We start from the raw sequence: 115343 nt of genomic DNA, 5'->3' as shown, positions 1-115343 counted from the left end.
GCGACCACCGGCACCGCCGCCCCGCCCGTCGTCCTCACGACGTTGGTCCGGGCGGCGTCGCCGGTGGAGCCGCTCCCGGACTGCAGCGCGAACACCGCGTCCCCGTGCGCCGCCCCGACTGCCTGCCGCAGCACCACCAGATGGGTGCCGTCGGAGAGGACCTGGAACGGGGCCGCGGCGGTCAGCCGCGCGGTCGTGGACAGGAAGCCGTCGATCTCCTCCGGCTCCAGCACCTCATCCGCGCGCGCTTCCAGCCGGCCGCCCCTCTTCACCACGGGCATCGCCGTCGCCCCCGCGACCGCGTAGCCGACCTGGACTATCTCGTTCGGGAACGGTAACTCCGCCGGATTCTCCGACCAGTACGCCGCGTCCAGCTCACCGCGCTGCTCGTCCGCCACGGACAGGTCGAGCACGGTGTAGACGATCCGCCGCCGGTCGTCCATCGCGAACGCCAGGGCTGTGCCCTGGTGGCGCACCATCGTCGTATGGGTGAAGGTCCGGTCGCTGTAGACCCTCAGCAGACTCTGATCAACGGTCATAGATCATCCATCCGGTCAGCACCGGACCGCCGGGGTGCACGCGGAACGGTGACATGGCAGACACGCAGGACAAACAGCCGCCATCGAGCGGCACCAATCCGAGCGGGGCAGATCAAGAAAAAGTGAAACACGCCCCCCGAAGCACCGGATATCGAACAAAGCACCAATGGCTCATTTACGGAATCTTTGTCCCACACAAAGGTCTTGCGCCAGCATCCGTCCGCACGGGCGGAGCCCGCTCTCCCACGCCTCCCGCACACCGCTTCACCAGCCGGAACAAGCCCCGCGATCAGCAGCAGCACGGCCCGGGCCCCACAGCGGCGGGGACCAGAGAGGCGAGCCCTCATCCACACCTACTCCCGGCCATAGCAGGGAGACCCGCCTGCCCGGCAGGGCTTCTGTTCGACACGAGCGGATTCTGAACCCCGTTGGGCTCCGACGGCCTCCCGGACGGGGAGCGGTTCTCTGCGCACCCATTCCAGACGGTAGGGCGGCCCCCTGCCACGGCACCCAGCGGTGGCGGCGTGCAGGACTCCGGGCACCGCCGCTCCCCTGCACAGACCACGCCTTGCCCGTGAAGCCGAAGCGCCCGTGTCCGGCACGGCGCCATCCCGCCCTTGCTGGATGGCGCGCCGCTGCCCGTGCGCGTGCTGGCCGGTTCCCACACCAAGGAAGATTCCGGGATACAGCTGGGGCACAACGTGAACGCCCGGAGGGCCAGGCCGCAGTGGCCTGGCCCTCCGGGCGTTGGGGCGGTTCGCTCCCCGTTCTCAGGTGACCGGGGTTCTGCTGTTCAGCGTGGGGGGCGCTGGACGGCGACGAGCCGGTCGCGCCGCAGGCGTAGTTCGCTCACCCGTTCCTCGGCGGGGAGGTAGACGAGGAGGCCGGTGTGATTCTCGCCGCCGCGGTCGGCGACCGCGACGACGTAGTGGGTCTCCTGGCAGCCGGAGAGCGTGTACGCGTCACCGGATGTGAGGGTGCGGGCGCGGTCGTCGAAGACGTCCAGGTCCTGCTGGTGCCAAGTGCGGACCTTGTCACGCATGTGGGGCAGGGTGAACATCTGCCGCACCAGCTCGGCGTCCTCCCAGTGGATCCGGCACGGTGCGCATTCGTTCGGTGCTCCCGGGTTGGGGCCGGCGAGCGGGCGATCGCAGAACGCCTTGCCGGTAACGGAGTTGCGGCGGTGTCCGGTGACGAGGTTGCCCCTGGCAACGGGTGCCCAGAGCAGGGTGTCATCGCCGTGGCACGGCTCGACCGCGGGCAGGAGCAGTTCACCGGCCCGGCGGCGCAGGGCGTCGAGGGCGTTGCTGAGTCGGGTGCACAGGGTGCACCGGCGGCGTGTCGGAGCCGGCCGGTTGTCGAGGGGTTTGCCGCAGTAGCCGAGGAGGTGCCCCGGGATGGGGAGGTGCCCGGCCGAGCCCCGGCCCGCGTTCCTGGCGGGACGGGCCTCCGGCTCGCCGGGATGCGGCGCGGTGGTGAGGGCCAGGAGGGCGCGGGAGCAGGACTGGCACGGGGTGTGGGCGGTCAGCTCGGGGACGGGCTGGAGATCGGGCGAGTGGGTGGCGCAGGCCGTCATCGTCTCCGTCCCGAGCAGTGCGCCGAAGTGGGCGGTGCCGTTCACGGGACCGGTGGCGAGACGGATCAGCGGCAGGGGCAAGGAGCCTCCGTGGAGCAGAGCGTGTGGGGGAATGTCAGACGCGTCGGGCGCAGAGGCCGTCGTGGTCGACGGCCAGGCGGCAGCCGTCCTCGCAGGGGTGACCGGCCTGTGCCTTGGAGGTGCGTGCACCCTCGTGGCAGTCGGTGCACCAGGCAGGCGCTGAGGGGAGGTCGCGGTTGCGGGCGAGGAAGCCGGGAGCGCCGCAGCGCCAGCAGTTCTCCTCGCTGCCGGCGTACGGTGCCGTGGCCAGGGAGCGCACAGGGGACCTCTTTCGTGCGGGTCGGTCAGATCGGGGGCAGCAGGGTGAGATGGCCCTCGGTGCCCTCGGGCAGCAGCTTTCGCCGTACGGGAACGGGTGAGGCCAGCGAGGCGGCGAACGCGGCGACGAGGTCGTGCGGGGTGGAGGAGCTGAAGGTCGCGCACCACAGGGGCGTGCCGAGGGTGGGTTCGGCCCATGCCTGCCAGCCGGGTAGGTCGGGGCGCGGGTCGGCGTCGAAGACGTGCTGCGGCACGGATTCGAGGGAGACGGTGGCGGTGGTGCGGGGGCGGTCGATGTCGCGGTGCCAGCCCTGGCCGGTCAGCGCGTCGAGGACCGTCTCGGGCCCGCCGGACGGGGCGTGGGGTTCGGCGCGGGCGTCGAGTGCGAGGAGGAAGTCGACGATCGCCTCGGGCGGGGTGCCTGTCGTGAAGTAGGCGTTCCACTCGCGCATCGCGCTGGCGGGGTGCGAGCGGGCGGTGATCTGCCAGGCCACGGGAAGGCCGCCCAGCTCGAACGGGAAGCTGGCGCGGACCCATTCGGCGCCGCACAGGTCGTCGGGGCTCACGTAGAGGAGAGTCTGGCGGGCGGTCGGCCACATGCGCCAGCCCGCGCTGGTGAGGGCTGCGCCGGTCAGGTCGGCGGGGGCGTCGTCATCGCCGGCGAGGTGTCGCGGGGACACCCACAGGTGCGACGGCGGGTCGGGGGTGGACGGGTCGAGGGGGTGGTGCGGGTTCAGCAGCGCCTCCGGAGGCTTGGGGGACGGTTCACCGGCCGGTGGGGCGGGCCGCTCTGCGACGGCCGCGCGGGGGTGCGACGGTCGGTTCCTGCCAGGTGAGACGGACCGCGACGTCCGGGGGCACATGCCCCAGCTGGTCACCGTCGGCGAGGAAGACCAGCGGCATCCCGTTCTCGTCCCGGGCACCGATCACACCGTTGAGACGGTGGGCCATGGGGAAGAAGGGGTTGACCGCCAGCCGTACGGTGGCCGACCGGTCCAGGGCGGACAGCTGGTCGATCAGCTCGCCGACGGTCAGCTCCGGGGTGTCGGGGTTCTGCGGGTCCACGGGATTCTCCTTGATGTTCGGGAGCCGGGTGCTCCGGAGCGGAGGCAGCGTACGTGCGAAGAGTGAACAGCCGGGGTGCCGACGTCGGCACCCGGTTCTCATCAGGTGGCGGGCCTCAGAGCGGATGGGAGGTGGCGAGGACAGCGGCGACCGCCGCCGCGACGACCTGCGCCGGCGTCTCCGTGTCGAAGGTGACGTGGTAGCCGGGAACCTGGGCGGTGCCGGTGACGGCGAGTTTCCAGCCCTCCCGGTCGGTGCCGGGGCGGCCCGTGGGGAACCAGCCGAGATAGAAGCGTCCATCCTTGCTGTTGACGTGAACATCGGCCTGGTCGTCCACGACCAGCTTGAAATCAGCGTCGCTGAACTGGTCGAGCACCGACATCGGCTGTCCGGGGCCGAGCTGCCAGGAGCGCAGCCGCAGCGCCTCGACGGTGGTGGAGAACCCGGGCTGGGAAAGATCGACGGTCAACGCAATCACCTTTCTGACCTGCTATTTCCCTGCGAGTCGTCCACGTTGACATGCCCCTGCCCGCTTGCACCAGTCCTTTCGCGATCTTTCCTGTCTGCCCCCGGCGAACTGTTGAAAATATGGACAGAATGCCCCACATCACTCCTCGCCCGGCACGGGAACATATGTTCGACTAGTGTTCCGTCGGGAGACGGGACGGAACTGGAGCAGGGTGCGGCACCGTCCTCGGGCATGGTGTGGGCCCGGAGCGTGAGCGCGGTCCGGGCGGACGGACGGGAAGAGGCACAGGGGTATGACGATTGAGGCGGGTGCGCGGCCGGAGCGGCGGTTGCGGTCGCGGACGCGGGCGTTCACGGTGGGGCCGGCGAGCGGGCATCTGACCGTGTCGCACGGCCTTGGCGGGGCTCCGGTGAGGGTGGAGATCCGGATGGCGAAGCAGGGCTCGACGTTGCACGGGCTGCTGGATCTGCTGTCCGCATCCCTCTCCCGGGGTCTGGCCGCCGGGGTCCCGCTGGCGGATCTCCTGGCAGACTGCCTGTCCACCCGGTTCGAGCCCGCCGGGATGACCGACGACCCCCAGATCCCGCAGGCGACCTCCGTCACCGACTATGCCGCCCGGCGTCTCGCCCTCGACTGCCTCCCCTACGAGCAGCGCCAGGAGCTGGGTGTCCTCACCCGCGAGGAGCGTGTGACGGGAGAGCAGCGGGTGTGGCCGTGGCCCCTGTCCTCCGGAATCACGGTCTCCCGCCGAGGCTAACCGGCCCCGCGGCGGGCTGCGGTTCCGGGTATGCGTGAGGGCCCGGAGAATCCAGTGGATTGGATTCTCCGGGCCCTCAGTCGGTGTGAGTCGGCGTCGGCCGGTGGGTCAGTTCTGGTCGGTCTCGGTGGTGGCGTGATTCTGGTAGGTGCGGCGTCGGCGGGCGGCGATGACCGCGCCGGCCCCGGCTGCGAGAAGGAGACCGCTTCCGCCGAGGAGCAAGGGGGCGGCAGCGCCCGTGCGGGCGAGTTGGACTCTCTCCGCGGGCTGGCCTGAGTGGGGCGTCGCGTCCGTCGCCGCGGGGTTCGCAGAGACAGAGGCCGAGGCGGTGCCGGTCTTCTGCAGGAGTTTCGGGGTGGTCGTACCTCCGGTGGTGGCCGGTGAGGGCGTGGTGGTCGGCGGCTTGGCTGTGGGCGGTGTGGTCTGCGGGGGTTTGGCGGACGGGGTGGCCGGGGCGGTCTTCTTCACGCTGGTGTGGCTGAGGGTGACCGCGGTGCCGGGCTTGGCGGAGAGCCTCACCGGTCGGGGGTTGGGGCTGTACCCGGCGGGGGCTCTGGTCTCGGTGACCGTGTAGGCGGTGCCGGTGCGGGTGTTGACGGGCAAGGCGGCCTTGGCGGTCCCGTCCTTGCCTGTGGTCAGGGTGAATGCCCGACCGCTGCTCCGGGGGGCGATGTTGATGACGGCACCTGGCAGCGGCTTCCCCGAGGTCCGGTCGGTCTTCTTGACCGTCAGGTTCGCGGGCTTGAACGGATCGACGATGGTCAGGGGGACCGTGGTGCCGGCGGGAACGATGACGTCCTGGTCGGCGACGATGCCGTGCAGTGGGCTGCCGCTGGAGGTCTCTTTGAGCCGGTAGACGCCGGGGGACAGGTCCTGGAAGACGAGCTGCCCAGCAGCGTCGGTCGTGCCGGTGCCCGCTTGGTTCCCGGTGCTGTCCAGGAGGGTGAAGGCCGCGCCGTGGAGGAGGGATCCGCCGGGGTCCTTCTTGAGGATCCGGATGCCCCCGGTCTCGGGCGGTGGGTCGGGTGTGTCCCGTTGCGCTGTCCCGGAGGAGGGGGCGGGTGAGGGGCCGGCGGTTTCGGCGGCGGCGACCGGCACCCCGGCCAGGGTGCCGATTACGGCGGTGACAACGGTGACGGCCAGGGCCGGGCTGCGGGAGGTACGGGGAAGCGTGGGCAGGGAGGGCTCCTGGGCGAAGTGGAGTGCTGGGGAGACGCGGGCGGCCTGCTGCTGGGAGCGGCCCGCCCGCGTCTCCTGGGGGGCTGTCGCGGCGCCGACGGAGGATGCCTGTCAGACGGTGGTCTGTTCGCCCTCGTCGTTCTGGGTCCGCCGTCGCCGGGCTGCCCAGAAGGCGGCGCTTCCGGCGGCGAGCAGGGCACCCGCTCCGCCGAGCAGCCACCAGGTGGTGTCGGCGCCGGTGTGGGCGAGGCTGCCGGACGGCGGGGTGACGTCCGGGGTGGCCGGCGGGTTCATCGGCGGCTTGGCAGGCGGGGTGACGGGAGGCGTGGTGGGCGGGCTGGTCGGCGGCGTTGTGGGAGGAGTCGTCGGGACGGCGCTGTTGCGGAGGGTGACGGTCACGGTCTGGCCGGGCTCAGCGGTGAACGCGACGGGCTTGGGGTTGAGCTGGTAGCCGTCCGGGGCCGTGATCTCGGTGGCCCAGTAGCGGGTGCCCGCCTTCAGCTTGACGGCGAGCGTGGCCTTCGCCGTGCCGTCCTTGCCGGTGGTGAGCGCAAGCAGCTTCTCCCCCGGTGCGTGCTCGCCGTCCCTGACCACGTCCTCGGCGATGTTGATGACCGCGCCGGGCAGGGTCGCGCCCGTCTTCTCGTCGGTCTTGCGGAGGAGGAGACCGGCCTTCTTGAACGGGTCGACGATCGTGATCGGGTTGGCCTGGGCGGTGCGGCCGGAGGTGATGACGATGTCCTGGTCGGGGACCAGTTCGTGGACCGTGTCGCCGGTGGAGGTCTCCCGCAGCGTGTAGGTGCCCGGGGCAATGTTGTCGAAAGCGAGCACCCCCTTCTCGTCGGTCCTGCCTTCGGCGACGACCGTGCCGGTCTTCTTGTCGAGGAGCTGGAAGACGGCGCCGACGAGGATGTCGCCTTCCGGGTTCTCCTTGTGGATCGTCACGCCGCCGGGGGCCGCCTCGACCTGGACGGCGGCGGTGTCCTTCGCGGTGGTGGTGTCGCCGGCGAGGAGCATCCGCTGGGCGGCGGGGTTCTTGGGGGTGAGGACCTTCAGCTCGGAGCCGGGCAGCCCGGCCGCGGTCGCGGTCACCTTCGCGGTTCCGGCCCTGTCCGGGGTGAAGTCCCATTCCGCGGTGCCCGACGTATCGGTGGTGACCTTGCCGGTGGCCGTGTGAGAGCCGGTCCCCTTCAGATCCACGGAGACGCCGGGGACCGCGGCACCAGTCAGGCGGGAGGTGACCTTCACGTCCACGGCGACGTTCTTCCCGGTGTGGGTGGTCTCCACGGGCGGGGTGATCGTGAGGGTGTAGGGGCCGGCGAGCTTCCTGGCCTCGTCGATGTAGCGCAGGGCGAGCGTCCGGGAGGTCGGGGAGACGACCGGGTGGGCGAGGCGTTCCTTGCCGCGCTTGCCGTTGATCGCGTAAGCGCCGCCGGCGAGCCATTCGTAGACGGCGGCGTCCACGGCCGCCGCCTGGGCATCCGACTGGGTCTGGCCATACTTGCCGATGACGTACGAGGCATAGGCGAGGTTCTTCTTCGGGACGGGCTTGCCGGTGACCGACGACGTCCAGGACGAGACGGGCTTCGGGGCGCTGTACCCGTCCGCGTCGGCGGGGCCCTTCTTCAGCGGGTCCGCGCAGTAGGTCTGGGAATCGCCCCAGACCTGGGGCCCCGGCGGGCCGTACGCGCCGATGTGGCTCGACCCGGCGTTCCCGTCGCTGTCGGGAATGCTGTATCCCGGACCGAGATGGTCGGCGGCATGCGCGGCGGGAGCCCCGGCGGCGAGGGTTCCGGCGACAGTGGCAGCCACCGCCACGGCGAGCGGGTGGCGGGTGCGGCGGGCGGGAGATGCGTGCAAAGCGGTCGTGCTCCAGATCAAGAAAAGGGGGATGGGGTTGCTTCCTGCCGTGGCCGGGTGGTCAGCGGGAGCGGCTCGTGGGCAGGGCCGGAGGAGGTGCAGCAGGTTTCGGCGGGGGCTGCGGTGAGGCGGCCCGGGTCGGCAGCCCTTCGGGGAAGTACAGAAAGTCCCTCGTGGCTATGGGGATGTCGTGGACGGTTCGGGTCAGCGGCTCGTCTTCGACGAGGGAGCTGGTGAAGGCGCTGATGAGAGGGACCGGCGTACCGGCGGTGAAGGTCGCCTTCCACACGGGCGGCTGGTCCGGGATTCCGGCTTGGAACACCCAGCTGCCCTGGGGCCGTTCGGTGTACCAGTGCCAGAGCGCGGCGACGTTGTCGGGGCTGTGGAACACCTGCTTGCCGTCTTTGCGGACGGTGTGGCTCCAGTCCTCCATCAGCAGCGGCATATAGCCCACCAGGGCGGGGGTGTCGGCGTCGAGGAGGTAGTCCTCGACGTTGTCCTCGTCCGCCAGGTAGAGGGAAAGGAGTTCGGTGTGGAAGTCGCGCAGCAGTTCCAGGGGTGCCGCGCCGGTGAAGGTGGCCCTCCACTGCGGCTGGCCGAAGGGCTTCTGCAGGGCGGTGGTCCAGGTGCCGCTGGAGGGATTGTCGGGGTCGGGGAGGAATCCGGTCTGCACGCGCAGGCAGGGGCTGGAGGCGATCCGGTGGCCGGCGTCGGGCCGGTGCAGGGACCAGCCTTCCTCGAAGGGGAAGGGCCAGGCGGTCTGGAAGTCGGCGCTGCCGGGGCCGGCCAGGTAGCGGGGCATGATCTGCAACTCGGTATCCGGACCGAGATCATCGAGGGGCAAACGGGCGGCCTTTCTGCCATGGGAATGGTGCGGCCGATACGGCTCGTCAGCGCCGGCGGGCCTTCGCCTGATGGAGAGGGCGCGAAGCGGACGGGGCGGCCGGTGGGGCGACGGTGATGGACTGGACGCACGCGGCATTGACGGCACGGGCGGCCGTGTCGGTGAGGCCGTGGATCCAGAGGCTGCAGACGTCGTCGAGACCCGGCCCGGACAGTTCGACGATCGCGTGCTCGGGGCCGAGCCAGCCGGCGGCCAGCTCTCGGGTGTAGAGCGGCGGTGTTGAGTCGTCCTCGTGGCCGGGCACAGGGAACTTGGCGCCCAGACCGAGCGCGTGCGCGGTCTGGCTGTCGAGCCACTGGGCCGCCTCGCCCTCGTAGTCCTCCGGGCGTCCGTGCTGGACCAGTCCGGCATCGACCGTCGCCCCGACCGCGTTCAGCACGCGCGGCGCGTGACGGATGGGCAAGCGGTGGATCTCCACTGTGTTCCCGGACGGCGTGTGGTGGCTGAACCAGCGGACAGTGACCTCCCCGGCGGCGAAGGCCGTCTGCGTCCAGGGCGATTTTCCGGGCTGGGACCGGGTGACCGTCGGATGCATCCCCTTCGCCCGGAGGTCGCGGAGGGTGCTATCGGGCACGGGGGACAGTTCCGCGGACGCGGGAAGGAGCCGGGAGGAGTGAGGCGGCCCGCTGGGACGACTGGGCCGGTGGTTCGGGAGCGGGGAATCCCCACATACCCGCGTAGGTGTGGACGGCTTGGGCGAGGGAAGTGAAGTCGCCGCCCAGCCAGGGTGGTTTGGGGCTGCCGGGAAATGCGTGGACGAGCCCGTCCGCGTGTCGGTAGGTGCGTGAGGCGTCGCGGTCGCGGAAGGTGCCGTGGTCCTTGAAGGACAGGGCGATGACGTCGACCGTGCCCTTGTCGGGGTGGAGGGCGGTGAGGCGCAGGCCGCCGTATTTGTGCTGGTAGATCGTTTCGTAGAAGTCGATCCGGAGACGGATCTGAGAGCCGGGAGGAGAGGCGGCGTAGAAGCTCTTGCCCACGACCGCGCCGTCCAGCCGGTGGGGGAATGCCTGGGTGAAGAACTGCTCTGCGTGCAGGGACAAGGGGGCTCCGGGCAGGGCGAAGGGGGAGAGTGATGGGTCAGCGTCGGGCGGCGGCGCGGGCTGGGCCGGGGAGGCGGGCGGAGGGGGTGCTGGTGGTGGACCAGCGCGGAACGCTCACGGTGCGCAGGGCGGGGGCGGACCGGGCGTGGGTGCGGGCGATGTCCCTCGGCGTGGGTGCGGGAGGCCGGACTGGTGTGATCCGGGCGTGGGCGCGGGTCATCAGGGAGAGGTATCCGGACCAGCGCAGGGCGGGTTCGGGGTCGACGACGGCGTTCGCGACGGCGCTGATCAACGTGGCGGGGGTGTGGGTGGAGAAGACGGCGTACCAGCCCACGCGCGGCGGTCCTCCCCACAGGCCCCATCGGGTGTCATTACTGGTCAGCTCGGCATCGGGGTCAAGGGTGCCGCGCCGGTACCAGGCTCCGGCGAGGCCGTCGGGTGCGGTCATCTCCCGTCGCCACCAGTCGTCGGATACCGCCCAGTCGGCGTCCGCCAGCGGTGCCAGCACCGGGTGCGGATCGTCGGCGCGGCCGAGTCCGCCCCAGAGGAACGAGTCGCCGTCCTTCTGGTAGGAGTCGACGAGGGCCGTGGTGAGCGCGGTGACGAGTTCCGTGGGAGCGTCGCTGCTGAAGGCGGCGGCCCACTGGGGCCGGGCGAACTGGTGCTGGTAGGCGGCGATCTTCCACAGGGCGTCGTCGTCGCCCTCGGGCATGAAGCCGATCCGGACACGCTGATCGGGAGCCTGGATGTAGGCGTTGCCGAGGTCGTCGAAGGTGAGCTGCCAGCCGGCGTCGAGGGCGGGCTGCAGGCCCAGGTCACCGGTCGATATCGAACCGGCGAGGTAGCGGGGGCTGACGTGGACGTCCCCGTCGAGATCAGTCATGGGCGTTCCCGGAAGAGGTGTTCAGGAGGCGGGGTCCGAGGGCTGGGATGCCGCGTCGCGGGCGGCTCCGGCGACGAGCAGGAACCGGTGGAGCGTCTGCGCGGGTCCCGTGGCGTCGGCGGGAACGGTGTCCTGGGTGAGAAGGGTGAGGGTGGCGCGGACACGGCTGGTGAAGTCGCTGTGCCGGGTGGGGTAGTGGTGAGCGCGGGCCCAGCGGGCGACGCTGTCGTACACATCGGCCAGGGCGGCGCCGTGTTCGGTGAGGCGGTAGACGGGCTGTCCCGCCTGCTGTCCGGCCCGCACGAGCCCGTGCCGGCGGGCGAGTGCGGATCCGTCGCGGACTCGTTGGAGCGGCAGGTCGGGGAAGGTGCGGCTGATCATGTGCCGGGGTACGGGGCCGTGGTCGTCGATCTCGGTGACCAGCCGGATCACCCCCGGATGGGCGAGCACCTCGACGGCCCGGTCGGCCTGAGCGCCGGTGAGCGTGTCGGTGAACGTCATCGGCGGTGGCCCCCTGCCGAAGCGACCGCGGGCATGCGGGCTGGTATCCGGCCCTGGTGGGAGAAGAGTTCACCGGCCCGCCACTGCGCCGACGGCGTGGTCTGCACCGCTGGCGGAGTGTTCGCGGCGGGGGCGGGGAGACGTGAGGACGCGGAGGCCCACATGCCGGTGACGGACTGGGACGGGGCCGACGGCCGGCCCCAAACGGAGTGAGCAGCGGCGGCGGCGAGAGGGCGTCCGGCGGCCCACGCGGAGAGGGCGCGGTAGACCGGGGCCAGGTCCCGGCCGGGCGGGGCGAGCCGGTAGTCGGCCTCTTCCCCGTCGGTGTCGACGAGGCGGTCCTCGACGAGCTGCCGCAGGCGCGGGTAGACGGCGCTGAGTCCGTGCCCGGGCATCGCGTCGGCGGCGACCGCCTTGGCGCTGGACGGCCCGCGCGCCTGGAGTGACCACAGGATCGGGGTGGCGTGCCGGTAGGCGATCAGGACCAGGCTGTCCTCAATGTCCTGGACAGCCGTGGCGGTCGGCGCGCCGGCCGCATCCGGCTGGTGGGGGGCGGGCTTCTCCAGGTGGGTCCCTCCCCAGGCGGCGATCACCGTGAGGACCGGCATCAGCTCGGCGCCACGGGCGGCGAGACCGTAGCTGACGTGACGGGTGCCGTGTTCGGTGCGTTCGACCAGGCCGGCGGCGGTCAGCCAGCGGAGCTTGGGGTGGAGCTGGCCGTCCTGCAGCCACGGCATCCGGGCTTTGATCTCCGTGTACCGCAGGGGCCGTTCGGCGACGGTGGTGAGAATCTGGACGTTCCAGCGCGGGGTGATCATGCCGAGGGATTCGATGACCCGCGACAGGTCGGCATGGACGGTGCGGGGCAGACCGGTGGGGATCAAGAGAGGGAACTCCAGGAACGTAGCGGGGGCGGGTCAGCGCGTACGGGCCGCGGCGGCGGGAGCGGGTACGGCCGACGGGGCGGGCTGAGGTGCCGGGGCGGGCTGGGGCGCTGGGGCGGGGACGCGGTGCAGGCTCTGCAGGACGGCGCTCAACGTCTTGGCGTGGGCGTCGCGGACAGCGACCGCCTCCCCGATGCGACGGGCGTTGTCGAGCAGGTGACCGGCGTCGAACGCGCCGATCGACCGCTCGGAGTGGGCGAGTTGCAGCAGCCGGTCGCGGTGGAAGGCGATGCTCCGCTCGGCGAGCTGGAGGTCAGCCAGGCTGCCGAGGAGGGCGCTCAGCATGCTGTCGTGCGGGACCCTGTCGACGTGGGCTTCGAGTACGGCGAGCGGCTGTCCGTACAGGGTCTCGATCCGCTCCGCCAGTGTCTGGGCCGTGGAAGGGGGTTCGGTCAATCAGCGGGCCTTCGCGGTCGGTGTCCCGGTCGCCCCGGCCCGTGTCAGGGCCGGGGCGACCGGGGGCAGGGCGGTGGTTATCCTGGCCTGCGTGAACTCCACCGGTCGGCCTGCTGCCGGCGCGGACGGGGGCATGGAACGGAGGAGGCCCGTCAGAGCGGTGACGTATCCGTCGCGGGCACTGAGGGCGGCCTCCATCCACTGAGCGTCGAAGCGCAGAGCGTCCGCCGACAGTTCGCCCAGGTCGCGGCCGGGCGCGGTGGCCTGGTGGACGCGGTCGCGGACCCGGACCACCTGCTCCTCGGCCAGGGCCAGAAAGGACCGCAGCTCCAGAGCCCTTCTCAGAGCCGCGGACGCCCCTGTCCCGGCAGCGGCCACGTACAGCTGGTGGATCGGAGCGCCGAACGCCTGCTCCAGCATGGCGTCCTGGCTGGTGGGACGGTCGGCCATACTCACCGGAACGCCCCCTGAACCTTGGACACCGGAAGGCCGGGACGGGCCGGGATGCTGGTCGTGGGGGCCTGGCCCCGACGGGCTGCTGGAGCACTCCCCCGCCAGACGCCGGGGCCGCGCCTGCCCGGTGCGTCCGGGTCGAGGAGAAAACGCAGGACCATGGCCCGCCCGTCCCGGACGTCCACCGCCGTGTTCACGCGCTGGGCGGCCCCCATCGCGGGATCGTCGAGTTCCCCGGGCGCCTCGGCCATGAGGATGGCGACGAGGGCGTCCTCGGCCCGGTCGAGGGATTCCTGGGCGGTCGCGAGGAGGCCGTACCAGCGCACCGCGTCCGTCGCGTCCGGGCTGGCGTGCGGCGCGACGGCCACCGCTCGGCGCAGGGCCGGAAGGCTCATCCGGAACCGCTCCTCGATCCGCGTCGCGAGGACGCCCATCACATCGTCGGAGTCATCGGACACCGCGCACTCTCCTCTTCTGCCTTGGTTGCGCCGGGATGGGGAAATGGCCGGCCGGAGCCGCAAAACGTCGGCTCGGGAACGGAATTCAGCGGAAGCTGCAAGACTCCTGCGGGTCTGCCGTGACTAGTAGCTGAGGCACATCCGCACATCGCGGTACACGTATGTGCCCGAGACCCAGCCCTTGACCTTCGTGGTCTTGTTGGTGATGTGGTGCCAATTACCGCTGGTCTTATGGACAGTGAACTTCTGCCCCTTGTAGAGAATGCCGACGGCCGTGGACTTGGTGGTCGCCTTGGAGCGCATGGTGACGGCCTTCGTGCCGATCACCCACGGTCCGGGCCGGTCACACGGCCGGTGGCCGTGCTCGACGGCGGCAGTCGGTACCGCGGCGGTCGCGGTCGGCGCGGCGGCGAGAGGAAGGGCGAGCGCGCCGAGAACAGCAGCGCTGACAGCGAACCGGGTTGAACGCATGGAAAATTGACTCCAGACGGGAAAAAGAGGAAGGACGGAATGGCACGCCGGGCGCAGTGCCGGGCGGGACAGTTCAAGAGTCCGGAGAATCCCCGATTTCACGAACCGGGATACCGCTGCTATATTCCGCCGACCCCAGGCGCAACAGGATGAATTGACGGGCCGTGTGCCGGTGATGTCTCGGTGCGGGCCCTGTCATGGCAGTCAGCGGGTACGGCCGGGGCCGGGCGCGGAGGGCGCTCGGGGCGGCAGACCGGGCGCAGACGTACGGAGCGCGGACGGTGGAGCGGGCGGCAGGGGAACGGCCTCGCCCCTCCAGTGGTTCTCCCACCAGCTGGTGGCCTCGTGGTAGGTCGCGAAGCCGCCCTCGCGGAGCGTGTGCGTGAAGCTGGTGAGGTCGGCCTCTTCCAGCAGTACCCGAAACGGCAGCGGTTCCTCCTCGTCCACGGCGCGCAGCAGTGCCGTGATCTGGGGTGAGGGGTGGTCGTCGAGGGTGTAGCTAGTCAGGAGGGCGAAGTGATCGCCGTCGCCCATGAGGCGCTGCTCCAGAGCGCGGGTGGTGTCATCGGCCGGCGTCGTGCCCGTGCCGTCGGGGAGGCGGACGCTGTCGGTCGGGCAGCCTCGGGCGATGAGCCAGGACTGGGCCATGGCCGACAGCGGCAGCATGGCGTGCTGAAAGCGGAACGTACGTGCCTCGGGGTCACGTTGCAGGTGGAGGGCCATGATCTGGGGCTCTCCCGGGATACCCCAGGTCGCCGTTCTGTCGTGGAGAACGTAGTGGCTGTGGCGTCCGCCGTCGCTGTGGTGCTCGGCGAGCCTCGTCAGGTCGCTCTGGTTGATGGCGACGTGCTGCCAGAAGGCGTCATCGACGCGGGCGTTGACGGCCTCGTAGCCGTCCAGGCGGAATTCGGGTTCCGTTGAGGATGTGGGCATGGAGCTTTCGGATCGGCAGCGGGCTCACTGCGGAGGGGGTTTCAGTGGCGGGAGCGTGCCGCTGTGGGCCACGCTCCCGCCTTCGGAACGGGCTCGGTGGCGGCGGGTGGGCGCCGCGTTCCGGCGAGGGAGCTGCGGCCGGTGTCGGTGAGGGTGACCGGCTGTCCTGCGTGCACCAGGTGGGCGGTGTCCCGGACGACGAGTCCGCCTCGCTCCAGTCGCTGGAGCTGCTCGTATCCGACGCGGGTCCCGGAGGCGGTGACCACGGAGAGCCTCTGCGTGAGGATGTGCTCGTGGAGTTTGGCGCCCTGGGCGATGGCGAGCAGCGCGGCGACGTCCCGTGGGGGAAGGTCCGTCGCGTCGGTTGGAGCAGCGGTGCGGGCGGCGGTCTCGACCGGCTCCAGCGCGGCCAGTACGGTCGTGTGCTGCTGGTCCCGGGCGGCTGCCGCGTCCGCCAGTTGGCCGACCGTGCGGTCGATCCGTTCGAACAGTGCGGTATCGACCGGGAACTCGCCCGAGGCCAGGCGGTGGAGCAGGACGCGGTAGAAGGTCACCGACATCTCGGCCGCCGCGAGGGCGCGGTGGGCATCGATCAGGCGGGAGCGGGGCTCGTCGAGGAGACCGCGGTCGCGCTGATCCCACAGGGTGTCGATGCTGTGGCCCACGGCCGCCTCGATGCGGTGATCCAAGCCGGTCAGCGCCTTGGGCACCGGTTGGGGCGCGGGTCCGGCAGCCCCGTTCGGGCCGGCTCGCATCAGCAGCAGCCCGCCAGCGCGTCGAGCGCGGCGCGGCGGTAGGACTTGCGGCGGCGGCCGTCCGGCAAGGTGACGTCGCGGGTGGATATCTCGTAGGGGGCCAGGAGCTGGGCGAGCCGTGCCTGGGTGAGGTCGGCGTACCGCCAGCGTCCCTCGGCCACGCCCGGCAGCCGGCGCAGTTCGGCCACCAGGTCCCCGGAGGCGAGGGCGTCCGGATTGCCGAATTCAGCGAAGACGTCCAGGACCGCGTGGATGATCCCGGAAGGACGCGCGTGCTCGCCCGGACAGGACAGGAAGTCCTCGTCGTCCCCGGCGATGTCCTCATCGGCTTCCGTGCAGCAGCAGAAGCGGGACGAGATCAGCAGGGCGAGTTCGTGCCCGGCGGCGAGGCGTTCGGCGACTGCTTCGGTGAGCTGCTCCAGCCGCTCCTGCGTGCCGTCGGGCTGGTCGAGGGCGGGAAGGGCCGGGCCGGTGAGCTGTTCGTCCAGCCGCTGGACTTCCAGGAGGGCGTCGAGGATCGCGCGGTGGTGCGGGTTCTCCGGCGGCAGTTCGGTGCCGCGCAGGGTGGCGGCGAGCTTGTCGAGGAGGGTGGGGAATGTGGTCGTCGTCAACGGACGGGGCCCTTCGGGGTCGGGGCGGGATGGGGAAGGCCGGGTGTCGCATGGGGAGACGGGCCCGGCTTGGCAACTGGGGCGGCAGAACGTGCCAGTTGGGGAGGTCGGCTGCGGGCGGCGTGGGCCAGGGCGCTCAGGAGGCGGCGCGCGATGCCGAGGCGGGCGCGGGCGGTGTCGTACGCGTCCTGCCGGGCGCGGGGCCGCACCGCCACCACATGGATCTCGGTGCGGTGGGCCGAGGCCGGCGGCGCGGGACGCTGGGCGTAGACGATGCGCCATTCGGCCCGGTGATCGACGTAGAGCTTGCGGAGCCCGTCGAGGTCGCCGGTGAGTTTGCCGCCGAACAGCTGGGCGGTGACGACGTCCTGGAGCTGGGCGAGCGCCAGGTCGCGGATGTCGCCCGGGGCGGCGAGAAGGTCGGCCAGGGCGCGGGGATCGAAGCTGAGACCGAACGCCGGTGGCTGGCCGGTCACGAACCGGCCTCGCCCTGCTCTGTGGCTGTTGTCGGTGTGGCGGCGTCGGCCCGGGAGCGGGCGGAGGGGCCCGGTCCGGCCAGCAGCCGGTGGGAGGGCCGGTCCGGGTCGGTCGTGCACGCGGACAGCGGACCGCCCGGGGCCCGGACCGCCGCCATGGCGTGGGTGAGGAAATCCCGGTGCCACACGAAGAGGCCGGCGAGCCCGGCTTCGGGGTCTTTGTGCTGCTGGTAGGCCATCCACAGGGCATGAAGCCAGCCGATGACGTCCTGGTGCTCCTGCCACCGTGCACACCACGGAGCGCTGGTGGTGACCTCCGCGCCATAGATCGGCAGGAGGAAGTCGTCCACCCAGTCGGACAGCGCGTCGAGTTCGTTCTCGTACTCCTCGCCGTCCAGCTCCAGGATCGGCTTCGGCTCGGGCGGGGCGGGAAGCGGTGGGGGCATGCCGGGCATCCCCGCGAAGCCGGAGAGGCCGAAGCCCGGGAACGGGGCTGCCGGGTGGGGAGCGGGCCCGGGGTCCGACGAGAGGCTGTCGAGCTGCCGTGCCTGCTCCGCAGTCTGGTCCAGCAGTTTGCGGACACTCGCCTCGATGGATTCGAGTCCGGAATCAGGCAGCCGTACCGGAGCCATTTCCCCGTCGCCGTCGGGATCTGTGGATTCGGGCACGAGAGGGTCTCCTTGACGCCGAGAACGTTGAATCGGGATTACGGCAAACGATCCGAAGATTCCCCGGTTTCACCAACCGGGGATCAGGTGCTATAGATACTCCGCGTGCGGTCCGGACGGGCCGGGCAGCGCCACCCGGCCGGTCCGGACCGGCAATCACACGGGCTATGCGGTAAGGCCGAAGTCGTCCTGGGTCCGGGCCTGCTGGAGGGTTTCGGTGAGACGCTGGGAGGCGACCTCGGCGTAGTGCTCGGTCTTCTCGACGCCGATGAAGTCACGGCCCTCCAGCAGCGCTGCCACCCCCGTCGAGCCGGAGCCGGTGCAGAAGTCGAGGACCGTACCGCCCGGCGGAGCGATCTGCACCAGCTCACGCATCACCGAGACCGGCTTCTGCGTAATGTGCTGCCGGTTCTTCCCCGACGGCTGCGACGCCGAGTACAGGCCCGGCAGGTAGACCGGGTTCCGGGCAGCGTCGATCGGCCCGTTACTGGCCCAGATGATGAACTCGCAGTTCTGGGTGAAGCGCCCCTTCTGGGGCCTGGCCTGGGGCTTGTGCCACGCGAGCACGCCGCGCCACAGCCATCCGGCCGCCTGGATCGCGTCCGTCGTGACGGGCAGCTGACGCCAGTCCGTGAACAGCAGCGCCGTGCCCCCGACCTTGGTGAGGCGGTGGGCTTCGGTCATGATCTGGGTGAGCCAGAACCCGTAGCTGCGCTGATCCATGTTCTCGCCGGTGAAGTCCGGCAGCGTATGCCCGGCGTCAGCGGAGGTGTACTTCTGGCGCGCGGTGCGAGACGTCCGTTCTTTCGCGGTGCGCCCGCCGCTGTTGTACGGAGGGTCGGTGATCACGCTGTCGACGCAGTCGTCCGGCAGACCGGCGAGGACGGTCAGAGCGTCGCCCTGGTGGAGGGAAAAAGGCAAAGGGATACCCCAGTTTCGAGTCGGGAATCGGTGAGGGAGAAGTCCCCCTTGCCCGCGTTCAGGGGCGAGTCTGCTGATGCGGGCAGGACGAAGGCCCGCGCCTGACGCGGATTGCTGGAGGGGGATGCCAAAACTCTAGGGCACGATCCCCGGTTGACCGCTATCGCACCCGAAACCCATCGGCCGGACAGCGGCAGGGATGGTCAACTATTTCGCCAACCGGGAATTTGGGCTTACTGTTTTGGAACTGCCCGGTGAACACCGCCGCTGGCCATCCCTGTTCACCTTCCATGGAGCATTCCCATGTCCCGCCGCACCTGACCGGCACCCTCCGCGGCGCGAGCGGCAACTCGCCGTCCGGATAAGCCCCACGACGTCCCCACCACCGGCCCGCGGCCCTCTCACACCGGACACCACCGCGGCCGGACCTCACTTCCAGGAGCCCCTTATGACACCCCCCTGCTCTGATACTCCCGGTGGCCGGCCACCGGTGGCCGAACCCGCTGCGGGAGGCTGCACCGGTTGAAGGCCGCAGCCGCCGCCATCGGCGTCTTCTGCCTCTCGCCGCTCCTTCTCGCCGGGACTGCCGTCGTGGTCGCGTCCGACAGCAGCGCCGCCCTCGACCACACCTCCTGCACCACCGGCACGGACATCGACACCGAGGCGGTCGCGGCACAGGTCGCGGCCATCCTCGGCGGCGAGGGCACCGACCAGGACATCAGGATCGAGGGCCTCGAACTGCCCGCCGAGCAGATTCCGCACGCGAAGACGATCGTCGCAACCGGCATCTCGCTCGACGTTCCCGAGCGCGGACAGGTCGTGGCTCTGGCCACCGCGCTGCAGGAGTCCCGGCTGCGTAACCTCGACTACGGCGACCGCGATTCACTCGGCCTGTTCCAGCAGCGGCCGAGCATGGGCTGGGGCAGCCCCGACCAGATCCGCGATCCCGTCTACTCCTCCACCAAGTTCTACGAAGGGCTGCTGGACACCCCGGGCTGGCAGCAGATGACCGTCACCCAGGCCGCCCAAGCCGTCCAGAAGTCCGGGTTCCCCGACGCGTACGCGCAGTGGGAGCCGCTGTCCCGGGCACTGCAGAAGGCCATCGCCGAGATCCTCCCCGACCAGGGCGAGGCCCCCGGCGAGACGCCGGACGAGCCCTCCGGGAACGGTGCCGGGTGCGTGCCCGGCGAGGACGGTTCCGGCTTCGGTCCGATCCCCGACGGCGCCTTGCCCGAAGGGTATGAGATCCCGAAGGACGCCGACCCGAAGGCCCGCAAGGCGATCACCTGGGCGATGGGACAGCTCGGCACCTCCTATCAGTGGGGCGGGACCTGCACCGACCCTCGCGGGCCCGACCCGATGGGCCGCTGCGACTGCAGCTCCCTCACCCAGCAGGCGTACCGCGCCGCCGGCGTCACCCTGACCCGCACCACGTACACCCAGGTCAAGGAGGGCAAGGCCGTCTCCGCGAAGGCCATGCGCCCCGGTGACCTGATCTTCTCCCGCGGCACGGCCGCCGTGCCCGAGCACGTCAGCCTCTACATGGGCTCCGGGCTCCTGATCAACGCACCCCGGACCGGGACGAACGTCCGTGTCGAGCCCGTGAAGGACACCACGATCCTCACCGTGCGCCGCGTCCTCTGACGCCCTCCTTCCCCCTCTCCTCTTCCCCTGTTTCCCGCAGGCCCGGTTGCCTGTGCACGCAAGGAGCTTCGCCATAGCCATGTCTCTCGCAGACCGCGTCACCCATCTCGCCTTCGACCCGGGCATCACGCCGAAGGGAGGCGGGCTGCCCGGTCTCGACGTGCTCCGCAACGTCGTCAGCAGCATCAACATGTTCGGGATCATCGCCGTGGTCGGAGCCCTGGCCGTCTCCCTCGGGGTCTGGGCCTGGGGCCACCACTCCGGCGGCCACCAGGCCGAGGCCAACGGAAAGAAGGGCGCCCTCGTCTCCGCGGGCGCCGCGCTCGGCCTCGGTGCCGCGAACGGCATCGTCGCCTTCTTCTCGGCCCTGGGAACGCAGGTCAACTGAAGTGAAACGATCCCGCACCACGGCCGCACTGCACCGTCACACCACCGACTGGTCGGCCAACCGCCGCGTCGCGGTCGTGACCGCCGTGCTCGCCCTCCTGGTCACCGTCGCCGGCCTCGCCGCCTACGTCACCGGCCGGGGCGACCAGGGCCCCAAGCCCTCTGCTCCCTCCGCGCCCGCGGACCCTTCCGTGCCGTTCACGGACAAGGAGGGCAAGCCGTCGCCGGGCCCGGACCGGGGCTCGGTCGCGGCGCCGCCGCAGATCGCCGATCCGCTGGCCTTCGGCAAGGCCGCCGCGGCGATGCTGTGGTCCTACGACACCCGCACCACCACGCGTGACCAGCAGCTCGCCGGGATGCGGGCGTGGATGACGGACGAGGCGAAGTACAGCGACTGGAGCGGGGTTCAGGCCCAGGTGCCGGATCCGGTGCTGTGGTCGCGAATGGGGGACAACGCCCAGTACGCCACCGCGACCGTCGGCCAGGCCGCATTCCCGTCGGCGTTCAAGCAGGCCCTCGCCGACAACCCGACGGCCCTGAGTGAGGCGTACATCTACGCCGTCACCGCCACCGGCAAGCAGTCCATCACCTGGAAGGGCGGCGGGGGCGGAGCCGAGGACCGCTCGGTCACCCTCGCCGTCCAGTGCCGCCCGAGCGCGGACTGCGCACTCGTCTCCATCGCTCCCCGCGTCGCCCCGTAACCGCCACCACGAGAGGAGGGGGTGTCCCTCATGGATTTCTGTGATCTTCCCCTGGCGAACACGGTGTGCGGTGTCGCCGATGCCGCGAAGTTCGTGTCCGACCCGGGTGCCGCGATCGGCAACTGGATGGCCAAGTCCACCGGCGAACTCGCCGCCGCGGCGGCTGACCTCGCGGCTGACGCCGTCAACGCAACCACCAACATCGACCTGAACGCGGGCTGGTTCCGCGACAACTACGAGACCCTGCTGCCGATCGGCCTGATCGTGCTCGTCGCCACATTCTCCGCCCAGCTCATCAGGGCCGCGATGAAACGTGACGGTCAGGCCCTCACACAGGCGTTCACCGGCACCGCGTCCGGTGTGATCTTCGCGTTCGCCGCCATCGCCCTGACCACCGTCGCCATCGAGGTCACCGACGCCCTGTCCGACGGGTTGTTCAAGGCTGCCGGCACCTCGATCGAGGACGCCGTACGGCGCATGGTCAAGGTGAACCAGATCGGTGCCCTGACCGGCCTGGGCTGGCTGGTGATGGTGTTCGCCGGCCTGGGCGCCGCAATCGGGGCGTTCCTGTACTGGTGCGTGATGATGGTCCGCAAGGTCGGCATCCTCGTCCTCGTCACCCTCGCGGTGTTCGCCGCGGCGGGCGGCGGCTGGGAGGCCACCCGCCGGTGGCGTCGCGGCTGGATCGAAGCCACCGCCACCCTCATCGTCTCCAAGCTCCTGATGACGGTCGTGTTCCTCCTCGGCATCTCCGCCATGGGCAAGACCGAAGCGAGCGACGGCCTCGCCGCCCTCGCCGACGTCATGGCCGGCATCGTCATCATGATGCTGTTCCTGCTCTGCCCGTACGCGACGTTCAAGTTCGTGCACTGGGCCGCCGAGGGCACCAACGGCGAGGACATCCACCGTGCCGGTGGTGCCGGTGCGCAGCTCGCGAAGCAGCATGCCGAACGCGCGGGGCGCAAGGCCGCCGCGATGGCGGCGACCGCCGGAACCGGCGGAGCGGCCGGTGCCGCAGGAGCCGCGGGAGGTGGCGCGCCGCAGGGTCCGGACTTCGCCGACGGTGGGTTCCCGGGCGATATCGCCTCCTCGTCCACCAGCGCCGACAGCGGTAGCCGTGGGCAGCAGGGTGAGGGGCAGAGCAGTGGTGGCCTGGGGGGCGTGTCTCCCGCTGCCGACACGATGGCCAAGGGCGTGGAGCAGGCTGTCCAGGAAGCCCCCGTCAGCCCGGGTCCGGGCGAAGGATCCGGATCCGGCGGGCAGCAGGCCGGTCCGGCGTCGCCGACGGCCGCCGATCAGGAGGGTGGTAGCTGGTCAGCGGTTCCGGCCGATGCCGCAACGCCCACGGCGCCCGCACCGCAGGGTGCTCCGGCCAGTTCCGCGCCGCCGCCCCCGCAGGGAGCTGCGCCCGTGCCGGACACCACGGCCGGCACCGGTCCGAGCGTATCCGGCGGGCCGGCGAGCCCGCCGCCCTCGCCCACCGGCTCCTGACCTTCCGTCGTCCTGCCGGGCGGAGCACCGCGGCGAACAATCCACCTGCGGTGTTCCGCCCGGCCCCGCCCCACGCTTCCTGGAACGGTTCCCCCTTGTCTGAACTCTCCGCATCTCCAGCCCCGGTGACGGTGAAGTTTCCGCACCGCTCGCGTCGCGGCATCCTCCTGGGTCTGTCCCTGCCGCAGCTGACCCTGGTCTCCGCCGCGCTCGCCCTGCTGATGGTCACCGTCGTGTCCACCGGCCTCACCGGTGCCTTGGCTCTCGCCCCGCTCTGGGGATCGGTCGCCGCCCTCGTCTTCGTGAAGCGGAACGGCCGGTCCCTGATCGACTGGGCCCCGATCGTCCTGCGCTACCTGTTCCGGCGGCGTTCCGGGCAGACTAAGTGGCTCGCCCGCCCGGTGTCCCGGCCCCGGCAGGACGGCGTCCTGCACCTGCCCGGTACCGCCGCCTCACTCCGCGTCGTCACCCCCCACGGGTCCGAGGCCGCCGCGGTGCACGACCCGCACCGCCAGACCCTGACCGCCGTCGCCCGCATCTCCTCCCGCGCGTTCGCGCTCCTCGACCCCGCGACACAGAACGCCAACGTGAGCGGCTGGGGCCGGGCGCTGGCGAGCGTCTCCCGCACCGGGCACATCGCCGCGATCCAGGTCCTGGAGCGCACCGTGCCGGACTCCGGCGACACCCTGACCCGGCACTGGGTCCAGCAGGGCCATCCCGACACCCCGGTCGCCGGGCAGGTGTATGCCGACCTCGTCGCCTCCGCCGGACCGGCCGCCGCCCCCCACGAGTCCTACCTCGTCATCTCGCTCAACCTGAAGGCCGCCAAGAGACTGATCAGCCAGGCGGGCGGAGGCTTGCCCGGTGCGTTCACGGTGATGGAGCAGACGACTTCCTCGGTCACACAGGCCGCACGTGGTGCGGGGCTGACGGTGGCCGGGTGGCTCACCGCCCCGGAGATCGCAGCGGTCATCCGCACCGCCTACGACCCGGCATCCCTGTCGCGGCTGCAGCAGTGGTCCGAGAACGGCCGGGCCGAAGCAGACCCGGAAGCGGCGGGCCCGGTCGTCCAGGTCGAGGAGAGCGACCGGGTGATCACCGACTCCGCCCGGCACGCGACCTTCTGGGTCGAGAACTGGCCCCGCACCGAAACCAGCGCCGGGTTCCTCCACGGGCTGATGTTCACCGCCGGAGTGCGCCGCAGCCTCTCCCTCATATACGTGCCCAAGACGCTGGAGGCCGCGCTGCGGGATGTCCAGCGCACCAAGGCGACGATCATCGCCGACGCGGCGGAGCGCAGGCGCCGGGGCATGGTCGACTCCGAGGCCGACAGCATCGAGTACGCCGACGCCAAAAACCGTGAGCGGCAGCTGATCGCCGGGCACTCCGACGTCGATCTGACCGGACTGCTCACCGTCTCCGCCCCGACCGACGCCGCGCTGGACGCCGCGTGCGCGCAGATCGAGACCGCCGCCGGATCCGCCCAGGTCGACCTGCGACGGCTCGACTTCCAGCAGCCCGACGCGTTCACCACCGCCGCCCTCCCCCTCGCCCGGATCGCCCTGTGACCACACCACACCTTGAACCAATCCTCGCGGAGGAAATCCGGGCGCTCCTCGGCCCCCTGCGCGAGATGCTCCTCCGCCACCAAGCCCAGCTCGACGAGCACCGCACCCCGGATCGGGAGGTGATCGAAGACCGGTACCCGCAGTACGAGGAAGTCCGCCTGACGACCGCCGTCGAAGCCAGTGACGCGCTCGACCTCGTCGTGAACCGTCTCGAACGTCTCGTCGCGGCCCATCCTCAGCGCACGTTCACCCTCGCGTTCACCGGGCCCGGCCACGAGGACGGGGCCAGCCCCTGGCTGTTCGCCGTCCACGGCACCGACCTCGCCGGCGCACACGACGCCCTCACGCGGCTTCCGTCCTTCCGCCAGTGGGTGGTGGACACCCGTGGACCCGACGATCCGCCCGACCCCACCGGTCACGTCGCTTTCGTCCCGGAACAGAGCTACGCCGGCACGGCGGCACCCGGCACATTCCACGATCTGCGCCACGAGCAGTCCTGGTGCCCACCGAGCAGCACCCCCTCGCGTCCCGCCCCGGGGCCTCCCCCTTCCCGCCCCTCCGGCCCGTCACGGGGCACCGGCCGCTGACCACGGCATTCCAGTCCGCAGAAACGCACCAGCCCCCTCCGCACCATGAGCCGTCCCGGCACCAAGGACCCTCTTGACCTCTCCCCCCGACGCATCCCCCTACCTGCGGGCCGCGACCGCCGGCCTGCGCCACCACGCCCGCGCCCTCACCAAGGGGAGTCCCACCGCACCCCGGCCGGCGGACCGTGCCCACCTGGACACCCTGCACGCCCATCTCACCGTCCTTCACCAACTCCTGGACCAGCTGACCGAGCAGATCCGGCCCCCGCACCCCACGGCGGGACGGCAGCTCGCCGCCGCCCACACCCGGATATGGCAGGCCGGCGCGGCAGTCCACGACGCCTTCCACACACTGCCCGCCACACCCGGCGGCAGCGGCTCGGACTGCGACCCGGAACGGCTCCCCGAAGGCCCGCCCGTGCTGACCGTCTGCCAGCGCCACCTCACGGCCGGACATGCGATCCGCCGCAAGACCACCCCCGCCTCCCTCACCCCGCTCCACGGCCACACCACCCACGCCTCATGAGCGGGCCACGCCGAAACGAGCCGCCCACGATGAACCACCGGCCCGCCCGCCGCGCCCGCCGCGCCTCCGCCAGCCCGCTGTTCACCCCGCACGGAACGGACCGCGCCGGCCGAAAGAAGGCCCGCCGCCAGCTCGCCGAAGCCACCGCCCAGGCCCGCGCCGCCGCCACGGCCCACCCCGGCGGACAGCAGCCGGCCGGAGAAGAGACTCCGCCCCCGCTCTACGGGCCGGCCGGCCGGCCGGGCCCCGCCTCCGCCCGCGGCTCGAAACTCAAGCTCCCCGCGCACCGTATGACCACCGCCACCGCCAGCGGTGCGTACCCGTTCCTCGCCGAAGGCGGGCTCGGCGCGGACGGCATCTACATCGGCAGGGACGTTCACGCCGAAGCCGCCTTCTCCTTCGACCCGTTCACCCTCTACGGCAAGGTCGAAGGGTTCACCAACCCCAACGTCCTGCTGGCCGGGGTGATCGGACAGGGGAAGTCCGCCCTGGCCAAGTCCTTCGCGCTCCGCAGCATCGCGTTCGGCTACCGCGTCTACGTCCCCTGCGACCCGAAGGGCGAATGGACCCCGGTAGCCACCGCACTCGGCGGCACCTCCATCGCCCTGGGCCCCGGGCTTCCCGGCAAACTCAACCCCTTGGACGCGGCACCCCGCCCGATCAGCGTGTCGGAGACGGACTGGGCGACCGAGATCCGCAAACGCCGGCTCCTGCTCCTCGGATCGCTGGCCCGGACCGTTCTCGGCCGGGACCTCGCGCCGATGGAGCACACCGCCCTCGACGTCGCCCTCGACACCGTCGTCACCGACGCCGCCGCCACCGGACGGGCCCCGCTCCTCGGCGACATCGCGTCCACCCTCAACAACTCCGGTCTGCTGGACATCGCGGGCGGCACCATGTCCGGGCGGCTCGGCGACGCCGCCCGCGACCTCGCCCACGCACTGCGCCGCATGGTCCATGGAGACCTGGCCGGGATGTTCGACGCGCCGAGCACCGTGGCGTTCGATCCCAGCAGCCCGATGCTCACCATCGACCTGTCCCGCCTCGGGGGCTCCGGCGACGACACCGCCCTCGTCCTCGCCATGACCTGCGCCAGCGCCTAGATGGAGAGCGCGCTCACCGACCCGAACGGCGGCCGGCGCTGGATCGTCTACGACGAAGCGTGGCGCCTCATGCGCCACCCCGGCCTCCTCCAGCGCATGCAGTCCCAGTGGAAGCTCTCCCGGGGCCTCGGCATCGCCAACCTCATGGTCATCCACCGGCTGTCCGACCTGCTCACCGCCGGCGACGCCGGGTCCCGCGGGCGCGCGCTCGCCGAGGGACTGCTCGCCGACTGCTCCACCCGCATCATCTACCGCCAGGAAAACGACCAGCTCCAGGCCGCGGCAGCCCTCCTCGGCCTCACCAGCGTCGAAACCCAGGCCATCGCCCACCTCAACCGGGGACGCGGCCTGTGGCGGGTCGCCGGACGGTCGTTCGTCGTTCAACACCTTCTACATCCGCACGAAATGCAGCTTTTCGACACAGACGCCCGGATGCATTAGAAACCCCGCCGGTTCCACACTCCGGCGCACCACCCACGACGAGGACCGATGCCCACCCCCACCACCGAGCAGATGACAGAACATCTCCAGGCACTGAGTGCCGGCCTCCGTGACGCCTTCGCGCGGCTCGAACTCCTCGACGAGACCGGCCGCGTCCCCTCATCCCCGCTGTTCGGCACACTGATCCGGCACGTCGCCGCGGCACAGGACCTGTCGCGCACCGCCGTGCACCTGGCGACCGTGATCGGGATCGCGGACCAGAGCAGCCTCCTGGCCCACGAGACGGACGGCAAGGTCCGTGAACAGATGGCTGCCGCCGCGACACACGACTGCTCCGCAGCCCAGCTTCTTTCCGCAAAGATCGTGTCCCTCGCAGGTCACGTCTCTTTGCCCGGGGACCGAGGTGGCAGCGTGTGTCTCGTTCATAGGACACATACTGTCGCTTTGAGCGCCTGCGGGAGGGTAACAGGAGTCACATTCCCAGCGGTCCTCTGCGGCCGGCCGGGGAGACGCTGATGAAGCCAGTCGGCCAGCCGCAGAGGGAGGTGTGTCAGGGCTTCAGGACAATTGACAGACCGGGCCAGTACTTGGTGATCGGCCCGCTTTCCAGCGTGTCGTCCGTCTCGTACCGCGCGGTCTGGTCTCCCTTGAAGAACCAGAAGTGGTTGCCCGCGTTGGACACCGCGTCCAGATCACGGGCGAAGATGGTGTCGACGAGCCCCGGCCACGCCGAGACGATCGAGCTGACCTCCACCGTGTCGTCCTTCCCGTAGCGGACGGTCTGATCGCCCCGGAAGAACCACGCGTGGTTGCCCACCTGAGTACCCGCGTCCACGCCGTCGGCGAAAGGCGTGCCGCTGAGACCGGGCCAGTACTTGGTGATCGGCCCGCTTTCCAGCGTGTCGTCCGTCTCGTACCGCGCGGTCTGGTCTCCCTTGAAGAACCAGAAGTGGTTGCCCGCGTTGGACACCGCGTCCAGATCACGGGCGAAGATGGTGTTGACGAGCCCCGGCCACGGCGAGGCGATCGGGCCGAGTTCCGCCTTGTCGTCCTTTTCGTAGCGGACGGTCTGATCGCCCCGGAAGAACCACGCGTGGTTGCCCACCTGAGTACCCGCGTCGATTTTCGACCACTGTGCGCTTTCAGTCATTCCCGTACACCTTCCTCAAAGGATTGGATTCGCCAACCGTATTAACATCCCCTAGCGTCCGTCCAATCGCGCATTGAATTAACGTTCACTCGCCGTAGTTTTCGATCCAGATGCTTGAGATCCTTCACCCGTAGGTCGAATGTTCTATATTGCGCCCGGTGGTTGGCCTCCGTATGGCCAGGGTGGTGACCTTGCCTCCTGCCGACGCCTCTGTGCGCAGGCGTTCGATCTCCAGGTGCTGGGCGAGCAGTTTGAACGTTTCGAGTTCGCTGATTTCGGTCTTCTGCTGGTCCAGTTGGCTTCTGAGTTTCGTGTTCGCACCCTTGACCCGTTCGATCTGCGCGGTTCTGGGGTCGACGATGGCCCCGGCGTCCAGGAGGAGTTTGCGGCGTCGTTCGAATTCCTCGGCAAGGTGTTGGTAGGTGCCGGGGCGAGTGGTGCCGTCGCGATTCTTCTTGGGGTAGAACGCGGTGCGGGTCACTCCGGCCTCGGCGGCGAGGGATTTGAGGTCGCATTTCCCGCCGGTCGGCAGTTCCCCTCGCCTCCGCCGCCCCGGCCCCCGCGGGCGGCTCGTCCGATGCCCGGCGGAGACAGGGGCGGATGGTCGTGGACCATGCCGAGGCCCGGGCCGAACTGCGCCGGGCGGCCGAGGCCACCGACCGGACGATCGCGTTGCTGAAGAACCACGGCGAACTGCAACAGTTCCTCGCCCCCTTGCGCAGTCCCGCCGCCACGCCGGCCGTTCGGCAGCCGCCCCCACGGCGAGCGCGGTGACATCACCCGGGTCCCGTATTCCACGCGAGAGCGGACCCCGCCGTCCAGAACCACCACCTCACCCGATCTATCTGTGAGAAGCACCCATGGACTTCACCGAACTCTCCCAAGAGACCCAGCCAGGGCGGGCCTTCGACGTGGCGATGGACGGCACGCTGCATCTCACGCTGCGCGCCGACAACGCGGGCCATGCCCACTCGCGACTGGCCGACCTCGAATCCTCCGAAGCCGGCGTCGGTATCGCCCTCGGCGACGGCGTCCGTCTGTCCCACATCACCTACGGCACCACGGACAGCTACAGCCTCAGCCCGGCCGACAGCGCGCCCGCCGTCCCCGGCGCCCGTCCGTCGCCGGAACCCATGCCGACTGCGGGCTCCCCCGACGACTACCTCCTCGGACGGCTTCTGCAGTCCGTGACCGACCAGCTCAACGACACCGACTCGTACACGAGGGCCGCCGCGCTACTGGACCAGATCCTCGACCCGCACTACGGGCTGCTGGAGAAGCCGTCCGACTTCTTCGAGGCCGCCGCCGAGAAGGCTCGCGACGCCGAGAGCGACGACGGCTTCGATCTGCGAGACGACCTCACCGACGCCGCGGCGGACGTGCGGCAGTTCGGCGAGCAACTCCACCTCGCCTCGGTGCAGATGCGCGACCTGAGCCCTCTGCCGACACCGGGTACGACGGCGCGGACAACAGCCAGCTCCGTGAACAGCGTTGTTCTGCCGCCTCTGCCTCCGAAGCCCGGTCGGCTCCGCTAGCCCCCGCCACACCCCGCCCGTTCCCGAAAGGCCGTTCCCATGTCCGCCCAGCAGCCCCTCGCCCCCGACGAGCCGGTCTACCTTTCCCCCCGCTACCTCGCGGCCAGCCCACCCACCGAGCACCGCCAGCACCTGGAGTCCTTCGCCCGGACCCACGCCTGGTCCCTCGCCTCCGATACGTACGTCTCCACCGCCACCAGCCCGTGCGAACGGATCATCATCCGCCACGACCGGACCGCCGAGGGCCTGGGCCTGCACCTGACGATCACCGCCCGCACCGGACCAGACGCTCCCGCCCGCTGGCAGGCCGACGTCGCCGGAGCCGCACCCGTCGAGATCCTTGCCGCCCTCACCGCAGCCGTCGCCCGCGGCCTGGAAGCCGACGCTGACCATCTGGTTTACGGAATCGGCACCGAGCCGGAGATGCTCGAGCTGTATGTCGACGAACGGTGGGAACTCTCCCAGGGCCTGGGGCTGGTGGGCATCCAGGCCGTGGACGGGCTTGCCGCCATGATCGGCCGGCCTTCCGGCACGGACGCGCCGCCCCTTCAAGAGGACGACAGCATCGCCTGGCATGTCTTCGCCGCCACCCCGGCGGCCGGGCCTCTCTGGGGCATCTCCTTCACCTATGAGGCGCCGACGTTCATCGTCAACACCGTCCTGAACGAGACCCTGGCCCCCGAGCCGCTGGTGCGGCCCGCCGCCCTCGCGCAGCATCCCGAACTCGCCCGCCTGGTCACCGCCCGCCGAGTCCGGCCGACGGCTGGGGAGCCCCCGCGCAGCGGCCCCGGGCTCCCCCCGCGGGCGCCCGGCTCCCCGCACCAGCCGCGCACCCGTTGACCGGCAAGCCCACCATGGCCTCTCCTTCGCTCCCCGGTCAGATCAGCCTCTCGGTCAGTGCCCGTTCGGGCATCGTCGCCATCCCCGGCGGCGAGAAGTATCCGTGGGCCGAAACCGCCCTCCGGCTGGCCGGTTTCACTCGCGGTGACGGCGGCGTCTACACACTGGCGAACACCGACCCGGCCGCCACCCGGCACACCCTGGCGCAGCTGGTCGTCATCGCCGGCCGCCACCGGACCTCGATCACCACGAGCAGCCGCCCCTACATCGGCGACGCCGCCGATGCCATCGTCCGCGGCCTGCCCGGCGCATGGACCGCAACCCTGGAGATCTACAGCCACCCGGTGTGGCAGGAGGACCTGGTGCCCTGGCTCTGGGACGCCGGCCCCCTCGCCACGGCGGTGCGCACTGAGCGGGTTCCCTGCGCCGCTCAGCTCGGCAACGGCGAGGGCGTCCACCTGATGCTCGTCGAACGCCCCGGCCACACCGAGGGCTACCTGCTGGGCGCTCTCGCCCCCGTCCCGTTCGACGACAACGACGAGTGCCCGTTCGCCCCGCGCAGCATCGTGCTCCCCCAAACCGCTGATGCCGCCGCGCAGGCGATCACCGAAGAGTTCCTGCCCGCCTACCACCAGGCCATCCACTACCGGCGCATCGACGCCGCCGAGCAGGCCCTCGCACGCGCCCGCGCGATCGTCCAGCGGCAGCGGGCGTGCAGCTCCGCTCCGGCCCGGGGCAGCAGACAGCCCCGCCCCCTGGACGGCTCCGTGGCTGAGGACCTCTGGTACGACTTCCGCGAGTTCATGGTCCACGCCCCCTTCCTGTTCGCCCAGTGCCCGCCCGAACGCCGGCCCTCCCGGGACCGGGCCGCGCTGGACCGGCTCCGGGCAGCACTGGAGACAGGAGCCGGACTCCTCCCCGACTGGCAGCCGGCGCACAAGGACCCGCAGGAAGCAGCCGTCCTCATCCGGGCGGAGAAGGACCCCGAGGCGAGAGCCCATCGCGGCCGGCAGGCGTGGCCCGCCATCCAGACCTGGCTGGCCGACGGCGACACCCTCACCCGCCACGCCCGCGACGCTGCACCCCGGACCCGCTCCCCGGCTCTCGCCCAGGGCACTCCGGCGGCACTGCCCGCGCCCGCCGCCGGCACCGGTGCCGGCCCCCATCGCTGACCTGTCACAAAGGACCCCGCAGCCTATGGATCCTTCCTCGCATTTCGTGTTCGGTACGCACCCCGAACACGGCTTCGTGGCCACCGCCACCGTCCACACCCCGATCCACCTCGCCGACTGGTACCTCACCCGCGAACAGTTCGAGCAAGTCCCCGGCACTCCGGGGCTGTACCGGCTCACCACCCCGGAAGCCGACGGCATCCGGCGCACCCGCCAAGCCGTGCACGACCTGCGCGCGCGGGGCTTCGCCGTCTACGCCGACTACTCGCTGGACCCGGCCAACGACAGCAACCAGAGCACCACGCCCCACCGAGCGGCATCGCCCCGCAGCAGAATCGTTCGAGCAGCCGCCGCGCGCCCGCCTCAACTCGGACCCGCACCGGTCACATCACCGCCCCGTTCGCCCGAGCGTGCGGCCACGGCACCCGCCGTCTCCCGCCCCGCCCGGAGCCGATGACCTCGGCCTGCACCCCGATCCGTACCCCCACCGCCGCTGAACCCGGGAGGGACACATCCCCCACAGCACCCCCATCGCCATCGACCGCGCCCGCGGCTATGCCCTGCGGTTCTCGGTCATCCACCTGCGCTGCGAGACCGCCCTCGATGACCTGCGCAACCGGCACGGCACCATCATCGACGCCCACGCCGCCGCCGAGGCCGTCGCGGAACGCAACCAGGACGCCGCCACCGCATACCTGGCCCACCTCCTGCCGCACACCGCAGCCCTGCTCACGGCGGCGCGGACCGCGCTGGATGGAATGCCGCCCGCCCGGCACCACGCCGGGTGGACCACAGGGCTAGACGAACTCGATCACGCCGCCGCACAACTCCAGCAGATCCTGACCGGCTCACCGGACGAGCCGGGCAGTGAAACCGCCCGCCGCCGGCACCAGGCCATGTGGCCCTTCCTTGCGACCTGGGCCGAACACGCGGGCACCGTCTGCGACCTGGCCGAGCAGCACCGCACCCCACCGGGCCCCGCCCTGTCCGGCGAGGAGCAGCGGGAGTGGACCGAGATGGCACGGGTGGCACGGGCGTCCGGCCGCCTCGATCCGTACGATTCGTGGTACGACCGCATCAATCAGCTCATCACCATCGCCGCGCTCCAGCACGAGGACGAGACGTACACGACCGTGGCGCTCGCGGGAGACCTCGATGGCCCGGATCTGCTGGTCCTGGGCCACTACGGGGACGAGATGGAAGCCATCGACGCAAGCCCCCAGCCCGTGCCCGCGGGCGTCCTGCGCCCTGGAGTCTCCCGGTACGCCGAGCGCGTCCACTCCCCTGAAACCAGCTTCCAGGACCTGATCCGCGATGTGCACGAGGCCCGGCGGGCTTCCGACGTGGCCGAGGCGATCGAGACCGCCGTGCAACGCTTCGGCGTCTCGCGCGGCCAGCTGGTCCGCCTGGAGGAATTCGTCAGCGTCTGTGCGGAGTTCGCGCAGGCCCTGGGCACCCAGCACGCGCAACGTGTGGCAGGACGGCTGAGCGCACTGTCCCGGCAGTTCGGCGCTCTGACCACCGAACTGGCCGCCGCCGGTGATGACCTGGTTTCCACCGTGGCGGTGCTGCCGCCCCACCGCACACCGCGCCCCCACCGCCACCCCGGGCCCGGCCATCCGGCCATCTCCACCGCACTGCCCGCCACAGCGCCCCCGATCACAGCGCCCGCGCACCGCCGCTGACCAACGCGGCCCGGTGTCACCGCGCTGCGGGGCGGTGAGGCCCACCCTGGAGCATGTCGGCAGTCATTGCCCATCGTTCGTGGTCCAGCCACGCACCGTTGATGTGCTGGAAGCTCCGGGCCCGCCTCGCCTTCACCCAACACCCCACCGCTTTCCCGCCACCACCGATAGGAGATCCGCCTTGCCCGAAGCACCAGCAGAGCCGTTCATGACGATCCGGCAGACCATCACCGGCGAGATCACCACCACCGGCTACAACGCCGCCGCCCGGCGGATCCTGCTCCAGGATGGTTTTGAAGAGACGCCGGGCTGCGCCTGCCGAGCGACGGAACCCGGTACAGAGCGGACGCACGGGCCTGCTCGGCAGCCAGCGGGCTGCTCGTCGCCGGCCATTCCCTGCACCTGGACCGAGCCCTCGGTCGGCCGGTGAGCGCCGACGGTACGCCCCGGTTGGCCCGGTCGCCGATGTCGGCACAGTCCGTGATCCGCTCCGGGAGCGGCCAGCCTCTCCGGCGCATCGCCAACCCCGCCCGCAACCGCACCTGTTGAAGGGGCCTCGTTCTTGACCACACCCGGAACGCCCACCAGTCCAGCGCGCACCAAGGGCGGCGAACTACGGGCCAAGGTGGCCCGGCTGCTGGCCGACCGGCCGGCGGACACGCTCACCATCGGGGACATGGCCAGGCATCTGGGCCACTCCCACGGTGCCGTCCGCAACGCCGCCCTCACCCTGGTGCGACGCGGCGAGGCCGACCAAGGCGGAACCGGACAGCCGGAGTTCCGGGCGAACGGGAAAACCGCCGCAGCCGCGCAGACCGCTGTGATCAGCCCACCGGGCACCCACTCTCCCCGCGCCCAGGCGGCCACGGCCCGCACGACCCTTCCCGCAGCAGCCACGCCCCGGCAGACCGGCCCGATCCGCCGCGCGGGGGGCCAGCTCTACCACCCCCGGGAGCTGGCCGATCTGCCCGACGTCGAGGCGTTGAATCGCCTGCGCGACGCCGACGTGCCGGTACTGCTCTACGGCCCTCCGGGCACCGGCAAGACGAGTCTGGTCGAGGCGGCGTTCCCGGACCTGCTCACCGTCGCCGGCGACGGCGACACCACGGTCGGCGACCTGGTCGGCGAGTACACACAGGACGACGCGGGGGCCTACGTCTTCCAGTACGGTCCCCTGGTCACCGCGATGACCGAGGGCCGCGCCCTGCTGATCGACGATGCCACCTTGATCTCACCGAAGGTCCTGGCGGCGCTGTATCCCGCGATGGACGGGCGCCGGCAGATCCAGGTCAAGGCCCACAAGGGCGAGACCATCAAGGCCGAGCCGGGCTTCTACGTGGTGGCGGGCCACAATCCCGGCGTCCACGGGGCCGTTCTGACGGAGGCGCTCGCGAGCCGGTTCAGCGTGCAGATCCAGATCGGCACGGACTACGACCTCGCCCTGGCCTTGAGGATCGATGCCCGGGTGGTCCGGGTCGCCCGACACCTCTCCCGCCAAGTCGAACTCGGCGAGCTGGGCTGGGCCCCCCAACTGCGGGAACTGCTCAGCTACCAGAAGACCGAGGCCGTCCTCGGCACCAAAGCCGCGCTCGCGAACCTCGTCGGCATCGCTCCTGTGGAGGATCGCGACGCCGTCGCCGCCGCCGTCATCAAGACTCTCGGCGTCAAGAAGATCGCTCCCCTCACCCTCGGCAAACAGCTCCCCGCCTCAGCCGCCCGGCAGCCCCCGGGCAGCACCGGGTCCGCACACCGGGGCCGCTCGCGATGAGCGCCCACCACCACGTCCAGTCCCCCGCCACCACGCCGGATAGCGACGCCGACCTCGCGCGATGGGACGACGACGGCGCCCCGCCCGCGCAACCCCGTTCCTCCCCGGACGCGTGGCTGCGCGTGGGAGCCGAACTCGGCGACCGGCTGGTCGCCCTCTCCGGCCGCCAGGACCTCCTCGTCACCTGCCGCCCCGGCACGCGCAGCGGCGCACCGGCCGCGTTCTTCCCCACTCTGGGCGAGGTCGAGTTCGACGCCGGCCTGTTCGCCCCGCTGAAGCCCCACGAGATCCGTCCGCGGATCGTGGGCGACGAGGAGCGGTATCCCGCCGCCTGGGGAGTGTTCGTCCACGAGGCCGCGCACGCGGCCCACTCCGTCTGGACGCAGCCTGCCGGAGCGGACCCCCGTGTCGTCGAGGCCGCGCTCCTGCTGGAGGAGAGCCGCGTGGAAGGCGCACACCTGACCAGGCGGCCCACGGACCGCACGTACCTGCGCACCAGTGCCCGAACCCTGGTCATGCCCGACATCGCCCACCCCACCCTGAAGGGCATCGAGCACGCCGCAGCCGTGGCGGCCCTGGTCCTCGGCCGCCGTGACGTCGGCATCCTGGACGCCGGCGAGACCCGGGCCGTCGCCGATCTGTGCGAAAAGGTGCTGGGCGCCAACCTGCTGGCCACCCTCACCCGCATCTGGACCGCAGCCCACCAGTGCGCCGACCACGACGCCACGACCATGCTCGCGCACGCTCAACAATGGTGCGACGCTCTGGACACCGCGGCCCCCGCCCTGCCCGTGCCGGAGAACCTCACCGATCTGCTGTCCGGCGCCGTGGGGGTCGTCATGGACAGCGCGGCAGCCACCGACGCCGCCGACCTCGCGGCACAGGCCGCAGCGACCAACGCCATGGCCGCGCAGTCCAAGGCGCAGGCTCAGGACCGCGCCCAGCGGGCCGGCCGGCGACGCAAAGCCGCCGCCACCGCCAAGTCGGTCTTCAACGCCCGTGGCACCACCGTCACCCCCGACGGCACACCGGCGCCCCACGGCAACCCGGTCACCGGCACCCGCAGACCCACCGCCGCCGAGCAGAGTGCCGCCGCGCGCCTGAGCCGCGCCCTGCGCGCCGCCGCCTACCGCGAACGGACCGAGGAGCGGACCACCAGCCCCACCCCGCCCGGCCGCCTCAACATGCGCGCGGCCCTCGCCCGCGACGCTCAGCGCGCGGCCGGATCGGTCCCCACCGCGGAACCGTTCACCCACACCCGCCGCCGGAACTCCCCCACCCCACCGCTGCGTGTGGGCATCGCCGTCGACGTCTCCGGCTCCATGCGTGCCGCCTGCGCGCCCGTCGCGTCCGCCACCTGGATCGTGGCACGCGCAGCAGCCCTGACCGACCCCGACTCCCTCACCGCCACCATCGCCTATGACAGGCACCTCACCGCACTGACCCGACCCACCCACCGAGCACCAGAGCGCGTGACAACGTTCGACGCCAACGGCGGCCACCACAACCTCGGCGACGCCATCGACGCACTCGACCACGGCCTCAAACTCAGCCGCCCCGGCACCGGCCGCCTCCTCGTGATCGTCACCGACGCCCGGTACAACAGCGACGAAACCACTCAAGCCGTCACCCGCGTCAAGCAACTCACGACCGCCGGCTGCGCCGTACTCCAGCTCACCCTCACCACGGAATCCCGCCACTTGCCGGGGACCACCTTGCTGCACCTGCCCCAGCCCTCCAGCGCACCCGTCGCCATCGCCACGGCGGCCACAGACGCCATCCGCAGGACACGCTGAGACGACGCAGAAGGCGGAAGCGTCCCCGAGACCACCGCCAAGCGCTCCGGACCACCTCCGTCCGCCGCATGAATCGTGCATCTGATGCACGACCCTCCGCAACGACGCAGGCCACCACCCCAACCGCCAACGAAAGGCACTCGATTTGAAGCCCCAGACCAGCAGCCCGACCTCGAACGCAACGCCCACCAAACGGAATTCCCCGGGGGTCCGGAAAAGCTGGACGGTTGCCCACACCTGTGGACACGAGATCACGCACGACCTGTCCGGCCGCCCCGCCGACAAGCGCGCGGGATTCGCCCGCTGGCTCGCCGGCCGGGACTGCACCGACTGCTGGAAAGCCGCCCGCGACAGCGACACAGCCAGCCGGGAGGAATGGCTCGCCGCCAAGCGCGCCGAAGAACAGGAATCAGCTGCCGCATGGGCCCGACAGTTCGACATGCCGCCGCTGGAGGGCCCGGAGAAGGCACTGGCGTGGGGCGAGCGGTCGCGTCACCAGCTGATGACCGCCGCCCATACCGCCCTGGTCGCCGAAGGGACCTGGGACGAGGCCGACTGGGCCGTCCTGGAGGAGAAGACCCGCACCGTCTCACGAGCCGGGTGGTGGATCGACCAGCGCGACGCCGACGGCACTGACCTGCCCGAACTCCTCGACGCAGCCACCGATACGGACCGCGGTACGGAGAACCCGTACCGGTAGACACGGGGCTTTATAGACGACGATGCCCGGTTCGCGAAACCGGGGATTCTGCGGACTCTTGAATCCTCCCCACCGCCACCCGCGCCCTGTGGAAGGACTCCGCCGTGTCCCACGCTTCCCGCCCGCCGTATGTTCCCGACGACGTCCTCACCCCCCACCGGGACATCACCCATCAGCACTTCCGTCCCGGCGACCACGTGATGGTCGTCAAAGGCGTGGCGGGCGGGGAGTTGTGGGGTGAGGCGATGACGGTCGTCACCCCGTCGTGGCACACGCCGACGGACGAGGACGGATGGCGGCTGCGCAACCCGTCCGGCGGTCGGCAGACCTACGTCACCGCGCACCCCCGCTACATGATCCACCCCTCCCGCCGGTGCCCGGACTGCCTGATCCACCTGCGGGCGATGGAGGACTACCTCCTGCCGAAGCTGATCTCGGCGGGTGAGCCGGTGGACTGCGGCTGGTACTCGGTCACCGTGCTCAACCAGCTGGTGCACACCGACGACGCGCGGAGCGGCCGGTGATCCCCCGCATGTGGGGGCGGAGCCTCCTGGCCGCCGACGCTCTCGAAGAGGCGCTGGGCCGTCCCGTTGTCGAGACGGAGGGCCGCACCAGCCACACGGTCGTGGCTCACTGGAACCGTCTGGACTACTACACCGAGGGCGAACAGGAGGGGTGGACTTCCGTCGGCTGGGCCGAGCACCTCGACGACCCCGCCCTGGAGTTCCCGTTCACCGCCGACGCCCGGGGGAACCGCGAGCCGGTCTTCCACCTGTCGGTCGAACTCCATCCCGGGGACCGCGAACTGGAGACGGCGGAGTGGAAGGAGATCGCTCACCGCTTCGCCCGCGCCAGCGGCATCGCACCGCCGGGTGACGAGCAGGCGTGCCGCTGGATCGTTGTCCAGGCCCAGCCCGGACGCCTCGACCTCCTGGCCAGCCTGATCCGCCTCGACGGCGCCTGGCAGAACCAGCCCTCCCAGCTCCCGCGGCATCTCGCGGCGGAGGCCCGCCGGATCGAAGCCGACCTCGGGCTCCGCGCCCCTCACCGCCCCGGTGAGCCGGACGCGGATGCGCGAGTCAACGTCGCCGCCGCGGGTGCGCATATCGGTCTGGTGCCCGTCAGCCGGCCGCCGAGACGAACGGCCCACTGGCCATGGTGCGCGGGTTCGTCGAACACTGCGCACACCGCCTCGCCGAGCTGCCCGGAGGGTACGGGCCCGAGGCCGGACAGCGTCTGGAATGGACCGCGCGCCGCCTTCACGCCCTCCAGCAGGACCTCGACGTCACCGCAGCCGCCCTGACCCGCGCGGACCGAAGCGCCCCGCCGTCATCGGGTTCCGCCGCCCGACCGCCCGCGGCCCGGGTACACCGTTCCCGGACCTGAACGAACAGAGAGCCGTCCTTGTCCTTGGCCCACCGCTTCCTGACCCTTCAGCGGGATGAGCATTCCGGTGAAGTCCTCGCCCGGGGAGGCGACCCGGACGCCCACAGCATTCTGGAACGCTCCGGCTTCGTCCCCGTCGTGCGCACCCATGAGCAGTACCACCGGCTGCCCACCGGCCTCGACCACGGCGAGGAGGTACGGCTGGCCACCCGCGCCGTCGCCCGGCTTCGTGCCGTCGGCCATCCCCTCCAGTGCGACGAAGCGTTCGACACCGAAGCCCGCGAGGCGCGCTGTCTCCCCCTCGGCGCCCAGGTCGGCAACCTCGCGGACGGCATCCGGGCGGCTACCACCAGCGACGAGGTCGCCGACATTCTGGCCGAGGTGACGGCCGCACACGACGGCGTTCTCGCCGGACTCGCCACAGTTCTCGCCGCCACGGCCGACTTCCACCAGGACCTCGGCCATCCTGCGGACGGACCGACGGCCGAGCGGCTGCGCTACCTCGCCGTGCACGGGCTCGGCGCCGTCGCCGCCGACCTGCGCGGTATCCGCACCGGCCTCGCCGACCGCCACACGCCCCACCCGACACGGTCGGTGTGCAGCGGCGAAATCCCCCCGGACGAACGCGAAGCCTCCGCCATCTGCGCCTGCCCACCGCTCCCCTCACCGCGTATCCCGCCCGTACCCGCTCCGGCCGCGGCCGGACGCCACCGCTGACCCCACCCGCAGAGGAACCTTTTGCCCGACACCCCTGACACCCACGACCTGGAGTCGTTCGCCATCGCCCTCGCCGACGAACTCCCCGGCACCTGGCGAAGCGCTTACCACCAGCACACCGACTATCCCGAGCAGTTCTCCCACGCCGAGGCCGTGTGGGACATGAACCTCGTCTCCGGCGCTGTCGCCGCCATGGTGCTGGGGCAGGACGCGGTGCTGACCCGCGACGACGGAACACGCCTGTACGTGATCGGCCGACCTGGTGCCGAGGAGGAGTTCCTCGTCGCCGCCATGGCCCCACCCGCCATCATTCCCGAGGCGTTCCGGGGGGTGCGCGAACCCGATGGGATCGCCGTCCCCGACGACCCGTCCCGCGCGGCGGAGAACATCGCTGTCGATCTGCTGCCGCGCTACGACAGGGCCCTCGCCCAGGTCCAGCACAACGCCGCACACCCGCCTCCCGTACCGGCACGCGCGGTCCAGGAGCAGGTGACCCTGACGTGGTTCGGCGACGGGATGCTCGCCGCGAAGCCCGAAAGCCAGAAGGCCGCCGCCGTCCTCCACAGCAACGGCTTCGCATGGGACCCGGCCGAGAAGGCGTTCGTCCTGTCCGGCGACGACACCACCCGCCAGGCGCAGGCCGCCCAGGCCGTCAGTGCTCAGCTGACCGCGCTGGACATCGGCACCGTGATACGCCATCCGCCGAACCGCCTCGCACCCACCTCTGCGGCTCCGGCGGCGCAGCCTCAGCGCACAACCGCCCCGCGCACACGATGACCCGTCCGGGTGGCGAGGGCGAGCCGGTGTTCCTGGTCCTGGACTACGTCACCATCAGCCGCGACCCGCGCACCAAGCCCGTCGTCGCGATCGGCGGCGACGAGCAAGCCGCGGAAATCCTGCAGGCCACCGGGCACTTCGTGTCCGCGTCCGGGCCGCGCGGCCCCTACCACCGCCAGCCGCACACGCTCCCCGTCGACCAGCAGCGCCAGGGCGCGACCGCAGCCGCGCACGCTCTGCTGCTCGCCGGATTCAGCGTTCACCTGGACCCTGCCCTCAACGTCCTCGCCACTCCCGACTGCGACCGACAAGGCGGCCTATCGCTACCTCCAGCAGCTCACGGAACGCGCCGACACGGCCGACGACGACCGTGCCGTCGCCGATCTCCTCACCGAGATCGGCGCCCCGTCCGGCCTGCTGCCGCGACTCACGGAGGCGATGCGCCCCCTGTGGTGGTACTGGCTCCAGCGCCTGGAAGCCGGCGGGCAGGACACCTCCCCCGCCGAACATCTGATGGACACCGCCGCCACACGGCTACCTGCGTCCGCCCTCACCACCACCGCTCCGCCGGCCCCCACCGCAGCGAAAGCTCTCCGGCGATGACCGCACACCCCGTTACGGAGTTCCCTTGGGCAATCGCGCCGACGAATCCGGCTCCGACGTCGAGATCTACCGCAAACCGCTGAGCAACACCATCCACGCCGACACCGCCACCGGCGCCCCGGAACGGCTCCTGGCCCTGCTCGACCAACTCGGCCTGCAGCGCCAGACGCTGGCCACCGCGGGCCCCGCCTATGTGTGGCACAAGGTCCCCGCGGACCTTGCCGAGGCCGAGCAGAAGCGTCTCGCCACCCGGGTCGTCCCCACCCTCCTCATGGCCGGATACATCGTCAACATCACCGACGACGTCTTCGACCCAGCCGCCTATCAGGAAGTCGTCGCGCAGTACCGGAGCCGCAGCGTGCCCCCGGCGGGCACGGCACCCACTCCCTCACCGGTCGCCGGGCCGACACCGGCGGTGGGCGGAACCCGTTCGGGCCGTACCGCCTGAACCACCGGCCGGGCCCCGCCCCGCAGCAGGGCCCGGCCGCCTCCACCGCACGCACCATCTCTTCCTGGAGTCCCGGCAATCCCCGACCGCACGCCCCCGTCCATCAGTACGTCCCGGCCGTCCCGGCCGGCCGTCTTCCTCGTCCGCCGCTATCTGCGCGCCTGCACCCCCGTCAGCCGCGGACGGCCGCATCCGCTCGCCCCGGCCGACTGGGCGGCCCTCCACGAAGCCCGCCGAGGCCAGCACCTCTGAACGCCCCCTATCTGTGTCCGGGAGGACCATGACCGACACGAATCCCTACCACGTACGCCTCGCCGGGGAGATCGCCCGGGAGATCGACCAGCTCGCCGTACACCTCTCGCAGTCCGCGCCCCACGAGGCCGCCCAGATCATCGCCACGGTTTTCGATCCGGACGACGGCGTCCTGGCCCGGATGACCACGCTGCTGGCCGCCGCCTCCCACTACGCGAAGGACCGCACCGAGAACAGGGTCTTCCCGCCCGAGGTATGGCTCGCCCTCGGCCGCGCCGCGAACGAACTCCATGACGTGGGTCTGGACCTCGACGGGTACGCGGACACGTTCCGGCAGCTCGCCCGGCGAACGGCGGCCGGCAGCACGGCCCCGCTCCCGAAGCCCGCCGACGGGTCCGCGCCGGGGAGGGGCCGGTGAGCAAGCAGTTCTGGGACGAGTGGAACGCCCGGCCCCAGCAGCACTACCTCATCGAGCCCCGGTACCTGGCCGGCGGAGGTGACCTGCGGCATGTGACCGAGTACCTGCGCGCCTCCGGCTGGAAAGACCTCTCCAGGACGGGCGGACCGATCGTCTTCGACAGCCCCGACAAGAGTGTCCGTCTCGGCTTCGACCCGCTCGTCCGGCCCGGCGGCTGGACCATCCGGGGCAGAGCGAGCGGCCACCAGGAAGCCTGGCACGCCACCCTCGGCCTGCAGACCCCCGCGGAGATCGTCGCCGGACTCACCGACGCGCTCACCCAGCCGCGCTCCGCCCACGCCCCCAACCCGTGGGCACCCCTGGAACGCCGAGGCTGGGAGGCCAAGCCCGGCCCGCACGTCACCGCTGTCAGCCCGGACCAGAACGCCTGGATTCAGTGGCACGAGTCCGGCGCGGGCCAGGCGCACTGGTGGGCCTCGGCCCGCACCGAGCACGGCACCGCGTGGCACGCGGTCTTCAGCCCCACCACCCCGATGCACCTGGTGGAATCGTTCAGCGCGGCCCTCGCCGACCCGCAGCCGGTCATGCGGCCCCGCGGAATGTTCCCGCCCAGCAACCGGATCCGCACCACCTCCGTCTCCGTCCGGCCCGCAGAGCTGTCCGCGTGGCAGCAGGCGCGCATCACCGCCGCCCGCGCCGCTGTCTGGGCCCGGAGCAACTGGACCAGGGCTCGCCCCCGCACCACCACACCCCCAACAGCCCCGTACTCGCACGCCGGGCAGACCCACGCGCGCCGCTGAGCCCCACCTCGCCGCAACGGGACCACAGCGTGCCGGACATCGCCCCAGCGCAGTGCCGTCGTCGACCCCGTCACCGTGCTGTGCGAGGCCCACCAGTCCCGCCCGCGCACCGCGCAGGCCCCAGATCCCGAGCCCGGAACCCCGTGCTTCCCCCACCACCTCCGGGGCACACCGGGTCTGCCCGGCACAGCCACTGACCACCCCGGCCGAATGCGCCGTTCCCAGCCCCCACCACATATCCGAAACCTCATCCGGAGCCATTCCCATCCCTGACCTCACCCCGGCCCCGACCACACCGTCCCGGCTGCGCCGCCTGGCCAGATTCCTGATCCGCCGCTCCTCTCGTCCCGCCCCGCCGGCCGACCGCGAACGCCGCGATCCCCCGGCCATCCCCACTTACTGGGGGCCGCTCTTCGAAACGCATCGCCGCCAGAACTCCTGACACCCCCGGCCGGGACCGCCGTGGAAGATCCCCCGCCCCGCCCCGGACACCAGCCCCGGGGCGGGCCGATCAAAGCCCGAAGGAACGACCATCGACCCGATCACCCAGCCCGACGCCCATCTCGCCCGGCTCGACCGCTTCCTCCGCCAGGCGGAGGCGATCATGAACGCGTTCGAACACGATTCCGCCCAGCAGCAGGGAGATGACGGCTGGCCCGTCGACGTCGACGCGTACAGCTGGGCCGCCCACCGCCGCGACCGCTCCCTGTGGGACGCGTTCCTCCCCGTCCAGATCCATGCCGGCGAAATACTCGACACCGCGGCCTTCCAGCTCGACCAGCTCCCCGAGGGGTCCCGGAAGGCTTGGGCGTCGAAGATCGCCGCGCTGGAGCGTGCGGTCGGCACCCTGGAGTCCGAGCACGACCGTCTGATGGAACAGCTCCGCGATCACCTGGTGGACAGCCGGCCGAACCTGGCTGCCGTCGATCTGATGGTGACCGAGTTCTTCGACGAGGCATGGCACGCACTGGACGTCTGGGCCGGCGGCGGAAACGCGGTGATCGAGCTGAACACCACGCTCCACCCAGGCACCGCTCCACCCCGGGCGGCCCAGGCACCGCTTCGCCTGGTCTCCGGCGGCATCGTCCCGCCGGGCGCCCCGGGCAGGTCCCTCGGGGGCCGCCGGTGATCCCGCGCACCAGGCGGTCCTGTTGCTGAAGCGCGAGCAACTGGACCTCTTCGCCGCCGACCACAACCGCTTCCTCGACGACATCACGCCCCGGTATCTGGCGGGCCCCGGGGACGCACGGCACGTCACCCACGCCCTGGCCGCCGCCGGATGGACGGTCCAGTCCGATCCGCTCGCGCCGGTGGTCGACCTCATAAGCCCGGACCGGCGCTATCAGCTCCGGTACACCCCACTGCCGGGGACGCCCCGCCAGGGCTGGCACCTGAGCAGCAGGGCCCCCGGGGAGCACTGGTACGCCTCCTTCGGGCCCGTCCCCGCCGAGATCCTGGCCGGCTTCACCGACGCTCTCCTCCTCCCGCCGCCCAGAACGGCCCTGCCCGAGGTGTGGGACGTGCTCACCACCGCCGGATGGACCCACACCCGCCTCCCCGACGGCGACGAGGCACGCTCCCCGGGCGGAACGGTCCACATCGAGAAGCGGCCGATCTGTGCCGAGATCGACAAGACCCCCGTGTGGCGGATCGAGGTCCGCCCCGACCCCAAGTACGGCCCGCCGGTCTGGACCGCCTGGCTCTCCCAGACCCCACCTGCACACCTGGTCCACGGCCTCGTCTCGGCGCTGACCGACACAGCTCCCCTCCAACGCCACGGGCACGAAGGGCATTACAGCGCCCGGCGCACCAAAAGCAGCGTGACCCCGCAGGCGTATGCCCGGGCCCACCGCGACCGTATCGACACGGTCCGCGCCCAGGTCCGGGCCGCCCGCCGCCAGGCGAGGAAAGCCCTCACCACCGCCCCCGCACCAGCCCCTCCCGTCCCCTCCGCCCCCGTACGACAGGCCCGGTAACCACCATCCCCCACCAGTCCCCTCGAACCGACCCCCGGCCCGACGACCTGCTCGCCCAGTTCCTCGCCCGCATGACCCAGCTCCAGGGCGCGTGGGAGTCCTATACCGAGAACCGCACCGATCCAAGCGGCCGGCCGTACGACGATGACGCGTACCGGCTGGCCGAGCAGCAGCGGTCCACAGCCGCCTGGGCCGCGTACGAGCCGGTCTCCCTGCTCGCCGCCCGGCTCGTCGCCTCGGCCGAGAACCGTCTCCCTCAGGTATCCGGCGCCCGTCCGGGTTGGGTCTCCCAGCTCGGCATCCTCACCTCGGCCACCCACGGTCTCGACGCCGTCCGCGGCTCCTGGGAGGCGGAGTTGGACCGCCTGCCGCCGAACGCCCGGCCGGGCACCCCTGCATACGACACCATCGCCACCGAGCGGGATGCGGCGGCCTGGCCACTCCTGGAACTGTGGGCCCTGCACGGCCAAACCATCCTCGACATCCGCGCCGCCGCCGGACCGTCACGGAACGGGCTGCAAACCACTGCCCCGGTCCCGCCGGTGACCAGCACTTCCAACACCCCGGCAGCCCGCCGGTGACGGAGAAGATCACCGTCAAGCAGGCTCTGGTCTCCCCGCGCGCTGTGGCCGGCGGAGGAGACCCGGGCTGGGTCACGGTCCCCCTCCACCGCGCCGGCAGGTGGAGCCACGGCCACGACCCACTGCAGCCGCGCGTCCTGCTGTCCAGCCCCGACCAGCAGACGATGCTGCGCCTGGAGCCCGACCCCGACGACCTCATGTGGTGGACCGCGCAGCACACGCGGACCAGCGCCGCAGCGCCATGGACCGCGACCTTCGGCGCCCGGACACCGGTCGAGATCATCGCCGGTTTCACCGACGCCCTGATCCGGCCAGCCACCGCCCCGGCCGACACGGACCCGTACGCCCTACTGCTGGAACAGGGCTGGACCCCCAGGCCCCATGTCAGCGGTCTCGCATCCCCGGACGGCCTCACCACGATCATGCACGCCCCCGAGAAGACGCTTGAGGGCTGGCTCGTCACGACCCTGGAACGGAGGAACGGCATCCCCCTGTGGCGGGCCTGGTTCGGTGAGCACACGCCCCCGCATCTCGTCGCCGGGTTCACCCGCGCCCTCTCCGACCCCGCACCGCTGGCCCGTAACCCTCTCAACCTCCCTCCCGCCGTCAGCCGCTCCCAGACCACCCGGCGTGACGTCCCCGCAGGCGAGGCAGCCCGCGCGCTGGAGCAGCGCGTCCAGCAGCTCACCGCCCCGCGCCCGCTTCCGGCAGCCACCCGGCCGCGGGCACCACGTGTGCCGCCGCCGCACCGCCGCACCCGCTGACCCCACATTCGCGTTTGGACCACCGCTTGCCCAGCACCCCCTCCACCTCGTCGAGCGACGGCACGGACCTCGCCTTCAAGGCGCTCCTCGGCACCTTCGCCGTCGCCGTGCCACTCGCCAACCTCGCCTGGCTCAGCGGCAACGCGACCGCCTGGCTCACCGGCTCGGGCCCCCAGGCCCCCTACCAGCCGGCCGACGCCCTCCTTCACCCCGAACAGCTCTGGCCCAGCCTGGGAGAAACGTCCCTGCTCGTCGGGACCCGCATCGTCCCCATCGCCTTCCTCATCGTCCTCGGTATGATCGCCGCCGTCACCTGGAACCGCCACAGAAACAGCGGCGGGCGCCGCCGGAAGGTCCGCGGGACCGCGAAGGCGAAGGACATCGAGCCGCTGCTCGCCAAGGCCATCACCGCCAAGGCCCGCTCCCTGCGCCCGAGCCTCAAGGACGCGAAAACCATCGCCCCGGCCGACACCGGAATCCTTCTCGGCAACCTCCAGGGCACCAGGACCGAGGTGCGGATGGGGTACGAGGACGTCGCCGTCGCGATCATGGCCCCCCGCTCCGGAAAGACCACCAGCCTGGCGATCCCCTCCATCCTCGCCGCTCCCGGACCCGTCCTCCTCACCTCCAACAAGGCAGCCGGTGACGCCTATACCGCCACGCTCGACGCCCGGTCGGCGGTGGGGCGGGTGTGGTCGATGGACCCGCAGCAGATCGCTCACGCCGAGCGGACGATGTGGTGGAATCCGCTCGCGGACGCGAAGTCCCTCGACGGCGCGGGCAGGTTGGCCGGGCACTTCCTCGCCGCGTCCGTGGACGCCTCCCAGCAGGGCGACTTCTGGTCCAAGGCCGGCAGCAACATCCTGTCCCAGCTCTTCCTCGCCGCCGCCCTGGACGAGCGGCCGATCACCAACGTGATGCAGTGGCTGGCCTTCCCCGCCGACCGCCGGCCCCTCGATATTCTCCGTGATCACGGATTCGCCGCCGTCGCCGCCCAGCTCAAGGGCACCGTGGAGGGCCCTCCGGAAACCAGGGACGGCATCTACGAGACCGCCCGCCAGTACGCCGCCGCCCTCCTCAACACCGAGATCGCCCGCTGGGTCACCCCCCAGAAGGACATCCCCGAATTCCGGCCCGCCGAGTTCGTCACCAGCAAGGACACCCTCTACCTGCTGTCGAAGGACGGCGGAGGCGGCGCATCCGCGCTCATCGCCGCCTGCGCGGACTCGGTGATGCGGGCAGCGACCGCCCAGGCCGAACGCGCCGGCGGACGCCTCGACCCCCCGATGCTCGCGATCCTCGACGAGGCAGCCAACGTCTGCAAGATCAGTGATCTTCCCGACCTCTACTCCCACCTCGGGTCCCGGGGGATCATCCCGATGACGATCCTCCAGTCCTACCGCCAAGGCCAGAAAGTCTGGGGCGACGCGGGCATGGACGCCATGTGGTCCGCCTCCACCATCAAGGTCATCGGCTCCGGCATCGACGACCCCGACTTCGCCGACAAGCTCTCCCGCCTCATCGGCGACCACGACGTCGAGACCAAGTCCACCTCCACGTCCGACTCCGGGACCTCCACAAGCATCAGCATGCGGCAGGAACGGATCCTGCCCGCCGACGCGATCCGGGCGCTGCCCAAGGGCACCGCGCTCCTGTTCGGCACCGGCATGCGCGCGGCGATGCTCGATCTGCGTCCCTGGTACCTGGAGCCCGGCGCCGACGCCCTGTCCGCCGCATCCGCCCGCGCCTCGAAGGCGATCACCGCCCGCGCCGTCGCCAAACACGCGCCCGGCGATCACGGCCTCGCCGCGTAGCCCACCCGTGACCTGCTCTGTTCGAAGGGACGACTTGGCTTTCATCGATCACCACGACGTGTTCGCCGGCTCCACCGACGACGGCTGGACCTTCGCCGTCCTCAACCGCCGCCTCCCCCGCGAGGCGCGTCAGTCGCTGACCGATGCCGGGTTTACCGCCCGCGCCCACCAGGGCCGCGCCCTCTATCTCCTCCCGCCCGGCCAGCCGGCGGCGGAGAATCACGAGCGCGCCGGTGCCGCTCTGTACGGGCTTCTCGCCCACACCATGGACTTCGCCGACCTGTCCTGGACCACGCGCCGCCCCCACCCCGGCCCGGAGAAGGCCGATGTGTGCATCACCGTCGCCGACGGCCTGGTCACCGCCTCCGCCCGCAGCACCGCAGGCACCGCAGGCACCGCAGGCACCGCAGGCACCGCAGGCACCGCAGGCACCGCAGGCACCGCAGGCACCGCAGGCACCGCAGGCACCGAGATCCTCGCCCAGTATGGCTTCCTCCTTGGTGTACAGCACGACGTTGCGGTTGGTCTTCACGACCAGCCGGCCGGTGTGTCGGGGTTCGCCGACTTCTGGAACGGGGACGTACACCTGTCCCCGGGTTCACCCGGACGAGGTCCTCCCGCGCCCTCTCTCATCAGGGGTTTCGTTCGTCATACTTCATATCGGCGCGGCAGGGGAGGCGAGTTGGCCTCCTCTGCGGGTGCACCTCCCCGGCTTCCCTCCCCCCTCACTTTGTTGGAGCGTTCATGTCTCCTGTTTCCCCCCGTTTACGTGCGGCCCGCGGCGGCCTCGCGCTAATCGCTCTCGCGGTCCTCGGGCTCGGTGCCGCACCCACTGCCGGTGCCGCACCGTCCGCCGGCGGTGCTCCGACCACGGCGGCCCAGCGGGCGGCGGTCCCGCAGTACCTCATTCGCGCGGTCCACTCCGGAAAGTGCCTCGGCCCCGAGTTCGACAGCAACGGCGAGGGCGCTCCGATCGTTCAGCAGCCCTGCGACGGCCGCCCCTCCCAGCGCGTCTGGGTGCTCGACTTCGGCAGGGATTCGGACGGAGTCGAGTACTCCGGCATCCGCACGAACTCCGGTCACTGCTGGTCAGGTGCTGGGTTGGTTCCTGTGCCAGGGCATCCCCTCGGCACGCAGATCAGGACCCTGAACTGCTACAACACCTCCTGGAAGTCGCACGCGTTCACCTTGGAGGAGTACCACCCGTGGGCCGGGGTCCAGTTCGGTGAGTACCGGGGGCGCGGGGAGATGTGGACGGACAACACCCTTCAGATCTGGGAAGAAAGCAAGGGTGACGGCGCGAAGATCGTCTACTGGCCGAGGCAGCAGCGTGGTGCCGGGGCGCGGCACGACACGTTCGAGTTCATTCCGGTCTGACCGTGCTCCGATCCCGGGGCGCCTGCGCTTGAGCCCTTTCCGGAGGGTGGCCGGTCGACCCCTGGTGTGCGGCGGCCCGTGAGGGTCGGCGCGTATTCCTCCTCTTCCTTCTTCCCTGTCACCGGTGTCCGTGCGGTGGCGCGGAAGCTCTGCTGCGGGTGCGGGCCGGTCATGGCCCGGTGGTCTGCCGGGCGGGTCTGGCCGGGCTGCGGGGCATGAGGGTGATGAAGGACCGCCGAGCGGACCCGCCCGGGGCACGAGCGCCTCCACCCCTTCCCTTGATGGTGGATCGGTCATCGCTGCCGCGGACCGCACTGGGGGATCGCGGAGAAGGGGTGTCCGGGCGGAGTGGACCGGTGGCCAACGGGCTTCCTGAGCCGGGGGCGTGGGGTGTTCGCCGGGCCGGCCGGAAGGTCGTACGCCCGTCCCGGATTCACCCGGACGAGACCCTTCCGTGCCCCACCGGGGCCGGGTTGTTCGCTTCATACTTTGATCAGCGCGGCGGCGGGCGGTGCCATCTTCCCCGGCCGGAGGCCGCGCCGTCCCCCACCCCCTGTTGTTCGGAGAGTGATGCCATGTCTGCTGCTCTGCCCCGTCGTCTGCGGGCGGTCTGTGGCGGTCTCGCCCTGACCGCGCTCGCCGCGTTCGCTCTCACCGCGGCCCCCACCGCCGGAGCGTCCCCCGCCGCAGCGACACCCACTGCCGCCGCTGCACCGCGGTTGGCGGATCCGGTCCAGCCGGTCGACGGAGGTCTCTACTACATTCGCGCGGTGCATTCCGGGAAGTGTCTGGCCCGGGTGGAGGGCAGGCACGACCGGATCCCGGTCGAGCAGCAGCCCTGCGACGGGCGCACCTCCCAGAAGATCAGGATCCTCGGCTTCGGTAGCTTCGGTGCCCCGAATGCCTTCGCCTTCATGACCTCCGAGGACCTGTGCCTCGCTGACGGTGTCTGGATCACTTTCGTTCCTTCTGCCGGCTCACCCCTCTTCAGTCCGGTCACCGCGCGCGGCTGCCATAGCCTGAAGTGGTTCGGCTTCGCGTACACGATCACCAAGGGCCATCCCTGGGACGGGTACCAGATCAGGCACTACGAGCACCCGGACCACACGACAGCGGTCCAGTGCTGGCACGTCTACAACGCTGATGTGAACGACTACGCGCGTCTGATCCACCATCCGTGCAACTGGTACGGCGGCGGGGGCCGCAACGACACCTTCGAGTTCCTGCCCGCCTGACACCACCCTGACCCCGTCCCCGCTTTCCGGCCCGGGCCTGCCGCCGTACCCCGGCGCCGGGCCCGGTCTGTCGTCCGCCGCCAGGCCCGGGCACAGCCGGCACACCACCGGGACCGGGACCGGGGTTCGTTCGGGCGACCGCGCCGACGGCGCAGAAGAGCCACCCCTGTTCCCGTCGCACGAGGTGGGATGACGGCACTGTGGCTGCCGGGCTGTGGCCACCGGCCCCGCGACAGAGTTTCCCCGCCACCGCACAGATATCGGCAACGGGGAAGAGGGAGGCGCAATCGCCAGCGCGGGCCGCAGTGGGGGCAACCGTCCACCCTGCGGAAGATGTGCAGCCCGGGGTCCCTTGAGCCCGGAGGGCGGTCAGGCCGGGAGGAGTTCGAATGTGTCGTGCCGTGCCCCGGTGCCCGGGTTCTGGGCCGGCCAGTAGACGACGCCCACATTGTCCGCGGTGCCTTCTCCCCAGACCTGGAGGGTGTTGTTCGTGGTGATCTCGTCGGGTGACTGGTACTCCGCGAACTGGTACCCGCCCCACGGGTGGTAGCTCCGGAGGCTGAACGCGTTGTGCTTCCACCCGTACTCGTCACAGGTGCGGGTGCGGATCTCCGCGCCCCTGGCATGCCCCGGCACACCGGGCTGGAACCTCGCGGTGTCTCCCCAGCAGTAACCGGAGTCGGTGACGAAGGCGAAGTAGTCCGCCCCATGATGGTTGCCGTAGAAGCGCAGAGTCACGCGCTGGGAGGCACGCCCGTCACAGGGCTGCTGCACGAGCGGGACATTCCAGCCGCTGCTGCTCCCGGCGGGGCCGATGCACTTTCCGGAGTGGACCGCGCGGATGTTGTAGGCGCCGCCGGCCTGCGAGGCCGCGGACCGCTGGGACGCCTCGGCCGAAGCAGGTCCGGAGGCCGAAGCGGCTCCGGCGGCGGGTGCGGTACCGAGCCCGAGAACAGCGAGGGCGACCAGCGCGAGGCCGCCACGGACCGCAGCAGACCGCGACATGGCAGGAGACATAAGCGCTCACTCTCCAGAGGAAGAAGGGCACGGAGCCGCATCCGAGTTCCGGCACAAAGGGAAAACCCCGGCCCCCGGTGCGGAGATATGAAGTATGCCGAGACAAGCTCCTGGTGAGACGGCCGCGCGCGCATCTCCTTCGGATGAACCCGAGGACGGTTGTACGGCCCCGTCCCAGCCGCACGGACTGCAGAAGCACACGCGTGTGAGCCGACCGCTTCGCCGTCACCCGGACGACCACCCCCGACGGATCCCCCACGGCCTCTACCAACCCAGCCTTGTGACCAGCTGAAACGGAAGAGAGACAGCTCCTCGAAGCGCTCGAACCAGCCGATCTCGGCCGCTTGGTCCTCGCCGCCGTCACCCCGGTACGCCGACCACGACGTTCTCGACCGTCAAGTCGCCCGAGAGGAAGAGCAGCGCCGCTCCCTCGCCGAGTGTCGTCGCCCGGATCCTCGACCGGCTCCGCCGCCTCCTCCGGCTGAGGGCTCACCGCTGCCCCTGGCCCGTACGGATCATCATCGACGCCCAGACCGTCAAAGGCACCGAGACCGTACCGAACGCGACCCGGGGCTTCGGCGGCGCCAAACTCATCAACGGCCTCAAACGGCATCTGGCCGCGGGCTCCGAAGGCCTCCTGGTCGACGTCGTCGTCACCTCCGCCGGACCCCACGACTCCACCGGCGGACGCATCCTCCTCACCCGCCTCCACCAGACCCACCCCGAGATCACCCTGGCCTGGGGCGACGCCGCCTACGCCGGCCAGATCACCGACTGGGCCCGGGACACCCTCTGAGCACCATCGCCGCGGCGGCAGCCTCCGCGTCCGGCGCGGCAGTCGCCCTGACCCGCGCGCTCATGGAGCTGCCCTACGACGGTGCCCCCTTCCCCGGCTATACCGACCCGACCGAGGAACAGCGGAACACCCAGCGTGCCTCGGCCCGGCCCGTCATCGCCGGCCTGCTCGCGGACGCCGCCCACCACCTCGATGTCGGTGCGACCTGCCTCCACTACACCGCCGCCACGACCAGCCGCTCCCACGACACCGCCTCCCCCGCCACCTCCAGACCCGCGCCGGAGCAGACCTCCTCCGCCCCTGCCCGGGGACGCTCGCACTGACCAACACCCCTCTTCCCACCGAGTTTTACCGAGGCCCGTCACGACCGCTGACCCGACTCCCCACGACATCGCCCGCGCCCTCGCCAACGAGATCGACCCCCGCGCCGCCACCCGCGACGTGATCGCCCGCTTCAGCGTCCGCCCCCGAGCGGGCCCCGAACTCGGCAGCGATTCCTCCACCAGCCCCGTCGGCGGCCTCGCGCAGTCCCTCCACGCCCGCCTCTACGGGCTGCCGACCGCCCCCGGCCCCCTCCCCGCCGCCCTCGACGAGCTGCTGCAGAGCACGTACACAGCCACCGAAACCGACCAGCAGGCGGCCGTACTCGCCCAACTGGCCGAGCAGTTGCACAACGCGGCCCAGATCCTCCAATGGGCCCGGAACAACGCGCACTGGCGCCAGATGCCCGGCGCCTGGGAGTGGCTCCGGGACGCCACCACCTCCACCCGCCAGCTCGCCGACGGCCTCGGCACCGTGAGCGCCGCCTTCGCCGCCCGCTCGGCCCCCACCACCGCACCGGCAACACCCCCGGTGCCACCCCCACACGGCGCTGCCCGCCCAGCTCCGGCCAAGCGCTGAATCCCCCTCACCTCACAAGGACCCATCACCATTTCCGCCACCCCCACCTTCCGGGCAATATCCCTCGGCGCCGGAGTCCAGTCCAGCGCGATGCTCGCCCTTTCCGCCCAAGGCATTCTCCCCAAGGTCGACTACGCGATCTTTGCCGACACCGGCTGGAAGCCGAAAGCCGTTTACGACCACCTCGACCGCCTGGAACGGGAGATCGCCGCGCCCGCCGGAATACCCGTCCTGCACGTCTCCTCCGGCAACATCCGCGAGGACGCTCTCGATCCTGATCACCGTTTCGCGTCCATGCCGCTCCACATTCTCAACACTGACGGCAAGCCTGGAATGACACGACGGCAGTGCACCGGCGAATACAAGATAAAACCAATAAAGAAGCAGGTCCGCGAACTCCTCGGCTTTCCTTATCCCGCCCGGATACCGAAAGGGGTGTTCGTCGAGCAGTGGGTGGGAATCTCGACCGACGAGTTCCACCGGGCCAAGGACGCCGACGTCAAGTACATGCGGAACCGGCACCCCCTCATCACGGACATGGACTGGTCCCGCGCCGACTGCGTCCGCTACCTGACCTCGATCGGACTCGCCGGGACACCGAAATCATCGTGTCTGGGGTGCCCCTTCCACGGAAACGCCCAGTGGCGCGCCATCCGGGACCATTCGCCGGAGGAGTGGGCGGATGTCGTGGCATTCGACGCGGCGATCCGCGAAGGAAACGCCCGCGCGAACGCGACAGGGAACCGGCTGCTGGGGCAGGCGTTCCTCCACCGTTCCCGTGTCCCGCTCGACGAAGCACCGATCGACCACGTCACCACTGCCGAATGGGCCGCATTCCAGGAGGAAATCGGCGGCCTGGACGCGGCCGAGCTGGAAGAGGGTGTGGCCAACGGCTGCTCCCCGTGGGCCTGCCGCGGCTCCGATCCGGTGCAGGACGACTTCGGACAGGCCGCGTGAACAGAATCGTCCTGGATTTGTTCGCCGGTCCAGGCGGCTGGTCAGTCCCTCTCTCCCGGTGGGGAATCCGGGAGGTGGGTCTGGAATGGGACGAGTGGGCCTGCCGGACGCGGGCCGCCGCCGGGCTGCTCACCATCCGCACCGACATCGCCCGTTACCCGACCTGGATCTTTTCCGGACGGGTACATGGGTTGATCGCGTCCCCGCCGTGCCAGGCGTGGTCCATGGCCGGCAAGCGCCTCGGCCTGCTCGACCAGCCACTGGTCCACCAGGCGGTCGCCGACCTCGCCGCCGGACGCGACACCCGTGAACGACTCCTGGCCAGCTGCCGGGACGAAAGATCCCTGCTTGCCGCCGAGCCGATGCGCTACCTCCACGCCCTCCACCAGAGCGGAGAGCCGGAATGGGTGGCGATGGAGGAGGTCCCGCACGTCCTCCCACTGTGGAAACAGTACGCCGCGGTGCTGCGCGGCTGGGGGTTCTCGGTCTGGACCGGGATCCTGAACGCCGCCGACTACGGGGTGCCGCAGACGCGGAGGCGGGCGATCCTCCTCGCCTCCCGTACCCGCACCGCGACACCTCCGCCCCCGACGCACGCCGCCAGCGCCGAGCCTGAGACCTTGTTCGGGCCGGGCCGAGAACGGTGGATCAGCATGGCCGAGGCGCTGGGCTGGGGCGCCACCGACCGGCCGGTGCCGACCGTGTGCGCGGGCGGCGGCCCCGGGGGCGGCCCCGAGCCCTTCCCCTCCGGCTCCCGCAAAGCCCTGACCGACGCCCGTGAGCGCGGCACCTGGGCGTCGCGCCGGGACTCCGGGCTGGTGCTCGCCTCCCGCCGCGAGGGATCGGGGTGGGTCGAGCGGCACGGTGCCCGGGAGAACCGGCCCGCCGATGCCCCGGCGCCCACGTTCACCGCCGAGGCGCACCGCTGGTCGTGGAGTCTGCGGAGCAACAACCAGGCCAACGCCACCATCCGGTCCGTCGAGGAGCCGGCGGGGACGTTGTTCTTCGGGCACCGGGCGAACGAGTGCGTCTGGGAAGGCGAGGCCGAGGGCGGGGGTGCGGTGGAGTCGATCCGGATCACCGCCGCCGAGGCCGGTACTCTGCAGACGTTCCCGGCCGATTTCCCGTGGCAGGGCAACAAGGGGCAGCAGTTCTCGCAGATCGGCAACGCCGTCCCGCCCCGGCTGGCGGCTCATCTGCTGGCCCCGCACGTCGGCCGGACCTTCACCCGCGACGACTTCGCCCTGGCTTCCTAATCGTGTTGTCAAGCAGCCGTCGTGACTGGCGGTGCGACCTCGTAGCACCGCCGGTCACGGATCAGGGCCCAGATGACGTTGACGCGTCGGCGGGCGAGGGCGAGCACAGCCTGGACATGCTTTTTGCCCTCGGCGCGTTTGCGGTCGTAGAACTTCCGCGAGTTCGAGTCGTAGCGGACGCTGACGAGCGCGGAGGTGTAGAAGACACGCTGGAGTCGTCGGTGGTAGACGATCGGGCGGTGAAGGTTGCCGCTGACCTTGCCCGAGTCGCGCGGTGTGGGGGCGACGCCGGCGAAGGCCGCCAGGGCGTCGGGAGAGTCGAACTCGTTCAGGCTGCCGCCGATGGCGGCGAGGAACTCGGCGCCGAGCACGGTGCCGATGCCGATGCCGGGGACGCTCAGGACGATGTCGGCGAGTTCGTGCTCGAGAAACCGGCCTTCGATGAGTTTGTCCATCTCGGCGATCTGCTCGTTGAGGGCCATCGCCTCCTCGGCCAGGGTGTGGACCAGCTTGGCAATGGTCTTCTCCCCGGGGACGGCGGTGTGCTGGCGCTCGGCGGCCTCGATGGCCGTCTCGGCCAGGGCTCTGGCGCTGCGGACCTTGCGGTTGGCCAGCCACTTCGCCAACCGTGCGACGCCGGTGCGGCGGATCGCGGTCGGGGTCTGGTAGCCCGTCAGCAGCCTGAGCGGGCCGCTGTTGGTGACCTCCAGGGCCCGTTCCAGGGCGGGGAACATGCTCAGCAGGGTGCCGCGCAGACTGTTGACCACGCGAGTGCGGTCTTCGACCAGGTCGGACCGGCGGCCGGTCAGCAGTTTGAGCTCGATGGCTGCTTCGTCGCCGGGGCGGATGGGCCGCAGGTCGCGGCGCATCCTGGCCTGGTCGGCGATGACGTAGGCGTCGCGGGCGTCGGTCTTGCCCTCGCCGCGGTAGCCGTCGGAGGCCCGGTTCACCAGGCGGCCGGGCATATAGAGGACTTCCTGACCGTGGTTGATCAGCAGGGCCAGCAGCAGCGCGGGCTCGCCGCCGGTCATGTCGATGGCCCAGGTGACTTGACGTCCGTCGGCCAGGTCGAGGACGTCGCCGATCAGCTTCAGCAGTGCGGGCTCGTTGTTGGCGACCCGCCGCGTGAGCAGCGTCTTGCCGTCCGCGTCCAGGGCGAGGCCGTGGTGATGGCCCTTGCCGCTGTCGATCCCCGCCCATATCCGGCTCATCGTGCTCCCGTCGTACGTGTTCGTTCTGTCTGTGCCACGGACGACCTCGCCGGCATTGCTCTACTCAGCGACTTGTTCGCACTTCCTAATCGGCGGCCGAGTCGTCGTGAGGTACTGGGCGGCGAAGCCAGGGGAGCCATGAGACGGCAGCGGCCTGATAGCCACACCCAGTACCCCTGGGCGATCCAACCCTACGAATGGCTCGATCAACCCGAGCAAGAAGGTAGAGCGGCCTGATGCCCGAACCCACCGCGCCCGAAGGGGACTTCGACCTTGACAATGTCCCGCCCGACCCGCCGGTCCACCATGCTGAACAGGCCCTCCTCGGCGCGCTGCTGCTCGACCCTCACCGGCTCAAGACCATCGGCCCGCTGGCACCCGGGCACTTCGCGAGCCCGGCGCACGGTGCCGTGTTCGCGGCCATGACCGGCCTCACCCCGCCCGCCCCGGCCGCCCACATAAGGGAGCCGGTGTGGCTCACGGCCGTCCACGACCGGGCCCGCGAACAGACACCCGGTCTGGTGCCCGCATACCTGCACACCCTGGTCAGCGTCTGCCCGGTGCCCGAGCACGCTCCCGCGTATGCCCGGATGGTCCGGGCCGACCACGCCCGCCGGACCCTGCGCATCCGGGCCGAACACCTCGTGCAGACCACCACCGAGCCGACCATGCCCGACCCGGCCGCCACCGCCCTGGCCGGCGCGGACGCCCTCGCGGGATTCCTCGACCACCTCGCCGGCCAGTTCCCCCCGCACCCCGGCTCCCTGCCCCGCAGCCCACCCCCACCACCACCCGAACGGAACGGCCGAGACGAGGCGGCCTACGAGGAACGCGTCCTGCTGGCCGGGGCCGTCGCCCACCCGGAGGTCCTGTCCCGGATGCGGTGGCTGCACGCCGACGACTTCACGGTCCCGCTGCACGGCAGCCTCTTCCGATGCGTCGCCCAGCTCGCACACCGCGGCGCGGCGGTCGACCCGGTCACCGTTCTGTGGGAAGCCCAGCACCACGGCCTCCTGCTCCCGCCCCTCACGCCGCGCGAGGTGCTCGATCTGGTGACCGCCCCCGCCGGCGCGGCGGAGCACTGGGGGGAGCGCGTCCTGCGACGTTCCCTGCTCCACCAGGCCCGCACCGCCGGGCTGCGGATCCACGCCTACACCGACGACCCGGCCAACAGCGTCCACCAGCTCGTCACCGGCAGCCGCCGCGCACTCGCCGACCTCACCGCCGTCCGTACCCGCTGGCACCACCAGCATTCCGCCCCACAGCCACCCGCCCGACGGCAGGCCCCGGAGAACACCCTCGCGGCCCGCGCGGGCCCCCTGCGCACCACAGCCCCTGCCGGCACTGCGCGTACCACCCGATAGCCCTCCCTCTCCCGACGAAGGAATCCCGCTTGCCCCGTACCCCGATCGCCCATGTCCGTCTCGACCTGCACCCCGACCACCCTGACGCGGTCACCGCCACCCTGGCCGGCACAGGTGCGGGCGCCGACACCGCCCGGGCGCTGCTGGCCGGTCACGGCTTCCGTCCCCTGGACCCGGTGACCATGGTCCTGGCGCGGATCGACCACGAGGAACCCCACCACGCCGGCCAGGCCGCCATCACGCTGCGGTCCGCCGGGGCCGCCGTGGAGATCACCCCCGGCCTGCAGGACGACATCGACACCGCGTGGACCTGGGCGAACCACCCCATGCCCTGGCTGACCCGCGAGGAGATCCGCGAGGTCTCCCAGGAGGCCCAGAAGATCCACGACGACATCGCCGCCGGCCGCCTGGTCATCCACCGCCACGCCCACGACGGCCACACCACCGTCGCCGTCGGCACCTACCCCGGCGGCAAGAGCATCCACCTCCACGGCGAGAACCACCTGCGCCAGACCACCCTGGTCCACGACACGACCGCCGAAGCCCTCCGCGAATTCGACGACCTCTACACCGACGCCGTCCGCACCGGACCCGCCCCCGCCACCGAGACCGAGCAGCGCGCGGCAGCCGCACTCGCCAACCCGCTGGCCACGGGGGCAGGCGCGCCGAGCGGGACCGCGCCGGCCGAACCATCGCCGCCGCGGACCGAGACCGTTCCGGTGTACGCCGCCGACCCAGGCGACCACGAAGCCCTTCTCCGCGAGTTCCTCGAGACCCAGGGCGAATGGGAGAAGTACCGCCCCTGGGACGAGACGACCGTCGCCAGCCACGAGAGCCTGACCCTGCGGGCCGAATTCGTCCACGAAGCCGGCCCGCGCGACACCGCCTGGACCGTCGCCGCCTACGAATCCCCCGTCGGCGAGCGCATCTGGCACGCCACCGCCACCGCCACCACCCCCGTCGAGATCATGCGGACCCTCCTCGACAGCCTCGCCGCCGAACACGCGTGGGGCCGCGGCCCGGACTCCAAGATCACCGAGAAGACGCTCGCCGAGGCCACCCGTCCCCTCGCCGACACCGGCTGGCCACAGAACACGGACGGCCGCTGCATGACCTGGACCACCCCCACCGATGAGCCGGCGGGGCTGCGGTTCGACGCCTTCGCCGCCCAGCGCCCGAACGGCACCCTGCCCACCTGGACCCTCTGGGGCGGCAACACCGCCGACCAGCCCACCTGGGCCATCCACCTGTCCGCCCACGCCCCCGCCCCGCTCCTGCAGGACCTCACCTTCGAACTCTCCCAGGGCCAAGGCAACCGACGACTCCGAAACCCCGACCCGCCCCGATCCACGCCTCCCACCACAGGACCGTCCCTGCACCACCAGGCGGTCGCACCCGGCCCCCCTGCTGCCGCAAGGAAGCGCTGACACGGCAGCGACCCGCCACAACAAGCCCTGTCGAGGACGTCCTGAACTCAGCCATACGACGGTGCCGACCAGCTTCACGCACCCCCACGCGGGCATCCGGTTCCACTGGTGGGCCGTGGACGCGGACGGGCGGGTCGGCCTGTTCTCCTCGGCGTTCGGTCCGGTCCCCGCCGTCGCCCGCACCCAGGCCGCGATCATGGACGACGCCACGGCAGACGCCAGGGCGCGCCATCCCGAATGGTTCGGCCGGGAGCACTGTGACGACCACGGCTGTCCCCGGACGCATTGCCCCGTCCCGTGGACCATGGGCCCTACCTGTTCACCTGGGACGACGACCACGACGACCGGTACATCCGCTACGGCACACCCACTACGCCCCTGCACATCCATGAGCTGCCCGCCCGTACCGCGAAGGCGCCCGGCTCGTCGAAGTCGCCTTCCCCTTCGCCCGGGCCGCCCGGATCAACCTGACCCGCCACGAGGACCGGGAGATCCTGTCGGGCAGCGCGGAGACCGCCGACGACCAGCCGGCACTCTGATCCGCCCGGTCGGGAGCGGTCGCCCACCGCCGGCGCACGAAGACCTCGGGAGCAGGGCGGCGGAAGGTAGCAGGGGTTCCCCGGTTCGCGAAACCGGGGAACCCCTGGACCATTGATTACTCCACCGCCACGCCCTGCCCACCTCGTCCGAAAGGGAACACGAGCCACGACCGCACAACCAGCCGCGGGCACGCGGCACCAGCCCCTACGCCGCGGCGTACGCCAGGCGGAACAGATCCACCGCCCGCTCCAGATCCCGCTCGGACCGGAGCCGGACCTCCAGGTCCCCCGTGCCGTGATGCCCGAGGCCGGTCACATCTCGGGTGAACCCGGGCACGAGATCGACCTCCCCGGGCGGGACCTTCACGTAGGCGAGGAGCTTGTCCTGCCTCGCCGGGGGGACGCAGACGAAGTTCCGCAGTCGCCGGTAGGCGGTGTACTGCTTCCGCCGCACCGACGCGACATCGCCCCCCAGACCGAGCAGCACCTCACCCAAAGCCGTCGAGAGATCCGCCATCGCCACCTCGGCCACCCGGTGAGCCGTCGCTGGCGCAGTGCCGGTGCCCTTCCGGCGGCGGGGCACTCCGGCGTGCCCTCCGACCGAAGCGACGATCTCCAGGGCGATGTGATCGTCGCCGTAGAGCCGGTAGCGGACGAGGTCGATGCCGCGCCGGTGCTCGCGCACGGCGTGGACGTCGTAGCGGGTGAAGTCGCCGGCGACGCAGATCACCCGCGGGTTGCTCCACAGAATCCGTCCGGCGGCCCCGGCACCGAGACGGTCACGCACCAGGCGCTGGAACTCGTCCCGGTGGTCCATCAGCCACGCGAGGTAGAACAAGCCCTGGTGGATGACACCTGCGTCCGTCGCCCGCTTGTACTCGACGATCACCGGCGCACCGTTCTCGTCCAGGCCCAGCGAGTCGATCCGCCCGCCGTGGACGGGCCCGGTGCTGTACTCGCTCGCCAGGAACCGCACCCCGAGCATGGCCTCCATGTGGGCCTCGATCAGGTTCTGAACATCCGCCTCAACCTCCGCCAGACGCGGCGTGACCTCCGTCACGCCGCGCTTTGTGCTGAACAGCCTCAGCTCCGACACCCCCTACCAAAGATCATTACCGAGGCGCAACACCAGGGGGCAACCGGATTATTTCCCCGCCACAGAAAAGCGGCTTCACGGGATCACGGGGTCGGACTAAACTACAAAAAATAGACATTAAGGGAGCTTTCCACCTGGCGGGATATTCGCGCGACCACACCCCTAACGACACGTCAGATAGGCCGCCGACCTGCAGAAACGTGAGATCGACTCAACGGCCTCCGGAGCCGGGCCTGTTTCACTACCCGCGGAGATAGTGCCGCGACCTGACGAACAGGCCGAACCAGCCCAGCAGTAGCGGCGTGCGCCGAGCGCCTTGGTTCGCGCCCCCGCTCTGGTGTCCAGCGATTCGTTCTTCCGCTCGACAAAAGGCACCCTCTCGGGCGCCTATGCGATTACCTGTCATTCGTATGGATGGATCTGTTGTGGGGGTTGGTTGGGAGCGGCTTGGGGCGGTAGATGTCGCCGGACGGTACGCCGTACCGTCCGGCCACTCCGTCCGGGGTGGGCTGGTGTGCTTCATGAGAGGGATGCGTTGATGAAGGTCATGTCGCGGCGGGGCTTACGCCCGCTTCGAAGGCTGATAGTGATTCCCGTGACCGCGCTGCTGGCGGGCGCGGTGGCTCTGGCGCCGCCCGCAGGGGCGGCCGGTCCGCAGGAGATGCCCGCCGCAGGGGCCAAGCCACGGGCGGCTGCCGAGCCGACCGTGGCGTATGTCGCCAACCGGAGCAACAACGACGTCGCCGTCGTCGACGCCGGTCTGAGCAGGGTGCTGGCCCGGATCCCGGTCGGGCGCGCTCCGATCGATCTCGCGGTCTCGCCGGACAATTCGCTGGTGTATGTGGCCAACAGCGGCGGCGACCGGACCGTCTCGGTGATCGACACCGCCACCCGGTCCGTCGTGGCGACCGTTCCGGTCGGCCGCAGCCCCCAGTTGCCGGTCTTCTCCGCCGACGGCAGCCGGGCCTTCGTGAACAACTTCAACGACAAGTCCCTGTCGGTGATCGACACCGCCACGCACACGGTCACCGCGACCCACGCGATCGACACCGCCGCCACCGGCGCGGCCCTGTCCCGGGACGGCAGCAGGCTGTATCTGTCCCAGTTCGGCAGCATCACCGTCTTCAACACCACCACGGACACCCTCGAACCGGCGATCCCCGCGCCGGGCGGCAACCGGGACATCACGTTCACCCCCGACGGGACCCGCGCCTACGTCTCCCATGCCGGCGACAACCGCGTGAACGTCCTCGACCCCGCCACCGGGACCTTCACCGGGACCGTGCCCACCGGCGGCGCTCCGTTCGAGACCGTCTTCACCCCCGACGGCGCCCGCGCCTACACCGCCCGCAACGGCAACGCCACCGCGGCCGTGGTGGACACCGCGACCCGCACGGTCACCGGCTCGATCGCCCTGCCGCCGCGCCCCTCCAACCTCGCCATCAGCGACGACGGGAAGCGCGTCTACGCCACCGGCAACACCAGCGGGACCCTCTCCCTGATCGACGCGGCCACCAACACCGTCACCGCCCGGATCAACACGGGCAACCCCTTCGACGTCGTGCTGGTGACCCCGCCCACCCCGGCCTCCGCCGACCTCGGCCTCGCGCTGACGGCTCGGCCCGTGCCCGGACTGAGCGGGCGGATCGACTACACCCTCACCGCCACCAACAACGGCCCCGACCCGGTCACCTCGGCGACCCTCACCGCCGAGCTCCCGGTCTCCGGCACCACCAGCCCCGACTGCACCGTCACCGGCCGGACCGCCGAGTGCGCGCTCACCACCGTCGCCCCGGGGGACAGTGTGACGCGGAGCTTCAGGGTCCCCGTCGCACTCCTGAGCCTGGGAACCCCCTACACCCTCGCTGCCACCCGCACCGCCAGTACCCCGGCGGACCCGACTCCCGGGAACGACAGCGCCACCCGCACCTGCACCGCCACCACCCCGCTGCTGATCAACTGCACCTGACCGCATTTCCCTGCGGCCCGGGCCGTCCTTTCCTTCCCCGGTCGGCAGGAGAGGGCGGCCCGGTGAGGAACGCCCCCGGTGAGAGTGCCGGGCGCTGATCATCTCGACCGCCCCGGAGGATCGGGGCACCGCTGGATGTGGCCGATCAGGACGCGCGGACAGGGGGCGCCGGCATGAACAGCCCTGCCGAGGAAGTGCCCGGTCGGCTGAACAGGTTGCCCGCAGGGCCTCCGACCACAGACCTCATGCGTTGTCCTCACCTTCCGCCGAACCGGTGATCTGCCGGGCGGGGTCTGCGGCGCGACGTTCGCCGCCGTGTTTTCGCGGCCGGGTGTGCGTGTGGCCGGGAGCGGGCAGATTCGCGGTGCCGACATCACGAGCGGGCGGAGATTCGATGAGCAGGGTCCATGATGTGACCGACCGTTCCTTCGAGGCCGAGGTGCTCACAGCCGGCGGCCCGGTGCTGGTCGAGTTCTGGGCGGAGTGGGCCGGCCCGTCCAGGATGGTGGCGGCCACGCTCGACGAGATCGCCGGCGCGTACGAGGGCAGGCTCGTCATCGCCAAGCTCAACACCGACCACAACACCGCCACCCCTCCCACCTACAACGTCAGCAATCTCCCGACTCTGCTGCTGTTCAAGAGCGGCGCGGTGGTGGCCACCAGGATCGGGGCCCTCTCCCGAGGCCAGATCGAAGAGTTCCTGGACGCGAACCTCTGACCGAGCTCATTCGGCGAACCCACCCCCGGCATACCGGCCAAGCCGGTGAAGATGAGCAGTTGCTGCGGCGCCGGGCCCACGGCCGCGACCCGGGCGGCCCCAGCCGCCGTCCGCTGCCGCGCTGACGAAGCATGGGGCCCGGTCGGCAGCGGAGAGCATGCTCCACGCCGTCCGAGAGCGCGACAGCCCGGTTCTGGGCGCCGAGGCCGTCCTCGCCGGTCCCGCACCAGGACCTGACCCCAGCGGCTCCTCCGGGTGCTGTGCCCGGAGCTGAGCGGCGTCCGGGCCCGGGGTGCTGGTCCGGGGTGTGGGTCAGCAGAGGATGATCAGGCCGGTGATGACGGTGCAGGAGGTGGTGGCGCTGTCGTTGGCGGGGTTGGGGTCGGTGGGGGTGCTGGTGGTGCGGGTGGCGGTGGCTGGGAGGGGGCCGAGGGAGAGGAGGCCGAGCCGGGCGGTGAAGGTGTTGGTGGCGGTGGCGTTGTCGGCGAGGTTGGTGAGGGTGCAGGCGACGGTCTTGGCGGTGCCGTTGTAGGAGCAGTTGCCGGGGAGGTTGGTGACGCTGGTGGTCTGGGCCGGGAGCTGGGTGGTGACGGTGCCGCCGGTGGCGATGGAGGGTCCGTTGTTGGTGGCGGTCTGGGCGTAGCTGATAGCGCCGGACAGCGGCGTGGTGGTGGCGGTGAGTCCGACGGTGATGTCGGCTTCGCCGGTGACGGTGAACGGCAGCGTGGTGGGGGTGTAGGTGTTGTCCTCGCCCGAGATTCCCAGTGCCGGGGTGAGGGTGTGCGTGCCGGGGGGTGCGTCGTCGGCGACCGTGGTGCTGATGACGACCTTCACGGACTCCTCGTCCTCGAGTTCGCCGGCGGAGAGACCGACTGAGCTTCCGGCGTCAAAGACTTCGCAATCCACGGGTGGCGCGCCGACCAGGACGGTGCAGGTGCCGGGGACGTCGAAGAGGTTCGCGTCGGCGCCGATGAAGATGGCGGCGTCCTCGTCGAATCCTGAGGTGTTGTCGATCGTCAGGGTGAAGGTGACCGGGTCCCCGGGAGCGGCAGTGGTCGTGGACACCTCCACCGTGGTGAACTGGCTCGTGGACGTCGCCGGAGCGGCCTGAGCCGCCTGAGGAACACCCAGCAGCGCCACAGCGGTGAAGACCGCCGTCACCGCGGCGGCCCACGGGGAGCGATATTTCCCTCTGGTCATGAGATTCCCTTCGATTCACCGGCAGACGCCGGTCCAGGACTCGCGGAACAAACAGGCACATGACATGCGGGTCGCCGCCCAGCCGGGGCGCGGGCCACGCACCGGCAGCCCGCACCCTCCTGCCCGTCAACTCCCACCGATCCTGCGGGCGCGCGGACAGTACGAGACAGTGGGTGAAACGGTGCATCGTTCCGGCGAGCTCCTTGCCTGGCAGACGATCATCTGCCAGGGGATCCCCCCACCTGGCACGAGACCCCGGCTCGCCCTGCCCCGGTCCTCCTTTGACCAGTGACTTTCACGAGGAAGCAGGCTCAGTGACCGGCCACGCCGATCCCTTCGGACCGCACGGCACCGGGGTTCAGCCGCTTCTGATGACGCGGTCTCCATGGCCATGCCCCAGGACCTGTCTGTTTAGCGGCACAGTCACCTCATGGGGTGATCTGTTCGCCCTGTGCGCCACACCAGGCTCTCCGGTCTGCTAGGTCCCTTGGGGCGTCCTGGACACCGCCGAGGCGCCTGACTGCATTACGGCATCGGGTCGTGCGCCGGGGGCCGGCCCCGGGCACGATGACGGCCGGGAGCCGGAGGCCGAACCCGGGGAGGCGGTCGACCTGACGTCGGTGCGGGCGCTGAAGAAGCTCCGCACCGATGTCGAAGCCGGGCGGGTTGGTGGTGTCGGGCTGCGCGGCCGGCCTGTGGCCGGGGCCCGGGTCGCCGGATGGGGGGTGCCGGTCCACCGGGTGTGGGCAGGGGCTATGGGCAGGTGGTGAGGATGATGGAGACGACGGTGCAGGTGGCGGTGTCGGTGTCGTTGGCTGTGTTGTTGTCGGTGGGTGCGGAGGCGGTGCGGGTGCCGGTGACCGTCACCTGGCCGAGGGACAGGAGGTGCAGAGGGACCCGGAACGATTTCGCGCTGTCGGCGCCGTTGGCGATCGTGCTGTAGGTGCAGGTCACGGTGCCACTGGAGGTGGTGCAGCCGGAGGAGAGGTGGGTGGCGCTCGCGCCGGTGGGGAGGCTCGCGGTGATCGTGGCGGATGTCGCGGCGGCGGGGCCGTTGTTGTGGGCGTTCAGGGTGTAGGTGAGGTACGGGACCAGGATGCCCAGGTGGGGCTGCGCGGTGACGTCGACGGCGAGATCGGCGGCTGCGGGCGCGGTGATGGTGGTGGACTGGGAGCCGTTGACGTCGTTGGCTTCGGAGGCGGTGCCGGTGACGTTGGCGGTCACGGTGCCCGCGGCGTTCGGCACGACCGTGATGTTGGCCGTGCCGAAATCGTCGAGGTCGATGGTGCCGTGGTTGCAGTTGGCGGTGGTGGCGGTGAAGGTGCAGGTGGCGCCGCCGGTGGCGGTGGCGCCGGTGATGGTGGCCGATGCGCCGGTCAGGGTCAGGGAGGACTGTGCGTTGGAGACCGCGGAGTCCGCGCCGGTGAGGGCGTAGGTGTAGGTGTAGGGGGTGCCGGCCTGTACCGGGTCGGCGGAGTCCACCGGCCCGAACAGCTGGAGGGTGACCGCTTGGGCGCCGGCCGCCGCGGCAGGGGTGACGGCCTGCAGGGCGGACAGGGCGAGCAGCAGCCCGCCGAACAGGGCGGTCAGACGCAGCCGTCGGGAGCGGCGGTGGGCCGGGAGCAGGGGAGACACGGAGCGACTCCGTTCTGCCGGGCCGCCGTCACCGACAAGCCCGGGGAGTACCGGGCTCGACGGCGGAACGGGCCGGCTATGAATGGTTCCGAAGGAGCCTGCCGAGGTATCCAGGGCCAGTGCCGGGCCTCGGGTATCGGCAGACCGTACGTGCCCCGGAAGGGGCCGCCTGGGGAGTGCACGGATCGCCCCCACCTTCCCGCAGCACTCCCGCACATGCCAGGGACAAAAAACCCAGGCCGCACATCAACACACCTCGGCCGAAAACCGTTCACACATACACGAACAGGTGTTCTTGCCCCAGTGGCAGGCAGGGACAAGCCTACGGAGCGCACCCGCTGGAGAGTCACCGCGGACGGGCCTGCGACCCACATCCGCTCGTACCGTAAACGGCTCGGCCTTGGGGTCGTTGCTGCCCTGGCGTCACCAGCATGAAGCAGAAGAAGACGGTGATATTGACCTTCCCGACGTCCGCGGGGGGCTATATAGCAGATAATCACCGGTTTCCGAAACTGGGGATCTTGCGGAGATTTGAAGGGTGAACTACCCGCACACACCCCCTTCATCCTCCCGCTCACTGCCGCCCACTCGGCCCGCCTCTCAGAACTCCATGCCCTCTCGTTCCACTCCATCCGGCATATCCCACAGCACCGAGCCAGGCGGGCCGCTGTCCGGTACCTGGTACTCGACCGGGGAACTCGCCGGCCTCCTGCGGGTTGATCCCTCCACGCTCCGGCGCTGGCGCACCGCGCATCCCCTCCAAGGGCCTCCGTACGTTCCTGTGAGCGGGCGTGTCGTCCTCTACAGCGCTCGTGACGTGGAGACCTGGCTCGCCGAGCGCCGCGTCACACTCGGTGTGGTGGCCTGATGCCCTACACCGAGGCCGTTCCGCTCGGTGTGCGGGTGGCCGGCGACATCGAGCACCGCCCCAACCGCCCCTCCCCCTACCGGGCCCGCGTCCGCTGGTTCGACCCCGCCTCCAAACGCCGCAGATCCCTCTCCGAGGGCAAGGACACGCACGACGAGGCCGAGGAGTGGATCTCCGGCATCCTCAAGGCCGCGGAAGCCGGGATCGCGCCGAACGTGGCCACCATGTCCCTGGCCGAGTACGGCACCAGCAACATGGACCTGGCCCTGCGCGGCCTGGAGTTGAAAACGCTCGACCCCTATCTCGCGGGCTGGCGCCGCCGGGTGGTCCCCGCGCTCGGGAACTTCCCCGTCCGGATGATCAGCAACGGTGCTGTCGACCGCACCGTCCACGGCTGGATCGCCGACGAGCAAAGCCGCTCCACCGTCAAGAACAGCCTCGCCGTCCTCGTCCGCGTCATGGAACAGGCCGTCAGGGACGGGCTGATCACCGTCAACCCGGCCCGGGTCACCGGATGGCAGCGCGAGTACAAACAGGCCGAGGACGAACTCGACAACCCCCGCGCCCTCGCCCTGCGCGACTGGCCCACCCTGCTCAACCTCACCCACGCCCTCGTGGACCGCTCCCACGGCCACTACCAGGGATGGGGCGAGGTCGTGGTCTTCGCCGCCGCGACCGCCGCCCGCATCGGGGAAGTCTCCGGCGTCCGCGTCGCCGACATCGACACGGTGAACTGGATCTGGACCGTCCGCCGCCAGACCACCCCCGCACCCGGCGGGCTCGTCGACAAGAACACCAAGGGCAAACGCGCCCGCCACGTCCCCCTCGTGGAGGAGATCCGGCCCATCGTCGCCGAACGCATCCTCGCCGCAGGCCCCAACCCCGACGCCCGGCTCTTCACCGGGCCGCGTGGCGGACGGATCTCCACCGCCGTGCTGCGCGACGCCACCCACTGGGACGAGGTCGTCACCTCACTCGGCCTCGAACACCTGCGCCGCCACGACCTGCGCCACACCGGACTCACCTGGTTCGCCGACGCCGGAGTCCCCGCCCACGTACTGCGCAAGATCGCCGGACACGGATCCCTGCTCACCACCCAGCGTTACCTCCACCCCGACATGTCCCAGATCACCGGCGCGGGGGCAGCTCTCACCGCCCACCTCAACCCCGTCCGCGCGCCCCTCAGCCTGGCCGTCCAGCCCGCCCCCGGAAGGCGTCGCTAGACCGTGTGGTCCCCAAATGGTCCCCAAGACATACGGAAAGGCGGTACCGGATTTCTCCGATACCGCCTGCGACCTGCGAAAACACAAGTCGGGACGACAGGATTTGAACCTGCGACCCCTTGACCCCCAGTCAAGTGCGCTACCAAGCTGCGCCACGTCCCGTTCGCGTGCCCTGGTGGCCTCAGGCCGGGCGCGCATGGAGAACATTACCCCACTCTCCGGGTCGGCCGGACCGCCCCGGCCTGCGGTCATGGGGCGGTCGTGGGCCGTCGCGGGGGGATCGGGGAGAATCGAGGGATGAGCAGCGCACCGCGTGACCGTGACGATGAGGGGCGTGCGCGGAGCGCGCGTCCGCGCGACGGGCTGGGGCGGCCGCTGCCGTACGGCGCGCGGGGGGTGGAGCGGCAGCCCGAGGGGGTGGTGCGCCCGCCCGGGCGCACGCTGGTGGAGGCTCAGCGGCTGCTGGACGAGGGGAAGCCGTTCCACGCGCACGAGGTGTTCGAGGACGCCTGGAAATCGGGCCCTGACCAGGAGCGCGAGCTGTGGCGAGGGCTGGCGCAGCTGGCCGTCGGGCTCACCCATGCCGCGCGCGGCAACGCGAGGGGCGGGGCGCGGCTGCTGCTGAGGGGCGCGGACCGGATCGCGGGATTCCGCGATCCGTACGGTGTGGACGTCTCCGGGCTGGCGGTCTGGGCCCGCTCGCTCGCCGCCCGGCTGGAGGGCGGGAGCGGGGATCCGGTGGACGCCCTCGCGGAGGCCCCTCGGCTCACCCGCGAGACCGACTGACCCACGAGACCTACCGAGCGACCTACCGAGCGACTGACCGCCCGACCGCCCGACCGACTGACCGACTGACCGACCGACCGACCGACCGACGAGACTTCAGTCGGCCCGCGAGACCGGCGCCCGCCGACCCGCCGGAGCCGCCCGCCGTAAACAGAGAACCGTTCACGGACCGACAGCCGGACCGACGGGCGGACAGACGGGCGCGCGGCCCGGACGGCGGCGCGCCCGGGCCGAGGCCCGCGTACGCCCCCGTACCGCGCGCCCCCGGGAACGGTCACCGCCGGACCGCCCGCGGCAGCCCGCTCACCCCCCGGGCCCCCTCGGGGCCGCGGTCAGCTCGCAGGCGCCGTCGGCGCAGGTGCGGCGGAGGCGGCCGCGCGAGAGGGTCTGGACGAGGCCGATCGTCCAGCACATGGGGCAGCCGCGCAGGGCGACCAGGCCGACGGGTATCAGCAGCAGGGCGATCGGGCCCACGGCGGGGAGGGCCAGGACGGATCCGGCGAGCGCGCCGAACCCGACGGCTCCGCGCGCCGCGTGGCGGGGGAGGGAGGCGCTCGCGAAGCTCGGCCGGTCAGCCATGGCCGCCGTCCTCCCGTCCCGGCGCGGCCGGCTCCGCCAGGGCCTGGCGGACCGCCGCCCGGGCCCGGTGCAGCCGGGACTTCATCGCGGCGGGGCTGAGGCCGAGGGCGTCGGCGGTCATCCGTCCGCTGTGTCCCTGGATGTCACGCATGATCAGGACCCGGCGCTGATCGGCGGGGAGCGCGGCGATCGCGTCCGCCACCCGGGCGGCCTCCAGCCGCTGGAACACCTCCTCCTCGAACGACGGGACCACGGCGTCCGGCACCGGCCCCTGGCTCCGCAGCGTCAGCCGGGTGCGCCGGAGACACTCGTTGCGGACGATGCGGAACATCCACGACGCCAGGGCGCCGGAGGCGCGCAGCATCCCGATCTTGCGGTAGAGGATGATCAGCGCTTCCTGGGCGGCGTCCTCGGCGTCCTGCGGAGAGGCGCACAGCGTCCGGGCGAATCGCCGCACATGGGGGTGCGAGCCCGACACCAGGGCGGCGGTCGCCTCGGGGTCGCCCTCCCGCGCCGCGGCGATGAGCTGTTCGCCGGGCCAGACGAAGTCAGCCACGGTTACGCCCCTTCCGGCGCAGGACGAGAACGACCACGCACGCGCAGACGAGCACAGCCGTGACGATGACGGCACCTTCGATCATGACAGCCTCCGGGTTCCGTGCCGACGCTCTGTCCGCACAGGGAGAAGAGGCGCGGCCCGCGGAAAAGGATTCGGGCCGGGGCGCCGCACGGCCAACTCGGCCTCCGTGGACAACGTTTGCCTCACAGTGCGCGCGCCGAGGCAACCCCTCGGCCCCGGCCTCCGTCCTCCGGAACCGGAAGAGGTCCCGGACGGCTGCCGAGGAGCGGAGTCCGGGGCGCTCGACGCACGGCCCTATGACGAGGAGGACCACAGTGATCCGTGTCCCGCGCATGATGACCGCCGGGCTGGCGGTGCTGGCGCTGGCGGCGGGGTCGCCCGGGGTGGCGCTGGCGCTGCCGTCCGCGGGCCCCCCACCGTCCACGGGGAGTTCCATATCCACCGGACCGCCGTCGGCGGGCGCGCTCCCCGACGGCTGGCGGATCGCCGATTCCGGCGACGGGAGACAGCTGGTCTGGGTCTCCCCCGACCCGGTGCCCATCGGCGACGCCCGGGTGGAGTTCCGCTCCGGGGACCGGCTCGTCGGCAGACCGCTGGCCGACGACGACCGGCGTACGTTCCGGCTGAAGCTCGACGGCACGGACATCGGGCCGGTGCAGGAGCTGAAGGTGCTGGCCGGCGGTCGGCGGCTGGACGCGGACGGGACCGTGGACGAGGCCGCCAAGGCTCCCCGGCGCACCGCGCCGCAGCCCGTCCCGTTCCCCGCGAACGACGTCGACCCCGGTGTCCCGGGGTCGTTCCGCACGGTCACCGGCGAGTACGACCTCGCGTCGGTGCGGCTGCCCGGCTTCCCCGCGCCGGTCGAGATGCGCGCCACCGTGACGGGGCCGGTCGGGGCGAAGGGGGCGCGCCCGCTGGCGCTGTTCCTGCACGGCCGCCACGCCTCCTGCTACAACGCCCGGGGCGAGTCCCTCGGCGGCTGGCCCTGCGAGAAGGGCTCCAAGCCGATACCGAGTCACCGCGGCTATCTGCACGACCAGAAGCTGCTGGCCTCGCAGGGCTATGTGACGGTGTCCATCTCGGCCAACGGCATCAACGGCCAGGACCACGACGCCGACGACGGCGGCGCGCAGGCCCGTTCGTCCCTGGTGCGGCAGCACCTCGCCCGCTGGGCGGAGTGGGCCGACTCCCCGGCCAAGGCTCCGGCCGCCGTGCGCGCGACCTCGCGGGCCGATCTCTCCCGTACCCTGCTGGTCGGCCACTCGCGCGGCGGCGAGGGCGTCAACCGCGCGGCGCTCGACTCACTCTCCCGGCCGCCCGCCGACGAGGACGGGTACAAGGGGCCGGTGCGCTGGCGCATCCGCGGCAATGTCCTGATCGGTCCGACGATCTTCGGGCAGAATCCGGCGCCCGACGTTCCGTCGATGACGATTCTGCCGGGCTGCGACGGCGATGTGTCCGACCTCCAGGGCCAGATCTACGTCGACGGCACGCGCGGGATCAGCCGGGGCGACGCCCTGCAGAGCGCGGTGTACATGGTCGGCGCGAACCACAACTTCTTCAACACCGAGTGGACGCCCGGCCAGGCCGAGGCTCCGGCCGAGGACGACTTCTGGTCGGAGAAGGACCCGGTGTGCTCGCCGGGCACGAAGACCCGGCTGACGGCCCGGCAGCAGCAGAAGGCGGGCTCCGCGTACATCGCGGCCGCCGCCCGGCTGTTCGTGGCGAACGACGACCGGGTACGGCCGCTGCTGGACGGTTCGCAGCGGCGCGCGCCCTCGGCGGGTCCCGCGCGGGTGCTGACGCACGCCGTCGGCGGGCGCCGCGAGGCCGCTTTCGTGCCGGACGCGTCGGCCGCCGTGACCGGCGGCAAGCTCTGCGCGCAGGTGAGTGAGGGGGCCGACGCCTGTCTGTCGGGCGCCAAGGGCTCGTCGCCGCACTTCGCGTTCTGGGAGACGATCCCCGAGCCGGGCCGGTACGCGGTGGGCATGGCGTGGTCGAAGGCGGGCGCCGCGACGCGGATGAGCCCCGCGAAGCCGTTCTCGCTGAAGGGTTCCGACGCCCTGGCCCTGCGGGTGATCGTGCCGCCCAACACCGCCCGCACCAGGCTCGACGTGACGATCGTCGACATCTCGGGCCGGCGGGCGAAGCTCGGCGGCGTCCTGGCCGACGGGCTGCCGGGCACCGAGCGGACCTCCTCCTACTGGGGGCGCGAGGTCCGGGTGCCGCTGTCCGCCGCCGTTCGCGCCGGGCTGGATCTGAAGCGGGTGAAGTCGCTGGAGCTGACGCCGCGCACCCGGTCCGGCAAGGCGTGGCTGATGGACGCGTGGGGCTGGCGGCCGGGCACCCCGGCGGTCCGCCCGGCCGAGCTGCCGCGTATCGACATCGGCCGGCTGACGGTCAAGGAAGGCGACTCCGGGGTCCGGAACTACCGGGTCCCGGTCCGGGTCTCCGGAAAGGGCACCGGTCAGGTCCGGCTCTTCGTGCCCCGGCAGGACTCGGACAAGGTCGACTCCCGGATCGTGAACGTGGGTCCGGGCAGCCGGGAGATCGTGGTGCCGGTCAAGGTGACGGGCAACACCCGCTTCGGGTACGACTACGCCCAGGGCGCGTTCGTGAAGGCGGTGCGCGGTGTGGCGGTCGGTTCGCACCGGGGCGGGGTGGTCGTGGAGAACGACGACCCGATGCCGAAGCTCACCCTCACCCCGGTCACGGACCAGGTCGTCGAGGGGAATCCGCTGACCTGGCGGATGTCGCTCTCCGAGGTGGCCGACGCGTATGTCTCGGCGGATATCACCGGTCTGCCGGTGAGCGGCGGTCCGGAGCTGTCGACGCTGGACGTCGACCCGGTGTGGCTGGAGGAGATGTACGGTGCGAAGGCCGCGCCCGAGCGGCCGCTGTCCACGGTCATGAGCGATCCGTACCTGCAGGCCTGGGTGCCTCCGGGGCAGCTGAGCGCCGAGGTGAGCGTGCCCACCGCCGCGGATCGGGTCACCGAGCCGACGGAGTCGCTGCGGCTGCGGATGACCGCCTACGACCGGATGGGCGAGCCTTTGCAGAGCCAGGACGTCACCGGAACGGTGCGGGACGCGCCGTAGTCGGCCGGATGTGAGGACGAGCCCGCCGGGCCCCGAGGGAGGGGGCCGGCGGGCTTCTCCGCGTCCGGGCCCGCCGGCCGGGCGGGCCCGGACCGTTGCGGGCTCTACCGACCGGGCGGGCTCGTCCCGTCCCGGGCCCCGTCGGCCGGTGGGCGGGCCCGCGCGGTCACCAGTCGCGGGGCACGGCCTCGACGCCCGTCGGCTGGAGCGCGAGGGCGGGGCGGGGCCGGATCCGCTCGGGCCTGATCAGCTCCAGCCGGAATCGACGCCAGATGTCCGCGACGATGTGCACCGTCTCGGTGGTGGCGACGGCGGCCCCGATGCACACGCGGGGGCCGAGCCCGAACGGGAAGTAGGAGCCGCGGGGCGCGGGCGCGGACCCCTCCAGCCAGCGCTCCGGGCGGAAGCTGTCGGCCCGCTCCCAGTGGCGCGGATCCCGGTGGGCGACCCACTGGCTGACCGTGACCGTGGTGCCGGCCGGGATCGTCAGGCCGCCGAACTCCACGTCGCGCAGGGCGTCCCGGCTGCTGAGCCACACCGGCGAGTAGAGCCGCAGCGCCTCGCGCACCACGGCGTGGGTGTACGGCAGGGCCTCCATCCGCGCGATGCCCGCGGGCGCCCCGGCGAACGCGGCGGCCGCCTCGTCCCGTACCCGCTCGGCGGCCTCGGGGTGCCGGCCGAGCAGCACGCTCGCCCACACCACCGAGTCGTTGGTGGTCTCGAACCCGGCCATGACGAGGGTGCCGAGCTCGTCGCGGATCTCCTCGGCGGTCGGCCTCGGATCGCCGTGGAGCAGCGCGTGCAGGACGGGGGCGCGCTCCGGGTCGTGGGCGTGCGGCGAGTCGGCGAGGGCCTTGAGCACGGCGTCGACGCGGGCCGCCGAGCGGCGGATCCGCACCTTGGCCGGGGTGGGCCACCACTCCGGCAGCAGCAGCGGTGAAGTCGACATATCCATGATGGGCGCGACCATACGGGCCACGTCCGCGACGTCCCGGTCGCTGAACGCGCTCCCGAACATCAGCTCGCTGATCAGCCTCAGCGTCAGCCGGGGCACGTCCTCGTCGAGCCGGCAGGGCACCCCGGCCCGCCAGCCGCCGAGCAGCCGCTCGCCCTGCGCGTCCACGATCTCCGCGGCCCGGGCGGTGAGGGCGCGACCGAACGCGGGCTGCATCCGGTGCCGTTTCGCCTGCCAGTCGGGGCCGTCGCTGTTCATCATCGCGGTGGGGAATCCCTGTTTGCGTCCCCGGCGCAGAGTCAGCGGGCTTCGCTTGGTGAATCGCCCCTCCCGGTCGACCAACATCGTCTCGACATCGCCGGGTGCGCTCAGCAGCACATTGTGCTCGCCGATCCGCACCACATCGCCATGAGCGCGCGAACAGTCGGTGAGAAATCTCAGCGGATCACTGCTGAACGCATGGAGATTTCCGATGTACTTGTCCCCGACGGGTCCGGGTATCCCGGTTTCGAGGGGAGCGGCGGCCACATGTCCTCCCGGGGCGGAACGGATCAGTGCGGTGCGTGCGGGACTGCGGTGCGGTGCGTGCGGGGACTGCGGTGCGGGACTGCGGGCGGGTGGTTCCGGGCAGTACGAATGGCCGCGACACGACTGCCGCGGCCATCATCCACTCGTTCGCCCCGCGGCCTAGTAGTAGGCGTACGGCAGGGTCAGCCGGTCCTTGCGGGTGAGACGGGCGAAGAGCGCCCCGGTCAGGATCATCTTGCGCATGGCGAATCCCTTCCTGTCGACAGGCGCGCGCAGTTCAGCGACTGCGCCACCGGCAGAACTGTAGGCGAACACCCAGGGGGTAACAAGACTTCTTGTGCACGAGGAGAATTCTTTAGGAATGCGCCGCCGTCGTTCACCGCATATCGAAATCCGCCGCGCCCCGGCAGGCGTTTCTCCACGGCCGGGAATGCCCTTGACTTCGATCACGCCCGGTACGCGAGAAATGCGTTCCCGATCACCGCTCATCGTCTTTCTCGCCCCGGATCAAGAAATTCCGCCGTCGGCGGCGCGGGCCGGCCGGGGCGATCGCTCGCGGTCGCTCCGGCGGCGGAGGTCAATCCAGGTCGAAACGGTCCAGCAGGGGCTGCCTGCCCTTCCGTCTGCGGACATGACCGCGCCGGCCGGCCACGAGCGCCATGACGATCCACGCGCCCAGCCCCCAGACCACCCAGTCGAGCATCATCACGGAGTCGACACGCGTCGCGTCCTTGATCGGGACGACGCCTTCCGGGTCGCGGAGGATCTCGATCCGGTCGCCCACCGCGTACTCCGAGGACGAACCGGTCCACACCATCTTCTCCGCCAGCTCGCCCCCGGGGCCGACAAGGGTGTACTGGTGGCGGCCGCCCGTCGTCCCGGCGGCGCTGTCGGCGGTGATCGTCACCCGCTCGTGGATCCCGCGGTACTCCAGCGTCAGATCGGGCGCGTAGTCGACGGACCCCAGCACCAACACCATCAGCGACGGCACGATCGAGAGCACGGCGAGCCACCACGCCCGGTGCAGATGGCGCAGCGCGAGCGCGAACACCAGGCCGAAGAGCACACCGGTCCCCACCGGGATGAACTCGTATCCCATGGTCAGATACGCGATGAACGTATTGCCGGCGGCGAACGACAGCCCGAGCGCGATGACGACGAGCGTACGGCGCACCGACGTTCCGGCGCTCACGCCCGTCCCCTCGCCGGGCCTCGGGGGCCGGATCTCCGTACGGGTGGCTCTCATGTCCGCGTCTGGCATCCGGCCAATATAGACGGGCGCCCACGGCCCGCTCGGGGGCGGTGGAACGCCCAAGTCCGGGGCCCTCGCGGGCCCCCGGCCCCGGCCGCCGAGCGCTCAGCGGCCCGTCGCGCCCAGGAACACCACGGAGCCGGTGATGACGACCACGGCGGAGAGGAAGGTGTGCCGCCGGGCCCTGCGCAGCTTCTCCCGTACGAGCCAGGCGTGCGCGGTCGCCATCAGCCATCGCAGATAGGGGTCGGTCCGTCCGATGTTGCGCCGCGCGGTCGCCAGGCCGCGTTCCAGCACGGCCCGTTCCGCCGGTCCGGCCGTCGCCAGCAGTCCGGACATCTCGGTGGCGATCCGGCGGTGCCGCAGCAGATCCTCGACATCGGTGGCCATCGAGCCGAAGTAGTAGCCGGGGGCGGCGTCGAACTGCTCGCGCAGCCCTCGGACGGCCGGCGAGGTGAGGACCTCGGGTGTGGTCAGCGGGGGTACGAGGACCTCGCTGGTCTGCCACATCGCCCAGGCGACGCCGACCAGGGCCAGGAGCAGCCCGCCTCCGGCCCAGAGCGCGTGCGTCCAGTCGCCGATCCTGCCCACGGCGAGCAGGGGGCCGCCGCCGAGCAGCAGAGCGCCCACGGCTCCGGCGGAGGCGAGAGTCCAGCGCGCGGCGTCCCGGCTGTCGGCGACGGAGTCCAGCGGCGAGGGCAGCACGTCCATGGCGGCGAAGCCGGGCTCCCCGGCCGGCGGGCCGGCGTTCACCGGCCGGGCCCCCGGAAGACGACGCCCAGCGGCCCCGGGTCGTCGTCGGGGAGATCCACGTACGGCTTCCAGACCTCGCCGTCGAAATACTCGAGCATCCCAGACTCGTCGACCCGTACCGCGTTCATTCTCGGATGCTCTTCCGGAGCCTCTGACATGACCTCAGTATGGCTGTGGGCGCGGTCGGCCGCCGGTGATTCCCGAACGCCTCCGCACCGTCCTGGAGGCGAAGTCGATCGGGGGGCGCCGGTGATCAGGCTGACGATCGGGACCGGGCTGGTGACGTGCGACATCCGGGGCCGCAGAGCCGCCCAGGAGCCGAAGGCCCCGAACCAGCGCACGGCCGATCTGCTGTGGCGACTGCCGAGAGAGCCTTCGGACTCCCTCTTGCGGGAGGTCGGCGTCGCGCTCGCGAGCCGCTTCCTGGGCGGGGCCGTCGGCTCGGCGCTCGCCGATGAGCTGCGGCGGCCGGGGCGGCACCGGATCGGCTTCGAGGTGACCGATCCGGCGGTGGCGGACCTCCCCTGGGAGACCGTCGTCCCGGTCGGCCGCACGGACCCGCTCGCCCTGGACCCGCATGTGGACATGTACCGGACGACCTCGCGCTCCGGCCGCCCGTCCGCGGCCGCCGACCGAGGCCCGCTGCGCGTTCTCGCCGCCGTCGCCGCCCCCGACGACAGCTCGGGCGAACTGCTCGACCACGAAAGGGAGCTGGGCCGGATCCTGGACGCCGTGGAGCCCGGCCGCCGCGACGGCCTGGGGGTCCGGGTGCTGGAGTGGGGCAGCGCGGCCGCCATCCGCTCCGCGCTCGCCGAGGAGGCCTGCGGTGTGCTGCACATCTCCTGCCATGCCCGCCCCGGCGCGCTGCTGCTGGAGACGGCCTCCGGCGAGGAGGACGCCGTGGACGCCACGCGCTTCCTGCGCGACGTCCTGCCCGCCCCCCACGAGGTGCCCCTGATCGTGCTGGCGGGCTGCTCCACGGCGCTGGAGGGCGACTCCGAGCTGCCCGGTCTGGCCCGGAGCCTGCTGGACAGCGGCGTTCCGGCCGTGCTGGCGATGACCGGCGCCGTCAGCGACGGCTACGCCACCGAACTGAGCGCCCGGCTGTACGAGGGGCTGGCGAACCGCCCCGGCCTGGATCTGCTGCGGGTGTTCTCCGAGGTCCGCCGGGAACTGGCGGGGACACCGGGGGCGTTCCCCGAGTGGGCGACGCCGGCGCTGTTCCTCGCCGATCCGGAGCTGCGGCCGGCCGGGAGCCGTCCCGGGCCGCCCCGGGCCGTCGAAGAGCCCGACCGGCCCTCCGTCGTCCTCGACGGCCTGGTCCGCGCACGGCACGACTTCGTGGGCCGCCGAAGCGCCCTGCGCGCGATGTCGGGGCCCGAGCCCCGGATCCTGCTGCACGGCATCGGCGGGATCGGCAAGACCAGCCTCGCCGCCGAGCTGGTGCGGCGCTTCGCGACCGCCACGGACGGTGTGGTGGTCGCGGTCGGCGGCGAGACGTCCCCCGACGCGATCCTGGACCAGCTGCTGCGGCGGCTGCGCGCCCACTGCGCCCGGAAGAACCTCGCGCGGACCGATCCGCTGCGGCGGGTGCTCATCGCCCTGGGCGAACCGGGACGGGAGTGGCGGGACCGGCTCCGGGAGACCGCCCGGGTCGCCGTGCCGCTCCTGCTCGTTCTCGACAACGCCGAGGACAATCTGGACGCGGGGCACCGGCTCGCCGACGGCGACCTCGCCGCGTTCCTCGGGGCGTGGGCGGCACAGCGTCCCACGATCGTCACCAGCAGACACCCCTTCCCGGTCCCCGGTCTCGAAGCCCGTCATCTGCCCCCGCTGACCTGGCAGGAGACCCGCAAGCTGATCTGGCGGCTGCCCGGCGTCGACGCGCTGACGCCGCCGGAGCAGCGGCGGGTGTGGGCGCGGCTCGGCGGCCATCCGCGGTCCCTGGAGTATCTCGACGCCCTGCTGCGCGACGGCGGCGCCCGCGTCGACGGGGTCGGGGCCCTGCTGAGCGAGGCGCCGGCGGGCCGCGCCGCTCCCCCGGGCGCGCTGGGACAGCGGCTGGACGAGACCGGCGCTCTGATCGCGCGGGACGTGCTGCTGCCGGAGCTGATCTCCCGGCTCGGCACGGTCCCGTCGGCCCTGCCGCTGCTGCTCGGCGCGGCGGTGTACCGGCTGCCGGTGGACCGGGACGGGCTCGTGTGGCAGCTCGCCGACCTGCCGGACGCCCCGCCCGCCGAGGCGGAGCCGCCCCCGGCGCCGGACGGGACGGACGACGCCGTGTCCCGGCTGCTCCACCTCGGGCTGCTCGCGCCCGTCGGCGACGCGTTTCTGGTGCACCGCTGGACGGCCGAGGCCCTGGCCCGTCTCGCCGGGCCGGAGCGGCTGACCGAGGCCCACCGCAGGGCGAGCGCCTACTGGGCCCGGCGGAGCGGCGCCGAGCCGGGACAGGCCCTCTTCATCACGCGTGTGCTGGAGGCCAGATATCACGCGCTCGCCGCCGGTCTGCTCGTGGAGGCGCTGGACTACACCAAGTTCGCCTGCCTCCAGCTGCGTCTGAGCGGCCAATGGGACCGGGAGGAGCTGTTGCGCCGGCAGGCGCTGGCCCTGACGGCGCCCGGGTCGCTGCGGACCGCCGAACAGCTCGCGGAGCTGGGCGGCCTGGACTCGCGACGGGGACGGTACGAACGGGCCGAGGGCCGGTATCGGCGGGCGCTGGCCGTGTTCGAGGAGCTGGGCGCGGAGGAACAGGCCGGGGCCGCGCTGCACCAGCTGGGCATGATCGCCGAGTACCGGGGGGACGCCGCCGAAGCCGAGGCGCTCTACCGGCGGTCGATGGCCGTCAAGGAAGTCATCGGCCATCGGCAGGGAAAGGCCATCACCCTGCATCAGCTCGCCGGTCTGGCCCTGGACAGGGGCGACGACCGGCTCGCGGAGCGGCAGTACACCGAGGCGCTCGCCCTGTGCGAGGAACTGGACGACGTCGAGGGGATCGCGGCGGCCCAGCACCAGCTCGGCGCGCTGGCCCGGCGCGCCAAGGACTATGTCAGGGCGGAGCACTGCGCCCGGAGCGCCCTCTCCCTCCATCAGGGGCTGGGCGACCGGGTGAACGAGGGCAACGGCCGGCTGGAGCTGGCGAACATCGCCCGGGCCCGTTTCGACGACCCGGCCGCGCAGACGGAAGTGCGGGCCGCCTTGGAGATCTTCGAGGACGTCGGACTCCATCGAAGCGTCGCCGAGAGCTGCCAGATGCTCGGCGAGATCTCACGTGATCTCGGGGATCCGTCCTGGGCCGAGGAGTGCTTCTTCCGCGCGAGGGAGCTGTTCGCGGCCCTCGGCGAGAAGGAGCGTCTGGCCGCCTGCGGCAGGCGGCTCGGCGTGGTGCGAACGCTGCTGGGGCGCGTGGCCGAAGCGGTGCCGTACACCCTGGAGGCATGGCTCGACCTCCAGCGGCTTCCCCGCGCGACCGAGGATCTGGAATGGCTCGCCGTCCAGCGGCTGGAGCTGGGCGCCCCGGCCTTCGACGGGATCGTGCGGCAGCACGCCGACGCGTCGACCGCGGACCATGCCTTGGGGGCGGTCGCGCGGCTGACGGAGTTCTATCACTCGGGGCCCGGCCATACGCTGCTGGGGAGCGCCTACGTCAAACTGGGGATCGCCGCGATCCGGAGGAAGGACGCGGGGCTGGCCCGGGTGCTTCTTCTGCACGCACTGCCTTTGTGCGAGGCGGCCGGGTTCCCCGAGGGAACGGCCAAATGCCACGAGGACCTCGGGCACGCGAATCTGGAGTCCGGCCGGTTGGACGAGGCCGAGCAGCGCTATCGGGCGGCGCTCGCGGTGTACCGGCGCCTGGGCAACGACACCAACGTGGCCATCGTGCACCACGGGTTGGGACGCGTCTGTCAGGAGCGGCGGGCCTACGCCGAGGCGGAGGAGCACTTCCGGGCCTCGGTGGAGGTGAAGAGGCGGCTGGGCAACCGGGCCGGGGTGTCCAACAGCGTCTTCCATCTGGGCCGAGTGGCCCAGCTGCGCGGCGATCACGCGCTCGCCGAGCGGTGCTTCCGCGAATGCCTCGCCATCGACGAGGCCGACGGCGCGAGGGCGGAGACGGCGCTCGACTACGGCGAACTCGGCAACCTCCGTGCCGTGCAGGGCCGTTCCGAGGAGGCGCTGCCCCTGATGATCCAGGCGCTGTCCCTCAACCGACAACTCAAGTCGGACAATACGGCCCTGAACATCACGGCCCTGCGCAAGCAGCGCGCCGCACTCGGCGACGAGCGGTTCATCTCTCTTCTGCGCCGTACCTGCGACGAGGACTCGGTGTCCGCCGTCCTCGCCATGACCGCCACCCTCCCGGGCGGCGGCCCTCGGCCCGGCGCCGGGTAGCCGCGCGGCGGCCGGACGGACAGACGCCGCCGCCGAACGCCGGTGTCCGGTGCGTACCGGCGCTCCCGGTCCGCACCGGGACACCGTACGGCCGTCCCGGGGTCGCCGACACGGGCGGCCTCGGGGCGCGCGGGGGCGGCGCACCGCGAACGGATCACCCGGGAGGGGGCGCGGCGGAACGGCCGGCCGAGGCGTACGGCGGGTCGTACGGCGGGACGACCGGCGGGACGACCGGCGGAGGCATCCTGACCGCCCGGCCGGGACGACCGGCCGGGCGCGTACGGCGGGACGGCCGCCCGGTGACGGGGCACTCCCCCGCGACGCCGGGGCGACACCGGGGCGACGGCGCCGTCACGCCCGCGCTGCCACCCTCGGGCGCGGAGGATCCACGACGCGGGGAGGTCTCCGTCCGATGGCACCGTCCAAGGCACTGGCGTCACGGCCCAGGGCGAAGGAGACCGTGTCCGCAGCGGTCAGGGAGGCTTCGCGGACCCGGGAGGTCCCGGCGCGCTCCCGTGGCGGGCGATCCCGGGCAGGGGGGACGGCGGCGCGGGCGGCCGGTGGCGGGGCGCGGGCGGTGTCCGCCGCGCAGGACGCGGTCGGGAACGGAGCGGTCGCGGCGGCGCGCGGTGCGGAGCCGGAGGCCCGGTCGTCGGCCCCGGCGGGGACGGCGCGCCCGGGGCCCGGGGCCGACCCGAAGTTCGCCGCGCTGAAGGAGGAGGTGCGGCGCAAGCGGCGGTCGGTGGCGAGTTCGCATCCGCCGCCGCGCGCGGAGGCCGCGGCGGCGCAGAACGCGGCCGTGCCGCCCGGCGACGACGTCCAGGCGCAGGGCAAGGCGGCGAACGCCGAGAAGATGAACGAGGCCCGGCCGAAGGAGTTCGACAAGGACGCCTTCATCAAGGCCGTCGAGAAGGCGATCGCCGACAAGGCTCCGAAGAATCTGGACGAGGCGGACGGATTCGCCGAGTCGGGCAAGGCCGACGAGGTCCGCGCCGAGGTGCACGGCAAGGTCGGCGAGGGCCGGGAGGCGTCGGCCGAGCAGATCGCGGACACGACCGCCGCCGCGCCGGACACCTCCGCGGCGGTGCCGAAGACCGTCGTCCCGCTGACCGCCGACCGGCCGCCCGCCGCGCCGGCCGCGCCCGATCCCGGGAAGGCGGTCCCGGACCGGCTGCCCCCCTCGGCGACCGATCTGTCCGCCGGTCCCGAGCGGGTCGACCGGGAGATGGCGGAGGCGAAGGTCACCGAGACGCAGCTGAGACGGGCCAACGAGCCCGCGTTCACCAAGGCGCTGGGCGGCAAGCGGGCCGCCGAGCGGCACTCCGCCGCCGCGCCCGGACGGCTGCGCGCGCACGAGACGGGCGAGCTGCGGGCCGCCACGGCGGACGCGCGGCGCACCGGTACGGCGGCGATGGGCGCGATGGGGGCCCAGCGGGCGCTGGCCGGGCAGCGGGTCGGCGCGGGCAAGGCCGGGGCCAAGGGCCGGGACGAGGAGAGGCGGGCCCGGGTCACCGCGATCCTGCAAGGCGTCTTCGACACCATGAAGACCGAGGTCGAGTCCGTGCTGAGCGGCCTCGACCAACGGGTCGACGAGCAGTTCGCCCAGGGGGAGAAGGAGGCCAGGGACGCGTTCACCGCCGAGCACCGGCGGAAGATGGACGACTACAAGGACCGCCGGTACTCGGGCCCGCTCGGCGCGGCGCGCTGGGTGAAGGACCTGTTCGCCGGGCTGCCCGCCGAGGCGGACCGGCTCTTCGACCAGGCCCGGGACGGCTATCTGCGCCGGATGCGGCAGGTGATCTCGGACGTCGCGACCACGATCGGCGCGGAGCTGAACCGGGCCAAGCGGCGGATCGCCCAGGGCCGGGAGGAGATCCGGCGGGCGGTCCTCGGGCTGCCGGAGGAGCTGCGGGCCGTCGGCAGGGAGGTGGCCGCCGAATTCTCCGACCGGTTCGCCGAACTCACCCAGTCGGTGGACGACAAGGGCACCGAGCTGGTCGACGTACTCGCCACCCGGTACACCGACGCGCTCAAGTCCGTGGACGACGAGATCGCGGCGGAGCGGGAGAAGAACAAGGGGCTGGTGGCCAAGGCGGTCGACGCGGTCAAGGGCGTCATCGACACCATCCTGGAGCTGAAGCGACTGCTGCTGGCGGTCCTCGCGAAGGCCGCCCAGGCGGTCATGATGATCCTCGGCGACCCGGTCGGCTTCCTGCGCAAGCTGGTCGCCGCCGTCGGCGCGGGTCTTCGGCAGTTCCTGAGGAACATCGGGACGCATCTGCGGCAGGGCGTGCTGTCCTGGCTGCTGGGCCGGGCCGCCGAGGCGGGCATCCACATCCCGGCGAAGTTCGACGCCCGGGGCGTGCTGGGCATGCTCGCCTCGATGCTCGGGCTGACCTGGCCCTCGATCCGGGCGCGGATCACCCGGCGGGTGCCGGAGCGGGCGGTCGCCGCGGCCGAGACGGCGGTGCCCCTGGTGGCCGAGGTCCGCAGACGGGGCGTCGCGGGCATGTGGGACGAACTCAGGGCGCGCGTCGGCGATCTGCGCAAGAACCTCATGGACAAGGTCGTCGAGTATGTGACGCCGACGATCGTCACCGCGGGCATCACCTGGCTGCTGTCCCTGCTCAACCCGGCGTCGGCGTTCGTCCGCGCGGTCAAGCTGATCATCGACATCGTCACCTTCGTGGTGACCCAGGGCCGCCGGATCATCGAGTTCGTGAACGCCGTCCTGGACGCGGTCATCGCGATCGCGAGGGGCGGCTCGGGCGGTGTGCCGGCCCTGGTGGAGAAGGCGCTGGCGCGGTCGATCCCGGCCCTGCTCGGATTCCTGGCGGCGCTGCTGGGCGTGGGCGGTGTCGCGGCCCGGGTCAAGCAGATCGTCCAGGCCATGGCCCGGCCGGTGAACCGGGCGGTGGACTGGGTCATCGACAAGATCATCGGTCTGGTGCGGCGGCTGTGGGCGAAGCTCAGGTCCTCGCTCGCCGGGAGGAGGGGCGGGGGCGCGGCCCGGCCACAGCGCCCGCCGGACCGCGCCCGGCCCGGACCCGCCCAGGGCGGCCCCCTCGCGGCCGAGCGCGCGAGTCTGTCGATGAGCGGCGAGGGGCACACCCTCACGGCGACGCCCGGCCGGGGCGTCGAACTCGCCAGCGATGTGGGCTCCGTGCGCGGCAAGGCGGGGAAGCTGATCGGCAAACTGGAGCGGGCGAAGGCGGAGGATCCGCGGAAGCAGGCGAAGATCGCCGCGCTCAGGACCATCGTCGCGACCGCCAGGACCGTGGAGTCGATCGTCGCCGAAGCGGCCAAGGAGAAGGGCAAGAAGCCGGACAAGCTCCTCCAGTACCCCGGGTTCGCCGACGCGTTCCGCGAGCTCAGGGAGCGGATCGTCGCCTACGGGAGCGATTTCGGGACCAAGGACCTCACGGACGAACTCCTCGGCGGGGACCGCGCCAAGCTGGAGAAGGAGGTCCGGGGTTATATCGTCGCCGCGGCGCGGCGGCACGACAGGGCGGGGAAGTACGGGGACGTCATCAAGGCGGTGGCCGCCGGGATCCAGGGGGAGAAGAACGTCACCGGACACACGGTGTTCAAGGCCCCGGCCTCACTCGGTCCCGCGACGGCCGAGTCGAAGGACTACCCGGTGTGGAAGGGGAAGGACAGCATCGCCGGCTCGGCCTTCCACGTGGTCGCGGACTATCGGGCGGACTCCGGGCGGGACTACAACATCCTGGCCGGGGACCAGGACGCCGTGAGCAAGAAGGCGATCAAGAGCCTCAGGAAGATCGGGAAGGCGGCCAGGGCGGGCGGCGGGCAGTCCGCGGCGGAGTTCAGGGCCGGCTTGCGCGGCGGCATGCTCAGAGCGGGCCACGAGGTCCCGTATCTGCGCTCCATGTTCGTCGGCTGGGTCATCGAGAGATACGTCGCCGATCAGGTGCGCGGGGTCGCGAACATCAAGCCCCTGGGGAACAGGAAGCCCGGCCAGAGCGTGCCGGACTTCCTGGTCAACGACATCGACCGGGACATCCCCGTCGATGTGACCGGGGGGAGCCAGTCGTCCGTCGCCGACCATATGAAACGCCCCTATCTCTCCCGGGAGTCCCTGATCATCACCTATCCGAGCATCGCCACGGCCGTCCTCGACGAGGTGTTCAAGGAGCCGGGTCCGGAGCGGAAGGGCAAGTCCACGTCCGTGTCGAAGGCCAAGGCCAAGGCCAAGGCGAAGGCGGGGGCAGGGGCAGGGGCCAAGTCCACGGCTCGGACGAACGTGACGCCGAAGTCGGGGCCGGCCCCGGCGCCCGGACCGAAGAAGACGTGAGCGACGGCGCGGGCCCGCCCCCGCGCCGTCGCCCTCCCCGTAGCAGCGTCCCGTACGGCTCCGTCCCTCCCCGTGGCAGCGTCCCGTACGGCTCCGTCCCTCCCCGTCAGCCGTCCTCGCCGAGCAGTTCCGCGTACCGTCCCAGCTCCCCCGGCCGCAGCAGCCGGGCCTCGCGCTGGAACTGGCGGGCGGCCCCGCGCACGATGTGCCGCATGCCGATCTCGGAGCCGCCGCCGTCGGCGGCGGCCAGCGCGGCGGTGCGGGCGGCCGCGCTGATCCCCGCGCCGGTCATGTCCAGGCGGGAGAGGGCGTCCAGATCCACCTCGGGCCCGAGCGGAGCCTCCGGGGGGAACGCCAGCCGCCAGAGTCTGCGCCGCTCGGGGGCGGCCGGACGGGGGAAGTGGACGACGAAGTGGAAGCGCCGGGTGAACGCCGGGTCGATATTGTCCTTGAGGTTGCTGGTGAGGATCACCAGTCCGTCGCTCGCCTCCAGGCGCTGGAGCAGATAGCCGACCTCCAGATTGGCGTACCGGTCGGTGCCGTGCTTCACCTCGCCGCGCTTGCCGAAGAGCGCGTCGGCCTCGTCGAACAGCAGGACGGCATGGCTCTCCTCGGCCTGCCGGAAGGCGGCCTCGATGTTCTTCTCGGTCTCGCCCACCCATTGGGAGACGATCCGCGAGAGGTCCACCTTCAGCAGCTCCAGGCCGAGCATGCCGGTGACGATCTCGGCGGACATCGTCTTGCCGGTGCCGGGCTCGCCGGTGAACAGCGCCTTCACCCCGCCGTGCGCCGAACGGCGGGCGAAGCCCCAGCTCTCGGCGATCCTGGGCCAGACCCGGAAGGCCGAGACGATCTCCCGGATCTGCGCCGACTGGGCCTCGGGCAGCACCAGGTCGCCGACGGCGCGCCGGGGCACGATCGCGTGGACGGCGCTGCCGCCGCGCCCGCGCGTCACGGTGGCGACGGCGGGTTCGACATGGTCGGCGATCGGCTCCGTGCGGCCGTCGCCCGCCACCCGGGCCCCGGCGCGGGCGACCGAGGCGACCGCGCGCAGTTCGCCGCCGCTCATCCGGTAGCGGACGGCGAGATCCTCCAGCCGGGCCCCGTCGAGCTGGGGGACGGCGGCGGACCACATCGCGCGCCGGTCCGTCAGCCCCGGCGGCGGGAGGGTCAGTTCGGCGTACGAGCGCGCGGCGAGCAGTCCCGGCGGCCGCCAGGGCTCCAGGCCGGTCAGACAGACCGGCGCCCGGGAGCGGAGCAGCACGGCGGTCAGCTCGCCGGCGGGCCGTTCGCCCGACGGGCCGCGCAGCGGGTCGGCGGGGATCCACAGCACCGCGCCCAGGGCGGCCGCCGTGCGCAGATCCTCCTCGGCGTCCGCGGCCAGCGCCCGCAGGGGGCGGCCCGCCGCGCGGGCGAGGGCCAGCGCGGCGTCGGCCTGGCCGCCGGGCGGGCAGCCCCAGAGCGCGGCGAGGTCGATGTCGCCCGAGCCCAGCGCGCGGCCGAGGCGGGTGAGCCGGTCCGAGGCGGGGAACGGCGAGGGCGTCGGGGATTCGGGCCGGACGACCTCGCCGGGGTCGTGGCCGAGGAGTCCGGCGTCGCCGCCCCAGCCCAGCAGGAATTCGAGGACGCCGGGCGCGAGCACCAGCTCCCGGGCCAGTTCGACCGGGGCCTCGCCGTAGGGGCGCAGCAGTCCGTAGCGGCGCAGCGGGCCGGCCGGGCCGAGGGCGCGGCGGCGGGCGAGTCGTGCCGCCGGGGCGCGGGCTCCGACGGCGACCAGCAGTTCCACGCTGGGCAGTCCCCGGTCGAGGTGGTCGACGATGTAGGCGTAGATCCGCTCGTAGGCACGGTCGAGTTCGGGTGCGGCGACCAGCAGCAGCGCGTCCTGGTCCGCGCGGGTCAGTCCGAACCGGGCGGCGAGCGCGTCCAGGGGCAGGGTCGTGCCGTCGGCGGACGCGCGGCGGCGCAGCTCCCGTTCGGCGTCGGCGTCCGGTTCCGCGGACTCTGAGTCGTACGGTTCCGAGACGTACGGCCCGGTCGGGGACTCGGGCAGGGACTCGGACAGGGCGTCCGCCTCGTCGAGGAGGACGGCGACCTGTTCGTCGGTGACGCAGTACGGGACCAGATCCGGGCGGGTGAGCCGGGCGGTGGTCTCCGCCCGGTGCGCGACGGCGGTCCGCAGCGCCCGGTGCAGACGGGCGAGCCGGATCCGCAGATGGTCCATCGCCGGAGGGTTCATGGCGGTCATCCCCCTGAGAAGGTGAGGGTGCGGCCGCCGAGCCACACCACGTCGGGCACATCGGCCAGCAGTCCGGAGCGGAGCAGATCGGCGTGCCGCCGTCCCAGCGGGACGCGGACCCGGACGGCGTCCGGCCCGAAGCGGACCGTGGCGTCCAGGTCGGCGAAGCGGGTCAGGGCCGTCAGCGGGTCCGGGGTCTCCCGGTCGCGCCAGAGGGTCCAGGCGATGGTGCTCAGTCCGAGGGCGGCGGCCAGGGCGACGCTGCGTTCCAGGCCGCCGTCGTCGGCGAGCGGCGCCGCGCGGCGTTCGGTGACGAGGGCGCGGACGAGCGCGGCGAGGCGTTCCGTGTGGTGGGGCAGCGCCGCGGCCGACCCGCGGTCCGGGGGTACGCCCCGGGGGCCCCAGAGAGCGGCGGGTCCGGGCAGCCTGGCGACCGGGTCGCCGCGCAGGGGCCGTACGGCGGTGAGGAACGGGACGCCCGCCGCGGCGAGTTCGCCGTAGGTCCCGGGCGGCAGCGGTCCGTCGCAGATCAGCACGGTCGGGCGGCCGCAGTGCCGCCAGTACGGGAGGAGTTCCGCCGCCCGCCGGGCCCAGGCGACGGGGAAGCCGCCCTGCGCGTCGACGAGCAGCAGCCGGTCGTCCGCGCCGGTGATCAGGAGCGGGTCGGCGGGGTCGTGCCCCCGGCAGACGGAGAGCGCGAGCACCGCGTCGAGCAGCGGGAGCGCGGGGCGCGCCAGGCGGGCGAAGTCGGTCAGCCGCTCTTCGGGGACGGGCCGTTCCAGCCCGGCGAAGGCGGCCGCGGCCTCGCGGTCCCGCTCGTCGCGCCGCCAGCCCCGGCCGGTCGTGCCCAGGACCTTGTACGCGAGCGCGGCGGCGTACAGGGGGGCCTGGTCGGCCAGTTCGACGGCGGCCAGGGCGGGGCCGAGGGCGTCGAGGTGGCCGATCCGCGCGAGCGGCCCGGTGAGCAGGAAGGGGAGCACGGACCGGATCCGCGCCTCTCCCGTCGTCGGGCCCAGGACCGCTCGGGCCCCGGGCGTACGGCCGGGGCCCGCGCCGGGTCCGCCGGCGGGCGGTCCGTCGGGGGGGTGCGCGCCGGCCGGTACGGCGAGGAGGTCCGCGAGGTCCGTGGGGCCGGCCGGGTCCGCCGTGGCGGCGAAGGCGGCGAGCAGCCGGGCGCGGAGGTCGGGTTCGCCGGGCGCGGCGCGGGCGGCGGGCGTCCGCGCGGGGTCGGTGGCGGCCGGGGCGGCTTCGGCGGGCGGCCGGGCCGGGTGCACGGGGTCGGGACCGGTGGCGGGGGGCGCGTCGGCGGGCGGCCGGGCCGGCGGCGGGTCGTCGGCGGCGGTGTGCGGTCGGCCCGGGGACGGGGCCGCGCTTTCGGTACGGGCGCCGGGGCCGTCGGGGTCCGTCGTCCCGGCCGGGCCCCGTCCGTCTTGGGGGGCGGACGGGCCGGAGTCCGCCGGCCGCCGGCTGTCGTCGGGCGCGCCGGGGCCGTGGAGGGCGCGCAGACAGAGGCGTACGGTCTCGGGCGGCAGCAGGGCGAGCAGGGCCTCCAGTTCGCCCCGTTCGGCGAGTTCGGCGAAGAGGTCGAGGGGCGCGACGGGCGGCGGCGGGGTCCAGGGGAATGATCCGGCCGTACGGGGTTCCGCCGGGGGCGCGGCGGCGGTGGAGGCGGGCGTCACGGCCCCCGGCCCGGCTCCGGACCCGGTCATGGGCCGCGTGCCGGTGTGGACCGCGAGGGACGGCGGGGCGCTCCGCGCTCCTCGGCCGGGTCCGGTCCGGAGGGTGACGGTGACCGGCCCGGTGATCTCCCGGTCCGGTCCGTCGGCGGTCAGCTGTTCCGCGAAGTGGTCGGCGAGCAGGTCCGGGAGGGCTTCGAGGGCCTGGTCGACCAGCCGCCGGGGGTCGGGTCCCCAGCTCCATCCGCCGCGCCGGACCACGGTCACCGTGCACCGGTGGACGGTGATCTCGCCGGGCGTCCGCCCGTCGGGTGCGCTCACCGCACCGCCGTGCGGAGGAGCCGGCCCGCCCAGCCGGTGACCAGGACCAGTACGCCGTGCTCGCTTCCCGGCGGCAGGGTCACCGGGAGGGTGACTCCGGCGGCCCCTTCCGGGATCTCGCCCGCGAGCAGACGGGTGTCCTGCCCGTCGGAGATCAGCGCGACCACGGGGGCGGCGCGGTTCACGGCGAGGGGCAGGGTGACGGTGAGACCGTCGCCCGCCAGGGAGACGCCCTCGCTCCAGGACGCCAGCCGCAGCAGCGCGGGCCGGGGCGCGCCCTCGGCCGGCCGGTCGACGCCGTGGGCCAGCGGGTCGGCGAGGACGCCGGGTTCGTCGTCGGCGGCCAGGACGGCGAGTCGCCGGGCGGGCAGCGACAGCGTCACGGTGCGGCCGCCGCCGAGGGAGACCCGCACCGGCAGCGCGCCGCCGACGAGGGCGGCCACATCGGCGGGCGCGTCGGCCCCGGTCAGGGAGAGCGCGCCCACCACATGGCCGGTGTCGGCCACGTACACCGCGGAGAGTGTCATCGTCAGCCACCGCCTTCGGTCGCGGCGACGGTCGCGAGGACGAGGAAGTCGACCGCGCCGGGCAGCTCGGTCACCTCGGCGGCGGGCGCGACGGGGTCGTACAGGCGGACCCGGCAGCGCACCCGGCGGTCCGGGTCCGCGGCGGTCTCCACCGGGCTGTGCAGGGTGGAGTCCGTCGTGGTCGTCGGCGCGCGCGGGGTGAGACGCGTGTGGAGGACGGCCCGGCCGTCGGCGATCTGTTCGGGGGTGACGCCCGCCGGGAGCGGGAGCAGCATTCCGTCGGTGGCGGTCCCGGAGACGACAGGGGTCGCGCCGGTGGCCGTCCGGCCGCTGAAGCTGCCCTCGATGGTCAGATTGCCGTTGGCCTCCAGGGTCATCAGCGGGGCGACCGTGCCGCTGCCCCGGTAGAGGCCGACGACCAGGCCGGGCTCCGCGCCGCCGGTGAGCACGAGCGCCGGTTCGCCCTCCTCGGCGGTCCGGGCGGTGCGCAGGGTGAGGGAGCCCGACCGGGCCGAGACGGTGTCGGCGCGGACGCCCGCGTACCGCGGAGCGACCCCGCGGGCGGCGGTCTCGACGCCGCTGAAGCGGCCGTCGGTCCAGCGGACGTAGCCGAGGAGGACGAGCATGCGGAGCGGCGGGTCGGCCGGGGGCGCGCCGATCGCGGGCGGGCGCTGTTCGGCGACGAGCAGTTCGTCGCCGAGGCGTCCGAAGAGGATCCGGTACGACTCCTCGGCCCGGGTGGGGGCCGCGGGGGCCGCGCAGGCGTCCGCGCGGGCGGCGGCGGACGGGTCCCGGTCGGCGGCGGTGAGGAAGACGGGGTAGGGCTCGTCGGTCGGCCGGTCCGCGCCGTTGACGTCGTCGAAGTCGCTCTCCCGCAGCACGACCGGGTCGGGGAGGACGATCTCGCGGCCGGCTCCGTCGACGGCGACGCCCGCCGAGACGCTCACCTCGACATGGCGGGCGCCGGTCAGCGGGTCGGTGCGGGGTTCCGCGGTGAGGCCGAGCCCTTCGGCGACGCCCCAGTCGTGGAGGTGGAGCGCGTGCCGGGCGGCGGCCGCGCGGCCGTACTCCACCGTGGCGGCGAGGTCGGCCGCGGACAGGATCTGGCCCTCGTGGAAGACGGGGCGCGTCGGGGCGGTCATGTGGTCTCACCGGATTTCGGGGTACGGGGGGCGCGGGGTTTCCGGGCGGGCGGGCCGGGCTGTCCGCCGGGTGCGTCGGCCAGGCGCTCCAGGCGCGGGCCGAGGCGTTCCGGCGGCTGTTCGCGGCGGGGGCCGGTCTGTTCGCGTACGCCGTCGAGCTGGGCGCGCAGCCCGTCCAGGGCGGCGGTCAGTTCGGTGACCCGGGCGCTGAGCAGGCGCAGTTCGGCCGGGCTGCCGGCCGGTTCGGCGGGTGCGGCGGGCCGGGGCTCCTCGGGCGCGGTGGGGAGCAGCAGGGCGAGCAGCTCCGCCAGTTCGCCTGTGGGCGTCGGGTCGTCGAGGAGCGCCTCGGCGTACGGCCGGGGCACCGGGCCCTCGGCGGGGATGTCGGGCGGCCGGTATTCGGGCAGCGGCCGGCAGCAGAGGCGTTCGGCGAGTTCGCGGACGCGGTGGAGGCGGGGCAGCCACGCTCCGTACGCCCAGCCGCCGGGCAGCACCTGTTCCCGGGCGGCGAAGCAGACGCGGACGACGTCGCAGTCGTCGAGTTCGACGCGGGCGAGGAGGATGTCGGCGCCGGTGCGGTCGGAGCAGGGCGGGACGGTGGCCGAGCAGGCGGCGTCGGTGACGAAGCGGAGGACGGCCGTGGTCAGCGCGGCGACGGCCTCGGCGAGTCGGCGCAGATCGACGGCGGTGACCGGTTCGGTGCTGCCGGGCGGCGGGGCGGGGAGCGGCCGGGGCGTGTCGATCCGGGCGGTGTCGGCGGGGAGGGCGCAGTCGGTGCGGGCGGGGAGGAGGTCGAGCCGGCCCAGCAGCCATGCGCGGATGAGGGCGAGGTCGCCGCGGAACTCGGTCCGCAGGGCGTGGCTCAGGGGGGCGCCCTGGGCGATCAGCCGCAGCTCCAGCGGCGCGTCCGGGGCTCCTTCGCCGGGTACGACGCGGGCCCGGGTCTCGGTGACGACGGCGCGGGCGATCGAGCGGCGGAGCGGGTCGGGCCAGACGGCCTCGGTGTCGGTTCCGGCGAGCCGGTCGCAGGCGGCGGCGAGGACGGCGCGGGCGTCCGCCGCTCGGGCGAGGTCGGGGTGTTCGCCGATGAGCCGGTCCCGTCCGGCCGGGTCGTAGGTGTCGAAGCGGGCGACGGCGGAGGCCAGGGCCCGTACCTGTTCGGTGGTCGCGCGGGCCTTCGCCGGGGCCGGGGGCCCGGTGTCGCCGTCGGCGCGCAGCAGGGCGAGGCTGTCGGCGTACCGCTTGGCGTCGGAGGCGTCGAACCGGAAGGTCCGGCCGGGTGCGAGGGAGGCGGCGTGGAGGGCGTCCGCGTACTGTCCGAGCCGCCGGTCGCGGCGGCGGGCGTCGTCGGCCCGGGCCGGGTCGCCGAGGGCGGCCGTCAGCCGGGCGCCGGGGTCGTGGCCGCGGCGGTGGCCCGGGTCGGGGCCGACGCTGAAGCGGAATCCCTCCTGGAGCCGGGAGGGGACGCATCCGGGCGAGGGGCAGGGCTCCTCGGTGGCGTACGGGGTGACCGGCTCGATCTGGTTCTCCTCGTACCGGACGAAGAGGCCGTAGCGGCGCGGTGCGCCGTCCTCGCAGGGGTCGCCGCAGTCCACGCCGAGGGCGGCGACGCGCTGTTCGCGGACGAGCGCCCGGACGTCGACGCGTTCGGCGCAGGGGACGACGATGTCGCGGCCGTCGGGGTCGAGCGCGTGGCCGGGCCGCACCAGCACGGCGCCGCCGCCGCAGGGGTCGCAGGCGACTTCGAGGCCGCAGACCACCCCGGGGCCGTACAGCGACCGGTTGTGCAGCCTGTTCTTGGCGGTCGTGTAGTCGATCAGCAGCCCGAGGTCGTCCTCGGTGAGCAGCTGTCCGGCGAAGAAGCGCGGCCGGACGAAGGGGGACGAGCGGGACGGGTCGCCCCCGCAGCCGCATCCGCATCCTGTTCCCATGATCAGCGCTCCTTCACGAAGAACCAGCTCTCGAAGACGTCTCCGCCCGATCCGGTGCCCGAGGTCCAGGGGCCGTATCCGGACGGGGGCAGGGCGCAGGGCCCGGCGTCGGGGCTCGCGCCGGTGTCGGCGCCGGTGTCCGGGGAGGTGTCCGTCCCGGCGGCGACAGCCGGGACGCGCCCGCCGACGTTGGTCCCGTCGACCGGTCGGCAGCAGCGGTCGAGGAGGAAGGCGGCGCGGACGCTGATCAGCACGCGGTCGCCGTCCTGGAGCGTCTCGCGCGTGGTCTGGCGGTAGCGGAAGCGGTCGGTGAACTCCCGCGAGCCGTCCGGCTCGGTGAACGCGCCGCCCATGTACCAGGTGGAGGCGTTGCGGCCCGCGCCTCCCTCGATCACCTGGATCTCCACCACTCCGGGCCGCAGTGTGTCGGCCCGGACGCCGTCGGAGAACCGCACGAGGAGCCCGCCGTTCTCGTCGTGGGTGCCGAGCAGCGCCCGGGCCTCCTCGACGGTGTACGTGTGGCCGTGCCGCCAGCTCACTCCGGTGATCACGACGGGGACATGACGGCCGAACGGGCGGCGGACGTCCATCCGGATCCGGTCGGCGCGCACCGGCTCGTACGGACGGACGCCGTCGATCCTGGCCAGCCAGAGCACGGTGTGCTCGCACCGGGAGCAACAGGCGTCGCAGCGCTCCTCCTTGGGCGGTTCGCAGCCGGTCACCCGGACCGTGTAGCACTCCTCGGTCCATCCGAACTCGTGGTCGGCGGTGTCGGCGCAGCCGTCGTTGTAGACGGCGCGGGTGGGCTCGACGGGCCGTTCGCCGTACTGGACGCCCACCCAGACGGTGTCGGTGTCGCGTTCGTCCGGGGGCAGCGCCTTCCAGAGGTCGACCGCGCAGCCGCCCCGGACGACGACCTCATGGCCGTCGCAGTCGACGGCGAGGCCGGGGGTGATCCGTACGACGGCCCGCCGCCGGGGGCGTCCCGGGCCGTCCCACCCGGAACCGTCCGGCGCCTCGAAGGGTTCGGCGTCCGGCGGCCCGTCGGCGGGGGCGGGCTGCCCGGGGCCGTCCGGGCAGCCGTCCCCGGGGCCGGGTGCCGGCTCCACCAGCAGTCCGCAGACCACTCCGTGGCCCAGCAGCGCCCGCAGACGCAGCTTCAGCTTCTCCCGGTGGTAGTCCTGTTCGCGCTGGAAGTCCCTGGCTCCCAGCATCTGGCCGTGGAAGTACCGCAGTCTGCGCAGCGGGGGTGCGTCGAACCCCGCCGGCCGTGTCCCTGGCTCCGTCATCGCCCTGTCCTCTCACCAGACCTGTGTGTGCACACCGACGCCGGAGACGACTCCGGCGATCACCCCGTGGCGCGCTCCTCGCGGCCCCGGTCTCAGCACCCCGTCACGGTTCAGCCGAAGGGGGCGTTCGCCGCCCAGCACGGGCGGCGGCAGGGGGACGAAGGCGGTGTCCACGCCGACCGCGGACCGGGAGCCGACCACGAATCCCGCGCCGCCGGTCCGTACCGACGCGGCCGTGTGCGCGGGCGCCTGCCGCGCGACCAGCCGCCGCAGCGCCCGCTCGTCCGCCGCGCCGGCCGGCAGCAGGAGGCGGAACCGGTGCGCGTGGGCGGTGAGCGGATCGCCCTCGGGATCGCCGAAGGAGTGCAGGGGAGCCGCGCCGAGCGCCGAGCCGCCCAGCCGGAACCGGCTCGCCGACCGGCCGAACAGCCGGACCGCGCCCAGTCCCGGTCCGGTGGCTTCCGCCGTCTGTCGGATCCGTGCCCAGCGGCGATCGGCGGCGAGTTCGTCGATGACCGGGACGGCCCCGAACACGATCCGCACCGCCTCGGCCAGCGCCCAGGGCGTGCCCCGCCGCCGGTACAGCGCCGGGGCGGCGGCCAGCAGCGCGCGCCGGGTGGGCGCGTCCCAGCCGGCCTCGAAGGACAGGCCGAGCAGTCCGGCGAGCCAGGGCAGCACCCGGTCCGGCACTCCGGCGGGGTCGAGGAGTGCGGGATACCGTTCGATCACCCGGTCGAGTTCGGCCAGTGAGGCGTCGAAGAGCGACAGGAACCGTTCGGTGAAGTCGTCGGCGGCCGGGTCCTGGCGGAACGCGGGCGGCAGCAGGTCGGCGCTGGTCGTCCGGGGGAAGTCCAGCCGGATCCGGCGGACGGCCGGGGTCGCGCGGCCGTCGCCCGACAGGCTCAGCCGCAGCCGCAGAAAGCGTCCCGGCGGCTGGTCGACGAGGAAGTCGGTGACGCCGGGAGGGGCGCTCTGCCAGTCGGCGGCCTCGTAGCGGCCGTCCTCCGAGACCACGATCCGCACGGCGGCGGCGGTGCCGGCGGGGAGGTCGGCGTCGACGCGGACCCGGTGCCAGCGGCAGCGCGAGACACCGCTGTCGATCAGACGGGTCAGGGCGGAGCCGGAGACGACACGGTCGGCGGGGTCGGGCGGCGGGGCGTCCCGGGGCCGGCCCCGCCAGTCGAAGCAGCGGTCGGCGGTGGCGTCGGGGCCGCGCTCGCGCAGACAGAATCCGGCGTCGTCGGCGAGGACGAGCGCGCCGGCCGGCAGGGCGGCGGCGAGTTCGCCGGCCGTGACGGCCGTGAACGGGCGGCGCGGGCCGCCCCGGTGGATCCGCAGCCGGCCGCCGTCGTCGGCGAGCAGCCAGACCGTCCGGCCGGGGCCGGACCGCAGACCGATGATCTCGCCGCGTACGCCGGTGCGGAGCAGTCCCCGGAATCGGCCGGCCGAGCTGTACCGCCGCAGATCCGTGTCGCCCTCGCAGGCGATCAGGACCTCGTCGTCGGGCGCGGGCGCGGCCCAGCGCGCTCCCCGCAGCGAGATCTCGCCCGCGAGCTGATCGCCCTCGCGCCGCCACACCCGGACCCGGCCGGACTCGACCACGGCCAGCCGCCGCCCCCGGGCGGCGATCGACACCGCGCCGCGCGGCGGTCCGGGCGCGCGGCCGGCGGGCCGTACGGGGAGCCAGCCCTCCCCGCAGACGTCCCGGCGCAGCAGCCACGGCCGGCCGGGCGCGAGCAGGTACCAGGAGCGGGGTGTGCGGCCCGGGGCGAGCCGCCGGTCGGGGAACCAGGGCAGCAGTCCGCTCCTGGCGGGGCCCTCCGGTTCGGGGCCGCGATGGGCCAGCCGGACCCCGGCGGGGTCGTCGAAGCCGATGAGGCCGTGCGACTCCTGCTGGTCCCAGCCGACGAAGGCGTCGAGCAGCCGGAAGGTCGCGGCGGACGGTGCGCAGGTCATGGCCGGTCTCCCACGGGGATCAGCAACGGGCGTTCCGGCCGGACGAGATGGTGCGGCGCGAGCGCGTGGTCGGCGCCGGACGGCAGCCGCTCCCCCTCGACGACGAGCGCGAGCCGGGACACGGCCAGGACTCCGTCGACGCTCAGCAGCCGCCGGAGGAGCGCGGTGTGCCGCACCGCGCCGCCGAACGGCCAGCCGGCGCCGTCCTCGCCGCCGCGCAGCGGATCGAGGTAGCCGGTGAGCGCGCCGGCCGCGCGGGCCAGCACGCCGGCGCGGTCCTGGTCCGGGTCGAGCGTGAGACGCGCCTCGGCGCCGACGCGGCGGTAGCGCGCGGCGGCGGCGACGACCGTGACGCCGGCCGGGGCGGCGGTCCGGGCGAGATGGCTCGCGACCGCGCGCAGCGTCTCGGCGGTGGGGTCGGGGATCCCTTCGGCGCCCCGGTCGCCCGACGGGGACGCCACGACGAGGACGCCGACGACGCCGGGGATGGGCGCGCCCGCGTACTCGGGGTGGAGACCGGGCACGCCGTGGGCGCGGGCCACCGAGGCGCCGGGGGCGCGCAGGGCGAGCAGTCCGTAGTCGGCGGGGGCCACGGCCCGGGCCCGGGCGCGCAGTTCTCCGACGCCCCGGCGGATCGCGTCGGCGTCGCCCTCGTGGTCCGAGCCGCCCGAGGCCGGGAAGGGGTTGGTGACGCCGGTGACGTGGGGCAGCGCGGTGACCACGGCACTGACGGCTCCGGCGCGTACGGCTCCGGCGGCGCCGCCGCCCACGCGGTAGCGCACGGCGCGGACGTTGCGGAATCCGGCCGGGACGGCCGCGCCGTGCACTCCGTCGCCGAAGGCGATCTCGCCCGTCTCGTGGTCGACGGTGAACACCCGGTCGTCGGGGCCGTGTCCGGCCAGGCTCTCGGTCTCCCGCCACCGGGACGCGGCCCCCGCCGTCGCGGTGCCGAACACATCGTCGCCCGGGTCGCCGTCGACCTCGACGACCACCGACCCGGCGAGGATCGGGACCTGGCTCAGCGTCATGGTCCGTGCGGCCCCCGAGGGGTTGCCGAGCGGCCGCAGCGGTTCGTTCCGCACGGTGCGGGCGGCGGTGGCGGCGACCGTGTTCAGCCGCAGCCCGCGCAGGACCGGCGCGGGGCGGGCGAACGCGCCGTGGGCGATCCGCACCCGCAGCCACCGCAGCGGGGGCCCCGGCAGCCCCGGGGCGTTCCCCGGCCGCCAGGAGCGGGGGACGCTCAGTTCGACGGTTCCGTCCGTCCGCAGTCCGTCCGTGCCGTCGCGTTCGACGCCGAGGGGTACGAAGCGGTCGCCGTCCAGGGCGTCCCAGCGCAGCAGCGGTGCGAGCGGCGGCAGGGGCGCCGGGCCGCCGGCGGCCGCGGGCGCGGGCGGGGCGGCGGCGGTCACGAAGCCCAGGGACAGCCGCGGATGGGGGCCGGCCGCTCCGGCGAGCGCGATCCACAGGGCGTCGCCCGGTTCGGGGTCACGGCCGAACGGCGGGAAGGGGCGGCCGGGCCCGGCGGGCCCGAGCGGAAGCGGTTCGAGCCGTCCGGACTCCTCCGCGGCGAGGGCGGCGAGCGTGGCGGGCGTCGCGTACAGGTCCTGGTCGGTCTCGTAGATCACCTGGCCCGCCGGTCCGGAGGCGGCGGCCTGGAAGCCGGCGGGGACGAGGACGGACGCGCCGTCGGGCGGGCTCACGGTGAACTCCAGCAGGGCGGCGGCGACTCCGGCCGGCCGGCGGCGCACCCCCGCGGTCGCGAGCTGTTCGGCGAGGATCTTCTCGGGGAGCCGGTTCGCCCGGGTGAGCACGGGTTCGATCTGGGCGCCGAAGAGCCGGACGAGCGCGACCCCGGCGTCCTGGCGGTCGGGATCGGTCCAGTCGGGGGTGAATCCGGCGATCCGGGCGCGTACGCGGGCCCGGGCCGTCTCCCGGGTCGCGTCGGCCGGTTCGGGCTGGACGCCGGTCGGTCCGGGGCCGGGCACGAGCCGGCCCTCGGCGTCGGCGGGGGCGTCCCGCTCCCACCACACCGCGTCGCTCATGACAGCCCCTCCCCCGGTTCGGCGGCGGGCACGACCCGGGTGCGGATCGTGCGCGGCACGGGCAGCTCGCCGGGGCGCAGCCGTACCTCGGCGGAGGTGTCGCCGGGTTCGTCGCCGTCGAGGCCGACGGCGACGCCGGAGACGTCCGCCAGCCGGCCGAGGGCCCGCTGCGCGATCCGCAGCAGGGCGGACGGGCGCAGCGGTTCGCCGAACGGCCAGCCGTCCCCGTCCTCGCCGCCGACGAGCGGATCGAGGAAGCGGCGCAGCGCCGAGGCGGCCGCGGCGAAGGCCCGGGGGCGGTCGGCCGGTTCGCCCGCGAGGTCGATCCGGAGGGCGACCTCGCGGTAGTCCGGGGCGCGGACGAAGACCTCGGAGGTGAGCAGCCGGGCCTCGCCGAGGCGGGCGGCGACCGCGCCGAGCAGGCCCGGGTCGGGGCGCGGGGCGGCGACGAAGTCCTCGCGGGCGGGGTCGTCCCTGGGCGCGAGGGGGACGACGCGCACGGTCACCGCGCCGGGCACGGTGGCGCACGGGTGGCCGGGGTGCTCGCCGACGGACGCGTGGGCGCGGGCGACGGCGACGCCCGGGGTCGTCCGGGCGAGGGTGACGTAGTCGTCCGCGGTGACCGCGCGGGTCACCTCGCCCAGCGCCCCGGCCGCGCGCCGGCGCGCCTCGGCGACGGTCTCCGGCTCCTCCCCGCCCGAGGCCCGGACGAGATTGGCGGCCACGAGCCCGTCCGCCCCGGGCGGCGGGTCCCCGACGGGCAGCCAGTTGCCGGTGATCCCCCCGTTCCCGGCGCGGCCGCCGCCCACGGCGTACACGACGCGGACGTCGGGGGCCGCGGGTCCGGCGGGGCGCGTTCCGCTCCGGCCGCCCGGGCCCGCGCGGCCGGGCGCGGAAGGGCCCGTCGTACCCGGAGCGGTAAGACCGGACCCGACCGCTCCGGACTCCGGGGAGTCGGCCGGAGCGTCAGGGTCCGGGCAGTCGGACGCCGAGCCCGGGTCCGGCGACGCGGGCACACCGCCGCCCGCCGGGACCTCCGGCGACGGCCCTCCGGGTACGGAAGACGACGGGCGGGCGGGTACGGAAGGCGACGGGCGGGCGGGTACGGCGTCGGGGCGCGGGGCTTCGCCCGCCCGGGAAGCGGCGGGGGCGGGCGCCGGAGCGTCGTCCGGGCCCGTTCGGTCGGGGGCGGGAAGGACCGTGTGGCCGGGCGCGGGCACGGGAGGGAGCGGATCGCCGGGCGCGGGAAGGGCCGGATCGCCGGGGGCGGTGTCCGGGCGGGGGATGCGGCCGGTGAGGCCGTCGCCGAAGACGAGCGCGCCCTCGGCCCGGTCGAGGAGGAAGACGCGTTCGGTCGGCGAGCCGAAGGTGAAGTCCGGTTCGGGCCGCCACTCCTCCCCCGCGAGCCGCAGGGCGGCTTCGAGCAGACGGCCGGCCGCGTCGGGCAGTACGAGGCGCCGGCCCGGCAGTTTCAGCCAGGCGCCGAGCTGTGCCGCGAGGTCGGCGCCGTCGGCGGTGTGCTCCCGGCGGTGGCGGGCGGCCGAGACGTTGACCGCCAGCTGGAGCAGCCGGGGCGGCACGGTGAAGGTCGCGGCCGGGGTCGACAGCAGCAGTCCTCGGTCGCGGGTGGTCCAGCCGGACGGCGGGCGCAGCCGGACGACGCCGGACCGGCGGAGTCCGGCGGTGCCGTCCTCGACCTCCTCGAACGCGCCGGTGACATCGGTGCCGGGCCGGAACCAGGACCAGGTCAGCCGGGCGGGCGGGGGCACGCCCTCGGTCGCGCCGGGCAGCCACGACGGGACCGAGGCCGCGGGCGCGTCGATCTCGACGAGGAGGGAGAGCGGTCCGGGCGCGGGCAGCGCGCCGGTGAGCGGGAGGGTGAACCGGGCCCGCGCGGCGGATCCGTCGCTCGCGAGCAGGGGCACTCCCCGGCGGGCCCGCAGATCGGCGGTGCGGTCGCGGTCGGTCTCCACGGTGATCTCGCCGCCGGGGTCGAGCGGGCAGACGGCCACGTCGTCGTCGAGGGTGAAGACGACGCGCTCCAGCGGGTCCCGGGACAGCGCGGTCCCGGCGGGGACGACGGGGACGGCGCGGAGGGGACCGCCGGAACCGTCGGCCGGGCCGGCGGTCTGCTGGAGCACGGTGGCCGCGGCGCGCGCGGGCCGGGGCGGGTCGAGGCCGAGGAGCCGCAGCACGGCGACGACGAGCGCGTCCGGCGTCTGGTCCAGCCAGTACAGCCGCTGTTCCAGCAGATGCGCGAAGAGTTCCAGCAGGGTGATCCCGGGGTCGGCGGGCGCGTGCAGCGTCCAGATCCCGTCCGATTCGGCGGGGACGCGGCGGCGGACGGCCGTCATCATGGCGTCCCAGGTGAGATCGTCCAGCTTCGGCGCGGGCAGGGTCACGGTGTGCTCCCGGTGAGACCGGCGTAGAACGGGAAGACGAGATTGGCCCGGGTGTTGCTGCGCCGGATCCGGTAGACGACCGAGACGGTGACCCGGGACTCGTCGGCGGGGTCGGCCTCCGCGCGGACCTCGTCCAGCTCGACGCGGGGCTCGTGGGCGCGGACCGCTTCGGCGATGGAGCTCTCCAGGTCGCGGAGGTTCTGCCCGCTGCCGGGGGCGAACACGGACTCCTGGGCGCGGGTGCCGAAGTCGGGCCGCATGACCCGTTCGCCGACGCCGGTGAGGAGCAGCGCCCGCAGACAGTGTTCGATGCTCTCCTCGCCGACGGCGTAGCCGAGCCGTCCGGCCTCGTCGGGCAGGATCGGGAAGCGCCAGCCGGCGCCGAGGAACTCCTCGCTCATGCCGTTCTCGCCTTCTTGGCGAGGACGGCGGGCGTCAGCGGGGGCGCGGGCGGGCCGGTGGGTCCGGCGGCGGTCGGGTGGGTGTGGGTGTTGAAGGCGGTGAGCAGGGCGTTGCCGAGGACGAGCGGTTCGGTGGCGCCGCCGCCGAGGTCGATGGAGGGCGAGTCGACGGTGATCTTCGGCGCGGTGAGGGTGATGTCGCCCTGTGCGGAGATCCGCACGCTGCCGCCGTCGGCGGCGGTGATGCGGATCTCCTTGCCTCCGTCGTCGAGTTCCACCACGTGTCCGGCGGCCGAGGTGATCCGTACGGCGGCCCGGGAGGCGTCGTCGTCGAGGAGCACCTCGTGGCCGTGGCGGGTCCGGACGATCTTCTGGTCGCGTCCCCGGGTGCGGGCGGTGGGCGGTTTGTCCGCGCCGTTGTAGAGGCCGCCCAGGACGATCGGGAAGCGCATGTCGCCGTGGACGAAGGCGACGAGGACCTCGTCGCCCTTCTCGGGGACGAACAGCGTGCCGTAGCCGCTGCCCGCGTACAGCTGGCTGACCCGGCACCAGTCGGTGACCGTGGTCCCGTCGAACCACGGGAACGTCAGTCTGACGCGGCCCTCGTCGTCGCCGTCGCTCTCCACGACGAGCGCCTCGACGACGCCGTAGTACCGCTTGTCGGTGGAGCGGGCGCGGGGCGTGGTCCTGGTGGTCACTGGTCTCCCTGGTGGATCCGCCGGCCGGTGAACTGGGTGAAGAATCCGCTGGTGTTGAGCGTGTGCTCGACGCGTTTGACGAAGTACGTGCCGGAGAAGCGCCGCCCGAGCCCGTAGATCTCCAGGTTGTCGCCGGGCCGCAGTTCGGGCAGGCCGGCGATCCGGCCGGTGGCGGTGATGAATTCGTACGCCCGCTCCCGCAGCAGGCTGATCGCCAGTTCGCGGGCCTCCTGGTCGCTGCCGACGGGTGCGTCGACGAGGACTTCCTGCCGGCCCTGGAGGGTGCTCTCGGCGACCTGGGGTCCGCTCTGGCCGTCGGCCGTGTTCTGTCCGGCGGGGAGGTTCTCCGCGGTCGCGGTGAAGGCGATCGGCTGTTTGGTACGGGGGTCCCAGCCGCGCACGGTGAGCTTGCCGACCTGCTTGGACACGGTGAGGGTGGGGGTGAAGTCGAGCAGGTTGGGGATCAGTCCGGCGGGCAGCGCGGTGGGGCCGGTGGTGAGTCCGGGCGCGTAGGCGAGCCGGTACACGCGGACGGGGCGGCCGTCGCGGCCGTCGGTGGGGCTGATGAAGTACAGGGTGTCCTCGCCGGAGGCCGGGTCGGGGAGGATGTAGCAGTCGAAGTCCAGCCGTTTCGCGCGCTCCATGAGGAAGCTCGCGTCGTCCTGGTTCTTCTGGACGACGCGGTCGTGGGCGGGCCCCTGGCGGGTGACCTCGATCCGCAGATGGTTGCGGCGGGCGATCTCCTCGGCGATCCGCCAGTCGGGGAGATTCCGGTAGATCTTGACCTCGTTCTCGGCCGGTTTGCGGTCCTTGAGCCGCAGCAGTCCGTCCACTCCGCTGACGGCGACGGTCGGGGAGGCCCCGTCGGTGAATGTGGGGCTGAGGGTGCTGATCGTCCCGGTGGCGACGGTGAGCAGTCTGTCGGCGTAGCCGAGCCGGACCGAGACCCGTCCGCCGAGCCGCAGACTCGGCGAGTCGCTGTGCTTGAACGTCAGCCGCTCGTCGTCCCAGTTGTTGAGCGTCAGATCGAAGCCGGACATCTCGTCGAGGTCCCGGTTCACCTTGATGTCGATGATGTCGTTCTTGGTGGCGGGGTCCATCTCCAGGCCCTCGACGCGCACCTCGAACTCGGGCGCGTAGCGGTCCGGGGAGGCGACTTCCGGCGCGGGGGTGCTCATGGCGCGCTCCTCAGGGCAGCCGGGGCACGGTCAGCACCCGGCCCGGCCGCAGATCGCGGGGATCGGTGATCCCGTTGGCGCGGGCCAGTTCGCGCCAGGCGTCGGGCCTTCGGTAGACGGCGGCGGAGATGCCGCTGAGCGTGTCGCCCCGGCGCACCACATAGCTCTTCTCGACGGTGGGCGAGGAGAACGGCCGGTCGGCGACCTGGAGCGCGGCCGGGCGGTACTCCTTGAGCGTCAGGTCCACCAGGGCGCGCAGCGGCACGCCGTCGGTGTGGAAGAGCTGGTAGTTGACGTCCATCTTCTCCACGACGCCGGTGAAGACCGCCTCGTCCCAGACGAAGCGGACGATGGGCGGGGCGTGTTCGCGGCTGTCGGGGCGCAGCAGGTCGCGCAGGGCGTTCACATACGCGGTCCGGACGTTCTCCAGGGTGTCGGAGGTGTCGAGGAGGGCCTGGACGGTGAGGGTCTCCGAGCCGCCGCGGACGTACTGGATCGGCGGTGTCTCCAGTCCGGGGACGGTGATCTCGGCGAAGGTGTTGCTCTTGCTCAGCTTGTAGTCGGTGGGGTTGAAGCGCAGGGGGATGCGCCGGCGGCGTTCGTCGGCGATCACCGGGCGGACGATCTCCAGCCGGGCCCGGGCGGCGCCCTGGCCGGCGAAGGAGACGGGCGTCACGCTCATGAGGGGTCCTCCCCGTCGCCGAACCTGCGTTCGCCCTCGGTGGCGCGGGCGCGGGCCCGGGCGTCCTCGTACAGCCGGGACCAGGCCTGGATGTGCTGGTTGAAGAGCCGGGTGAAGACGGCGGCGTCGTCGCCCTCGACCTGGAGGCGGACTTCGAGATGGTGGATGATCAGCTTCGGCACTCCGGTCACCTCCTTCGGTTCGGCGGCGACGGCGGAGTCGCCACGGGGTCGCGGAGGACCTGGGTCAGGCCCTCGTGCGCCAGTTCCAGGCTTTCGACGGCGACGGCGCTCTGTTCGGCGTGGAGATCCGGTCCGCTCCACTTCGCGGCGAGGCCGCCGTGGAAGGCCCAGGCCGCGCCGGGGATCCCGTCCGGGCCGAGGACGATCACCGCTCCGTCGCGGCGGGCGCCCAGGGAGTCGCCGAGTCCGGCCCGGTACCAGTCCCACAGCCCGGGGCCGCGGATCACTCCGCGTTTGAGGACGATCCGGTTCCAGGTGTGGCGCAGCGGCAGCTGGTGCACCGAGTCGTTGCGGCCTCCCTCGGGGTAGCCGGTCACCTCCAGCTGTGCGCCGAGGCCGGTGACCTCCTGGAACGCTCCGGAGGCGACCAGCGGCAGCAGCAGGGCCTGGGCCGTGGGCAGATAGGCGTCGCCGGGGTCGAGCGTGACCAGGAAGCGGTACTTGGGCAGCGGGTCCGGTGTCATGCTTCGATCACCTCCAGTCCGCGGTCCTGGCCGAGGACCAGTCGCAGCCGAATGAATTCCATGGGGACGGCGGGGGCGACCTCGATCTCGCAGACCACCTGTCCCGGGTCCTGCTCCGGCGGGTTGTTGGTGTCGTCGCACACCACCCGGAAGGCGTGCTCGGGCCGGGTTCCGGCGAGCGCGCCGGCCCGGTGGGAGGCCAGCAGTACGGAGGTGACCGCCCGGACCAGGGTGAGCCGCAGCTCGGGCGAGTTGAGGTCGAACACCAGGGGGCTCGCGACCCGGCGGACGGCGCGCACCAGCAGGTGCGTCAGCCGCCGGTGGGCGATCCAGCGGGTGCGGGGGTCGGCGGACAGGGTGCGGCCGCCCCAGATGGTGAGGCCGCGGCCCCTGGTGCAGCGGAGCAGGTCGACGCCCGCTTCGAAGAGCCGGGCCTCCTGGGGCGCGGGGTAGGCGGCGGCCAGGTCGACGGCCTCCAGGATCACGGCGTTGGCCGGGGTGTGGTGCGGTCCGCGCTCCTGGTCGAGCCGGGCGATGACGCCGAGGACGTGTCCGGACGCCGGTACGGTGCGGACGCGGTTCCCGTCGGGGACGCGCAGCGGCGGGTGGTACAGGGCCGCCGTGCTCAGCGGCTCCGTGCCGGCGGCCGCGGCGAGGGAGTCCACCCAGGCCACCGCGGAGTCGACGGCGGTGAGCGCGGGCGGGACGTCCAGCACGACGAGGCGGTCCAGCAGCGGGTGCGTGGTCCGCAGGAGTGCGCCGACCAGGTCGGTGTGGGCGGCTCCGGTCAGATCGCCGCCGAGGTCCGGCAGGGCGACGAGGGCCGGTTCGGGGAGTTCGGCCTGCGCGGCGACGGCGGCGGTGTAGGCGGGCGGGCCCGGCGGCGCGTCGCAGCCGCCGGAGAGGGTGAGGTCCCAGGACCGCGAGATCGGGCCGGGCGGTCCGGGCGGCGGGGCGGGCCCGTCGGGGATCAGCCGGATCAGCCGGGACGCGGTGAGCCGTTCGGCGATGTCGGCGGGCGGCAGACCGGGGAAGGTCTCCGGGGGTTCGCCGGGCACCAGGACGCGTACGGTCACCGTCGGCGGGCCGGCGACGGTGCTGGAGCGGTGGCGGACGGCGATCCGGCCGCCGTTGGCCCAGCTTCCCGGGCTGGTGGCGACGGCCAGGTACCGCTGGGCGGCGAAGCCGCGCACCGGGCCGGGCGTCCAGACCGTCCGCGCGGCGCCGGCGGGCCCGGTGACGCGCAGCACCCAGGCGGTGCGTCCGCCGTTCTCGAAGAAGCCGCGCAGCGCGTAGGGGGTGGCGGCGGAGCCGTCCGGCGGGCCGAAGACGCCGACGACGTCGTTCCAGCTCTCCACCCGGACCGGCGTGCCGGCCGGTCCTCGGCGGAACCGGCCGAGGAAGACGGCCACGTCCGTGCGGAGCGGCTCCTCGCCGGAGCCGCGCGGCGGGAGCGTCAGGGATACGCCGGGAAGCGCGTCGCCGGTCATGTCAGACGTCGATCTCCAGCTTCTCGACCGCGAGCACCAGGGTCTCCATGGCGATCTCGTTCTTGGCGGCGCTCAGCGTCGGGCCGGTGTACTTGGTGGGCCAGGCGCGGTCGAAGTTCCAGCGCATGGCCTCCTGGCGGTTCTCGTCGAGCATCACGATCGAGCCGGAGGTGCGCCGCACCTTGCCGTTGAGCGCCTCGACGACCCAGTTCCAGAAGCCGACATGGCCGGTGACGCCGCGTTTGAAGGTGAGGTTGGTGTACTTCTTCAGCCCCGGGATCTTGCGGACCGTGATGTCCTCGCTGCCGTTGCGGTACTCGATCGGCGTGATCTCCACCTCCAGGCCGCTGGCCTCGGTGAAGGATCCGCTGACCGCGACGCCGTCGTCGCTGACATTGGTCACGATGATCTGGAAGTTGTAGGAGGCGTACGGATCGTCTCTGGTCACGGGTGGCATGGCGGCTTCTCCTCGGTCGTTCAGGCGAGTTGGGTCTCGCGGGTCTTCTGCTGGATCCGGAAGATCACGAACTCGGCCGGGAAGACCGGCGCGACCCCGATGACGCAGATGAGCCGGCCGTTCGCGAGGTCGTCCTCGGTCATCGTGGTGCGGTCGCAGGCGACGAAGAACGCCTCGTCGGCGGTGGTTCCGGCGAGGGCGCCGCTTCGCCAGACCGTGGTGAGGAAGTTGGCGACCGTCTGGCGGACCAGCGCCCACAGCGCCTCGTCGTTGGGTTCGAACACCACCCACTGGGTGCCCTCGTCGATCGACTCCTCCAGGTAGAGGAAGAGCCGCCGGACGTTCACGTACTTCCAGGAGCTGTCCGAGGACAGGGTGCGCGCGCCCCAGACGCGGTGGCCGAGGCCGGGGAAGAAGCGGAGCGCGTTGATGCCTCTGGGGTTCAGTACGTCCTGGTGGCGCCGGGTGATGTCCTGGGCGATGCCGTCGGTGGCGCGGATGCCCCGGATGACGGTGTTCGCCGGGGCCTTGTGCACACCGCGCTCCACGTCCACCCGGGCGTAGACGCCGGCCAGATGGCCCGAGGGCGGGACTTCCACGTCGCGGCCGGTGAGCGGGTCGCGGGTGACCAGCCAGGGGTAGTAGAGGGCCGCGTACTTGGTGTCGAAGCGCTCCCGGAAGGTCTGGACGCCCTCGATGTCGAGGCCGTCGCGCGGGTCGAGGACGGCGAATCGGTCCTTGAGCTGTTCGCAGTGGGTGACCAGGGCCGATTCGACGGTGCCCGACCACATGCCGGGCACGGCGCAGACGGCGACCTCGTCGATGTCCTCCAGGGCGACGATTCCGGTGCGCTGTCCGCTGCCGCCGTCGACGCCGGTGAAGTCGCCGACGCTCAGCCCGTCGTGGGCGTCGTCGCCGCCCGCCAGGGTCAGCCAGGAGCCGGTCTCCGGTACGGGGAAGGCCGCCGGGTCGGTGGAGAGTCCGGGCAGGACGGCGGCCCGCACCAGCCGGGAGCGGTCCGCCAGGGCGGTCGTCAGCAGCGCCGGGGAGTCGCCGGAGAGCCGGAGATTGTCGAACGTCTCGGTGACCGTGCCGCCGGACGGGTCGGTGAAGCGGGTGCTGACCTGCGCCTCGATCAGCTGGATCCGGTCGGTGTCGAAGTATGTGCCCGGGAGCGGTTCGTCGAGGGTGACCAGGTCGTCGGCGATCGAGACGACGTTGCGCACGGTCAGCTTCGTGCCGTCGTCGAGCTGGACGACCGCGCCCCGGTAGAGCCGGCTCGCGCCGCCGATCCGCAGGGTCCGGGCGGGCGCGGTGTTGCCCCGCCGCACCCGGCGCACGGTCAGCCCGGCCCGCCACGGCGGATGGACGGCGCCGTCGGGGAGCGTCAGGGTGACGGTCCCGCCGTCCGGCCGGCCCGCCTGGACCTTGAACCGGTCGGGGCCGATCTGCGCCCAGAGGTCGGCGGGGAGTTCGTCGGGGTCGAGTCCGCTCGCGGCGGCGACGGTCACCGTCGCGCTGTCGGCGGCCGCGTCGGCGGTGAGGCGGGTGATGAACTGCGGCCCCTCCCGCGGATCCGGCAGCACCGGCAGCGAGGCCCCGGACACCGGCAGGACCCGGACCTGGACCGCCCCGCCCCAGGAGCCGGGGCTGATCGCGGAGAAGCCCAGCGTCGGTTCCGTACCGAGCGTCCCCGCCCGCGCGTAGTCGCCCCGGGCCGTTCTGACGCCGGCGGGCAGGCGCGCGTCGAGTTCGACGCGGCGGGCGGCCACGTCGTACGCGACGACCGTGGCGGCGTGAAGGCTCTGCCGGTCGTCGCCCCGGAAGATCTCGATCCGCTGGCCGACCCCGGTGAAGCCGAGAAGATGCCCCAGCTCCAGACCGGTCGCGCCCGGCGCCGCGTCGGCGGCGATCCGGCTGACCAGTCCGTGGCCGAGCGTCCCCGACGCGGGCGTGGCCCGGCCGCTGACGACCCGTTTGACGTACAGACGCTGTCCGCCGTTGTCGAAGAACCCCTTCACGGCCAGCGGGAAGAGCCACCAGCGGCCGCCCTCGGCGGGGTCGTCGGCCCAGGCGGCGCGTACGGAGGCGTCCGGCTCGGGCAGGAATCCGCCGAAGGTGTTCTGGAACTCCAGGAAGTTCGTGACCAGCCGGGGTTTGCCGGCGGCGGGGCCCCGGGCGGTGACCCCGACCATGCCGGCCGTGCTGGTGCCGACCCCCGCGATCGGCCGCGGACCGGCGTCGATCTCCTCGATATGGACCCCGGGACTCAAGTACTCCGGCATGGACGTCTCCTCAGCTCTCGCGGATCTCGATGACGTGCCGGCGGCCGGCGTCCTGGGGCAGCCGCAGCTCCAGCGCCCCGGTGCGGCCCGGCCGTTCGACGGCGTGCAGGCGGAACGTCTCCACGGCCGGATCGGCGTCGGACTTCTCGCCCTCCCACCGCAGCGCCAGCCGGAAGGCGCCCGCGGCGTCGGTCAGGGTGCGCTCGTGCCACCGGGCCCGGTCCCGGCTCGTCCGGCCCCGGGCCTCGACGAGCGCGTTGGCGACCGGCGCGCCGGTCCCGGCGGCGCGGACGACGCCCCGGACGGTGCGCACTCCCGGCGGATAGGGGAAGGTGACGTCCGGCAGCAGCCGGATCAGCCGCGGCGATGCCGTCGCCGCCGGGGGAAAGCCGTCGTCGTAGGGGTGTACCAGGAATTCGACGGCGTCCAGTGCGGCGCTGAACGGCTCGCCGTCGGCGGGGTACAGCGGCCGGTGACCGGGCGCGGCGAAGCGGGCCCGGTGCCGCTGCGGCCCGGCCGCCCACGGCTCGCGCCGGCGGCCGAGCCCCGGGAAGGCGAGCGCCGCGCTGGGCGTGCGCACCGCCGCGTCGTCCAGCGGCAGCCAGCCGTCCTCGGTGAAGCGGTCCAGACGGACGCTCACCCCCGTGGCCCGCACCTTCGCCGCGTACTCGTCGAAGGGCACGAACCAGACGGGGCTGTGGCGCGCCGAGCGGCCGAGGGGCAGGAAGCGGCTCATGGCGTCGGCGCCCCGTCGACGTACCGGCCGTGCACCGGACGGATCGGCGTGTCGACGGCCGAGTCCAGGTCGACGACGCGGACCTCGTAGTTCAGCGAGAGCCGGTACGGCTTCTGGATCGCGTACCAGACCCAGGACTTCTGGTCCAGGGTGAGCGGGGTGAGACTCACATGCAGCGAGTCGGTGCCGGCCGCCAGGCTGCCGAAGAGCTGTCCGCCGTCCAGGATCGCGTCGTCGTAGAAGGTCTGGAGGGCGCGGCCGAGCATCCGGTGCTGGGTGGGCTGGTCGCCGCCCCAGGGGGTGATCAGATAGCGCAGCAGCAGCGCCATCGGCGGCTTGCGGGTGGTCGGCGCGGCGGGCGGCAGGGAGCGCACCGGCGGCCGGTTGCGCGAGGCGGGGTCCTCGGCGATGTCGTAGAGGAACACGGTGAGTTTCGGCGGCGGGGTCTGCACCGTCGCGGAGAGGTCGTTCAGTTCCGCGATCGGCGGCTCCACCCGGCTCAGCTCCCGCAGGGACCTGGTCAGGGTCTCCACGACGACCGTCGAGACATCGCCGATGACGCCGAAGTCACCCATCCACGCTCTCCCCCCGCCGGGCTCCCGAAGAAGTCCCCGCAAGGATGCGGAGCGCCGCGTGGCCCGCCCGCGACCCGTCCGTCGCACCCGCGTCACCGGGCCGTTCCCGCCGCGCGCGGGGGCGTGTTCACACGGTCCGCGCGGTCCGGGAAGTCCGCGACGTCCGCCGGTCCGCGAGGGGCTCGGCGGGGGCCGTCCGGGGCGCTCCACCGGGGTGCGTGACGGCCGGGCGACGCTTCCGCGACGTTCCGCGGACGCCGGTCCTCCGGGCGGCGGGACGCCCTCGTCACAGAATCATGATTTGTTCGTAATATGGCTCCAGCATTCGGGGAGCATTACGAAGGATCACTGGAACCGAATCATCCGGGGGCGTCGGTGAAGGATTCGTCTCGTGTCACCACGTTGAGACTGCTCAAGGGATTTACGCTGTCGGTCGATCAGACACGCGTTCCCCTTTGTTCCAGCGCTCAACGACTTATCGCATTTCTCGCCCTTCAGGGCATGCCGCGCAGCCGTGTCTATGTCGCCGGATCGCTGTGGCCCGATGTGCCCATGTCCCGCGCCCACGCGAACCTCAGATCGTCCCTCTGGCGCGCGACCCGAACCGACCATCACATCATCGACACCTCGACTCAGGAGCTGGCCTTCTCCGAACACATCAGCGTCGATGTGCACGAGTCGGTGGCGCGCGCCCACCGGCTGCTCGATCTCGCCCGCCCGTGCGACGACATCCTCACCACCCGGACCCGGGCGGACCTCTCGGCCGATCTGCTGCCGGAGTGGTCGGACAACGAATGGGTCCAGGTCGAGCAGGAGCAGTACCGTCAACTCAGGCTGTACGCGCTGGAGGCCATGACCGAACGCCTCAGCGCCGCCCGCCGCCACGGCGAGGCGGTGGCCGCCGGACTCGCCGCCGTCCGCGCGGAGCCCCTGCGCGAGAGCGCCCACCACGTCCTGATGAGGGCCCATCTCGCGGCGGGCAACAGGGGGGCGGCGCTGCGGCAGTACGAACAGTGCCGCCGGGTCCTCCTCGACGAGCTGGAGCTGGAGCCCTCCCAGTCCCTGAAGAACCTCCTGCCCGCACCGCCCACCCCGGTCGGCACGATCTCCCGGGCCGGCTGACCGACGCGCGGCGGCTCCGCCGGCGGAGCCGCCGCCCCTTTCCGGAACGCGCGGCGCACGCCGCGTCGATCGCGCTGTCGCGGCCCGCCGCGAGTTCCCCTCCGCCCGCGCGGAACAGCCCGCTCCGGCGGCCGTGTTCCGGGAATGCCCCTATGCGGGAAAGGGCGTCCGAGGAAGGGCCGAACACCTTTTCCCCCGCGCGCGGCGGACCGGGTCCGGAATTGCGCGCCGGTACGAGCGTGTTCCCTCTCGGCTTCCCGGCGGCTTCCCGGCGGCTTCCCCGTGGCTTCCCCGTGACTTCCCGTGACTTCCTCGCGGCGGGCGGTTCCGGGAATTCCGGCGGGAGCCGGACCGCAGGCCCGCCCCGGCGTTCCGCCCGGCCGCCCGGGGGTTCTCGCATCGGGCAGGGGGACGCGTACCGGCGGGGAGTTCGGCGCGCGCCGGCCGCGCGACCGCCACGGGCTCAGCGCCCCGCCGACGCTCCCCCGGCCGGGCGCACCTGCGCGCCGGCGCGAGACATACGGCCGGGCGGTCCGGTGAGCGCGCGGACGGGCCCGTGACCGGGCGGCCCGGTGAGCGCGACGCGGACCGGACCGGCGACCGCTCGGACCGGGCCGGGGCGGAGCAGTACGCTCCCGGCATGACCACGACTCCGCGGACCCGTCTCTCCGTCCGGCTCGGGCTGAGCGAGCCGGACGACGGCGCTCCGTACGAGGGCGTCCCCCCGCATCTGCTCCACCCGCTGCGGCGGTGGGTGCGGAACAACTTCGTCCCGGGGAGCGCCGAATCCGGCGCTCAGGAGATCTGTCTGCGGCTGCGGCTGGCCGTTCCGACGGGCGCCTTCCCCGAGGACGCGCTGGCGGGGACCTCGGGAGCGGAGCTGCTCGACGTCGTGGACGCCGTCCTCGGCCATGAGAGCGAGCGCGGGTGGTCCTATCGGGACGACGACGGCGAGCTGGCCGCCCTGCTCGACGCGGCCGGCTCCGCCTATCGCGTCACGGAGAACGGCGACGGCCTGGAGGAGCGGATCGCGCCGGCCGTGCGCGCCGCGGTCGGCCGGACCGTCGCCGACGCGGAGGACCGCTCCTCGGCGGGCTCGGCGGCCGGTCATCTGTCGACGGCCTGGCGTTCGGCGTACGGGCCGCGCCCCGATCCGGTGCGGGCCTACAGCGAGGCGATCAAGGCCGTGGAGTGCGCCGCGCACTCCGTCGTGCAGCCGAATCACCGGCGCGCGACGCTCGGCACGATGCTCGGCGAGATCGCGGCCCAGCGGCACAGATTCGGCACGGCGATACCCGCTCCGGCCGCCAGGGAGGCGATCGCGCCGGTGGAGGCGATGATGCACGCGCTCTGGGACGGTCAGACCTCCCGCCACGGCAAGCGGACCGCCACCGTGCCCGAGACCCTGGAGGCGGCCAGGGCCGGAGTCCATCTCGCCGCCGCGCTCGTGCAGTGGTTCGTCTCCGGGGCCGTCACCCGGTCCTGACCGGCCCGGCGGCCGCCGGGCCCCGGCCGATCCGGCCCGGGGCTCCGGGCCCGGTGGTCGCCCGGCTCACGCGGGGGCGGAGTCCGCGAGCACCTGGGCCAGGGCGTGCGAGGTCTGGCGGATCATCCCCGGGTTGGTGTCCCAGTAGTACGCCTGCGCGGCCACCGTCTGGAAGAGCACCCAGCCGCGGCCCCTCAGCCGTGCGGCCTCGTCGGCGCGCAGCTCGGTGAGGAACCGCTCCCGGCTCTTCCCCTCGAAGACGTTCCACGCGGGCTGGAGATCGCACGCCGGATCGCCCACGTTGAAGCAGCCGAAGTCGATGACGGCCGACAGCCGTCCGTCGACGACCAGCAGATTGCCCGCCAGCAGATCGCCGTGCAGCCAGGTCTCCCGGCCCGCCCAGGCGGGGGCGGCCAGCGACTCCTCCCAGGAGCGCAGCGCGGCGGCCCCGTCGACACGGTCGCCGAGCAGCGCGATCGACCGGCGAACGGTCTCGTCCAGCTCCTGGAGGGGCGCTCCCCGGCCCCCGGGCGGACGCGGATGCGCCCCCTCGGTCTCCACCCCGCGCAGCGCGACGACGAACGCGGCCAGATCGGCGGCCGCCTCCTCCGGATCGCCGAGCGCGCCGCCCGCGGACGTCACGCCGGGCAGCCACTCGTACACCGACCAGGGGTACGGATAGCCCTCCGCCGGGCGTCCCGCCGCCAGCTGCACGGGTACGGCGAGCGGCAGCCTCGGCGCGAACCTCGGCAGCCACTTCGCCTCCTTCTCCGCCTGGCCGGTGGCCCAGTCGACGCACGGGAGCCGTACGGACAGCCGGTCACCGAGCCGGTAGATGTCGTGATCGGTCCCGTAGGAGTCGACCGGCTCCACCGCGAGACCGGCCCACTCGGGGAACTGTCCGGCGAGCAGCCGGCGCACCAGATCCGCGTCCGTCTCCACCTGGTTCTCGTGCATCTTGCGTGATCCCATCCCGGCATGGTGGCAGCACGGGCACTCGCGCGCCCGGGATTATCGCCCTCCCGGGAGGACGGGCCGGGTACGGGAGGGCCCGGGGCCGGTGCGCGAGCGCGGGGCCCGGGGCTCCGTACGCGGGCGTCGTCCGCGTCCTCGTCCGCCGGGGAGCGTTTCGCGCGCCGGGGAACGGCCGTACGGAACGCGGACGTCCGCCCGGCGGCCGGAGTCCGTCCCGGGCGCGGGAACGGGCCGTTCCGCGCGGTGCGGGTACGGGCCGTGCTTCGCGGCGCGGGTACGGGCCGTCCGGCGTCGGCGCGGGTACGCGACAGGTCCGCGCGGGGCCCGTCCGGCGGCGGCGCGGGCGGCGGGGTGTCCCCGTGGCCGGTGCTCCGCGACGGGGCGCTCGGCGTTCGGCGCTCGGCGCTCGGCGCGAACCCGCCGGGCCGGGGGCCGGACCGCCCATGCATCCCGCCGGGATGGGTAGGCCCCCGTCACAGCCACTCGATCCGGAGACCTCCATGCGCACCGATCTCATCGTCATCTACACCGACCGGCTCGACGCCTGCCGCACCTTCTACACCGGCATCGGCCTGGACTTCGCCGCCGAGCGGCACGGCGACGGCCCCGAGCACTACGCGGCCGAGCTGGACGGCTGTGTGTTCGAGCTGTACCCCAGCGGCGAGCGCCGCCCGGCCACGGGCCCGCTGCGGCTGGGCCTCACCGCCCCCGCGCACGACAGCGTCGAGGACCTGACTCCCGGCCGGCACACGCTGACCGACCCGGACGGCCGTACGGTCGTCCTCACCGTCCCGGGCGAGCCGGAGACCACCGAGCGGGGAGCGCGGGCGGCCGTCGCGCGGCTCTTCGGCGAGACCGCGCGCGCCGACATCACCGCGCTCGCGGGCGGGGATCTGTCCATCACCCTCGCCTCGGGCGGACGCACGGCGGTGATCGAGGGCCGCCCGGAGAGCGGCTGGTCATGGACGCTGACCCCGGAGAGGCCCGGCTCCACCGCCCCCGGGCGGACCGCCGACACCCTGGACTCGGCCTTCGCGGACGTGCACGCGGCGATGACCGGCCGACCGGGCCGGACCGGGGGCGACGAGCCGCGCGGCTAGGCCGCCAGGAACAGGGCTCCGGCACCGGCCGTGGCCTCGCTCACAAACCACTCCACACAGGAGCGGGACTCATCGGTCGCGG

General features: G+C 72.6%; 113 protein-coding genes, 1 tRNA gene and 1 pseudogene (2 of these 115 only partly in view). 53 read left to right on the top strand and 62 right to left on the bottom strand.

Translation table 11 applies throughout. The features are described 5' to 3' along the window. The 6 genes from ACF089_RS23245 to ACF089_RS23220 all read right to left on the bottom strand — a co-directional run. Positions 1-539: the beginning of a LamG-like jellyroll fold domain-containing protein gene (locus ACF089_RS23245; protein WP_392029505.1), read on the bottom strand. Its footprint begins 6970 nt before the window's first position; the window shows 539 of its 7509 coding nt (coding positions 1-539); the start codon lies at positions 537-539; the stop codon falls past the left edge of the window. A 793-nt stretch (positions 540-1332) separates the two neighbouring features. Next, on the bottom strand, positions 1333-2196 hold the full coding sequence (locus ACF089_RS23240; protein ID WP_392029502.1) for a hypothetical protein: 864 nt from the start codon (positions 2194-2196) through the stop codon (positions 1333-1335). Positions 2197-2230: 34 nt separating this feature from the next. After that, positions 2231-2455 carry a hypothetical protein gene (locus ACF089_RS23235; RefSeq protein WP_392029500.1) on the bottom strand — a complete coding sequence of 75 codons (225 nt, stop codon included), beginning with the start codon at positions 2453-2455 and terminating at the stop codon, positions 2231-2233. Between the two features lie 25 nt (positions 2456-2480). Continuing rightward, positions 2481-3140, bottom strand: coding sequence for a DUF317 domain-containing protein (locus ACF089_RS23230; protein ID WP_392029763.1), 660 nt, complete (start codon positions 3138-3140; stop codon positions 2481-2483). 79 nt (positions 3141-3219) lie between these two features. Next, entirely contained in the window at positions 3220-3519 is a 300-nt protein-coding gene (locus ACF089_RS23225; RefSeq protein WP_392029497.1) for a hypothetical protein, read from the bottom strand. 115 nt (positions 3520-3634) lie between these two features. Continuing rightward, positions 3635-3988, bottom strand: coding sequence for a DUF317 domain-containing protein (locus ACF089_RS23220; protein ID WP_392029494.1), 354 nt, complete (start codon positions 3986-3988; stop codon positions 3635-3637). 427 nt (positions 3989-4415) lie between these two features. Here ACF089_RS23220 and ACF089_RS23215 point away from each other — a divergent pair, with 427 nt between their 5' ends. Beyond that, entirely contained in the window at positions 4416-4745 is a 330-nt protein-coding gene (locus ACF089_RS23215) for a hypothetical protein (protein WP_392029491.1), read from the top strand. Positions 4746-4853: 108 nt separating this feature from the next. Here ACF089_RS23215 and ACF089_RS23210 read toward each other — a convergent pair whose 3' ends face one another. The 18 genes from ACF089_RS23210 to ACF089_RS23125 form a co-directional block, all read right to left on the bottom strand. Then, complete coding sequence (locus ACF089_RS23210; RefSeq protein ID WP_392029488.1) at positions 4854-5843, bottom strand: collagen binding domain-containing protein; 990 nt, start codon at positions 5841-5843, stop codon at positions 4854-4856. A gap of 192 nt (positions 5844-6035) precedes the next feature. Continuing rightward, positions 6036-7784 (bottom strand): collagen binding domain-containing protein, encoded by a 1749-nt coding sequence (locus ACF089_RS23205; RefSeq protein ID WP_392029486.1) that lies wholly within the window; start codon positions 7782-7784, stop codon positions 6036-6038. A 61-nt stretch (positions 7785-7845) separates the two neighbouring features. Further along, on the bottom strand, positions 7846-8586 hold the full coding sequence (locus ACF089_RS23200) for a DUF317 domain-containing protein (RefSeq protein WP_392029483.1): 741 nt from the start codon (positions 8584-8586) through the stop codon (positions 7846-7848). 88 nt (positions 8587-8674) lie between these two features. Continuing rightward, complete coding sequence (locus ACF089_RS23195) at positions 8675-9262, bottom strand: hypothetical protein (RefSeq protein WP_392029480.1); 588 nt, start codon at positions 9260-9262, stop codon at positions 8675-8677. Beyond that, the gene (locus ACF089_RS23190; protein WP_392029477.1) at positions 9252-9728 is read right to left on the bottom strand and encodes a hypothetical protein; all 477 of its coding nucleotides are present in this window, start codon (positions 9726-9728) and stop codon (positions 9252-9254) included. The genes ACF089_RS23195 and ACF089_RS23190 overlap by 11 nt, the downstream gene beginning before the upstream one ends. A 37-nt stretch (positions 9729-9765) precedes the next feature. Beyond that, the gene (locus ACF089_RS23185; protein ID WP_392029474.1) at positions 9766-10611 is read right to left on the bottom strand and encodes a DUF317 domain-containing protein; all 846 of its coding nucleotides are present in this window, start codon (positions 10609-10611) and stop codon (positions 9766-9768) included. A gap of 21 nt (positions 10612-10632) precedes the next feature. Further along, entirely contained in the window at positions 10633-11112 is a 480-nt protein-coding gene (locus ACF089_RS23180) for a hypothetical protein (RefSeq protein WP_392029471.1), read from the bottom strand. After that, positions 11109-11996 (bottom strand): winged helix-turn-helix transcriptional regulator, encoded by an 888-nt coding sequence (locus ACF089_RS23175; protein WP_392029469.1) that lies wholly within the window; start codon positions 11994-11996, stop codon positions 11109-11111. The genes ACF089_RS23180 and ACF089_RS23175 overlap by 4 nt, the downstream gene beginning before the upstream one ends. Positions 11997-12029: 33 nt before the next feature. Continuing rightward, positions 12030-12452: a hypothetical protein gene (locus ACF089_RS23170; RefSeq protein WP_392029466.1), complete on the bottom strand. Its 423-nt coding sequence runs from the start codon at positions 12450-12452 to the stop codon at positions 12030-12032. Further along, positions 12453-12902 (bottom strand): hypothetical protein, encoded by a 450-nt coding sequence (locus tag ACF089_RS23165; RefSeq protein WP_266510246.1) that lies wholly within the window; start codon positions 12900-12902, stop codon positions 12453-12455. A 2-nt stretch (positions 12903-12904) separates the two neighbouring features. Continuing rightward, positions 12905-13363, bottom strand: a complete 459-nt coding sequence (locus ACF089_RS23160; RefSeq protein ID WP_392029463.1) for a hypothetical protein — start codon at positions 13361-13363, stop codon at positions 12905-12907. A 123-nt stretch (positions 13364-13486) separates the two neighbouring features. Continuing rightward, positions 13487-13834 carry an SH3 domain-containing protein gene (locus ACF089_RS23155; protein ID WP_392029461.1) on the bottom strand — a complete coding sequence of 116 codons (348 nt, stop codon included), beginning with the start codon at positions 13832-13834 and terminating at the stop codon, positions 13487-13489. Between the two features lie 204 nt (positions 13835-14038). Further along, positions 14039-14767: a hypothetical protein gene (locus tag ACF089_RS23150; protein WP_392029459.1), complete on the bottom strand. Its 729-nt coding sequence runs from the start codon at positions 14765-14767 to the stop codon at positions 14039-14041. Between the two features lie 41 nt (positions 14768-14808). Continuing rightward, positions 14809-15456, bottom strand: a complete 648-nt coding sequence (locus tag ACF089_RS23145; RefSeq protein WP_392029457.1) for a hypothetical protein — start codon at positions 15454-15456, stop codon at positions 14809-14811. A gap of 65 nt (positions 15457-15521) precedes the next feature. Then, entirely contained in the window at positions 15522-16133 is a 612-nt protein-coding gene (locus ACF089_RS23140) for a DUF3631 domain-containing protein (RefSeq protein ID WP_392029456.1), read from the bottom strand. Then, entirely contained in the window at positions 16130-16609 is a 480-nt protein-coding gene (locus ACF089_RS23135; RefSeq protein WP_392029454.1) for a hypothetical protein, read from the bottom strand. Before ACF089_RS23135 ends, ACF089_RS23140 begins: the two co-directional genes overlap by 4 nt. Further along, positions 16606-17241 (bottom strand): DUF4913 domain-containing protein, encoded by a 636-nt coding sequence (locus ACF089_RS23130; protein ID WP_392029760.1) that lies wholly within the window; start codon positions 17239-17241, stop codon positions 16606-16608. The genes ACF089_RS23135 and ACF089_RS23130 overlap by 4 nt, the downstream gene beginning before the upstream one ends. Positions 17242-17442: 201 nt before the next feature. After that, positions 17443-18198, bottom strand: coding sequence for a DNA-methyltransferase (locus tag ACF089_RS23125; RefSeq protein WP_392029452.1), 756 nt, complete (start codon positions 18196-18198; stop codon positions 17443-17445). A 522-nt stretch (positions 18199-18720) separates the two neighbouring features. Here ACF089_RS23125 and ACF089_RS23120 point away from each other — a divergent pair. The 9 genes and pseudogenes from ACF089_RS23120 to ACF089_RS23080 all read left to right on the top strand — a co-directional run bounded on the left by ACF089_RS23120 (position 18721) and on the right by ACF089_RS23080 (position 27162). Beyond that, on the top strand, positions 18721-19842 hold the full coding sequence (locus ACF089_RS23120) for a C40 family peptidase (protein ID WP_392029450.1): 1122 nt from the start codon (positions 18721-18723) through the stop codon (positions 19840-19842). Positions 19843-19921: 79 nt separating this feature from the next. Beyond that, positions 19922-20230, top strand: coding sequence for a DUF6112 family protein (locus ACF089_RS23115; protein WP_392029448.1), 309 nt, complete (start codon positions 19922-19924; stop codon positions 20228-20230). A gap of 1 nt (position 20231) precedes the next feature. After that, the gene (locus ACF089_RS23110; protein WP_392029446.1) at positions 20232-20930 is read left to right on the top strand and encodes a hypothetical protein; all 699 of its coding nucleotides are present in this window, start codon (positions 20232-20234) and stop codon (positions 20928-20930) included. Between the two features lie 30 nt (positions 20931-20960). Further along, entirely contained in the window at positions 20961-22421 is a 1461-nt protein-coding gene (locus ACF089_RS23105) for an ATP-binding protein (RefSeq protein ID WP_392029444.1), read from the top strand. 95 nt (positions 22422-22516) lie between these two features. Next, positions 22517-23989, top strand: coding sequence for an SCO6880 family protein (locus ACF089_RS23100; protein WP_392029442.1), 1473 nt, complete (start codon positions 22517-22519; stop codon positions 23987-23989). Beyond that, the gene (locus tag ACF089_RS23095) at positions 23986-24576 is read left to right on the top strand and encodes a hypothetical protein (RefSeq protein ID WP_392029440.1); all 591 of its coding nucleotides are present in this window, start codon (positions 23986-23988) and stop codon (positions 24574-24576) included. Before ACF089_RS23100 ends, ACF089_RS23095 begins: the two co-directional genes overlap by 4 nt. Before the next feature lie 73 nt (positions 24577-24649). Beyond that, positions 24650-25102, top strand: a complete 453-nt coding sequence (locus ACF089_RS23090; protein WP_392029438.1) for a DUF6238 family protein — start codon at positions 24650-24652, stop codon at positions 25100-25102. A 29-nt stretch (positions 25103-25131) separates the two neighbouring features. After that, positions 25132-26646, top strand: a pseudogene (locus ACF089_RS23085) (ATP-binding protein). 48 nt (positions 26647-26694) lie between these two features. Beyond that, entirely contained in the window at positions 26695-27162 is a 468-nt protein-coding gene (locus ACF089_RS23080; protein ID WP_392029436.1) for a hypothetical protein, read from the top strand. A gap of 34 nt (positions 27163-27196) precedes the next feature. Here ACF089_RS23080 and ACF089_RS23075 read toward each other — a convergent pair whose 3' ends face one another. Continuing rightward, the gene (locus ACF089_RS23075) at positions 27197-27796 is read right to left on the bottom strand and encodes a hemopexin repeat-containing protein (protein ID WP_392029434.1); all 600 of its coding nucleotides are present in this window, start codon (positions 27794-27796) and stop codon (positions 27197-27199) included. Between the two features lie 124 nt (positions 27797-27920). Then, positions 27921-28277: a hypothetical protein gene (locus ACF089_RS23070; RefSeq protein WP_392029432.1), complete on the bottom strand. Its 357-nt coding sequence runs from the start codon at positions 28275-28277 to the stop codon at positions 27921-27923. Positions 28278-28396: 119 nt separating this feature from the next. On the opposite strand from ACF089_RS23070, the gene ACF089_RS23065 reads away from it, so the two are divergent. From ACF089_RS23065 to ACF089_RS23000, 14 genes are all read left to right on the top strand, one after another. Continuing rightward, on the top strand, positions 28397-28570 hold the full coding sequence (locus ACF089_RS23065; protein ID WP_392029430.1) for a hypothetical protein: 174 nt from the start codon (positions 28397-28399) through the stop codon (positions 28568-28570). Positions 28571-28656: 86 nt separating this feature from the next. Further along, on the top strand, positions 28657-29331 hold the full coding sequence (locus tag ACF089_RS23060; protein WP_392029428.1) for a hypothetical protein: 675 nt from the start codon (positions 28657-28659) through the stop codon (positions 29329-29331). A gap of 39 nt (positions 29332-29370) precedes the next feature. Beyond that, positions 29371-30171, top strand: coding sequence for a DUF317 domain-containing protein (locus ACF089_RS23055; protein WP_392029426.1), 801 nt, complete (start codon positions 29371-29373; stop codon positions 30169-30171). A gap of 14 nt (positions 30172-30185) precedes the next feature. Beyond that, entirely contained in the window at positions 30186-31343 is a 1158-nt protein-coding gene (locus tag ACF089_RS23050) for a hypothetical protein (RefSeq protein WP_392029424.1), read from the top strand. A gap of 25 nt (positions 31344-31368) precedes the next feature. Further along, a complete protein-coding gene (locus ACF089_RS23045) occupies positions 31369-31800 on the top strand; it encodes a hypothetical protein (RefSeq protein ID WP_392029422.1) in 432 nt (143 codons plus the stop codon). A 301-nt stretch (positions 31801-32101) separates the two neighbouring features. After that, positions 32102-33028 (top strand): hypothetical protein, encoded by a 927-nt coding sequence (locus ACF089_RS23040; RefSeq protein WP_392029420.1) that lies wholly within the window; start codon positions 32102-32104, stop codon positions 33026-33028. A 208-nt stretch (positions 33029-33236) separates the two neighbouring features. Beyond that, entirely contained in the window at positions 33237-33458 is a 222-nt protein-coding gene (locus ACF089_RS23035; protein ID WP_392029757.1) for a hypothetical protein, read from the top strand. Between the two features lie 195 nt (positions 33459-33653). Then, positions 33654-34796: an AAA family ATPase gene (locus tag ACF089_RS23030; RefSeq protein ID WP_392029754.1), complete on the top strand. Its 1143-nt coding sequence runs from the start codon at positions 33654-33656 to the stop codon at positions 34794-34796. Beyond that, positions 34793-36592, top strand: coding sequence for a hypothetical protein (locus ACF089_RS23025; RefSeq protein ID WP_392029418.1), 1800 nt, complete (start codon positions 34793-34795; stop codon positions 36590-36592). Before ACF089_RS23030 ends, ACF089_RS23025 begins: the two co-directional genes overlap by 4 nt. A gap of 250 nt (positions 36593-36842) precedes the next feature. Next, complete coding sequence (locus tag ACF089_RS23020) at positions 36843-37292, top strand: hypothetical protein (RefSeq protein ID WP_392029751.1); 450 nt, start codon at positions 36843-36845, stop codon at positions 37290-37292. A gap of 104 nt (positions 37293-37396) precedes the next feature. Further along, positions 37397-37816, top strand: a complete 420-nt coding sequence (locus ACF089_RS23015; RefSeq protein WP_392029416.1) for a hypothetical protein — start codon at positions 37397-37399, stop codon at positions 37814-37816. Then, positions 37813-38595 carry a relaxase/mobilization nuclease gene (locus ACF089_RS23010; protein ID WP_392029414.1) on the top strand — a complete coding sequence of 261 codons (783 nt, stop codon included), beginning with the start codon at positions 37813-37815 and terminating at the stop codon, positions 38593-38595. Before ACF089_RS23015 ends, ACF089_RS23010 begins: the two co-directional genes overlap by 4 nt. Positions 38596-38696: 101 nt before the next feature. Further along, positions 38697-39395: a hypothetical protein gene (locus ACF089_RS23005; RefSeq protein WP_392029412.1), complete on the top strand. Its 699-nt coding sequence runs from the start codon at positions 38697-38699 to the stop codon at positions 39393-39395. A 21-nt stretch (positions 39396-39416) separates the two neighbouring features. Then, positions 39417-40172 carry a hypothetical protein gene (locus tag ACF089_RS23000; RefSeq protein WP_392029410.1) on the top strand — a complete coding sequence of 252 codons (756 nt, stop codon included), beginning with the start codon at positions 39417-39419 and terminating at the stop codon, positions 40170-40172. Here the strand turns inward: ACF089_RS23000 and ACF089_RS22995 are convergent. Further along, positions 40142-40435 carry a hypothetical protein gene (locus ACF089_RS22995; protein ID WP_392029408.1) on the bottom strand — a complete coding sequence of 98 codons (294 nt, stop codon included), beginning with the start codon at positions 40433-40435 and terminating at the stop codon, positions 40142-40144. The two genes, ACF089_RS23000 and ACF089_RS22995, sit on opposite strands and share 31 nt — an antisense overlap. 365 nt (positions 40436-40800) lie before the next feature. Between ACF089_RS22995 and ACF089_RS22990 the strand changes: the two genes are divergently transcribed. The 11 genes from ACF089_RS22990 to ACF089_RS22940 all read left to right on the top strand — a co-directional run bounded on the left by ACF089_RS22990 (position 40801) and on the right by ACF089_RS22940 (position 50440). After that, the gene (locus ACF089_RS22990; protein WP_392029406.1) at positions 40801-41223 is read left to right on the top strand and encodes a hypothetical protein; all 423 of its coding nucleotides are present in this window, start codon (positions 40801-40803) and stop codon (positions 41221-41223) included. Positions 41224-41503: 280 nt separating this feature from the next. Continuing rightward, positions 41504-41893 carry a hypothetical protein gene (locus ACF089_RS22985; RefSeq protein ID WP_392029404.1) on the top strand — a complete coding sequence of 130 codons (390 nt, stop codon included), beginning with the start codon at positions 41504-41506 and terminating at the stop codon, positions 41891-41893. Continuing rightward, positions 41890-42693: a DUF317 domain-containing protein gene (locus tag ACF089_RS22980; RefSeq protein ID WP_392029402.1), complete on the top strand. Its 804-nt coding sequence runs from the start codon at positions 41890-41892 to the stop codon at positions 42691-42693. The genes ACF089_RS22985 and ACF089_RS22980 overlap by 4 nt, the downstream gene beginning before the upstream one ends. Positions 42694-43297: 604 nt before the next feature. Next, entirely contained in the window at positions 43298-43822 is a 525-nt protein-coding gene (locus ACF089_RS22975; RefSeq protein ID WP_392029400.1) for a hypothetical protein, read from the top strand. Positions 43823-43844: 22 nt separating this feature from the next. Next, positions 43845-44669: a DUF317 domain-containing protein gene (locus tag ACF089_RS22970; protein ID WP_392029398.1), complete on the top strand. Its 825-nt coding sequence runs from the start codon at positions 43845-43847 to the stop codon at positions 44667-44669. 71 nt (positions 44670-44740) lie between these two features. Beyond that, positions 44741-45250: a hypothetical protein gene (locus ACF089_RS22965; protein WP_392029396.1), complete on the top strand. Its 510-nt coding sequence runs from the start codon at positions 44741-44743 to the stop codon at positions 45248-45250. Beyond that, positions 45247-46014: a DUF317 domain-containing protein gene (locus ACF089_RS22960; RefSeq protein ID WP_392029394.1), complete on the top strand. Its 768-nt coding sequence runs from the start codon at positions 45247-45249 to the stop codon at positions 46012-46014. Before ACF089_RS22965 ends, ACF089_RS22960 begins: the two co-directional genes overlap by 4 nt. A 26-nt stretch (positions 46015-46040) precedes the next feature. Continuing rightward, on the top strand, positions 46041-47828 hold the full coding sequence (locus ACF089_RS22955; RefSeq protein WP_392029392.1) for a TraM recognition domain-containing protein: 1788 nt from the start codon (positions 46041-46043) through the stop codon (positions 47826-47828). A gap of 34 nt (positions 47829-47862) precedes the next feature. After that, positions 47863-48624, top strand: coding sequence for a hypothetical protein (locus ACF089_RS22950; protein ID WP_392029390.1), 762 nt, complete (start codon positions 47863-47865; stop codon positions 48622-48624). Positions 48625-48938: 314 nt separating this feature from the next. Then, positions 48939-49205, top strand: coding sequence for a hypothetical protein (locus tag ACF089_RS22945; RefSeq protein WP_392029388.1), 267 nt, complete (start codon positions 48939-48941; stop codon positions 49203-49205). A 770-nt stretch (positions 49206-49975) separates the two neighbouring features. Next, a complete protein-coding gene (locus ACF089_RS22940) occupies positions 49976-50440 on the top strand; it encodes an RICIN domain-containing protein (RefSeq protein ID WP_392029386.1) in 465 nt (154 codons plus the stop codon). A 369-nt stretch (positions 50441-50809) separates the two neighbouring features. On the opposite strand, the gene ACF089_RS22935 is transcribed toward ACF089_RS22940, so the two are convergent. Beyond that, entirely contained in the window at positions 50810-51445 is a 636-nt protein-coding gene (locus tag ACF089_RS22935; RefSeq protein ID WP_392029384.1) for an RICIN domain-containing protein, read from the bottom strand. Positions 51446-51908: 463 nt separating this feature from the next. Here ACF089_RS22935 and ACF089_RS22930 point away from each other — a divergent pair, with 463 nt between their 5' ends. The 5 genes from ACF089_RS22930 to ACF089_RS22910 all read left to right on the top strand — a co-directional run bounded on the left by ACF089_RS22930 (position 51909) and on the right by ACF089_RS22910 (position 55366). Then, positions 51909-52253 (top strand): transposase, encoded by a 345-nt coding sequence (locus ACF089_RS22930; RefSeq protein ID WP_392029748.1) that lies wholly within the window; start codon positions 51909-51911, stop codon positions 52251-52253. 62 nt (positions 52254-52315) lie between these two features. After that, positions 52316-52576 (top strand): hypothetical protein, encoded by a 261-nt coding sequence (locus ACF089_RS22925; RefSeq protein ID WP_392029383.1) that lies wholly within the window; start codon positions 52316-52318, stop codon positions 52574-52576. A gap of 118 nt (positions 52577-52694) precedes the next feature. Further along, positions 52695-53153, top strand: coding sequence for a hypothetical protein (locus tag ACF089_RS22920; protein WP_392029381.1), 459 nt, complete (start codon positions 52695-52697; stop codon positions 53151-53153). Between the two features lie 90 nt (positions 53154-53243). Further along, the gene (locus ACF089_RS22915) at positions 53244-54110 is read left to right on the top strand and encodes a hypothetical protein (protein WP_392029379.1); all 867 of its coding nucleotides are present in this window, start codon (positions 53244-53246) and stop codon (positions 54108-54110) included. 5 nt (positions 54111-54115) lie between these two features. Beyond that, complete coding sequence (locus ACF089_RS22910; protein ID WP_392029745.1) at positions 54116-55366, top strand: DNA cytosine methyltransferase; 1251 nt, start codon at positions 54116-54118, stop codon at positions 55364-55366. An 8-nt stretch (positions 55367-55374) separates the two neighbouring features. On the opposite strand, the gene ACF089_RS22905 is transcribed toward ACF089_RS22910, so the two are convergent. After that, positions 55375-56577, bottom strand: coding sequence for an IS110 family transposase (locus ACF089_RS22905; protein ID WP_392029377.1), 1203 nt, complete (start codon positions 56575-56577; stop codon positions 55375-55377). A gap of 236 nt (positions 56578-56813) precedes the next feature. Between ACF089_RS22905 and ACF089_RS22900 the strand changes: the two genes are divergently transcribed. Further along, a complete protein-coding gene (locus tag ACF089_RS22900; RefSeq protein ID WP_392029375.1) occupies positions 56814-57941 on the top strand; it encodes a DnaB-like helicase N-terminal domain-containing protein in 1128 nt (375 codons plus the stop codon). Positions 57942-57970: 29 nt separating this feature from the next. Continuing rightward, positions 57971-59368, top strand: coding sequence for a DUF317 domain-containing protein (locus ACF089_RS22895; protein WP_392029373.1), 1398 nt, complete (start codon positions 57971-57973; stop codon positions 59366-59368). A gap of 744 nt (positions 59369-60112) precedes the next feature. On the opposite strand, the gene ACF089_RS22890 is transcribed toward ACF089_RS22895, so the two are convergent. After that, entirely contained in the window at positions 60113-61003 is an 891-nt protein-coding gene (locus ACF089_RS22890) for a DUF5655 domain-containing protein (protein ID WP_392029371.1), read from the bottom strand. Positions 61004-61598: 595 nt separating this feature from the next. Between ACF089_RS22890 and ACF089_RS22885 the strand changes: the two genes are divergently transcribed. Continuing rightward, positions 61599-62972: a cell surface protein gene (locus ACF089_RS22885; RefSeq protein ID WP_392029370.1), complete on the top strand. Its 1374-nt coding sequence runs from the start codon at positions 61599-61601 to the stop codon at positions 62970-62972. Positions 62973-63366: 394 nt separating this feature from the next. Then, entirely contained in the window at positions 63367-63690 is a 324-nt protein-coding gene (locus ACF089_RS22880; RefSeq protein ID WP_392029368.1) for a thioredoxin family protein, read from the top strand. A 312-nt stretch (positions 63691-64002) separates the two neighbouring features. Here the strand turns inward: ACF089_RS22880 and ACF089_RS22875 are convergent, their stop codons facing one another. Together ACF089_RS22875 and ACF089_RS22870 are read right to left on the bottom strand one after the other, a co-directional pair. Beyond that, a complete protein-coding gene (locus ACF089_RS22875) occupies positions 64003-64890 on the bottom strand; it encodes a hypothetical protein (protein WP_392029366.1) in 888 nt (295 codons plus the stop codon). Between the two features lie 753 nt (positions 64891-65643). Next, positions 65644-66525, bottom strand: a complete 882-nt coding sequence (locus tag ACF089_RS22870; RefSeq protein WP_392029364.1) for a hypothetical protein — start codon at positions 66523-66525, stop codon at positions 65644-65646. A gap of 610 nt (positions 66526-67135) precedes the next feature. Here ACF089_RS22870 and ACF089_RS22865 point away from each other — a divergent pair. Both ACF089_RS22865 and ACF089_RS22860 read left to right on the top strand, forming a co-directional pair. Then, positions 67136-67393, top strand: coding sequence for a helix-turn-helix domain-containing protein (locus ACF089_RS22865; protein ID WP_392029362.1), 258 nt, complete (start codon positions 67136-67138; stop codon positions 67391-67393). Beyond that, positions 67393-68616, top strand: a complete 1224-nt coding sequence (locus tag ACF089_RS22860) for a tyrosine-type recombinase/integrase (protein ID WP_392029360.1) — start codon at positions 67393-67395, stop codon at positions 68614-68616. The genes ACF089_RS22865 and ACF089_RS22860 overlap by 1 nt, the downstream gene beginning before the upstream one ends. An 88-nt stretch (positions 68617-68704) precedes the next feature. On the opposite strand, the gene ACF089_RS22855 is transcribed toward ACF089_RS22860, so the two are convergent. Continuing rightward, positions 68705-68778, bottom strand: a tRNA-Pro gene (locus ACF089_RS22855). A gap of 135 nt (positions 68779-68913) precedes the next feature. On the opposite strand from ACF089_RS22855, the gene ACF089_RS22850 reads away from it, so the two are divergent. After that, complete coding sequence (locus tag ACF089_RS22850; RefSeq protein WP_392029358.1) at positions 68914-69402, top strand: DUF309 domain-containing protein; 489 nt, start codon at positions 68914-68916, stop codon at positions 69400-69402. Between the two features lie 303 nt (positions 69403-69705). Here the strand turns inward: ACF089_RS22850 and ACF089_RS22845 are convergent, their stop codons facing one another. Both ACF089_RS22845 and ACF089_RS22840 read right to left on the bottom strand, forming a co-directional pair. After that, a complete protein-coding gene (locus tag ACF089_RS22845) occupies positions 69706-69981 on the bottom strand; it encodes a hypothetical protein (RefSeq protein WP_392029356.1) in 276 nt (91 codons plus the stop codon). Next, positions 69974-70537: an RNA polymerase sigma factor gene (locus ACF089_RS22840; RefSeq protein ID WP_392029354.1), complete on the bottom strand. Its 564-nt coding sequence runs from the start codon at positions 70535-70537 to the stop codon at positions 69974-69976. The genes ACF089_RS22845 and ACF089_RS22840 overlap by 8 nt, the downstream gene beginning before the upstream one ends. Before the next feature lie 338 nt (positions 70538-70875). Between ACF089_RS22840 and ACF089_RS22835 the strand changes: the two genes are divergently transcribed. Then, positions 70876-73659, top strand: coding sequence for a hypothetical protein (locus tag ACF089_RS22835; protein ID WP_392029352.1), 2784 nt, complete (start codon positions 70876-70878; stop codon positions 73657-73659). Between the two features lie 166 nt (positions 73660-73825). Here the strand turns inward: ACF089_RS22835 and ACF089_RS22830 are convergent, their stop codons facing one another. From ACF089_RS22830 to ACF089_RS22810, 5 genes are all read right to left on the bottom strand, one after another. Then, positions 73826-75142 carry a cytochrome P450 gene (locus ACF089_RS22830; RefSeq protein ID WP_392029350.1) on the bottom strand — a complete coding sequence of 439 codons (1317 nt, stop codon included), beginning with the start codon at positions 75140-75142 and terminating at the stop codon, positions 73826-73828. 159 nt (positions 75143-75301) lie between these two features. Beyond that, positions 75302-75592 (bottom strand): cittilin family RiPP precursor, encoded by a 291-nt coding sequence (locus ACF089_RS22825; RefSeq protein ID WP_392029348.1) that lies wholly within the window; start codon positions 75590-75592, stop codon positions 75302-75304. 127 nt (positions 75593-75719) lie between these two features. After that, positions 75720-76403 (bottom strand): hypothetical protein, encoded by a 684-nt coding sequence (locus tag ACF089_RS22820; RefSeq protein ID WP_392029346.1) that lies wholly within the window; start codon positions 76401-76403, stop codon positions 75720-75722. A gap of 96 nt (positions 76404-76499) precedes the next feature. Further along, entirely contained in the window at positions 76500-77147 is a 648-nt protein-coding gene (locus ACF089_RS22815; RefSeq protein ID WP_392029344.1) for a hypothetical protein, read from the bottom strand. Continuing rightward, positions 77144-77305: a hypothetical protein gene (locus tag ACF089_RS22810; RefSeq protein WP_392029343.1), complete on the bottom strand. Its 162-nt coding sequence runs from the start codon at positions 77303-77305 to the stop codon at positions 77144-77146. Before ACF089_RS22810 ends, ACF089_RS22815 begins: the two co-directional genes overlap by 4 nt. A gap of 91 nt (positions 77306-77396) precedes the next feature. Here ACF089_RS22810 and ACF089_RS22805 point away from each other — a divergent pair, with 91 nt between their 5' ends. Both ACF089_RS22805 and ACF089_RS22800 read left to right on the top strand, forming a co-directional pair. After that, positions 77397-81533, top strand: a complete 4137-nt coding sequence (locus ACF089_RS22805; protein ID WP_392029341.1) for a tetratricopeptide repeat protein — start codon at positions 77397-77399, stop codon at positions 81531-81533. 577 nt (positions 81534-82110) lie between these two features. Continuing rightward, entirely contained in the window at positions 82111-85848 is a 3738-nt protein-coding gene (locus ACF089_RS22800; RefSeq protein WP_392029339.1) for an HPC2 multi-domain protein, read from the top strand. A 106-nt stretch (positions 85849-85954) separates the two neighbouring features. Here the strand turns inward: ACF089_RS22800 and ACF089_RS22795 are convergent, their stop codons facing one another. The 20 genes from ACF089_RS22795 to ACF089_RS22700 are packed head-to-tail and all read right to left on the bottom strand — an operon-like array spanning position 85955 to position 110578. Then, positions 85955-88084, bottom strand: a complete 2130-nt coding sequence (locus ACF089_RS22795) for an ATP-binding protein (protein WP_392029742.1) — start codon at positions 88082-88084, stop codon at positions 85955-85957. A 5-nt stretch (positions 88085-88089) separates the two neighbouring features. After that, positions 88090-90081 (bottom strand): hypothetical protein, encoded by a 1992-nt coding sequence (locus ACF089_RS22790; RefSeq protein WP_392029337.1) that lies wholly within the window; start codon positions 90079-90081, stop codon positions 88090-88092. Next, positions 90078-90608, bottom strand: coding sequence for a hypothetical protein (locus tag ACF089_RS22785; RefSeq protein ID WP_392029335.1), 531 nt, complete (start codon positions 90606-90608; stop codon positions 90078-90080). The genes ACF089_RS22790 and ACF089_RS22785 overlap by 4 nt, the downstream gene beginning before the upstream one ends. 2 nt (positions 90609-90610) lie before the next feature. After that, complete coding sequence (locus tag ACF089_RS22780) at positions 90611-91750, bottom strand: hypothetical protein (RefSeq protein ID WP_392029333.1); 1140 nt, start codon at positions 91748-91750, stop codon at positions 90611-90613. Continuing rightward, entirely contained in the window at positions 91747-93681 is a 1935-nt protein-coding gene (locus tag ACF089_RS22775) for a hypothetical protein (RefSeq protein WP_392029331.1), read from the bottom strand. Before ACF089_RS22775 ends, ACF089_RS22780 begins: the two co-directional genes overlap by 4 nt. 2 nt (positions 93682-93683) lie before the next feature. Next, on the bottom strand, positions 93684-94970 hold the full coding sequence (locus tag ACF089_RS22770) for a hypothetical protein (RefSeq protein WP_392029329.1): 1287 nt from the start codon (positions 94968-94970) through the stop codon (positions 93684-93686). A gap of 12 nt (positions 94971-94982) precedes the next feature. Next, complete coding sequence (locus ACF089_RS22765) at positions 94983-96926, bottom strand: phage tail protein (RefSeq protein ID WP_392029327.1); 1944 nt, start codon at positions 96924-96926, stop codon at positions 94983-94985. Further along, positions 96923-98968 (bottom strand): putative baseplate assembly protein, encoded by a 2046-nt coding sequence (locus ACF089_RS22760; protein WP_392029325.1) that lies wholly within the window; start codon positions 98966-98968, stop codon positions 96923-96925. Before ACF089_RS22760 ends, ACF089_RS22765 begins: the two co-directional genes overlap by 4 nt. Next, complete coding sequence (locus ACF089_RS22755; protein WP_392029323.1) at positions 98965-101370, bottom strand: baseplate J/gp47 family protein; 2406 nt, start codon at positions 101368-101370, stop codon at positions 98965-98967. The genes ACF089_RS22760 and ACF089_RS22755 overlap by 4 nt, the downstream gene beginning before the upstream one ends. Then, on the bottom strand, positions 101367-101771 hold the full coding sequence (locus tag ACF089_RS22750) for a GPW/gp25 family protein (protein WP_392029321.1): 405 nt from the start codon (positions 101769-101771) through the stop codon (positions 101367-101369). The genes ACF089_RS22755 and ACF089_RS22750 overlap by 4 nt, the downstream gene beginning before the upstream one ends. Continuing rightward, on the bottom strand, positions 101768-102469 hold the full coding sequence (locus tag ACF089_RS22745; RefSeq protein WP_392029319.1) for a phage baseplate assembly protein V: 702 nt from the start codon (positions 102467-102469) through the stop codon (positions 101768-101770). The genes ACF089_RS22750 and ACF089_RS22745 overlap by 4 nt, the downstream gene beginning before the upstream one ends. Continuing rightward, a complete protein-coding gene (locus ACF089_RS22740; protein ID WP_392029317.1) occupies positions 102466-103647 on the bottom strand; it encodes a phage late control D family protein in 1182 nt (393 codons plus the stop codon). Before ACF089_RS22740 ends, ACF089_RS22745 begins: the two co-directional genes overlap by 4 nt. Positions 103648-103657: 10 nt before the next feature. Next, positions 103658-104329: a LysM peptidoglycan-binding domain-containing protein gene (locus ACF089_RS22735; RefSeq protein WP_392029315.1), complete on the bottom strand. Its 672-nt coding sequence runs from the start codon at positions 104327-104329 to the stop codon at positions 103658-103660. Further along, the gene (locus ACF089_RS22730) at positions 104326-104511 is read right to left on the bottom strand and encodes a putative phage tail protein (protein WP_392029313.1); all 186 of its coding nucleotides are present in this window, start codon (positions 104509-104511) and stop codon (positions 104326-104328) included. The genes ACF089_RS22735 and ACF089_RS22730 overlap by 4 nt, the downstream gene beginning before the upstream one ends. Before the next feature lie 5 nt (positions 104512-104516). Further along, a complete protein-coding gene (locus ACF089_RS22725) occupies positions 104517-105035 on the bottom strand; it encodes a phage tail protein (protein ID WP_392029311.1) in 519 nt (172 codons plus the stop codon). Next, positions 105032-106525 (bottom strand): phage tail sheath family protein, encoded by a 1494-nt coding sequence (locus ACF089_RS22720; protein WP_392029309.1) that lies wholly within the window; start codon positions 106523-106525, stop codon positions 105032-105034. The genes ACF089_RS22725 and ACF089_RS22720 overlap by 4 nt, the downstream gene beginning before the upstream one ends. Position 106526: 1 nt before the next feature. Then, positions 106527-106982 carry a phage tail protein gene (locus tag ACF089_RS22715; protein WP_392029307.1) on the bottom strand — a complete coding sequence of 152 codons (456 nt, stop codon included), beginning with the start codon at positions 106980-106982 and terminating at the stop codon, positions 106527-106529. A gap of 20 nt (positions 106983-107002) precedes the next feature. Next, entirely contained in the window at positions 107003-109267 is a 2265-nt protein-coding gene (locus ACF089_RS22710; RefSeq protein WP_392029305.1) for a phage tail sheath family protein, read from the bottom strand. 10 nt (positions 109268-109277) lie between these two features. Further along, positions 109278-110003, bottom strand: a complete 726-nt coding sequence (locus tag ACF089_RS22705) for a carboxypeptidase-like regulatory domain-containing protein (RefSeq protein WP_392029303.1) — start codon at positions 110001-110003, stop codon at positions 109278-109280. Next, positions 110000-110578, bottom strand: a complete 579-nt coding sequence (locus ACF089_RS22700) for a DUF4255 domain-containing protein (RefSeq protein ID WP_392029301.1) — start codon at positions 110576-110578, stop codon at positions 110000-110002. The genes ACF089_RS22705 and ACF089_RS22700 overlap by 4 nt, the downstream gene beginning before the upstream one ends. 501 nt (positions 110579-111079) lie before the next feature. Here ACF089_RS22700 and ACF089_RS22695 point away from each other — a divergent pair. Continuing rightward, complete coding sequence (locus ACF089_RS22695) at positions 111080-111700, top strand: BTAD domain-containing putative transcriptional regulator (protein WP_392029299.1); 621 nt, start codon at positions 111080-111082, stop codon at positions 111698-111700. Positions 111701-112340: 640 nt separating this feature from the next. Beyond that, positions 112341-113186: a hypothetical protein gene (locus ACF089_RS22690; RefSeq protein ID WP_392029297.1), complete on the top strand. Its 846-nt coding sequence runs from the start codon at positions 112341-112343 to the stop codon at positions 113184-113186. Between the two features lie 66 nt (positions 113187-113252). Here ACF089_RS22690 and ACF089_RS22685 read toward each other — a convergent pair whose 3' ends face one another. After that, entirely contained in the window at positions 113253-114158 is a 906-nt protein-coding gene (locus ACF089_RS22685) for an aminoglycoside phosphotransferase family protein (RefSeq protein WP_392029295.1), read from the bottom strand. 503 nt (positions 114159-114661) lie between these two features. Here ACF089_RS22685 and ACF089_RS22680 point away from each other — a divergent pair. Beyond that, positions 114662-115261: a glyoxalase/bleomycin resistance/dioxygenase family protein gene (locus tag ACF089_RS22680; RefSeq protein WP_392029293.1), complete on the top strand. Its 600-nt coding sequence runs from the start codon at positions 114662-114664 to the stop codon at positions 115259-115261. Positions 115262-115330: 69 nt separating this feature from the next. Here the strand turns inward: ACF089_RS22680 and ACF089_RS22675 are convergent, their stop codons facing one another. Continuing rightward, positions 115331-115343, bottom strand: partial view of a MerR family transcriptional regulator gene (locus tag ACF089_RS22675; RefSeq protein WP_392029291.1) — the end only. 992 nt of this gene lie beyond the right edge of the window; 13 of the gene's 1005 nt are visible here — the last part of the coding sequence; its start codon lies off the right edge, out of view; its stop codon occupies positions 115331-115333.

Origin of the sequence: Streptomyces sp. NPDC014894, assembly GCF_043080985.1 — a bacterium.
Taxonomy (GTDB): domain Bacteria; phylum Actinomycetota; class Actinomycetes; order Streptomycetales; family Streptomycetaceae; genus Streptomyces.
The sequence above is the reverse complement of the archived record's forward strand: the minus strand, read 5'-3'. Positions and strand labels throughout refer to the sequence as shown.

Coding starts and splice junctions, on each gene's coding strand:
- ACF089_RS23215 (WP_392029491.1), top strand. CDS start 4,416: ATGGCGAAGCAGGGCTCGACGTTGCACGGGCTGCTGGATCTGCTGTCC.
- ACF089_RS23200 (WP_392029483.1), bottom strand. CDS start 8,586: ATGCCCCGCTACCTGGCCGGCCCCGGCAGCGCCGACTTCCAGACCGCC.
- ACF089_RS23185 (WP_392029474.1), bottom strand. CDS start 10,611: ATGACTGATCTCGACGGGGACGTCCACGTCAGCCCCCGCTACCTCGCC.
- ACF089_RS23180 (WP_392029471.1), bottom strand. CDS start 11,112: ATGACGTTCACCGACACGCTCACCGGCGCTCAGGCCGACCGGGCCGTC.
- ACF089_RS23165 (WP_266510246.1), bottom strand. CDS start 12,902: ATGGCCGACCGTCCCACCAGCCAGGACGCCATGCTGGAGCAGGCGTTC.
- ACF089_RS23155 (WP_392029461.1), bottom strand. CDS start 13,834: ATGCGTTCAACCCGGTTCGCTGTCAGCGCTGCTGTTCTCGGCGCGCTC.
- ACF089_RS23150 (WP_392029459.1), bottom strand. CDS start 14,767: ATGCCCACATCCTCAACGGAACCCGAATTCCGCCTGGACGGCTACGAG.
- ACF089_RS23130 (WP_392029760.1), bottom strand. CDS start 17,241: ATGGCTCCGGTACGGCTGCCTGATTCCGGACTCGAATCCATCGAGGCG.
- ACF089_RS23115 (WP_392029448.1), top strand. CDS start 19,922: ATGTCTCTCGCAGACCGCGTCACCCATCTCGCCTTCGACCCGGGCATC.
- ACF089_RS23105 (WP_392029444.1), top strand. CDS start 20,961: ATGGATTTCTGTGATCTTCCCCTGGCGAACACGGTGTGCGGTGTCGCC.
- ACF089_RS23080 (WP_392029436.1), top strand. CDS start 26,695: ATGCCCACCCCCACCACCGAGCAGATGACAGAACATCTCCAGGCACTG.
- ACF089_RS23075 (WP_392029434.1), bottom strand. CDS start 27,796: ATGACTGAAAGCGCACAGTGGTCGAAAATCGACGCGGGTACTCAGGTG.
- ACF089_RS23065 (WP_392029430.1), top strand. CDS start 28,397: ATGGTCGTGGACCATGCCGAGGCCCGGGCCGAACTGCGCCGGGCGGCC.
- ACF089_RS23060 (WP_392029428.1), top strand. CDS start 28,657: ATGGACTTCACCGAACTCTCCCAAGAGACCCAGCCAGGGCGGGCCTTC.
- ACF089_RS23055 (WP_392029426.1), top strand. CDS start 29,371: ATGTCCGCCCAGCAGCCCCTCGCCCCCGACGAGCCGGTCTACCTTTCC.
- ACF089_RS23050 (WP_392029424.1), top strand. CDS start 30,186: ATGGCCTCTCCTTCGCTCCCCGGTCAGATCAGCCTCTCGGTCAGTGCC.
- ACF089_RS23045 (WP_392029422.1), top strand. CDS start 31,369: ATGGATCCTTCCTCGCATTTCGTGTTCGGTACGCACCCCGAACACGGC.
- ACF089_RS23040 (WP_392029420.1), top strand. CDS start 32,102: ATGCCGCCCGCCCGGCACCACGCCGGGTGGACCACAGGGCTAGACGAA.
- ACF089_RS23035 (WP_392029757.1), top strand. CDS start 33,237: ATGACGATCCGGCAGACCATCACCGGCGAGATCACCACCACCGGCTAC.
- ACF089_RS23025 (WP_392029418.1), top strand. CDS start 34,793: ATGAGCGCCCACCACCACGTCCAGTCCCCCGCCACCACGCCGGATAGC.
- ACF089_RS22985 (WP_392029404.1), top strand. CDS start 41,504: ATGACCGACACGAATCCCTACCACGTACGCCTCGCCGGGGAGATCGCC.
- ACF089_RS22975 (WP_392029400.1), top strand. CDS start 43,298: ATGAACGCGTTCGAACACGATTCCGCCCAGCAGCAGGGAGATGACGGC.
- ACF089_RS22965 (WP_392029396.1), top strand. CDS start 44,741: ATGACCCAGCTCCAGGGCGCGTGGGAGTCCTATACCGAGAACCGCACC.
- ACF089_RS22935 (WP_392029384.1), bottom strand. CDS start 51,445: ATGTCGCGGTCTGCTGCGGTCCGTGGCGGCCTCGCGCTGGTCGCCCTC.
- ACF089_RS22925 (WP_392029383.1), top strand. CDS start 52,316: ATGGAGCTGCCCTACGACGGTGCCCCCTTCCCCGGCTATACCGACCCG.
- ACF089_RS22915 (WP_392029379.1), top strand. CDS start 53,244: ATGCTCGCCCTTTCCGCCCAAGGCATTCTCCCCAAGGTCGACTACGCG.
- ACF089_RS22905 (WP_392029377.1), bottom strand. CDS start 56,577: ATGAGCCGGATATGGGCGGGGATCGACAGCGGCAAGGGCCATCACCAC.
- ACF089_RS22900 (WP_392029375.1), top strand. CDS start 56,814: ATGCCCGAACCCACCGCGCCCGAAGGGGACTTCGACCTTGACAATGTC.
- ACF089_RS22880 (WP_392029368.1), top strand. CDS start 63,367: ATGAGCAGGGTCCATGATGTGACCGACCGTTCCTTCGAGGCCGAGGTG.
- ACF089_RS22875 (WP_392029366.1), bottom strand. CDS start 64,890: ATGACCAGAGGGAAATATCGCTCCCCGTGGGCCGCCGCGGTGACGGCG.
- ACF089_RS22865 (WP_392029362.1), top strand. CDS start 67,136: ATGCCCTCTCGTTCCACTCCATCCGGCATATCCCACAGCACCGAGCCA.
- ACF089_RS22860 (WP_392029360.1), top strand. CDS start 67,393: ATGCCCTACACCGAGGCCGTTCCGCTCGGTGTGCGGGTGGCCGGCGAC.
- ACF089_RS22850 (WP_392029358.1), top strand. CDS start 68,914: ATGAGCAGCGCACCGCGTGACCGTGACGATGAGGGGCGTGCGCGGAGC.
- ACF089_RS22845 (WP_392029356.1), bottom strand. CDS start 69,981: ATGGCTGACCGGCCGAGCTTCGCGAGCGCCTCCCTCCCCCGCCACGCG.
- ACF089_RS22820 (WP_392029346.1), bottom strand. CDS start 76,403: ATGCCAGACGCGGACATGAGAGCCACCCGTACGGAGATCCGGCCCCCG.
- ACF089_RS22810 (WP_392029343.1), bottom strand. CDS start 77,305: ATGTCAGAGGCTCCGGAAGAGCATCCGAGAATGAACGCGGTACGGGTC.
- ACF089_RS22795 (WP_392029742.1), bottom strand. CDS start 88,084: ATGAACCCTCCGGCGATGGACCATCTGCGGATCCGGCTCGCCCGTCTG.
- ACF089_RS22785 (WP_392029335.1), bottom strand. CDS start 90,608: ATGACACTCTCCGCGGTGTACGTGGCCGACACCGGCCATGTGGTGGGC.
- ACF089_RS22780 (WP_392029333.1), bottom strand. CDS start 91,750: ATGACCGCCCCGACGCGCCCCGTCTTCCACGAGGGCCAGATCCTGTCC.
- ACF089_RS22775 (WP_392029331.1), bottom strand. CDS start 93,681: ATGGGAACAGGATGCGGATGCGGCTGCGGGGGCGACCCGTCCCGCTCG.
- ACF089_RS22770 (WP_392029329.1), bottom strand. CDS start 94,970: ATGACGGAGCCAGGGACACGGCCGGCGGGGTTCGACGCACCCCCGCTG.
- ACF089_RS22765 (WP_392029327.1), bottom strand. CDS start 96,926: ATGACCTGCGCACCGTCCGCCGCGACCTTCCGGCTGCTCGACGCCTTC.
- ACF089_RS22760 (WP_392029325.1), bottom strand. CDS start 98,968: ATGAGCGACGCGGTGTGGTGGGAGCGGGACGCCCCCGCCGACGCCGAG.
- ACF089_RS22750 (WP_392029321.1), bottom strand. CDS start 101,771: ATGAGCGAGGAGTTCCTCGGCGCCGGCTGGCGCTTCCCGATCCTGCCC.
- ACF089_RS22740 (WP_392029317.1), bottom strand. CDS start 103,647: ATGAGCACCCCCGCGCCGGAAGTCGCCTCCCCGGACCGCTACGCGCCC.
- ACF089_RS22735 (WP_392029315.1), bottom strand. CDS start 104,329: ATGAGCGTGACGCCCGTCTCCTTCGCCGGCCAGGGCGCCGCCCGGGCC.
- ACF089_RS22725 (WP_392029311.1), bottom strand. CDS start 105,035: ATGACACCGGACCCGCTGCCCAAGTACCGCTTCCTGGTCACGCTCGAC.
- ACF089_RS22720 (WP_392029309.1), bottom strand. CDS start 106,525: ATGACCGGCGACGCGCTTCCCGGCGTATCCCTGACGCTCCCGCCGCGC.
- ACF089_RS22715 (WP_392029307.1), bottom strand. CDS start 106,982: ATGCCACCCGTGACCAGAGACGATCCGTACGCCTCCTACAACTTCCAG.
- ACF089_RS22710 (WP_392029305.1), bottom strand. CDS start 109,267: ATGCCGGAGTACTTGAGTCCCGGGGTCCATATCGAGGAGATCGACGCC.
- ACF089_RS22705 (WP_392029303.1), bottom strand. CDS start 110,003: ATGAGCCGCTTCCTGCCCCTCGGCCGCTCGGCGCGCCACAGCCCCGTC.
- ACF089_RS22700 (WP_392029301.1), bottom strand. CDS start 110,578: ATGGGTGACTTCGGCGTCATCGGCGATGTCTCGACGGTCGTCGTGGAG.
- ACF089_RS22695 (WP_392029299.1), top strand. CDS start 111,080: ATGCCGCGCAGCCGTGTCTATGTCGCCGGATCGCTGTGGCCCGATGTG.
- ACF089_RS22690 (WP_392029297.1), top strand. CDS start 112,341: ATGACCACGACTCCGCGGACCCGTCTCTCCGTCCGGCTCGGGCTGAGC.
- ACF089_RS22685 (WP_392029295.1), bottom strand. CDS start 114,158: ATGGGATCACGCAAGATGCACGAGAACCAGGTGGAGACGGACGCGGAT.
- ACF089_RS22680 (WP_392029293.1), top strand. CDS start 114,662: ATGCGCACCGATCTCATCGTCATCTACACCGACCGGCTCGACGCCTGC.